This window comes from Streptomyces sp. NPDC048584, from assembly GCF_043199595.1.
GTDB lineage: Bacteria > Actinomycetota > Actinomycetes > Streptomycetales > Streptomycetaceae > Streptomyces > Streptomyces edwardsiae.
In genome coordinates, this window is sequence record NZ_JBICWF010000007.1 from 125,704 (window position 1) to 241,046 (window position 115,343).

The 115,343-nt window shown below is 70.2% G+C and carries 85 protein-coding genes and 1 pseudogene (1 of these 86 running past the window's edge); 45 read left to right on the top strand and 41 right to left on the bottom strand.

All coding sequences use genetic code 11. The annotated features are described in order from the left end of the window. Window positions 1-33, bottom strand: partial view of a sensor histidine kinase gene (locus ACGFR9_RS17390; protein WP_393208836.1) — the 5' end (the start) only. Its footprint begins 2,061 nt before the window's first position; only the first 33 of its 2,094 coding nucleotides appear in the window; its start codon is at window positions 31-33; the stop codon falls past the left edge of the window. Between the two features lie 598 nt (window positions 34-631). Between ACGFR9_RS17390 and ACGFR9_RS17395 the strand changes: the two genes are divergently transcribed. From ACGFR9_RS17395 to ACGFR9_RS17410, 4 genes are all read left to right on the top strand, one after another. Further along, the gene (locus ACGFR9_RS17395; protein WP_393208839.1) at window positions 632-1,600 is read left to right on the top strand and encodes a helix-turn-helix domain-containing protein; all 969 of its coding nucleotides are present in this window, start codon (window positions 632-634) and stop codon (window positions 1,598-1,600) included. A 468-nt stretch (window positions 1,601-2,068) separates the two neighbouring features. Continuing rightward, entirely contained in the window at window positions 2,069-4,861 is a 2,793-nt protein-coding gene (locus ACGFR9_RS17400) for a BTAD domain-containing putative transcriptional regulator (protein WP_393208842.1), read from the top strand. 182 nt (window positions 4,862-5,043) lie between these two features. Further along, window positions 5,044-5,652, top strand: coding sequence for a TIGR00730 family Rossman fold protein (locus tag ACGFR9_RS17405; protein ID WP_393208845.1), 609 nt, complete (start codon window positions 5,044-5,046; stop codon window positions 5,650-5,652). 108 nt (window positions 5,653-5,760) lie between these two features. Further along, window positions 5,761-6,543: a thioesterase II family protein gene (locus tag ACGFR9_RS17410; RefSeq protein ID WP_393208848.1), complete on the top strand. Its 783-nt coding sequence runs from the start codon at window positions 5,761-5,763 to the stop codon at window positions 6,541-6,543. A 69-nt stretch (window positions 6,544-6,612) separates the two neighbouring features. Here ACGFR9_RS17410 and ACGFR9_RS17415 read toward each other — a convergent pair whose 3' ends face one another. The 21 genes and pseudogenes from ACGFR9_RS17415 to ACGFR9_RS17515 all read right to left on the bottom strand — a co-directional run bounded on the left by ACGFR9_RS17415 (window position 6,613) and on the right by ACGFR9_RS17515 (window position 51,077). Then, a complete protein-coding gene (locus ACGFR9_RS17415) occupies window positions 6,613-7,713 on the bottom strand; it encodes a M20/M25/M40 family metallo-hydrolase (protein ID WP_393208851.1) in 1,101 nt (366 codons plus the stop codon). A gap of 264 nt (window positions 7,714-7,977) precedes the next feature. Continuing rightward, a complete protein-coding gene (locus tag ACGFR9_RS17420) occupies window positions 7,978-10,011 on the bottom strand; it encodes an alpha-hydroxy-acid oxidizing protein (RefSeq protein WP_393208854.1) in 2,034 nt (677 codons plus the stop codon). A 1-nt stretch (window position 10,012) separates the two neighbouring features. Continuing rightward, window positions 10,013-16,594, bottom strand: a pseudogene (locus ACGFR9_RS17425) (type I polyketide synthase); the annotation flags it as partial. A gap of 33 nt (window positions 16,595-16,627) precedes the next feature. Next, on the bottom strand, window positions 16,628-29,089 hold the full coding sequence (locus ACGFR9_RS17430) for an SDR family NAD(P)-dependent oxidoreductase (RefSeq protein WP_393208857.1): 12,462 nt from the start codon (window positions 29,087-29,089) through the stop codon (window positions 16,628-16,630). A gap of 65 nt (window positions 29,090-29,154) precedes the next feature. Continuing rightward, window positions 29,155-30,321, bottom strand: a complete 1,167-nt coding sequence (locus ACGFR9_RS17435) for a cytochrome P450 (RefSeq protein WP_393208860.1) — start codon at window positions 30,319-30,321, stop codon at window positions 29,155-29,157. Window positions 30,322-30,339: 18 nt separating this feature from the next. After that, the gene (locus tag ACGFR9_RS17440) at window positions 30,340-31,503 is read right to left on the bottom strand and encodes a pyridoxal phosphate-dependent aminotransferase (RefSeq protein WP_393208863.1); all 1,164 of its coding nucleotides are present in this window, start codon (window positions 31,501-31,503) and stop codon (window positions 30,340-30,342) included. Window positions 31,504-32,348: 845 nt separating this feature from the next. Then, on the bottom strand, window positions 32,349-33,323 hold the full coding sequence (locus ACGFR9_RS17445) for a hypothetical protein (RefSeq protein WP_393208866.1): 975 nt from the start codon (window positions 33,321-33,323) through the stop codon (window positions 32,349-32,351). Then, window positions 33,320-34,642, bottom strand: a complete 1,323-nt coding sequence (locus ACGFR9_RS17450) for a cytochrome P450 (RefSeq protein ID WP_393208869.1) — start codon at window positions 34,640-34,642, stop codon at window positions 33,320-33,322. Before ACGFR9_RS17450 ends, ACGFR9_RS17445 begins: the two co-directional genes overlap by 4 nt. An 88-nt stretch (window positions 34,643-34,730) precedes the next feature. Further along, a complete protein-coding gene (locus ACGFR9_RS17455) occupies window positions 34,731-36,326 on the bottom strand; it encodes a prenyltransferase/squalene oxidase repeat-containing protein (RefSeq protein ID WP_393208872.1) in 1,596 nt (531 codons plus the stop codon). Further along, entirely contained in the window at window positions 36,323-37,351 is a 1,029-nt protein-coding gene (locus ACGFR9_RS17460; RefSeq protein ID WP_393208875.1) for a polyprenyl synthetase family protein, read from the bottom strand. Before ACGFR9_RS17460 ends, ACGFR9_RS17455 begins: the two co-directional genes overlap by 4 nt. 193 nt (window positions 37,352-37,544) lie before the next feature. Continuing rightward, on the bottom strand, window positions 37,545-38,783 hold the full coding sequence (locus ACGFR9_RS17465) for a cytochrome P450 (protein ID WP_393208878.1): 1,239 nt from the start codon (window positions 38,781-38,783) through the stop codon (window positions 37,545-37,547). Next, the gene (locus ACGFR9_RS17470; protein WP_393208881.1) at window positions 38,780-39,376 is read right to left on the bottom strand and encodes an ATP/GTP-binding protein; all 597 of its coding nucleotides are present in this window, start codon (window positions 39,374-39,376) and stop codon (window positions 38,780-38,782) included. Before ACGFR9_RS17470 ends, ACGFR9_RS17465 begins: the two co-directional genes overlap by 4 nt. Continuing rightward, window positions 39,357-39,701, bottom strand: coding sequence for a DUF742 domain-containing protein (locus tag ACGFR9_RS17475; RefSeq protein WP_393208884.1), 345 nt, complete (start codon window positions 39,699-39,701; stop codon window positions 39,357-39,359). Before ACGFR9_RS17475 ends, ACGFR9_RS17470 begins: the two co-directional genes overlap by 20 nt. Before the next feature lie 23 nt (window positions 39,702-39,724). Beyond that, a complete protein-coding gene (locus ACGFR9_RS17480) occupies window positions 39,725-40,159 on the bottom strand; it encodes a roadblock/LC7 domain-containing protein (protein WP_030229379.1) in 435 nt (144 codons plus the stop codon). After that, window positions 40,156-41,514, bottom strand: a complete 1,359-nt coding sequence (locus ACGFR9_RS17485; protein WP_393208887.1) for an ATP-binding protein — start codon at window positions 41,512-41,514, stop codon at window positions 40,156-40,158. The genes ACGFR9_RS17480 and ACGFR9_RS17485 overlap by 4 nt, the downstream gene beginning before the upstream one ends. 504 nt (window positions 41,515-42,018) lie before the next feature. Further along, window positions 42,019-43,461: an aldehyde dehydrogenase gene (locus tag ACGFR9_RS17490; RefSeq protein WP_393208890.1), complete on the bottom strand. Its 1,443-nt coding sequence runs from the start codon at window positions 43,459-43,461 to the stop codon at window positions 42,019-42,021. A 23-nt stretch (window positions 43,462-43,484) separates the two neighbouring features. After that, window positions 43,485-45,809: a hydantoinase B/oxoprolinase family protein gene (locus tag ACGFR9_RS17495; RefSeq protein WP_393208893.1), complete on the bottom strand. Its 2,325-nt coding sequence runs from the start codon at window positions 45,807-45,809 to the stop codon at window positions 43,485-43,487. A gap of 11 nt (window positions 45,810-45,820) precedes the next feature. Continuing rightward, the gene (locus ACGFR9_RS17500; protein WP_393208896.1) at window positions 45,821-47,923 is read right to left on the bottom strand and encodes a hydantoinase/oxoprolinase family protein; all 2,103 of its coding nucleotides are present in this window, start codon (window positions 47,921-47,923) and stop codon (window positions 45,821-45,823) included. A gap of 21 nt (window positions 47,924-47,944) precedes the next feature. Next, window positions 47,945-49,576 carry an FAD-dependent monooxygenase gene (locus tag ACGFR9_RS17505; RefSeq protein WP_393208898.1) on the bottom strand — a complete coding sequence of 544 codons (1,632 nt, stop codon included), beginning with the start codon at window positions 49,574-49,576 and terminating at the stop codon, window positions 47,945-47,947. Then, window positions 49,573-50,352 carry an alpha/beta fold hydrolase gene (locus ACGFR9_RS17510; protein ID WP_393208901.1) on the bottom strand — a complete coding sequence of 260 codons (780 nt, stop codon included), beginning with the start codon at window positions 50,350-50,352 and terminating at the stop codon, window positions 49,573-49,575. Before ACGFR9_RS17510 ends, ACGFR9_RS17505 begins: the two co-directional genes overlap by 4 nt. Before the next feature lie 407 nt (window positions 50,353-50,759). Beyond that, entirely contained in the window at window positions 50,760-51,077 is a 318-nt protein-coding gene (locus tag ACGFR9_RS17515) for an Lsr2 family protein (RefSeq protein WP_393208904.1), read from the bottom strand. Between the two features lie 141 nt (window positions 51,078-51,218). Here ACGFR9_RS17515 and ACGFR9_RS17520 point away from each other — a divergent pair, with 141 nt between their 5' ends. Continuing rightward, entirely contained in the window at window positions 51,219-51,992 is a 774-nt protein-coding gene (locus ACGFR9_RS17520) for a CoA transferase (RefSeq protein WP_393208907.1), read from the top strand. Between the two features lie 78 nt (window positions 51,993-52,070). Here the strand turns inward: ACGFR9_RS17520 and ACGFR9_RS17525 are convergent, their stop codons facing one another. Further along, complete coding sequence (locus ACGFR9_RS17525; RefSeq protein ID WP_393208910.1) at window positions 52,071-52,634, bottom strand: TetR/AcrR family transcriptional regulator; 564 nt, start codon at window positions 52,632-52,634, stop codon at window positions 52,071-52,073. Window positions 52,635-52,773: 139 nt separating this feature from the next. Between ACGFR9_RS17525 and ACGFR9_RS17530 the strand changes: the two genes are divergently transcribed. The 18 genes from ACGFR9_RS17530 (at window position 52,774) to ACGFR9_RS17615 (ending at window position 70,455) form a co-directional block, all read left to right on the top strand. Beyond that, window positions 52,774-53,499, top strand: coding sequence for an SDR family oxidoreductase (locus ACGFR9_RS17530; RefSeq protein WP_393208913.1), 726 nt, complete (start codon window positions 52,774-52,776; stop codon window positions 53,497-53,499). Window positions 53,500-53,568: 69 nt separating this feature from the next. Further along, window positions 53,569-54,639: an aldo/keto reductase gene (locus ACGFR9_RS17535; protein WP_393208916.1), complete on the top strand. Its 1,071-nt coding sequence runs from the start codon at window positions 53,569-53,571 to the stop codon at window positions 54,637-54,639. 69 nt (window positions 54,640-54,708) lie between these two features. After that, window positions 54,709-55,455: an SDR family oxidoreductase gene (locus ACGFR9_RS17540; RefSeq protein ID WP_393208919.1), complete on the top strand. Its 747-nt coding sequence runs from the start codon at window positions 54,709-54,711 to the stop codon at window positions 55,453-55,455. Window positions 55,456-55,671: 216 nt separating this feature from the next. Beyond that, window positions 55,672-56,523 (top strand): oxidoreductase, encoded by an 852-nt coding sequence (locus ACGFR9_RS17545; protein WP_393208922.1) that lies wholly within the window; start codon window positions 55,672-55,674, stop codon window positions 56,521-56,523. A 124-nt stretch (window positions 56,524-56,647) separates the two neighbouring features. Continuing rightward, window positions 56,648-57,265, top strand: a complete 618-nt coding sequence (locus ACGFR9_RS17550; RefSeq protein WP_393208925.1) for a TetR/AcrR family transcriptional regulator — start codon at window positions 56,648-56,650, stop codon at window positions 57,263-57,265. A 162-nt stretch (window positions 57,266-57,427) separates the two neighbouring features. Then, complete coding sequence (locus ACGFR9_RS17555) at window positions 57,428-58,024, top strand: TetR/AcrR family transcriptional regulator (RefSeq protein WP_393208928.1); 597 nt, start codon at window positions 57,428-57,430, stop codon at window positions 58,022-58,024. A gap of 560 nt (window positions 58,025-58,584) precedes the next feature. Beyond that, window positions 58,585-59,379 (top strand): IclR family transcriptional regulator, encoded by a 795-nt coding sequence (locus ACGFR9_RS17560; RefSeq protein WP_393208931.1) that lies wholly within the window; start codon window positions 58,585-58,587, stop codon window positions 59,377-59,379. Window positions 59,380-60,000: 621 nt separating this feature from the next. Further along, complete coding sequence (locus tag ACGFR9_RS17565) at window positions 60,001-60,747, top strand: IclR family transcriptional regulator (protein ID WP_393208934.1); 747 nt, start codon at window positions 60,001-60,003, stop codon at window positions 60,745-60,747. Continuing rightward, a complete protein-coding gene (locus ACGFR9_RS17570; RefSeq protein ID WP_393208937.1) occupies window positions 60,740-61,597 on the top strand; it encodes an oxaloacetate decarboxylase in 858 nt (285 codons plus the stop codon). Before ACGFR9_RS17565 ends, ACGFR9_RS17570 begins: the two co-directional genes overlap by 8 nt. Then, the gene (locus tag ACGFR9_RS17575; RefSeq protein WP_393208940.1) at window positions 61,590-62,852 is read left to right on the top strand and encodes an aconitase/3-isopropylmalate dehydratase large subunit family protein; all 1,263 of its coding nucleotides are present in this window, start codon (window positions 61,590-61,592) and stop codon (window positions 62,850-62,852) included. Before ACGFR9_RS17570 ends, ACGFR9_RS17575 begins: the two co-directional genes overlap by 8 nt. Next, the gene (locus ACGFR9_RS17580) at window positions 62,849-63,382 is read left to right on the top strand and encodes a 3-isopropylmalate dehydratase (protein WP_393208943.1); all 534 of its coding nucleotides are present in this window, start codon (window positions 62,849-62,851) and stop codon (window positions 63,380-63,382) included. Before ACGFR9_RS17575 ends, ACGFR9_RS17580 begins: the two co-directional genes overlap by 4 nt. Beyond that, a complete protein-coding gene (locus ACGFR9_RS17585) occupies window positions 63,379-64,374 on the top strand; it encodes an ABC transporter substrate-binding protein (protein WP_393208946.1) in 996 nt (331 codons plus the stop codon). The genes ACGFR9_RS17580 and ACGFR9_RS17585 overlap by 4 nt, the downstream gene beginning before the upstream one ends. A 7-nt stretch (window positions 64,375-64,381) precedes the next feature. Beyond that, window positions 64,382-65,212, top strand: coding sequence for an ABC transporter ATP-binding protein (locus tag ACGFR9_RS17590; protein WP_393208948.1), 831 nt, complete (start codon window positions 64,382-64,384; stop codon window positions 65,210-65,212). Beyond that, entirely contained in the window at window positions 65,209-66,018 is an 810-nt protein-coding gene (locus tag ACGFR9_RS17595) for an ABC transporter permease (RefSeq protein WP_393208951.1), read from the top strand. Before ACGFR9_RS17590 ends, ACGFR9_RS17595 begins: the two co-directional genes overlap by 4 nt. Beyond that, the gene (locus tag ACGFR9_RS17600; RefSeq protein ID WP_393208954.1) at window positions 66,015-66,800 is read left to right on the top strand and encodes an ABC transporter permease; all 786 of its coding nucleotides are present in this window, start codon (window positions 66,015-66,017) and stop codon (window positions 66,798-66,800) included. The genes ACGFR9_RS17595 and ACGFR9_RS17600 overlap by 4 nt, the downstream gene beginning before the upstream one ends. Next, on the top strand, window positions 66,797-68,248 hold the full coding sequence (locus tag ACGFR9_RS17605; protein ID WP_393208957.1) for an MmgE/PrpD family protein: 1,452 nt from the start codon (window positions 66,797-66,799) through the stop codon (window positions 68,246-68,248). The genes ACGFR9_RS17600 and ACGFR9_RS17605 overlap by 4 nt, the downstream gene beginning before the upstream one ends. Before the next feature lie 15 nt (window positions 68,249-68,263). Continuing rightward, window positions 68,264-69,784: a long-chain fatty acid--CoA ligase gene (locus tag ACGFR9_RS17610; RefSeq protein WP_393208960.1), complete on the top strand. Its 1,521-nt coding sequence runs from the start codon at window positions 68,264-68,266 to the stop codon at window positions 69,782-69,784. 293 nt (window positions 69,785-70,077) lie between these two features. Then, window positions 70,078-70,455 carry a MerR family transcriptional regulator gene (locus tag ACGFR9_RS17615; protein ID WP_393208963.1) on the top strand — a complete coding sequence of 126 codons (378 nt, stop codon included), beginning with the start codon at window positions 70,078-70,080 and terminating at the stop codon, window positions 70,453-70,455. Between the two features lie 338 nt (window positions 70,456-70,793). Here ACGFR9_RS17615 and ACGFR9_RS17620 read toward each other — a convergent pair whose 3' ends face one another. Then, window positions 70,794-71,591 carry an alpha/beta fold hydrolase gene (locus tag ACGFR9_RS17620; RefSeq protein ID WP_393208966.1) on the bottom strand — a complete coding sequence of 266 codons (798 nt, stop codon included), beginning with the start codon at window positions 71,589-71,591 and terminating at the stop codon, window positions 70,794-70,796. Window positions 71,592-72,062: 471 nt separating this feature from the next. Here ACGFR9_RS17620 and ACGFR9_RS17625 point away from each other — a divergent pair, with 471 nt between their 5' ends. Both ACGFR9_RS17625 and ACGFR9_RS17630 read left to right on the top strand, forming a co-directional pair. Further along, the gene (locus ACGFR9_RS17625) at window positions 72,063-73,379 is read left to right on the top strand and encodes a ricin-type beta-trefoil lectin domain protein (RefSeq protein WP_393208968.1); all 1,317 of its coding nucleotides are present in this window, start codon (window positions 72,063-72,065) and stop codon (window positions 73,377-73,379) included. A gap of 355 nt (window positions 73,380-73,734) precedes the next feature. After that, on the top strand, window positions 73,735-74,520 hold the full coding sequence (locus tag ACGFR9_RS17630) for an SAM-dependent methyltransferase (protein ID WP_393208971.1): 786 nt from the start codon (window positions 73,735-73,737) through the stop codon (window positions 74,518-74,520). Between the two features lie 199 nt (window positions 74,521-74,719). Here the strand turns inward: ACGFR9_RS17630 and ACGFR9_RS17635 are convergent, their stop codons facing one another. The 3 genes from ACGFR9_RS17635 to ACGFR9_RS17645 form a co-directional block, all read right to left on the bottom strand. Beyond that, window positions 74,720-75,364, bottom strand: coding sequence for a TetR/AcrR family transcriptional regulator (locus tag ACGFR9_RS17635; RefSeq protein ID WP_393208973.1), 645 nt, complete (start codon window positions 75,362-75,364; stop codon window positions 74,720-74,722). Beyond that, window positions 75,364-75,768 (bottom strand): PaaI family thioesterase, encoded by a 405-nt coding sequence (locus ACGFR9_RS17640; protein WP_393208976.1) that lies wholly within the window; start codon window positions 75,766-75,768, stop codon window positions 75,364-75,366. Before ACGFR9_RS17640 ends, ACGFR9_RS17635 begins: the two co-directional genes overlap by 1 nt. A 172-nt stretch (window positions 75,769-75,940) precedes the next feature. Next, entirely contained in the window at window positions 75,941-76,567 is a 627-nt protein-coding gene (locus ACGFR9_RS17645) for a TetR/AcrR family transcriptional regulator (protein ID WP_393208979.1), read from the bottom strand. A gap of 127 nt (window positions 76,568-76,694) precedes the next feature. Here ACGFR9_RS17645 and ACGFR9_RS17650 point away from each other — a divergent pair, with 127 nt between their 5' ends. The 6 genes from ACGFR9_RS17650 to ACGFR9_RS17675 all read left to right on the top strand — a co-directional run bounded on the left by ACGFR9_RS17650 (window position 76,695) and on the right by ACGFR9_RS17675 (window position 85,711). Next, window positions 76,695-78,146 (top strand): amidase, encoded by a 1,452-nt coding sequence (locus ACGFR9_RS17650; protein WP_393208982.1) that lies wholly within the window; start codon window positions 76,695-76,697, stop codon window positions 78,144-78,146. A gap of 152 nt (window positions 78,147-78,298) precedes the next feature. Continuing rightward, entirely contained in the window at window positions 78,299-79,222 is a 924-nt protein-coding gene (locus ACGFR9_RS17655; RefSeq protein ID WP_393208985.1) for an alpha/beta hydrolase, read from the top strand. A 652-nt stretch (window positions 79,223-79,874) separates the two neighbouring features. Next, the gene (locus ACGFR9_RS17660) at window positions 79,875-80,972 is read left to right on the top strand and encodes an ABC transporter substrate-binding protein (RefSeq protein WP_393208988.1); all 1,098 of its coding nucleotides are present in this window, start codon (window positions 79,875-79,877) and stop codon (window positions 80,970-80,972) included. A 6-nt stretch (window positions 80,973-80,978) separates the two neighbouring features. Further along, entirely contained in the window at window positions 80,979-83,795 is a 2,817-nt protein-coding gene (locus ACGFR9_RS17665) for an ATP-binding cassette domain-containing protein (RefSeq protein ID WP_393208991.1), read from the top strand. Next, a complete protein-coding gene (locus ACGFR9_RS17670; protein WP_393208994.1) occupies window positions 83,792-84,514 on the top strand; it encodes an ABC transporter ATP-binding protein in 723 nt (240 codons plus the stop codon). The genes ACGFR9_RS17665 and ACGFR9_RS17670 overlap by 4 nt, the downstream gene beginning before the upstream one ends. 75 nt (window positions 84,515-84,589) lie before the next feature. Next, window positions 84,590-85,711: an NAD(P)/FAD-dependent oxidoreductase gene (locus tag ACGFR9_RS17675; protein WP_393208997.1), complete on the top strand. Its 1,122-nt coding sequence runs from the start codon at window positions 84,590-84,592 to the stop codon at window positions 85,709-85,711. A gap of 127 nt (window positions 85,712-85,838) precedes the next feature. Here ACGFR9_RS17675 and ACGFR9_RS17680 read toward each other — a convergent pair whose 3' ends face one another. From ACGFR9_RS17680 to ACGFR9_RS17705, 6 genes are all read right to left on the bottom strand, one after another. Next, on the bottom strand, window positions 85,839-86,234 hold the full coding sequence (locus tag ACGFR9_RS17680) for a Zn-ribbon domain-containing OB-fold protein (protein ID WP_393209000.1): 396 nt from the start codon (window positions 86,232-86,234) through the stop codon (window positions 85,839-85,841). Between the two features lie 116 nt (window positions 86,235-86,350). After that, a complete protein-coding gene (locus ACGFR9_RS17685; protein ID WP_393209003.1) occupies window positions 86,351-86,734 on the bottom strand; it encodes a hypothetical protein in 384 nt (127 codons plus the stop codon). A 134-nt stretch (window positions 86,735-86,868) separates the two neighbouring features. Further along, window positions 86,869-87,657 (bottom strand): 3-(cis-5,6-dihydroxycyclohexa-1,3-dien-1-yl)propanoate dehydrogenase, encoded by a 789-nt coding sequence (gene hcaB, locus ACGFR9_RS17690; protein WP_393209005.1) that lies wholly within the window; start codon window positions 87,655-87,657, stop codon window positions 86,869-86,871. A 28-nt stretch (window positions 87,658-87,685) separates the two neighbouring features. Further along, the gene (locus tag ACGFR9_RS17695) at window positions 87,686-88,555 is read right to left on the bottom strand and encodes an alpha/beta fold hydrolase (protein ID WP_393209008.1); all 870 of its coding nucleotides are present in this window, start codon (window positions 88,553-88,555) and stop codon (window positions 87,686-87,688) included. Window positions 88,556-88,587: 32 nt separating this feature from the next. Beyond that, window positions 88,588-88,896, bottom strand: coding sequence for a bifunctional 3-phenylpropionate/cinnamic acid dioxygenase ferredoxin subunit (locus ACGFR9_RS17700; protein WP_393209011.1), 309 nt, complete (start codon window positions 88,894-88,896; stop codon window positions 88,588-88,590). Next, window positions 88,893-90,155, bottom strand: a complete 1,263-nt coding sequence (locus ACGFR9_RS17705; RefSeq protein ID WP_393209014.1) for an NAD(P)/FAD-dependent oxidoreductase — start codon at window positions 90,153-90,155, stop codon at window positions 88,893-88,895. The genes ACGFR9_RS17700 and ACGFR9_RS17705 overlap by 4 nt, the downstream gene beginning before the upstream one ends. Window positions 90,156-90,286: 131 nt before the next feature. On the opposite strand from ACGFR9_RS17705, the gene ACGFR9_RS17710 reads away from it, so the two are divergent. From ACGFR9_RS17710 to ACGFR9_RS17760, 11 genes are all read left to right on the top strand, one after another. Further along, on the top strand, window positions 90,287-91,069 hold the full coding sequence (locus tag ACGFR9_RS17710; protein ID WP_393209017.1) for an IclR family transcriptional regulator: 783 nt from the start codon (window positions 90,287-90,289) through the stop codon (window positions 91,067-91,069). Between the two features lie 108 nt (window positions 91,070-91,177). After that, on the top strand, window positions 91,178-92,065 hold the full coding sequence (locus tag ACGFR9_RS17715) for a VOC family protein (protein ID WP_393209020.1): 888 nt from the start codon (window positions 91,178-91,180) through the stop codon (window positions 92,063-92,065). A gap of 29 nt (window positions 92,066-92,094) precedes the next feature. Beyond that, entirely contained in the window at window positions 92,095-93,459 is a 1,365-nt protein-coding gene (locus ACGFR9_RS17720; RefSeq protein ID WP_393209023.1) for a Rieske 2Fe-2S domain-containing protein, read from the top strand. Between the two features lie 14 nt (window positions 93,460-93,473). Beyond that, window positions 93,474-94,022: an aromatic-ring-hydroxylating dioxygenase subunit beta gene (locus ACGFR9_RS17725; protein ID WP_393209026.1), complete on the top strand. Its 549-nt coding sequence runs from the start codon at window positions 93,474-93,476 to the stop codon at window positions 94,020-94,022. Between the two features lie 187 nt (window positions 94,023-94,209). Further along, a complete protein-coding gene (locus tag ACGFR9_RS17730) occupies window positions 94,210-95,022 on the top strand; it encodes an alpha/beta fold hydrolase (protein WP_393209583.1) in 813 nt (270 codons plus the stop codon). Further along, on the top strand, window positions 95,019-96,800 hold the full coding sequence (locus ACGFR9_RS17735; RefSeq protein ID WP_393209029.1) for a flavin-containing monooxygenase: 1,782 nt from the start codon (window positions 95,019-95,021) through the stop codon (window positions 96,798-96,800). Before ACGFR9_RS17730 ends, ACGFR9_RS17735 begins: the two co-directional genes overlap by 4 nt. Before the next feature lies 1 nt (window position 96,801). Continuing rightward, the gene (locus tag ACGFR9_RS17740; protein WP_393209032.1) at window positions 96,802-97,962 is read left to right on the top strand and encodes a CaiB/BaiF CoA transferase family protein; all 1,161 of its coding nucleotides are present in this window, start codon (window positions 96,802-96,804) and stop codon (window positions 97,960-97,962) included. After that, window positions 97,955-99,169: an acetyl-CoA C-acetyltransferase gene (locus ACGFR9_RS17745; protein ID WP_393209035.1), complete on the top strand. Its 1,215-nt coding sequence runs from the start codon at window positions 97,955-97,957 to the stop codon at window positions 99,167-99,169. Before ACGFR9_RS17740 ends, ACGFR9_RS17745 begins: the two co-directional genes overlap by 8 nt. A gap of 63 nt (window positions 99,170-99,232) precedes the next feature. Beyond that, a complete protein-coding gene (gene fabG / locus ACGFR9_RS17750) occupies window positions 99,233-99,997 on the top strand; it encodes a 3-oxoacyl-ACP reductase FabG (RefSeq protein ID WP_393209038.1) in 765 nt (254 codons plus the stop codon). Then, the gene (locus ACGFR9_RS17755; protein WP_393209041.1) at window positions 99,994-100,740 is read left to right on the top strand and encodes a fumarylacetoacetate hydrolase family protein; all 747 of its coding nucleotides are present in this window, start codon (window positions 99,994-99,996) and stop codon (window positions 100,738-100,740) included. Before fabG ends, ACGFR9_RS17755 begins: the two co-directional genes overlap by 4 nt. Before the next feature lie 63 nt (window positions 100,741-100,803). Further along, window positions 100,804-101,589: a crotonase/enoyl-CoA hydratase family protein gene (locus tag ACGFR9_RS17760; protein WP_393209044.1), complete on the top strand. Its 786-nt coding sequence runs from the start codon at window positions 100,804-100,806 to the stop codon at window positions 101,587-101,589. A 201-nt stretch (window positions 101,590-101,790) separates the two neighbouring features. Here ACGFR9_RS17760 and ACGFR9_RS17765 read toward each other — a convergent pair whose 3' ends face one another. From ACGFR9_RS17765 to ACGFR9_RS17800, 8 genes are all read right to left on the bottom strand, one after another. After that, window positions 101,791-102,522 (bottom strand): SDR family oxidoreductase, encoded by a 732-nt coding sequence (locus ACGFR9_RS17765; RefSeq protein ID WP_393209047.1) that lies wholly within the window; start codon window positions 102,520-102,522, stop codon window positions 101,791-101,793. Window positions 102,523-102,639: 117 nt separating this feature from the next. Continuing rightward, window positions 102,640-103,566 carry an NAD(P)/FAD-dependent oxidoreductase gene (locus ACGFR9_RS17770; protein WP_393209050.1) on the bottom strand — a complete coding sequence of 309 codons (927 nt, stop codon included), beginning with the start codon at window positions 103,564-103,566 and terminating at the stop codon, window positions 102,640-102,642. Next, window positions 103,563-104,150, bottom strand: a complete 588-nt coding sequence (locus ACGFR9_RS17775) for a UGSC family (seleno)protein (protein WP_393209053.1) — start codon at window positions 104,148-104,150, stop codon at window positions 103,563-103,565. Before ACGFR9_RS17775 ends, ACGFR9_RS17770 begins: the two co-directional genes overlap by 4 nt. A 54-nt stretch (window positions 104,151-104,204) precedes the next feature. Beyond that, a complete protein-coding gene (locus tag ACGFR9_RS17780) occupies window positions 104,205-105,269 on the bottom strand; it encodes a hypothetical protein (protein WP_393209055.1) in 1,065 nt (354 codons plus the stop codon). 306 nt (window positions 105,270-105,575) lie between these two features. Next, entirely contained in the window at window positions 105,576-106,493 is a 918-nt protein-coding gene (locus tag ACGFR9_RS17785; RefSeq protein ID WP_393209058.1) for an SDR family NAD(P)-dependent oxidoreductase, read from the bottom strand. Continuing rightward, entirely contained in the window at window positions 106,490-107,809 is a 1,320-nt protein-coding gene (locus ACGFR9_RS17790; RefSeq protein WP_393209061.1) for a hypothetical protein, read from the bottom strand. The genes ACGFR9_RS17785 and ACGFR9_RS17790 overlap by 4 nt, the downstream gene beginning before the upstream one ends. Further along, entirely contained in the window at window positions 107,806-109,215 is a 1,410-nt protein-coding gene (locus ACGFR9_RS17795; protein ID WP_393209064.1) for an aldehyde dehydrogenase family protein, read from the bottom strand. The genes ACGFR9_RS17790 and ACGFR9_RS17795 overlap by 4 nt, the downstream gene beginning before the upstream one ends. A gap of 5 nt (window positions 109,216-109,220) precedes the next feature. Beyond that, entirely contained in the window at window positions 109,221-110,042 is an 822-nt protein-coding gene (locus ACGFR9_RS17800) for a 3-keto-5-aminohexanoate cleavage protein (RefSeq protein ID WP_393209067.1), read from the bottom strand. Window positions 110,043-110,184: 142 nt separating this feature from the next. On the opposite strand from ACGFR9_RS17800, the gene ACGFR9_RS17805 reads away from it, so the two are divergent. Genes ACGFR9_RS17805 through ACGFR9_RS17815 form a run of 3 tightly spaced genes read left to right on the top strand, consistent with a single transcriptional unit; the run spans window position 110,185 to window position 115,237 of the window. After that, window positions 110,185-111,861 carry a hydantoinase B/oxoprolinase family protein gene (locus ACGFR9_RS17805; RefSeq protein WP_393209070.1) on the top strand — a complete coding sequence of 559 codons (1,677 nt, stop codon included), beginning with the start codon at window positions 110,185-110,187 and terminating at the stop codon, window positions 111,859-111,861. A gap of 2 nt (window positions 111,862-111,863) precedes the next feature. Beyond that, a complete protein-coding gene (locus tag ACGFR9_RS17810; RefSeq protein WP_393209073.1) occupies window positions 111,864-113,897 on the top strand; it encodes a hydantoinase/oxoprolinase family protein in 2,034 nt (677 codons plus the stop codon). Window positions 113,898-113,920: 23 nt separating this feature from the next. Continuing rightward, window positions 113,921-115,237 carry an aspartate aminotransferase family protein gene (locus tag ACGFR9_RS17815; protein WP_393209076.1) on the top strand — a complete coding sequence of 439 codons (1,317 nt, stop codon included), beginning with the start codon at window positions 113,921-113,923 and terminating at the stop codon, window positions 115,235-115,237. Window positions 115,238-115,343 lie beyond the last annotated feature (106 nt).

A 115,343-nucleotide genomic window follows, 5' to 3' on the forward strand; every position in this document is an offset into this window, starting at 1 on the left:
CACCATCGCATCCGCGACATCGCCGCCGAGCACCGGCTGGGACAGCCCCGTGAGCACCACCACGGCAGCGTCCGACACCAACAGCAGAGTGGGAGGGAGCGGACGGTGCAATGAGCGCAGGCGCACGCAACAGGCGAGGAGAGCCGGCAGGAGCAGAGTCAGCACCAGGGGAACTTTCGCCGGGTCCGCCGAGACGACCCCCAGCGCACCGCAGAGGCAGAAGATGGTGGACCGGAGCATCACTCCGTACCGCTCGAGGGTGAGGGTCACCAGGCGCTCGCTCGACCTGGGTCCCTCCGCACGCTCAACGGGTCCGCCCGGGTCCACCCCGTCCCCCCAATGCCACAAAAGGGTGCTACACCCTCGTCTCTCAGCTCGTCCACGGACCCTAGGACCTTCGTGGGGTCAGGACTGTGTCGTCCGTGCACGGGACTTTGTCCGTGGTGCACGGCCCCAAGTCCCGGTCGCGCCGGGCACGTTGCGGCGCGGAACGGCGAGGTCGTTGCGCGGCGAGAGGGAATCCCGCCAGACTGGAGACGAGAACCGGCCGGGGCGAGAGGGGCGTTGTGGGAATACGGGCCGAGGCGCCGACGGACCGTCACCATGGCCGAGGCGGACGGAGGCCGGTCTCATGAGTCCGGTTCTGGACACCTCGTCCATACCGCCGCAGGATCGGGAGGAAGTGGTCCGGAACGCGGTGTGGGAATCCATGGTCGCGGTCGACATCGACCACGGCCCACCGGCGGAGGACATCTCCGTCCGCATCGGGCTCAACGGTGTCGGGCCCCTCAGGGTCTGTTCGGCGCGGGCGACCGCGGTCACCCTCCGTCGGACCGAACGGCTTGCCCGGGAGGACGAGGAACCGGCCGTCACTCTGGGTGTTCAGATGGCGGGCAGCAGCATGGTGGTGCAGAACGGCCGCCAGTGCCTGCTGAGTGCGGGAGACTGCGCCGTCTTCGAGTCGATCACCCCCTACACACTGCTCTTCGACGAAGGAGTCGACCACCGCTTCATCCGTTTCCCCCGGGCCGCACTCGCGCTCCCCGACCGGTTGTTACGAGACGTCACCGCGGTGCCCCTGGGACCCGGCAACCCCGTTGCGCGCCTCGCCTTCACCTACTTCTCCCAACTGGCCGTCGCCGACGAGTTGCACCAGGGCCCGCACGGCGAAGCCGCCGTGCAGCCCAGCGTCGAGCTCCTGCGTGCGGTCCTGACGACCCAGCACGGCAACTCCGTCCTGGCCAGGGCGCCTTTGAAGGCGACGCTCACCCTGCGCATCACGCAGTACATCCAGGAGCACCTGGCTGATCCGGCTCTGTCGGCGGCCCGGATAGCGGCCGCGCACGACATCTCCGTACGGCAGCTCTACGTTGTGCTCTCGCGCTCGGGAATCAGCCTCGGCGACTGGATCCGTGCCCGCCGCCTGGCGGAATGCAAACGGGAGCTGGCCGGCCCGAACGGCCGGCTGCGGACCGTCGCGGCGATCGGGCGGAGCTGGGGCTTCGTGGACGCGACCCACTTCGGCAAGGTCTTCAAACGGGCCTACGGAATCTCACCGCGGGCCTGGCGCGAACAGAACCACCCTCGCCCCTGGACGTGATGGTCTCCGCACGGTCACGCTTCGCGTCTCGGGTACGCCGCCGGTCCCGTAGCGGCGAACCGCAGCGCTGAGGGGCCAGGCCTGTTCCGTGTGGGGCGAACGACCGGCACACCCGGCGCCGCGGCCGGGCTACTGTGCCCGTCGTACCGGCTGACTCAGGCAGCCGACGCCGCCAGGATCTGCCCGGATCGAAGTCGATGGCGGCGATCCCGCCGCCTCGGAGAAGGCAACACCCGTCCCGGCGCCACGACGCGGCCTTGTGGGCCGCGGACACTGCCGGGCCGTGGTCACCAGACAGGGACACACCAACGGAGCGTCATGAACCTGCGGGGGCAAAGCACGGACCAAAAGGCGTACTTCGCGCTTCTCGGCCGATTCGAAGTCACACGGGGAAGCGTGGTCGCGGAACTCAGGGCGCGAAGATCGAGACTTCTGCTGGCGGCACTGGTGTGCAGGGCCGGGGAGACGATGAGCATCGAGGACATCATCGACGTGGTGTGGGGTGAGGATCCCCCGGCGACTGTCCGCAGTCAGGTCCAGATATGTGTCTCCGCAGCCCGTCGAGCCCTGGCCGGTGTCGGGATGGGCGACACTCTGAGAACGCACCCCTTCGGGTACGCGCTGATGCTCGAACCGGGGCAGCGGGACATCGACGACTTCGCCCGCCTCGTCTCCGAGGCGCGGGCGGCGTCGGACGCCGGTCACTACGAAGTGGCGGTCCGCAGCTACCGCGGCGCTCTGGATCTCTGGCGGGGACCGGCCCTGAGTGGGCTCGACAGCGATGTGCTCCACAGGAAGGCCGTGGCTCTTGACGAGGAGCGCCTCACCGTCCTGGAGGAGTGCATCGACGTGGAGCTGCTGCGGGGCCGAGAACGGAAGCTGCTTCCCGAGTTGGTGAACCATGTCTCCGAGAATCCCTTGCGCGAGAAGCTACGAGGGCAACTCATGCTTGCGCTGCACCGCGCCGGACGACGTACCGACGCCCTTCAGGTGTACCGCGAGGGCCGTGACCGAATGGTCAACGACCTCGGCCTGGAACCCTCCGACGAACTCCGCCGCCTCGAAAGCGGAATCCTCAACGATGCACCGGAACTCGCCCCCGCGTACACGCAGTCGGCCGGTGTGTCCGTGCCGAGACAACTGCCCCCGCTGATGGACCACTTCGTCGGCAGGAACGATCTCACTCGATCGCTCGGCGCCCTACTGGACCGTCCATCGGCGACGGGCCGTCCCGGCACCCGCGCGGTCAACGTGTACGGCCGGGGCGGGGTGGGCAAGACGTCGCTCGCGCTCCACATCGCCTACCGGCTCGCACCCGAGCACTTCGTCGACGGTCAGCTCTACTACGACCTGCACGGCAGCGGGCCGGCCGCGGTCCCGCCGGCTCGGGTCCTGGACCACTTCCTGCGCACCCTGGGGGTGTCGCCCTCGGATATCCCGAAGGGTCTGGACGAACGTGCCTCCATGTTCCGTAGCCATGTCGCCGGGCGCGACATGCTGCTGGTTCTCGATGACGCCGCCGACGAGGCGCAGATACAGCCCTTGCTCCCGGGCGGACGGGACTGCGCCGTGCTCGTGACCAGCCGCACGCCACAGACGGGCATTCCCGCGCTGCACAACGTCCGGCTCGATGTGCTGACCCCTCCGGAGGCGCTCGAACTGATCGGGAGGAGCGTCGGCGAGAAACGCCTCCGGGCGGAGCCCTCTGCCGTCGCCGAGGTGGTGCGACATCTCGACGGCCTGCCGCTGGCGCTCAGCATCGCCGGAGCCCGGCTCGCCGCCGCGCCCCACCGGCCGGTCTCGTCCATGGCACACCGGTTTCGGGACGAGGGGCGGCGGCTCGACGAACTCATGCGTGGCGACCAGGCCGTGCGCACGACCATCGCCTCCACGTATGACGGCCTGCGCCCCGAACTCCAAGGGCTCCTGAGCCGACTGAGCCTTCTCGGCGTGGACACGGTCCCCGGTTGGATGGCCGCGGTGGTGACCGGTCGAGGCACGGAGGAGGCCCACGACCTGCTGGACGAGGCCGCTGCGGCCCAACTGCTCGCACCCGTCGAAGCGGAACCCGACGACACCCCCCGCTATCGCATCCCCGGTCTGATCCGCCTCTTCCTGCGGGAAGCCGCCGGCCGCCTCGCCGTGGCAGAGCGTCAGGAGGTCGTACGTCGGATCGCCGGCGCCTGGCTCGCGCTGCTCGATCGCGCGCACAGCCAACTCCATGGCGGCGACTTCGCCCGTGTACGGGGGAATTCGCCCAGGCGGGAGCCTCCTGAGGACGTCGTCCGCGATGTGCTGACGGATCCGTTGCGATGGATGGACGCGGAGCGCCCGGGACTGCTTGCCGCGGTCGACGCGGCCAAGGAGTACGGACTCGACGAGGCCTGCTGGGACTTGGCGGTGGCTCTGGTGACCCTCTTCGAGGTGCGTTGTTACCACGACGACTGGAGAAGGAGCCACGAGACGGCCCTGGAGGTGGTGCTGGAAAACGGGAACGTACGTGGAGAGGCGGTGACACGCTGCTCGCTGGGGTCCCTCTACCTCTCGCAGCGGCACACCGAGCGGGCACTGCCGTACGTGGAGAAGTCGCTGGCCCTCTTCGAAGAGCTGTGCGAAGTGGAAGGGATGGCCCTGGCCACGCGCAATATCGCGCTCTGCAGACACACTCAGGGAATGCTGGACACAGCGCTGCTCGAATACGGCCGTGCGGCCGATCTGTTCCGCGACGCGGGTGATCCGGTCGGTCAGGCTCATGTCTGGTGCAACCTGGCCCAGATCCACGTGGCGAAGGACGACCCCGGTCTGGCGGAACAGCAGTTGACGGCGGCGCTGGACACCTGCCGGAAAGCAGGCAGCTCCCGAGTGGCCTCTCAGGTTCTGGTCCGGCTCGGTGAACTGCGGCTGGGGGCAGGGCGACCGGAGGTCGCGCTGGCACATTTCCGCGAGGCGCTGTCCATCGTTCGGACGCAGGCCGATGAAGTCGGTGAAGGGCATGTGCAGCGAGGCCTGGGCACCGCACATCTGATGCAGGGCAACCTTGCGGAGGCGGCCCACTGTTTCCAGAGGGCGCTGTCGATCGCGGACGTCACGGGCAGTCCCGTCGAGGCGGCCCGTACGAGGGGCAGCCTGGGCGAGGTGTATCTCGCCCAGCGTCAGTTCCAACGAGCCAAGGCACTTCTGATTCAGGCGGTTCCAGTGCTTCAGCAGCATCGGGACGCGGCGGGAGCCAGGTTCCATCGGCTGTTGGAGCGACTGCCCTGAACAACTCCCCCCGGGACGGGAGCCGGCCTGCGGCCGGGAGAGGGACGTGTGGGGAGTCGATCTCGTCGCGATAGGCCAGGAATAGTGCTCCGACGAGGATATCGCCGCAGCCGAATCCGGCATCCGGACGACCGTCTCGACGGAGTCGTCCCACCACTCTTCGACACATCAGGAGGTCTTGGATGGCAGGCGACAGGGAACCCGGCACGGTCACCGGACACGGCGGCGGCCTGGCGGTAGCGGTCTTCTGCGGCGCTCGGACCGGCCACCTGCCGAGCGTGATCGAGTGCGCCGAGGATGTCGGCGCTCTCCTCGGCACCCGCGGGCACCGTCTGATCTACGGCGCCGGCGGGGTCGGAGTCATGGGGGCAGTGGCACGCTCGGCGCAGCGCCACGGCGCCCCGGTCACCGGAGTGATACCCCGCTTCCTGCGGGAGCTGGAACGCGACGACATGGCCCCCGAGCAGGAACTGGTGGTCACCGAGGACATGTTCGAACGCAAGAAGGTCATGTTCGACATGGCCGACGCGTTCCTCGCCCTTCCCGGAGGCTACGGCACTTTGGACGAGGTCATCGAGGTCGTGTCCCTCAACTACCTCGGACGGAACCCCAGGCCCTTGGTCCTGCTGGGCGTCGACGACTTCTGGACGCCGCTGCTGCGCACCCTCACCGCGGTGCAGGACCGTGGATACACACGCGACTCCACTCCCGCACCGTTTGAGATCGCCGACGATCCGGCTGCGGCCATCGCGGCCGTGGAGAAGATGTCCGGACTGTACGGCAGACAGTAGCCGGGGCACCCGGCGGGGCCCATCCGCCCCGGGACGTAAGTGCGTCACCGGGTTCTTCGGCCGCTTTGCCGGCCTCTTTCAGGGAACTCAGAACGAGGTGAGCCCAGCATGAGCGTCGCCGTACGAAGGCAGGACCGCAGCGGTTGGATACGTCAGTACCACGAGCCCGCGGCCGGCGGACCGACCCTGGTGTGCTTCCCGCATGCCGGAGGGTCGGCCGCCGCGTACTTCCGGCTCTCGGCGGAACTGTCGCAGGCGGCGGAAGTACTGGTCGTGCAGTACCCAGGCCGCCAGGACCGCATGGGTGAAGCCGCTGTCGACGACGTCAGGGAACTGGCGGACCGGGTCTGCGAGGCCCTGATGCCATGGAGAGAAAGAGCGTTGGCGCTGTTCGGGCACAGTATGGGATCGGTCGTGGCGTACGAGACCGGACTGCGCCTGCAGCACGGACCGGTCGGCATGTCACCCATCGGACTCATCGCCTCCGGCCGGACCGCTCCGTCGGTCAGGCGGGACCGGGGCCTGCACCGCAAGGACGATGCGGGCATCATCGCCGAAATGGCCGAGCTGTCCGGGACGGACCCTGCCCTCCTGAACGACGCGGAGATGCTGGCCGTCGTGATCCCACCCATGCGATCGGACTTCCGGGCGGTCGAGACGTACCAGAGCGACCCGGGTACGAGGCTCCGGTGCCCGATCACCGCCTACGGCGGGGACGTCGACCCGCACGTGTCACATGACGACCTCGTCCGCTGGGGTGAGCACACGGCGTCCGCGTTCGCCACGCGTCTCTTCCCAGGCGGTCACTTCTATCTTCAGCAAGGGCTGTCCGAGGTCGTGGCGGCAGTAAGGAGGGATCTCGACGGCTTCAGGGCGGGACACCTGGAATGAGGGCCCGCCCCGGCAGGGAAGGAAGGGACCCGATCGCGCATGCGGATCGTGCCGCGCAGACCGTGCGGGTCACACCCTCGCGCTCGGGGCGGCCCCCGCGCTTCCCGAGGAGCCGGACACCGTCCTGGCTTCGGCATGGGCCACTACGGCATCGAGCAGGACCTGAGCCCCCTGCACGAGCAGGCGCTCGGGCGTGTACTCGCGGGGGGAGTGGCTCACGCCCCGGGCGCTGGGCACGAAGACCATGCCGGTCGGGACGTGCGCGCTCATCACTCCGGCGTCGTGGCCCGCATAGCTGTAAAGGCAGCCGGCGGCACGCCCCGTGCCGAGCGTCACCTTCTCCAGCAGTGCGCGCATGCCGTCGTCGAAGTCGACCACCGGTTTGTGCGAGAGCAGGCGGTGCTCCATCGTGCACCCCTCTTCCCGGGCGATCGTTCTCGCCCGCTCCAGGACCACGTCGGCGCACCGTGTGAGCGACTCCTCGTGCGGCGCCCGGATCTCGAGGACCATCTGTGCCGCGCCCGGGACCACGTTGGGGGCGCCCGGATCCAGTGTCAGCGTCCCGATGTTCCCGACGACGGAGTCGTGGACCGAGCGGAGGAGCTCCTGGGTGACGGCCGCTGTACGCACGAGAGCCCGGCCGGCGTCCTTGCGGAGTGGAAACGGAGTGGTCCCGGCATGATTGGGTTCGCCCACCACACGGATCAGATGCCGGTCGACACCGACGATGCCCTCGACCACACACAGCTCCTGGCCCGCTTCCTCCATGCGAGGGCCCTGCTCGATGTGCAGCTCGATATAGGAGTCGATCTGGGCCAGATGAGGGCTCCGGCACAGAGCGGTGGAGCCGACCATGCCGCCGGAGGACTCGGGTCGGGCGCCCTCCTCGTCCCAGAAGCTCACGATCTCCAGGCATCGCGCGGCATGGTGGCCGTGTTCGTGGAGGGTCGTCAGCACCTCCATGGCGGCCATGACCCCGTAGGCTCCGTCCAGCCGGCCGCCGGCGGGCACGGTGTCGGTGTGCGAGCCGAGAAGGAGCCTGCCGTCGCCGGCTCCGGGAGCGTGACCGAAGACATTGCCGACCTCGTCGGTCCAGGACTCCAGCCCCTGCGCGTGCAGGTGCTCCGCCATCCACCGTCGGGCCTGCAGATCCGCTGCGGAACCGGCCACGCGGTCCACGCCCCGATCGGGGCGACCTCCGAACGTGGACAGACGATCGAGGCTGTCCAGTAGTCGCTTGCCGGATATTTTCAGTTTGTTCACGGCACTCGGCCTTTCTGTCCACTCTTGCGGGACCGGCGATCAGCGGAGGCGAATCCGTCCGTCGATACGTGAGCCGAGTCTCCGGAGCCGGCTATCGGTCGCGTATCGAGGGGCGATCGTTGCCGCACCGCACCGCACCGCACGGGGCCTGCGCAGGTCCTACGGTGGTGCTCAGGGACGGTGCACGCCGGGGGTTCCCGGCGGGTTGACGAGTTCCGCGGTGACGTCGGCCACGCAGGCGCAGCCCGCCAGTGCCAAGGCCAGGTCGAGATCCGCCAGCAGGCAGCGCAGCACATGCTCTACCCCGTGCTGTCCACCCAGGGCGAGTCCGTAGACGTACGGCCTGCCGAGCAGGACCGCGTCCGCTCCCAGCGCGAGCGCCTTGAGTACGTCGGAGCCGGTCCGGACCCCGGAGTCGAGCAGTACCGGAGCGGCGTCGCCCACTGCCGCGCGTACCGCCGGCAACGCGTCCAGGCTGGCCACACTGCCGTCGAGTTGGCGCCCGCCGTGATTGGAGACCACCACGCCGTCCGCTCCGTACTCCAGTGCCAGCCGGGCGTCGTCGGGGTGCAGCACGCCCTTGACCAGCACGGGCAGCTCGGTGAATCGGCGAAGCCACGCCAGATCGTCCCAGCTGAGTGCCGGGTCGGTGGCGGTGCCCGCCCAGTGCGCGAGGACCGCGAGGCGGTCGGCGTCCGGGGGCAGAGTCGCGCGGAAGGCGGGGTCGTCCGTGTAGTTGGAGACGCCGATGCCCTGGAGGAACGGTGAATGGGCGGCGTCCAGGTCCGCCGGCCGGTAGCCGAAGCTCGGGGCGTCGACGGTGACGACCAGCGCCGTGTAGCCGCTCGCTTCCGCCCGGCGTACCAGGGACTCTGCCACGGGTCGCTCCGTGGGCAGGTACAGCTGGAACCATCGTGGCTCGGGACCCGCCGCCGCGGCGACCTCCTCCAGCGTCCGGGAGGCGAAGGAGGACAGGACGAACGGCAGGCCCACCGCCGCGGCGCCGCGGACGGTGTCGAGTTCGCCCTGGGGGTGGACCGCCCCCAGGGCGGCCACCGGGGCGAGCAGTACCGGCGAGGGCAGACGCCGGCCGAGCAGGCACACCGACATGTCGCGCCGAGCGGTGCCGCGCATCATCCGTGGCACCAGCCGCAGCCGGTCGAATGCCTCGCGGTTGTTGCGGGCGCTGACGCCGGTGCCCGCATTGCCCGAGACGTAGCCGAAGGCGTTCGGCTCCAGCACTTCGCGTGCCGCGTCCTCCAGCCGGGTCAAGTCGGTGGAGAGCGGCGGACGGCTGCCCCGCAGGCCTGCCAGGAGTATGTCCTTGATCAAGTCGGCGGGGGCCGCGGACGCAGCCGGCGGTACGCCGACGGTGCCCTTCTTGCCGTCCTGGGCGCCCCCCAGGTCCTGGGCGGGTCGGGCTTCCCCGCGGATGTACCGGGTGAGGAGCGACACGGCGGGGGAGGCCGCGTCGGTCAGGGAGAAGTGGCCGCCGGGCAGCCGCTCGAGCCCGCACCCGGCGGTACTGTGCCGTGCCCAGTCCCGTACCTGGGATGCCGAATTCTTGGGATCCCCCTCGGCCAGGAGCACCGTGACCGGGATCGGCAGAACGGCGTCGGCCGGGGCGCGGTAGCGGCGCAGCGCCCGGTGGTCGCCGCGCAGGACCCTCACCAGTTCGCCGACCGTCTCCGGATCGTCGAGGAGCGGTTCGGGCACGCCGCCCAGTCGCCGCACCCCCGTGACGACCTCGCTGTCGGTGAGCCCGTCCAAGTCGGGTTCCTGCCAGTCGTGGGAGGGCGGCCGGGCGGCCGAGACGAACAGCCGCGCGACGGCGTCCCGTTTCGCCAGCAGGCGGGCCGTCTCGAAGGCGACCAGAGCGCCCATGCTGTGGCCGAGGAGGAACAGCCGTCGGCCGGTGTACGCGACCAGTTCCGCCGCGGCCCCCTCGGCGAGCTCCGCGACGTTCTCGGCGCACGGCTCGGCGCGCCGGTCCTGCCGGCCGGGGTACTGGACGGCGAGCAGCCCGATGTCCTCGGGCAGCGCCGCGGCCACCGCGGAGAAGGCGTTCGCGCCGCCGCCGGCGTGCGGAAAGCACACCAGGAGCGCGGAGCCGGGCCCGGCCTCCCGGAAGGTGCGCAGCCACCGGGAGGGTGGGGCTGACGCCGAGGCCTGGGGCTCCGTCTGTGTCATATCGGTCGTCGGCACGCTACGCGCCCTCCGTCGTCGGGTTCAGCTGGGTCAGCAGGGTGTGCAACCGCTCGCTCGCCGCCGCGCGCTGGGCGTCGCTGAGCGGAAGGCCGGCCACGCGCGCCTCGATCCGGGAGATGCCGTCGAACACCTCGAGGGCGGCATCCGCGCCGCCTGCGTCGTCGCCATCGACGTCCGGCAGTTGTTCTCGCAGGTGGACGACCAGATCGGCCGGCGTCGGAAAGTCGAAGACGAAGGTGGCGGGCAGCCTGATTCCGGTGGCGGCGGCAAGCCGGTTGCGCAGCTCCACGGTGGTGAGCGAGTCGAAGCCCGCCTCGTCGAAGGTGCGGTCGGGCTCGACGGCCGAGGCCGAGGCATGACCGAGCACCGATGCGATCTCATGGAGCACGGTATTCAGCAGGTGATCGCCGCCGTCCGCCGGGGCGCCCGCCGGGCCGTCGGCCACGGTGGCCGTCACGCCGACGGCGGGGCCGGCGGCGCGCGGGGAGGCGCCGCCGAGCAGGCCCTCCAGCAGCGGAGGCACAGTGCCGTCGGCGGTGCGCCGCGCACGCAGGCCCTCGACGTCCCACCGCCCGGCCACGGCCACCGGCCTGTTGCGGCGGAGCCCGGCGTCCAGCAGCTCCAGGCCCTGCCCGGCGTCCAGCGGCACCACTCCGCCGCGAGCCATCCTGGCGAGGTCCGCGTCGCTCAGCGAGGCGCCCATGCCGCCCTCCCCCCGCCACAGGCCCCATACCAGTGAGATGCCGGGACGTCCCAGCGAACGCCGGTGCTCCGTCAGGCCGTCGAGGAACGCGTTGCCGGCCGCATAAGCGCCCTGCCCGGGAGACCCGAGCGTGCCGGCGAGCGACGAGCAGACGACGAACACGGAGAGGTCGAGGTCCTCGGTGAGTTCGTGGAGATTGAGGGTCGCGTCGATCTTGGGGCGCAGTACCCGGTCGAGCCGGTCCGGCGCCAGGGAGCCGAGGAGCCCGTCGTCCAGGACCCCCGCCGCGTGGACGACGCCGCCGATCCGCACCCCGTCCCCGGCGAGTTCGGCGAGGGCGGCCGTCAACGCGTCGCGGTCGGCCGCGTCGCAGGCCACCGTATGGACCCGCGCCCCGGTCTCACGCAGCGCGACCAGGTCCCGCACCGCGTCCTCGCCGGGCGCGCCGCGGCCCATCAGCACGAGCTCGCGCACGTCGTGCCGGTCCACCAGGTGCCGGGCGACGAGCCGGCCCAGCCATCCGAGGCCGCCGGTGACGAGGACGGCCCGGGAGGTGTCCCACGGACCGTCCTCGTCGGGGAACTCCAGTACGACCTTGCCGATGTGCCGGGCCTCGCTCAGGTACCGGAACGCGTTCGGCGCGTCGCGGATGTCCCACGTCGACACCCGGGGCGGGGTGAGCGCGCCCTGTCCGAAGAGCTCCTGGAGGACGGTGAGGATATCGTGGATGCGGTCGGGGCCGGGATCGCGCACGTCGTAGGCGAGGTATGCGACGCCCGGGTGCTGCCCGGCCACGCTCTCGCGGTCACGCCGGTCGGTCTTGCCCATTTCCAGGAACCGGCCGCCGCGCGGAAGCAGACGCAGCGACGCGTCGGTGAACTCTCCCGCCAGGGAGTTGAGCACCACGTCGACCCCCCTGCCCCCGGTGGCGTCCAGCAGGCGCCGCTCGAATCCCAGGTCACGGGAAGAGGCGATGTGCTCTTCGGGCAGTCCCGCGGCGCGCAGCGCGTCCCATTTGGCCGGTCCGGCGGTGGCGTACGTCCGCGCGCCGAGATGCCGGCCGATCTGGAGTGCGGCGGTGCCCACACCTCCGGTGCCGGCGTGCACGAGCAGCGACTCGCCCGCGCGCAGCCCCGCGAGGTCCACCAGGCCGTAATAGGCGGTGAGATAGGCCACCGGGACGGCTGCCGCCTGACGGAAGGACCAGCCGTCGGGGAACCGGCAGACCAGCCGGTGGTCGGTCACCGCGACCGGACCGATGCCGTGGAACAGCCCGGTGACCCGGTCGCCGGGGCGCAGGGCGGTGACACCCGGGCCGGTCTCCAGGACGACCCCGGCACCCTCGCCGCCCTGTCCCGGTCCGGCCGCGGTCCCGTCCACGGAGGCGGGGACCACGCCCAGCGACAGGAGAACGTCACGGAAGTTCAGGCCCGCGGCGCGCATCCGCACCCGGATCTGACCCTCGGTGAGCGGGGCGTCCGCCTCGGGCCAGGGCCTCAGGGACAGATGGGCGAAGGTCTCCTTGCCGACGTAGTCGAGGTGCCAGTGCGGGCTGCCGGCCGGCGGGCGCAGCGCCGTGTCCGGCTCCGACGCAGTGAGGACCGGCCGATGGGCGACGCCGCCACGCACGGCGAGTTGTGGCTGGGAGGAGGCGAGCACCGCGGCCAGGACGCGCCGGGAGCCGGGCGTGCCGTCCTCGTCCAGCAGCAGGAATCGGTTCGGGTGCTCGGCCTGCGCCGAGCGCATCAGGCCCCAGACGGCACGGTGGGCGAGTGCGGTCGTGTGCTGCTCGCCCCCGACGGTCACGGCGTCGCGGGTGAGCACCGCGACGCGGGTTTCGGCCAGCCGGTCGTCGGCGAGCACCGCCTGCACGGCGGCCAGTACGTGGCGCACGGCCGCGTGGACGCCATCGGCATCCGCACGGCTGCCGGGCGCCGCGGTCGGACAGGGCACCAGGAGAAGGGCCGGGGCGGGCTCGTCCACGGCGGTGAGTGCGGCGATGTCGTGGTGCACCTGCGGGGTGTCGCGGAGTGCGTCAGTGCTGAGCGCCGACGCGAGGTCGACGGCGGGGCACGGTTCGGCCCCGACGAGGGCCGTCGGCGGTGCGAGCACCGCCCAGCGGCTCGTGTCCGGCGCGACGGCCGTGCCGGACAGCGGTTCCCACGAGGGAAGCAGCAGGCCGTCGCGGCCACCGGCCCCGGCGTCCGCCGTGAACGGGCGCACCGTCAACGAGTCGACCGACATGACCAGCTCGCCCGAGGTGTCCGTCGCGGTGATGCTCACCGCGTTCGGGCCCGCCGGGGCGAGCCTGACGCGCAGCTTCGCGTCGGCCCGCGCGAGCACGCGAACCCCGGACCACGAGTACGGCAGCCAGGTCCCGTCGTCCGCTTCGCCGTCGGTCAGGCCGCCGAGAGCGATCGGGTGCAGGGCCGCGTCGAACAGGACCGGGTGCACGGCGAAACCGTCGTGGCCGGGCTGCCGTTCCGCGGACAGCGCCACCTCGGCGAAGACCTCCCGGCCGCGCCGCCACATCGCCTGAACGCCGCGGAAGGCGGGGCCGTATTCCAGGCCCTGCCCGGCCAGCCGGTCATAGAAGCGGGCCGTGGGCACACCGACGGGTTCGGCGCCGGGCGGCGGCCACTCCTCCGGGCCGGCCGTCAGGCACGTGGCGGCCCCGGCCGCCTCGCCCGTCACGGTGCCGTGGGCGTGCGTCGTCCAGGTTCCCGGCCGGCCGGCGCCCCCTGGCCGGGAGCGCACGGTGACGTCCCTCCGGCCGGATTCCGCGTCGGCCGCGAGGAACACCTGCAGCTGGATCTCCACATCGTCCGGTACGACGAGCGGGGCCCGCAGGACGAGTTCTTCCACCACCTCCAGGCCCGCCTCGCCGGCAGCACGCAGCGCAAGGTCGAGCAGTACGGTGCCGGGCACCAGAACCTCGCCCGCCACCCGGTGGCCGGCCAGCCACGGATGCGCCCCGAGGGAGAGGCGTCCTCTCAACAAGCGTGACCCGTCGGGTAGTTCGTCGACACCGTCGAGTATGGGGTGATCCACGGCGGTGAGCTTGTCGGAGTGCGCGGCACCGACGCCCGGTGAGCCTTCCAGCCAGTAGGGGCGGCGCTGGAAGGCGTACGTCGGCAACTCGACACGGCAGGCGTCCTGGCCGGCGAAGACCGAGGCCCAGTCGACGGCCCCGCCGCAGGCGTGCAGCCGGGAGAGAGCGGCCAACGCGGCGTCCGGCTCCGGAGTCCGCCGCCGGAGAACCGGTATCAGTGCGTACCCGGCCCCTGCGGAGTCGGCTCCGTCCTCGGTGAGGGATTCGGCGGCGATCGACACGAGGTCGCCGGACGGGCCGAGCTCCAGCAGCCGCGTGCAGCCGAGCTCCGTGAGGCAGTCGAGGCCGTCCGCGAAGCGAACCGTATGACGCGCGTGGCGTACCCAGTACTCGGGATCGGCCAGTACGGCCACGTCCTCGGCGCGCCCGGTCAGGTCCGAGACGACGGTGATCCGCGGCTCCCGGAAGTCCAGGCGCGAGGCGACAGCCCGGATCTCATCCAGGGCGGGTTCCATCAGGGGCGAGTGGAAGCCGTGGCTGACGCGCAGCCGGGTGGCCTTGCCGCCGGCTGCCTCGAAGGCCGTGACGGCGGCTTCGAGGGCGTCGCGGTCGCCCGAGAGTACCGTGGCGGCCGGGCCGTTGACGGCCGCCAGGGAGATCCGCTCCTCCAGTCCGGCCAGCAGGGCGGTCGCCTCCTGCTCGGAGGCACGCAGCGCCACCATCGCTCCGCCCGACGGCAGCCGCTGCATGACGCGGCCCCGTACGGCGGCGAGTTCGGCGGCATCCTCGAGTGAGAGCACCCCCGCGGCGTGCACGGCGGCGAGTGCTCCCACGGAGTGGCCGAGGACGGCGTCCGGCCGCACGCCCCAGGACGTCAACAGCCGGTACAGGGCGACTTCGAAGGCGAAGAGCGCCGGCTGGGTGTACTCGGTGCGATGCAGCGGGCCGGCACCGGGGGAGTCCTCCGCTGCGAAGAGCACGTCTCGCAGTGGGCGTTCCAGATGTGGGTCCACGGCGGCGCAGACGTCGTCGAAGGCCGCCGCGTAGGCGGGGAACGTCCGGTACAGCGTCCGGCCCATGCCGGCCCGCTGGGACCCCTGCCCGGCGAAGAGGAACGCGGTCCTGCCCGCGGCGGCGCGGCCGCGGATCACGTCCGGTGCCGGGGTGCCGACGGCCACTTCCCGCAGCCGGCGGAGGAGATCGTCCCGGTCCGTGGCGAGCAGCACCGCGCGATGGGGCAGACCGCTGCGGCCGGTTGCCAGCGAGTAGCCGACGTCGAGCAGGCTCCCGGCCTCTGACCCGGGGTCCGCGCCGGAGGCGAGGTGCGCGTGCAGGCGCCGGGCCTGCGCGCGCAGCGCGGCCTCGTCGGCCGCGGAGAGCGGGCAGGGCACGGTGGGCAGCGGCGGCGCCTCCCGCTCGCGCCGCTGCCGCGGCTCCGGTGCCTGCTCCAGGATGACATGGGCGTTGGTGCCGCTGATGCCGAAGGAGGAGACGGCGGCCCGTCGCGGACGGTCGCGTTCGGGCCAGGGGATCGACTTGTTGAGGAGCGCCAGCGTGCCGGCGGACCAGGCGACATGCTCGGTGGGCACGTCCGCGTGCAGCGTCTTGGGCAGGACACCGTGCTGCAGGGCCATCGTCATCTTGATGACGCCACCGACGCCGGCAGCTGCCTGGGTGTGCCCGAGATTCGATTTGAGGGAACCCAGATACAGGGGCTGGTCCGCGGTGCGTGCGCTGCCGTAGGCGGCCTGCAGCGCGTGGGCTTCGATCGGGTCACCGAGGGGCGTGCCGGTGCCGTGCGCCTCCACCGCGTCCACCTCGGCCGGGGACAGGCCCGCGCTGGAGAGTGCCTGCCGGACGACCCGCTCCTGCGCCGGCCCGTTCGGCGCGGTGAGTCCGTTGCTGGCGCCGTCCTGGTTGACGGCGGAGCCCCGCACCACGGCCAGTACCGGGTGGCCGTTGCGCCGTGCGTCGGAGAGCCGCTCGACGAGCAGCAGTCCCACGCCCTCGGACCATCCGGTACCGTCGGCCGAGGCGGAGAACGCCTTGCAGCGGCCGTCCGGGGCCAGGCCGCGTTGCCTGCTGAACTCGACGAACGGCGTCGGTGTGGCCATCACCGTCGCGCCGCCCGCCAGGGCCAGGGAGCATTCACCGCGGCGCAGCGCGGCGCAGGCCAGGTGCAGAGTCACCAGCGAGGAGGAACACGCCGTGTCCACGGTGATGGCCGGTCCCTCGAACCCGAAGGTGTAGGCGATGCGCCCGGAAGCCACGCTGCCCGCGCTGCCGATGCTCAGATACCCCTCGTACTCCTCCGCGGAAGGGGAGATCCGGGTCATGTAGTCGCCGTACATGGTGCCCACGAAGACGCCGGTGGGCGTGCCGCGCAGCGACGCTGGGTCGATACCCGCACGTTCGACCGCCTCCCACGAGGTTTCGAGCAGGAGCCGCTGCTGCGGGTCGATCGCCCGTGCCTCGCGGGGCGGGATGCCGAAGAACTCGGCGTCGAACTCCCGTGCGTCGTAGAGGAATCCGCCTTCCCTGGTGTACGACGTGTGCGGGGTGCCGGGATCCGGGTCGTACAGCCTTTCCAGGTCCCAGCCCCGGTCGGCGGGGAACGGGCCGACCGCGTCCACCTCGTCGGTGACCAGCTGCCACAGCTCCTGCGGGGACGTGATGCCGCCGGGATAGCGGCATGCCATCGCGACGATCGCGATCGGTTCGGTCTCACGCTCGGTGAGGCGGTTGTTGAGGGCCTGGAGCCGCTCCTTCTCCTTGAGCGCGGCCCGCAGTGCGTCGACGACTTGCTGTGGTGCGGTGGACGCCATCGAACTCTCCATACGTTCCCCCGTAGAGGGTGGTCATGACTTGCTGTCGCCGAGTGCCAGGCGCACCAGGTCGTCGGTGTTCATCGTGTCCAGGGCACCGCCGCCGAGCGGAAGGCCGTCCACCGGATCCCCGTCGGTCGCCCCTTCGTCACCCGGCGTCGTGGATTCGGGCAGAAGGTCGGCCTGAAGCCGGTTGACGAGCGCGTCCGGTGTGGGGTGGTCGAAGATCAGGGTGGGAGGCAGTGTGACCCCGGTGGTGACGCTCAGCCGGTTCCGCAGCTCGACCGCCATCAGCGAGTCGAAGCCCAGGTCCTGGAACCGGCGGTCGGTCGTCACCTGCTCCGCGCCGGTGTGTCCCAGAACCGCGGCCACCTCGGCCCGTACCGTCTCGAGGAGGAGGTGACCGCGCTCGTGCCGCGGTGCCCGGTTCAGCCGGCTCCGCAGGCCGGTGGCGGGCGTCGCGTCCCGCCCGGAGGCCGGGGCCGCGGGCGGCACGGCGTACGGGACCAGGGCGCGCAGCAGGGCCGGGGCCGTCCCCGGATCCAGGGCGGACAGGTCGAGGCGGGCGGCTGCGAGGGCCGGGGCGCCGGTGGCGACGGCCGTGTCGAACAGCGTCAGTCCCTCCGCGGCGGACATGGCGGCGACGCCGGAGCGGGCCATCCGGAGCCGGTCCGTCTCGCCCAGGCCGTCGGTCATCGTGCTCTGGTCCGCCCACAGGCCCCAGGCGATGGAGAGCGCGGGTAGTCCCTCGGCGTGCCGCAGTCGGGCGATGCCGTCCAGAACGGCGTTGGCCGCCGCGTAGTTGGCCTGTCCGGCGGAACCCAGCACGCCGGCGAGCGAGGAGAACATCACGAACGCCGACAGGTTCAGGTTCGCGGTGAGGTCGTGGAGGTGCACGGCCGCCCCGGCCTTGGGCAGCAGCACCTGGTCGAGGCGGTCCGGGTCGAGCCGTTCGACGACCGCGTCGTCCAGAACACCCGCCGCGTGCACCACACCGGTGAGCGGGTGCTCTTCGGGTACGGCGGCGAGCACCTCGGCGAGGGCGGCGCGGTCGGCGATGTCACACGCGGCCACGGTCACCGTCACCTGCGGTGCCAGCACGGCCAGTTCGTCCAGGAAGGCGCCGGCGCCCGGGGTGGCCGCGCCGCGCCGGCCGGTCAGCAACAGCCGCCGTACGCCGTACCGTTCCACCAGGTGCAGGGCCACCAGGCGGCCCAGGGTGCCGAATCCGCCGGTGATCAGCACGTGGCTGTGACGGTCGAAGAGGTTCCCGCGTCCTTCGTCGTCCGCTACGGCCCGGTACGGCCGTAGCGCCGGTACCGACATACGGCCCGCACGGATCGCGAGTTGGGGCTCGTCCGAGGCCAGGGCCGCGACGAGGCGGTCCACCGACTTCGGCAGGCCGTCGGTGTCGACCAGGACGAAGCGCCCAGGGTGCTCGGTCTGCGCCGACCGGATCAGCCCCCACACCGCGGCTCCGGCGGGGTCCGGGCGGACGTCGCCGCTGCCGGTCGCCACGGCACCGTCGGTGATCAGGACGAGCCGGGAGCCCGCGAGTCGCTCGTCGGCAAGCCATTGCTGGGCAAGATCCAGGACAGCGTGGCTCGCGAGGACCACGTCCATGGACGCGCCGGATGCGGTGAGCCGACCGGGCTCGGGGACGAGGACGACGGCCGGCGCGGGAACACCGTCGTCCAGGGCACGTCGCAGGCCGTCCAGGTCGGCGTGGTGCCGGACGTGAACGCCGGTGGCACGCACGGTTTCGGTCACTCCCGCGGTGTCGCGGCCCACGACGGCCCAGGGCCCCGCCGGGGTGCCCTCCGGTGTCTGCGGCGCGTCCCCCCACCGCAGGGCGAGCAGAGCGGCGCCGTCCGGTGTTCCGGCGACGGCCGGGAGGTCCCGGAGGGTGAGTGCGTCGACGGTGCACACCGGGGCACCGGTTCCGTCCGCGAGGCGCAGGGAATACGTGCCCGCGTCCCCGCGGCGCAGGAGAACACGCAACTCGGTGGCACCGGAGGTGTGCAGGGCGAGACCGCTCCAGGCGAACGGGACGACGAACCGGTCGCCCCCGTCGTCATCGATCGCGCAGAAGACGGTGTGCAGGGCCGCGTCCAGCGCGGCGGGGTGCAGCAGGAAGCGGTCCTCGTGGTCTCGAGCGGCCTTCGGCAACGCGACGTCCGCGTAGAGGTCGCCACCATGGCGCCAGGCGGCACGCAACCCCTGGAATGCGGAGCCGTAGGCGTAACCGCGCTCGGCCAGCCGGTGGTAGAGGCCGTCGACGGGTATCGCCGTCGCCTCCGGCGGCGGCCACACGGCCGGCCGGGCATCGTCGACGGGAGGCGCGGACACGCCCTTGTCCAGGACGCCCGAGGCGTGTCGCGTCCACTCCGTTCCGTCGGCTCCCGCGAGCCGCGCCCAGAGGGCGAAGGCGCGGGAGCCGTCGTCCTCCGGGGCGTTCACCCGGAGCTGGATGTCCATGGCCGTGTCGAGCGCCAGGGGCTGCTCCAGGGTCAGGTCGGCCACCCGGCTTGTGGCCGTCCTTCGTGCCGCGTTCAGGGCCAGCTCCGCGATGGCCGCGCCGGGCAGCAGCGGACGCCCCCGGACGACGTGCTCGGCCAGCCACGGCCGGGTCCGTGGATCGAGGCGTCCGGTGGCCAGCCACCCCAGGCCGCCGGCCAGTTCGACGCCCTCGTCGAGCAGCGGGTGCGTACCGGTGCTCGCCGTGGGGACGGCCGCGGGCGTGGGGTTCACCCAGAAGCGCTTGCGCCGGTACGGGTAGGTGGGCAGGGACACCGTACGGCCGTCGGGGAGGAAGCCGCTCCAGTCGACGGTGGCACCGCCCGCACACGCCTCCGCGAGGCCTGCCACGAAGGTGCGTACCTCGTCGTGACCGCGACGGATCAGCGATGTCGCGGCCACGGCACCCGCTCCCGCGCCCCGGGCGGCGGCGGTCGAGTGGACCAGGGGGGCCAGTACGGCGTCGGGACCGATTTCGAGGAACGTGGTCGTGCCGTTGGCGAAGAGGGTGTCGAGACCGTCGTGGAAGCGGACGGTCTCACGGAGCTGACGGACCCAGTAGCCGGGGTCGGTGAGCTGCTCAGTGGTGGCGAGCCGTCCCGTGAGGTTGGAGACGATCGGGATACGCGGGGGAGAGTAGGTGATGTTGCCGGCGACCCGGCGCATCTCGTCGAGGACGCCGTCCATGTGGGGAGAGTGGAAGGCGTGACTGACCCGCAGAAGTGTGGTTTGCCGCCCGGCGTCTCGCCAACGGGACTCGACCTGTCGCACGGCGGGCTCGTCACCGGACACCACGACGGCGTCCGGGGCGTTGACAGCGGCGACGACGACCCGTCCGCTGTCGGGCCCCAGGGTGTCGAGCGTGGCGCGGACCTCCTCGACGGTGGCCCGGACGGCGGCCATCGCGCCGTGCGCCGGCGCGGCATGCATGAGACGGCCGCGGGCGGCCACGAGAACGCAGGCGTCGGGAAGAGTGAGTACGCCGGCGGCGTGGGCGGCGGCGAGTTCGCCGACGGAGTGGCCGAGAAGATGGTCGGGGACGAGGCCGTAGTGCTCGGTGAGCCGGAAGAGGGCGGTCTCCAGGGCGAAAAGGGCGGCCTGGGTGTAGCGCGTCTGGTCCAGCATGTCCTCGTGGCCGTCGTCACCGGCATCGAGGATGAGGTCCCTGAGCGGGATCTCGAGGTCCAGATGCGGGTCGAGCTCCGCGCAGACTGCATCGATCGCGGCGGCGAACACGGGCTGTGCCGCGTACAGACCGGCACCCATCCCGGGACGTTGGCTGCCTTGCCCGGTGAACAGGAACGCCACCCCACCGCGATGGGCAGCGCCCCTGGTTACCACGTTCGGCGCGTCCCGACCCGCGGCCAGTGCGGTCAGACCGCGGGCGAGTTCCTCGGGGCCGGAGGCCACGACGACGGCGCGGTCCGGGAGCGTGGCCCGGCTGGCCGCCAGTGAACGGGCGATGTCGAGATGAGCGGGACCGAGGTCGCCCGCGTCCCCGGTGAGCTGCCGCAACTGCGCGGCTCGTGCCCGCAGACCCTCCGTCCCACGGGCGGAAAGCACCCAGGGCAGCACGCCGGGGACCGCGGGGACCCGGTCCTCACCGGAGTCCGGTACCGGGGGTTGTTCGAGGATGACGTGGGCGTTGGTGCCGCTGATGCCGAAGGAGGAGACGGCGGCGCGGCGTGGGTGGTCGGTGTGGGGCCAGGGTGTGGTGTGGGTGAGGAGGGTGACTGCGCCGGTGGTCCAGTCGACGTGGGTGGTGGGGTGGTCGATGTGGAGGGTGCGGGGGAGGATGCCGTGGTGCATGGCGTGGACCATTTTGATGATGCCGGCCATGCCTGCGGCGGCTTGGGTGTGGCCGATGTTGGATTTGATGGATCCGAGGTAGAGGGGTTGTTCGGGGGTGTGTGCGCGGCCGTAGGTGGCGAGGATGGCGTGGGCTTCGATGGGGTCGCCGAGTGTGGTGCCGGTGCCGTGTGCTTCGAGTGCGTCGATGTCGGAGGGGGTGAGGTGGGCGGCGGTGAGGGCGTCGTGGATGACGCGTTCCTGGGCGGGTCCGCTGGGTGCGGAGAGGCCGTTGCTTGCGCCGTCCTGGTTGAGTGCTGAGCCGCGGATGACGGCGAGTACGGGGTGGTTGTTGCGTTGTGCGTCGGAGAGGCGTTCGAGGAGGAGTACTCCGGCGCCCTCGCCCCAGCCGGTGCCGTCGGCGGTGTCGGCGAAGGCTTTGCAGCGGCCGTCCGGGGCGAGTCCGCGCTGTCGGCTGAATTCGACGAAGAGTCCGGGGCTTGCCATGACGGTCACGCCGCCGGCCAGGGCCAGGTCGCATTCGCCCTGCCGCAGTGCCTGTGCCGCCAGATGCAGAGCCACCAAGGACGACGAGCAGGCCGTGTCGACGGTGATGGCGGGGCCCTGCAGCCCGAGGGTGTACGACAGGCGGCCCGAGGCGACGCTCGACGCCAGACCCGTGGTCCGGTAGGCCTCCGAGACGTCCGGTACGGAGTGCGCGCCCGTGGCGTAGTCACTGCGCATGACACCCGTGAAGACGCCGGTGCGGGTGCCGTGCAGGACGGTCGGGTCGATGCCGGCGTGTTCGACGGCCTCCCAGCCCGTTTCCAGGAGCAGACGCTGCTGGGGATCCATCGCCGTCGCCTCACGCGGGCTGATACCGAAGAACTCCGCATCGAACTGATCGGCGTCGTACAGGAAGCCGCCGTGGCGGGTGTGCGTGGTGCCCGGATGATCGGGGTCGGGGTGGTAGAGCTCCTCCAGGTTCCAGCCCCGGTTGCGGGGGAACTGGCCGATGGCGTCCACACCGTCGGCCGCCAGACGCCACAGCTCCTCCGGAGTGCGGACCTCCCCCGGGTAGCGGCAGGCCATCCCCACGATCACGACCGGATCCTCGTCCGGGTGCGGCCGGCTCGTGCCACCCGAGTGTGCGGGCGGGACGGCGGGGTCCGCGTCGGCGCCGCGGAGTTCGGCGATCAGATGACCTGCGAGGGAGGAGGGTGTCGGGTGGTCGAAGACCGCGGTGGCGGGCAGCGGGACGCCGGTGACCGCGGTCAGGCGGCTGCGCAGTTCCAGGCCCGTGAGCGAGTCCATGCCCAGGTCCTTGAACGCGCTGCCCTTGGGGACGTCCCCGGGGCCGGGCAGGCCGAGGACCGCGGCCACGGCAGCGCGTACCAGGTCGGAGGTCGAACGGAGACGTTCTGCTTCCGGGAGCGCGGCGGTGCGCTCGCCCCAGGAGCGCGTTCCCGCGGGGCCGGCCGCTGCCGTGACGGCGCGGCGGCGGCGCGGTGCGGGGACCAGGGTCCGCAGCAGGGCGGGTGGGGAGGTGGACGGGCTGGGGTTGTGGAGTGCCGCCAGGTTCAGCTCGGCGGGCAGGAGAAGCGGTTCGCCCGACGCGAGTGCCTCGTCGAAGAGCCGCATGCCGCGGTCGTGCGACAGAGGCAGGACGCCCCGGCGCGCCCACCGTGCCCTGTCGGCATCGCTGAGCTTGGCGGCCATGCTGCCTTCGGGGGACTCCCACAGCCCCCAGGCGAGGGAGGTGGCGGGCAGTCCGTGCGCGCGTCGGTGGAATGCCAGCGCATCCAGGAACGTGTTGGCGGCCGCGTAGTTGCCCTGACCGGGATTGCCGGTCAGCCCGGCGATGGAGGAGAACAGTACGAACGCCGACAGACTCGCGTCCTTCGTGAGTTCGTGCAGGTGCCAGGCCGCGTACGCCTTCGGCGGCAGTACCTTGTCGAGGCTCCCCGGGTCGAGGTTGGCCAAGGTGGCGTCGGCGAGGGCGCCCGCGGTGTGGATGACGGCGGTGAGCGGGTGGTGTCCGGAAACGCCGGCGAGCAGCTTGACGAGTGCTTGCCGGTCGGTGACGTCGCAGGCGGTGACGGTGACGTGGGCGCCCCGCTCGGCGAGCTCCGCGACGAGTTCGCGTGCCCCGGGAGCCGTGTCGCCCTGGCGGCCGGCAAGGAGCAGGTGGCGGACGCCATGGTGGTTGACGAGGTGCCGGCTGAGCGTGCGGCCGAGGCTGCCGGTGCCGCCGGTGATGAGTACGGTGCCGTCCGGGTCGATGCCCGCGGGGAGGATGTCCCGCACGTCGGGCGGTGTCGGGGTGCGAATCAGGCGAGGGGCGTACAACTGCCCGTCGCGCAGGGCCAGAGGGAGGTCGTCGGCGGCGGCGAGAGCGGCGGGAAGCGCTGTGCCGCTGTCGCCGTGGCCCAGGTCGATGAGGGCGATGCGGCCGGGGTACTCATGGGCGGCGGTGTGAGCCAGGCCGCGCACCGCCGCGGCGGGCAGGTCCAGGAGTTCCCCGTTGCCGGTGACGGCCACGGCCTCGCGGGTCAGCACCAGCAGACGGGTGTTCTCGAGGCGTTCGTCGGCCAGGAAGCGTCGTATCTTCTCCAGTACCCGGGCGACGGCGGTGTGGACCGCCTTTGGGCCGGTGCGGTCCCGCTCGCCGGTGACGCAGGGGAGAACCAGGACGTCGGGAGCGCGATCACCGGTGTCGAGGGCCGCGTCGAGTCCGTCGAAGTCCGCGTAGCCCAGGGCGTGCGGGACATCCAACGGGTCGGCGCCCAGCAGTGCCCACCGTTGCGCGGGCGGCGCGCTCGGGAGCGGAACCGGTTGCCAGACGGGGTGGTACAGGCCCGCGGAGCGGGTGGTGGAGCGGAGCTCGCCCGAAGGCAGGGGCCGGAATGCGGTGGAGCCGATGGTCAGCACCGGCGTGCTGCTCTGGTCGGTGGCCGTGAGGGCCGCGCTGCCGGAGCCGTCCCGGGTGAGGCGCACCCGCAGGGCGGAGGCGCCCCAGGCGTGAAGCGTGACCTTGCCGAAGGAGAAGGGGAGGCGAAGCTCCGTGCTGTCGTCGACAAGGGCGAGGTGGAGGGCCGAGTCGAGGAGAGCCGGGTGGATGCCGTAACCGGCGGCCTGCGCGTGCACATCCTCGGGGAGCGCCACCTCCGCGTAGCGGTCGCCGCCCGACCGCCAGGCCCGGATCAGTCCCCGGAAGGAGGGCCCGTACGCGTAACCGAGCTCCCCGAGGCGGTCGTAGAAACCGTCGAGGGAGATCTCCTCGGCACCGGCCGGGGGCCAGGACCGCCAGACCTCGAACGCGGGCTCGCCGTCTGCCGTGAGGACGGCGGTCGCGTGGCGGGTCCAGGGCAGATGCTCGTCCTGCTCGGGGCGGGAATGGACGGACAGGCGCCGCTGCCCGGTGCCGTCGGCGGGGCCGGCGTGCACCTGCAGGTGCACGCCGCCCTCCGTGGGCACGATGAGCGGCTCCTCGAGGACGACCTCCTCGAGCCGACCACAGCCGAGACGGTCGCCGGCGGCCACGGCCAGTTCCACGACGGCGGCCCCGGGCAGGAGCGCGGTGCCGCGGACGGCGTGGTCGGCGAGCCACGGATGGGTGCGCGGGGTCAGGCGACCAGTGAGCAGCAGGCCACCATCCCCCTCGCCGTCGGTGCCGGCGATGCTGGTCATGCCCCCCAACAGGGGGTGCCCCGCGGGCTGCAGGCCGAGGCCGGCGGCGTCAGCCGCCGCGGCCGGGGTGTCGAGCCAGTGGCGGCGGTGCTGGAACGCGTACGTCGGCAACTCCACCCGCTGTGCACCGGTGCCGTGGAAGACGGCCGCCCAGTCGACAGCGGCGCCGTGGCAATGGGCCGCGGTGAGCGAGGTGAGCAGACGACCGGTGGTGTCCTCACCACGGCGCAGGGTGCCCAGAGCCACGGCGTCGGAGCCCGCCGCTTCGATCGTCGCCTCGAGTCCGACGGCAAGAACGGGGTGGGGACTCACCTCGATGAACATGTTGTGCCCCGAGTCCAGCAACGCACGAGTGGCCTGCTCGAACTCCACAGTCCCGCGCAGGTTCCGGTACCAGTACCCCGCGTCCATGTCCTCGCCGGCGGCCAGGTCTCCCGTGAGGGACGAGAAGACCGTGATGTCCCCCGTGCACGGAGCAATATCGGCCAGGACACGCACGATGTCCCCTTCGATCTCCTCCACCTGCGAAGAATGGGACGCGTAGTCCACACCGATGCGTCGGGCTCGTACCTCCTCCCTCTCGCACCGGGCGAGGAACTCGTCCAGCGCATCGGCGTCACCGGAGACGACGACCTGTGACGGACCGTTGATCGCGGCCACCGAGATGCGCCCCTGCCAGGCGCGGATCTCGTCCCGGACCCATCCGGCGGGCCGTGGCACCGACGCCATCCCGCCGCGGCCCGACAGCGCGGTCAGCGCCTGGCTGCGCAGTGCCACGACTCGCGCGCCCTCGGCGAGTGAGAGAACGCCCGCGACACAGGCCGCCGCGATCTCCCCCTGCGAGTGACCCAGCACGGCAGCCGGCTGCACGCCGAACGATCGCCATACCTCGGCCAGTGACACCATCACTGCCCAGAGCGCCGGCTGGACGACATCCACCCGGTCGAAGCCCGGAGCGCCGTCCGCGCCCCGCAGGACGTCAGTCAGCGACCAGTCGACGAGCGGTTCCAGTGCCGCCGCGCACTCGGCCATCCGTCGGGCGAACACCGGGGACGACTCCAGCAGCCCTGCCGCCATCCCCGCCCACTGCGCGCCCTGGCCGGGGAAGACGAACACCGCGCGCACAGGCGACTTGGCGCGTCCGGAGACGAGCGCGGAACCGATGACGCCGTCGTCCTCCGCCAGCGCGCCGAGACCCGCCTCGAGCCCCGCGCGGTCACCCGCCACCAGACCGGCCCTTTGGGCGAAGTGCCGACGCTCCAGCGCGAGGGAGAGGCCGGCGTCCCGCACATTCACGCCCGGATGCTCGCGGAGGTGGTTCAGCAGTCGGGCGGCCTGCGCACGCAGCGCCTGCTCGGTCCTGGCGGACAGGATGACGGGAACCTCGGATGCCCCGGCGAAGGCTCCCTCCCTCGCCGCGGCCCGCAGAGGGTCGTGTTGGTCCGGCTCGGCTTCGGGGCTGTCGGTGGGTTGTTCGAGGATGACGTGGGCGTTGGTGCCGCTGATGCCGAAGGAGGAGACGGCGGCGCGGCGTGGGTGGTCGGTGTCGGGCCAGGGTGTGGTGTGGGTGAGGAGGGTGACTGCGCCGGTGGTCCAGTCGACGTGGGTGGAGGGGTGGTCGATGTGGAGGGTGCGGGGGAGGATGCCGTGTTGCATGGCGTGGACCATTTTGATGATGCCGGCCATGCCTGCGGCGGCTTGGGTGTGGCCGATGTTGGATTTGATGGATCCGAGGTAGAGGGGTTGTTCGGGGGTGTGTGCGCGGCCGTAGGTGGCGAGGATGGCGTGGGCTTCGATGGGGTCGCCGAGTGTGGTGCCGGTGCCGTGTGCTTCGAGTGCGTCGATGTCGGAGGGGGTGAGGTGGGCGGCGGCGAGGGCGTCGTGGATGACGCGTTCCTGGGCGGGTCCGCTGGGTGCGGAGAGGCCGTTGCTCGCGCCGTCCTGGTTGAGTGCTGAGCCGCGGATGACGGCGAGTACGGGGTGGTTGTTGCGGTGTGCGTCGGAGAGGCGTTCGAGGAGGAGTACTCCGGCGCCCTCGCCCCAGCCGGTGCCGTCGGCGGTGTCGGCGAAGGCTTTGCAGCGGCCGTCCGGGGAGAGTCCGCGCTGTCGGCTGAACTCGACGAAGAGTCCGGGGCTGGCCATGACGGTCACGCCGCCGGCCAGGGCCAGGTCGCATTCGCCCTGCCGCAGTGCCTGCGCCGCCAGATGCAGAGCCACCAAGGACGACGAACACCCGGTGTCGACCGTGATGGCAGGACCCCTGAGACCAAGCGTGTACGACACGCGGCCCGAGATCACACATGTGTAGGTGCCGGTCAGCAGGTATCCGCCGGCCGTACTGTCCGCCTCGTGCAGCCGCGGTCCGTAGTCCTGCGCCATGGCGCCGACGTACACCCCCGTGCTGCTGCCGCCCAGCGTCGTCGGGTCGATGCCGGCGCTCTCGAAGGCCTCCCAGCCGGTCTCCAGCAGCAGACGCTGCTGGGGATCCATCGCGGTCGCCTCACGCGGGCTGATACCGAAGAACTCGGCATCGAACTGATCGGCGCCGTCGAGGAACGCGCCTTTGCGGGTGTACGAACGGCCCACGGTCTCCGCGCCGCCGTCGAAGAGCGCGTCGAGAGCCCAGCCGCGATCGCCGGGGAAGTCGGAGACGGCGTCCCGCTCGTCCATGACGAGCTTCCACAGGTCGCCGGGGGATTCGACACCACCGGCGTAGCGGCACGCCATGGAGACGATCGCCACGGGTTCATCGGGGGCCGTGGCCGCCCGCCGCCGTGGAGCCGCGGGCTCGGGCGCCGCACCGAGGAGCTCGCCGCGGATACGTGTGACAACCTGCTCGGGGGTCGGATGGTCGAAGACCAGTGTCACCGGGAGCCGCACGCCGGTGGCGGCGGACAGCCGGTTGCGCAATTCCACGGCGGTGGCGGACTCGAGTCCGAGGTCACGGAACGACTCGGTGGGGGAGACGGCCTCCTGCGAGTCCAGGCCAAGCAGCAGAGCGGTTTCGGAGCGGACCAGGGCCAAGAGGAGATCGGTGGTCTCCTGCTCGCTCCGGTCGCGCAGGCCCAAGCCGTCGTGGTCCTCGCCGGCACTCACCTCCGGCACTTCCGGCTCGAGGGGCCCATCGGATCCGGAAAGCTCGATGGCCCGTGTGTCCGCGGGGAAGGCCGGCCGCCAGTCCACCACCGCGCCCGCGCTGTACAGCTCCGCCAGCGAGGTCAGGAAGCGTCGAGGCCCGTCCTCGTTACGGCGCAACGTGCCCGAGACCACTGCGTCCGAGCCTGCCTCGTCCAGTGTCTGCTGGACTGCCATGGTCAACACCGGATGCGCGCTGACTTCGATGAAGGCGTCGTGGTCCGCGAGTGAGCGGACGGTCCGTTCGAAAGCGACAGAGCCGCGCAGATTGCGGTACCAGTAGTCGGCGTCCAGCGAACGGGTGTCCGTTCGCTCGCCGGTGACGGTCGAGTGGAACGGCACCTGCGACGGGCGCGGCCGCAAGGGGGCCAGGTCGGCGAGGAGGCCGTCACGCAGTTGCTCGACGTGCGAGGAGTGCGCGGCCACGTTGACCGGGATACGTCTGGCCGCGATGTCTTCGGCGGCACATTCCGCCAGCATCGTGTCAACGGCGTCCCGATCGCCGGACAGCACCACCGACCGCGGCCCGTTGACCGCCGCGATCGACACCCTGCCGCCCGAACGTGCCAGGCGCGGCTCCAGTTCGGCGGCGGACAGCGGGACGGCGATCATGGCGCCCTGCCCGGCGAGCCGCGCCTGCGCCCTGCTCCACAACGACACCACGCGGGCCCCGTCATCGAGGGACAGCGCGCCGGCCACGACAGCCGCGGATATTTCACCGTTGCTGTGCCCGATCACAGCCGAGGGGCGGACGCCGAAGGACTGCCAGAGGTCGGCGAGGGCCACCATGACCGCGAACAGGGCGGGCTGGACGACGTCGTCGCGGTCCAGGGAGGGAGCACCGGGCGCCGCGCGCAGGACATCCTCCAGCGACCGGCCGGACCAGTCGACATGAGGGGCGAGCGCCCGGGAGCAGGCGGCGATGGAGGCCTGGAACACATCCGAGTGCTCCAGCAGATCGGCTCCCATTCCTGTCCACTGCGAGCCCTGACCGGGGAAGACGAACACCACACGCTCGCACTTCCCGGCGGTTCCGGTGATCTGCCCGGCCGTACGGCGCTGTGCGGCCAGCGCGGTGAGTTCGGCGGCGAACTCACCTGGGGATCCCGCCAGGAGAACCGCACGGTTGCGCCCGGTAGCACCGGAGACAGCCAAGGACAGGCCGACAGCGGCCGTCGTGTCCGCGACATCCCGCTGATCGGTGAGGTGTTCCAGCAGACGGCGGCTCCGCGTGCGCAGAGCCGTTGCGGTCCGTCCGGCGAGGACCCAGGGCATGGCGCTGCCGCGGAACGCTGCCCGGCCGTGGTGCGTCCGTGGTTCACCGACGCCCAGGGCGCCCTCGGTGCGGATGTTCTCAACAGACACGCGGTTCCTCGTTTCACGTCAGAGGCGTTCTCGGCGCCGTTCCACAGACAGGGAGGGGGCAGTGCTCACCACTCCACGAGCAGCCGGGCCAGTCCCCGGGTGCCCAGGCCGTCCTTCCAGACCACCGGCTCAGAATGGGACGCGAGGCGCAGGGTGGGGAATCGCTGCGTCAGCCGCTCCAGGGCGACCTGCAGTTGGAGCCGGGCCAGTGGTGCGCCGACGCAGCGGTGTATCCCGTGGCCGAACGTCAGATGGACTGCATCACGTCGGCCCGGACGCAGTTGCCCGGGGTCGGGGAACGCGCCGCCGTCCCTGTTGCCGTGCAACAGCGACACCATGACGGCCTCGCCCGCCCGGACCGTGACACTGCCCAGGGACATGGTCACCAGCGCCACCCTGGAGAAGCTCAGCGGAGTCGACGGGTTCAGTCGCAGCAGTTCCTCCACCGTGGGAACCACCTGCTCCGGCCGCTTGCACAGTTCGGCGTACGCCACGGGTTCGGAGAGCAGCGACAGCACGGACAGGCCGAGCTGGCCGACGGTTGTCTCGTAACCGGCCATCAGCAGGGCGAGGCCCATGGTGAGCAGTTCGCCCATCGACATCTCGCCCCGGTCGTGGGCCTCGATCATGTTGGTGAGGAGGTCGACGTCCGGGCGCCGGCGCTTGCGCTCGATCAGGTCGGCCATGTAGATGGCGAGCTCCAGACGGCGGCGAGCCTTCTCCTTCGAGGTGCCGGGCGAGAGATCGAACAACACCTCGACCCAGCTGCGGAACCGGTCGACGTCCTCCGTCGGGATCCCGAGCAGGGAGCAGAGGACCGCAACCGGAAGCGGCTCGGCCAGCCCATGGACGAGATCGGCGCCGGGCCCGGCCGCGGCCAGCGCGTCGAGGTGCTGGTCGGCCAGCCGTTCGATGTCCGCGCGCAGTGCGGCAATCCGGCGGGTGGAGAAGGCTCCAGCCACCAGGCGGCGGAGCCTCGTGTGCTCCGTGCCGTCCATGCTCGCCATGGATGCCGGCACCGGCTGTGCGTCGATGAGCTGGGGAGCGTGTGGCTTGACGGCCTCGGCCCGGCTGAACCGCTCGTCCGTCAGCACCCTGCGCCCGAGGGAGTGGTCGCACACGAGCCACATGCGGTCCCCGGCAGGTGTCACGAACGGAACGACGTCCTCGCCCTCGGGCTGCGCCAGGAAGTACGGAAGAGGACCGAGTGGTCGGTCTCTGAGATCCCTCATATGTCGACTCCCCGTGGATCAGGCGCCCAGCAGACTGCGCTGTGCGGCATGGAGCGTCTCCATCGGCCGGTTGAACGCGATCCGGACATAGGACTCACCGAGTGCGGGTTCCGCGAAGAAGGCAGCACCGGGGGTGAGCAGGACACCGGTACGTTCCATCAGCCCGCGGACGTACGCCACGCTGTCCGGTGGGCCGTCCACCAGGGGGCTGAAATCCGCGAAGAGATAGCATCCGCCTTCCGCGGGGGCGAACTTCATGCCCATCCGCGAGAAGATGTCCTGTGCCAGGTCGCGCCGGACGGCCATGCCATCGCGCGCCGCGCCGACATCTACGGCCCCGGCCGCCTGCGCGGCCGCCACCTGCAGTGGAGCCGCTGTGCCCAGGGTGGTCATCTGGTGCACCCGCCGGAAGGCCTCGGTGCGCTCGGAGTCCGCCCGCAGAAAGCCCAGGCGCCAGCCACTGACCGCGTGGCTCTTCGACCAGGAACCGATGACGACGCTGCGCTCGGCCAGACCGGGTATGTCCGCGACGGACAGGTGAGGGGCGCCGTCGAAGACATAGGCGGCGTACACCTCGTCGCAGATCGCGGTGGTGTTCCAGCGTTCGCAGAGGCCGGCGATCTCATCCAGTTCCTGGCGGTCGAGAACGCGCCCCGTGGGGTTGCTCGGACTGTTGAGCAGGATGGCGCGAGTCCGGGGAGTGAAGGCGGCTGCCAGGTCGGTGGAGTCGTAGCGCCAGTTGGGCGCGTGCAGAGGCACGAAGCGGGGGGTGGCGCCGACGAGGCTGATCGTGGTGGTGAACTGCTCGAAACCGGGGGTGAGGACGATGACCTCGTCGCCCGGATCCACGGTTGCCAGCAGCGCGACGAGGAGGGCTTCGGTGGCGCCTGCCGTGACGGTGATCTCGGTGTCGGGGTCGGTGGCGGCTGTCAGCCCCTCGGCGATGCGCAGCCGCAGCAGAGAGTGGCCCGCCGGGTCCTCGTATTGGTTGTGCCCCTCTCGCAGCGCGCGGGAGGCCGCCTCGACCAGATGAGGGGAGAGGTCAGGGAAGCGGGGAGTGCCGATGGCCAGGTCGATGGTGTCGCGCGACCGCGCGAGCTTGAACACCTCGGCCAGGTTGCTCGAGGGCAGACCTGAGACTCGGGCCGAGACGTTCGGATGGTGGGCGGGGGCGTGCGCCACGGTGGGGCGTCCTTCCTCTCGAACTGAAAGCGGGATCGGAATCGGCACAGAGCAGGGACTCCGGAGGCTCGTTCGGTGATTTACTCGGCAAGGGAATCGGCGCAGCGTGATACCGGCGACCAGGATTTGCCATTCCGTCCACAGGGGGGATCCTTGTCCGGCGGAAATACCTCCTGGCGGCGAAACTGTCGTGGTCGAGGGCAGCAGGAATCCCGCGGGTACAGAAACGGAATGCAGAGAGCGGTTTTCCTGAACCCGGCTGCGTATCGCAGGTGATGACCGCCGGGTCCTGAGCGGGCGAGCGAATGTGAGGTGATGCGCCCGCCGCGGTGGGTGTTCAGCCCTCACGACGGGCACAGTAGCCCGGCCCGGGCGTCGGGTGTGCCGGTCGTTCGCCCCACAAGGAACACCTTCCGCACACGCTCCACGCCCGGGTGTGCGACGCCCGGCACGACGGTGTTGGTCAGCGTGCCGGTGCCTTCGACCGGTGTCGCCGGGTCTCAGGGGCGGCGGGTTCCGCTCGCCGCGTGTGCTGAAGCCCGGGGGCCGTGCCGGCCGGGGAGGAGTTGGTGTCTCCGAGGCTCGACGCCCAGGCCCGGCAGACAGACGCTCGCCGACCAGTGGCGGAACCTGGAAGCAGACGGCTCGGACATGGCGCACGCACTCGCCCGGCCCGGCCGGAAGGTCGCGTCGAGGCCGTCGGGCTGATTCCCGACTCCGTACCCCCGTCGGGGCGTCGGTGACGGCGCCCTGCTCGAGGAAGCGGCCGAGCCGGTCCCGACCCCCGTCGGTCGGCGGCCGGTGAACTGCGCCGGTCCAAGCTCGGCGCTCGCCTTCTCCCCGGGTCAGAGGCCGCGTTGGGGACCCTGATACCGGGCATGGCCGGTGTGCCAGATGAACGAGCGGGCGATGTCCTCCAGGGCCAGGGCGTGGGTCGTGAGCGTGCTCGGGTGGTCGAAGGTGAGGGCCGTGATCTCCTGTCGAGCGGTGGCTGCTTCGTCCTCACACATACTGCTTGCGCGTGCGAAAGACTCCTCGATGGTCCCGCCGTGCCGCGCTTGCAGCAGTGTGGGCAGGCTCAAGGGCAGCGCCGGCCCCCGTGCCGCCTCACGCTCGTAGGAGGCCAGGTCGTTGATCCAGCCCGCGAGGTTCGCCACAGCGGTCTCCAGACGGCGCACCGGTGCCAGATCCCGCTCGGCGTCCGTCAGCTCGTAGCCCAGGACGATCTCCGCCGCAGCCATGATCGTCCTGACGAACACGGTGTGGGGACGCATCGCCAGATAGGTCGCGAGCGCCACCTTCCCGGGTTCCGCGACGTGGTGCGCCTCCCAGACCAGAGCCATGAGGGTGTCACGCAGGCTCGCGGTGAGCCGGAGGTACGCGGCCGGGCTGGCGCGGGCGCGGAATCGGGCGAGCAGGCCGTACAGGGCGGCGGGGAAGGGCTTCGCCGCAGGACGCCGATCGCCGTGGGCCAGGACAAGCATCAGCTCGCCGGTGTGGTCGACCAGGGCAACCGCGTCGTTGACGGCGTTCACCTCGGCGTGGAGGTCGTCGAACGCGGTGAGCCACAGCAGGAGTTCCGCGAACAGAACGAGATCGTCCGGATCCGCGGTGGGGAAGGTGCGCGATGCCCCGTGACTCGTGATGTCCACCAGAACACCCCTGGCTTCGGCGGAGGGAAGCAGGGGGTGCTCCTCCAGCCAGCCGATGAGTCCGTGCTCCGTGTGCCGACTGTGCGGACCCGCCGGGAACGGGTGGGGGAACGCGGCGGTGAAGTCCGGCCCAGGCAGCGTCGTCGCCGTTTGGTCGGTGCCGGTCATACCGCCTCCCGGTGGCGGCGGCCGTGCGTCCGCGGCTCCGCGGTCATGCGCAGCGCGGACGGATGCAGGGTGATTTCCCCGACCGGCCGGACCGCCGGTCCCGGGACGGGCCGCAGCCGCCGGCGGGATGCGATGAGTGCGGTGATCAGGGTCGCTTCGGCCAGGGCGAACTCGTTTCCCATGCACTGCCGCTTTCCGGCGCCGAACGGTATGTACGCCTCCTTGGGAGGCTGCGGACGGTCCGGCAGCCAGCGGTCGGGATCGAAACAGAGCGGGTCCGGGTACAGGGCGGGATCGCGGTGCAGCGTGTAGGGGCTCCACACGATGTCCTCCCCGACCCTCAGATCCACGCCCCCGAGCCGCACGGCTTCGGTGGCCCGACGGGTCACCAGCCAGGCCGGGCTGTACATGCGCAGACTCTCGTCGACGAGTCTGCGCGTGAAGGTGAGCTGTGTCAGAGACCTCATGGTGAGGGGCTCGTCCGTGAGGACCGCGTCGACCTCGCCGTGCAGCCGTCGCTCCAGGTCCGGGCGACGGCCCAGCTCGTGGAAGAGCCAGGTCAAGGCGACCGCGGTGGTTTCCGAACCCGCCGCGAGCAGCCCCGTGACCTCGGAGAGGATGTCCTCGTCGGCCAGCGGAGCACCGTCCTGATCGCGGGCGGACAGCAGCAGGGACACCACGTCGTCGTAGGCCTCCGGATTCGCCAGGTGGTCGGCGATGATCTCGCCCACAGCAGCACGCATCACACGGCCGGCCTGCCGGACCCTCCTGTTTCCCGGCGTCGGCAGCCGTTCGAGCAGGGAGAAGGGCAGCAGGGCACGGCGGAGCGCCGCCGCGAACAGGGTGTCGACGCTTTCGAGGATCGCGTGCCCGGATTCGCGGTCGGCGGTGGTGGAGAACAGGGCCGCCATGACGACGTTCTGTGTCATCAGCTGCATCTCGGTCTTCAGATCCAGGGGGCCCATGCTCTGCCATGCCGCGATCATCGGATCGACCGTGGTGTGCATGGTCCGGATGTAGCCGTCTACCTGCCGGCGGTGGAAGGCGGGCTGCATCAGCCGGCGGCGCGTCAGGTGACGGCTGCCTTCCGCCACCGGCAGGGCGTCCTTGCCGAAGAGCTTCAGCTTCTCGAAGAGGAGCCCTTTACTGAAGTGCCTCGATTTGGTGGTGAGCATCTCCTGCAGCAGATCGGGGGAGTTGATGACGGTCACCGTCTTGGGGCCGATCGAGAAACGCACGATCGGTCCGTGCTCGCGCAGGCCCTGCAGAAAGGCCAGACGGTCCCTGGCCAGGGGAACCACGTGCCCGATGAGCGGCACACGCCCTGGAGCGTACGGCGGAACGTGGGGGGCGGCGTTCACGTTGAGTGCCTCCGATGATGAACCGGGCTGAAGGGGGCGGTACGGTTCAGCGCTGGTGTGTCACCAGCAGCTCGAGCGCGGCGGTCACCTCGGCCCGGGCCATGGCCCGGGGTGCGTAGAGGGTCTTGTCGTGCCAGAGGGCAGGGTGATGCGCGGACGGGTGGGAGGCGTCGCGAAGCATGTCCTCAGCCCGCTTCAGCGCATCGGCAGCTTCCGGCCCGGCCGTGTGGTTCGTGGCGCTCAGGAGGATGTTCACGGCGTAGGCGGTCTCCTCGGCGGTGCCGCCCCATACCCCCCAGGAGCCGTCGTCGCGCTGCGTGGCCAGGACCCAGTCGGCGGCCGAGCGGACGGCGTCGCGTGTGGTCGGGCCGGTGTGTCCGCAGAGAGCGGTGACACACCGTTCGGTGGCGTAGTAGGGGGAGGCGTGCCACTTGTCGTGCCAGGCGCCGTCGGGTCGCTGCTGCGCGAGGATCCAGTCGCGGGTCAGGTCCATACGGGTCCGGAGCGACGCAGCTGCCGCCGGCCGGTGGCTCAGCCAGGCGGTGAGCGCCTGGAGGGCATGGGCGTTGGCCGTGCTGGAGCCGGTGTCCTCGCCCACGTAGCAGTCGTAGTGGTCGCCGGCCTCGAAGGCGGACAGCGGGGCGGGGTCGCGGGGCGAGTCGGCGAGAGCGGACACCAGCACCGCCATGGCGGTGTCGTCGGTGTCGGGCAGCAGGCCGGGAACACCCCGCACTCCGGTGGTGTCGTAGATCTCCGCCGCCCAGGCGCGGACGCGGGGCACGCAGTCGGCGGGCAGTCCGGGACGGGCGAGGGCGGCGGCGACCCAGAGCCGCTCGAAGACGGAGATGGGCGTGGCCTCCGGGAACAGACCGTCGTAACGCCGCCCCACACCGGTCAGCGCGGTGACCGCCCGCTCCCGGCCCGCTTCGGCTCCGGTGGCCAGCCAGGCGGCGGTGGCCGCAGGGGAACTGCCCAGCAGCCCGCCCGGGGCCGCGGGCACCACCCGCGGCAGGTGGCGGGCGACACCTTCGAAGGTGTGGTGCAGCTTGACCGGTACACCGCCGGCCACGCGGCACCGCTCGGCCACCCGCTCGGGCAGCGCCGCCCGGAACCCGCGCGGCAGGGGCAGGCGCTCCCCACGGGTCCAGGGACCGAGCCGGCACAGGGCCGCGACGTCCGGGCGGTTCAGATGCTCGTCGATCTGGACGACCAGGTCCGGGACGAGGATTTCGATGGCCGCCGTGTCCGGCCACCCACCGGTCCCGGACAGGGTTCGGAGCGAGGCGAGCCCCTGGTCGGCAGCCGCCGCCAGCCGCTCGTGCGAGACGCCCGCCGCCCGGTCGTCGCGCAGCGCGGACAGCAGGGCTTCGGTGACACCGAGTGTCGGCAGCAGTTGGTACGGCGCGGGGCCCTCTCCCCAACTGCCCGAGGCGGACTGCTGTTCCAGCAGCCACGCGAGACGGCGCTCGTGGCCCTCCAGCCATGGTGTCCAGGAGACGACCCGGGCGGTCTCGTACACGGAGGGACGCACATCGCCCCAGGCATCGTGGTGGACCGACGCCACCAACTCCCCGGCTCTCTTCGCGTAGTCGTCGGTCCGACCGGCCCGTATGCGCATCGTCTGGCATGGTTTGGACTTCATACGATCCTTTCCGTGGCCATCCATACGATCTGTCTCAGCATGTGAGTGACCTCCGGGGGCAGGACCGCTGCCTCCAGAGCGGCGAGAGCGGTGTCACGGCGGGAGGAGATCATCCTTTCGACCTCCTTCCGGGCGCCGGTCGTCTCCAGAATGCTCCGGACCCGGCCGACGTCCTCACCGCTCAGGCCGGCGCTGCCGAAGAGGGCGCGGAGCAGCCGCCGTTCGGCCCTGGGGGCACCCTGGAACGCGAGAGCCAGGAGCACGGTGGCCTTGCCCTCTCGGATGTCGTCTCCGACCGGCTTTCCGGTCTGTGCCGGATCACCGAAGACACCGAGCAGGTCATCGCGCAGCTGAAACGCTTCTCCGAGGGGGATGGCGAAGTCGGTGCACATCTGCAGCAGCCGCGGCCCGCCGTCGGCCAGACAGACGCCGAGGTGCAGGGGCCGCTCCACGGTGTACTTCCCCGTCTTGTACCGGGCGACCCGCAGTGCGGCTGCGACATCCTGGGAGATCCGGCCGGTGGAGAGCAGATCCAGATACTGCCCGTAGACCAGCTCCGTGCGCATGCTGTCCACCAGGGGCAGGACCCGGGCCTGAGCCCGGGTTCCGAGCCCAGCGTCCGCCAGCATGGTGTCCGACCAGACAAGCAGGAGGTCACCCAGGAGGACGGCGGCCCCCCGGCCGTGCACCTCCGCCCTGCTGTGTCGCCCGCCGGCGCTCGTGTACGCGGCGGCCAGCGCGCGGTGCGCCGACGGCCCCCCGCGGCGGACATCGCTGTCGTCCATGACGTCGTCATGGACGAGGGCGAACGTCTGGAACAGCTCCAGGGCGGCGGCGACGCGAAGCACCGCGTGGGGGTCTCCCGGTGCGCCGGCAGCTCGCCATCCCGCCACGCAGAGCAAGGACCGCAGTCGCTTGCCGTGGGAGAAGAGAAGCCGGCGAGCGGTGGCGAACAGCGGCGCCATCTCCGGACCCGGCGCTGTCTGCTCCCGCGCGCTGACGAAGCCCTCGAGTACCGCGTCCACGTCGTCACGAACACGTGTCAGGGACGAAACACCGGTATCCCACGCAACTTTTGCCATTGATGTATTTACCTTCTTTCAAGCGAGAATGTCACGCAAATCGCCCCTTTCCTCGTGGCCGGGCAGAACACGGCCCCCGGGGTGTGTGCATCCCGGGGGCGGTCGGCGGGTCAACTGTTGGTGCTGGTGATGTAGGTCAGGCGGTCACAGGGACGCTACCCCGTGTTGCCCTCCGGGAATCCGGTGTCTGCGGAGTGAAACGGCAGGGGAGCACGGTGAGGACGCGGTAGATGGGGCCCGGCTGGTAGGTCAAAGTCGCTGCGGGCACGGTGAGCTCGATGTCCGGCAGTCTGCCCATCAACCGCTCGATGGCCGCGACCGAGACCACGAACACGATGTTCTCGGCGGGACAGGAGTGGGGCCCGGCGGCGAAGGCGAGATGCGCCTTGTGGTCGGAACGCTGCTCGTCAGCCGCCTGCTGAGCGTGGGGGGAGGTATTGACCGCGGCGTAGGAGACCATGACGGGGTCTCCGGCTTCGACAGCGCGTCCATGGAAGGTGAGGGGGCGCCGTGCTCGGTGCAGGCTGTACATGGCCAGGGGCGGGTCCGCCCAGAGCACCTCGTCGATGGCATGCCGGATGGGCAGACTTCCCGTGGTGAGCGTGCCCCGGTAACGCTGGTCGGAGAGGATCTGCGCCAGGGTGTTGGCGATCAGACCGGCCAGCGTGCCGTAGGCGGCGCCCTGAGTGATGAGCACCTGGTTGATCACCTCCTCCGCGGTGAGGCCGTGCGGGTGGTCCATGAACCAGGAGGTGAGATCGCGGCCGCGCCGCGCACTCTTCATGGCGTACAGACCGCCCAGATAGGCCGTGAGGGCCTGCTCACCCGCCTGCTTGGCTTGGGGAACCGTACTCATCAGCGCCTCTATCGCCGACATGAGCTGGTCCGCACCTTCGTCCGGCATGCCGAACAGCGTGTTCAGGACCATGAGCGGCAGCCTGCGGGCGTACTGGGCGACCAGGTCCGCCCTTCCCAGGTGGCTGAACTCGTCCAGCAGGGAGTCCGCGTGACGCCGGGTCACTTCGCGCAGGTGCTGGGGATCGAGCAGGGCGAAACCGTCGGTGACGACCTTCCGCAGATGCGCGTGTTCCTCTCCGTCGGCGAAGAACAGACTGGGCCGCCACTGCAGGGGCTCCTTGATCGGGCTGTCCGCCGCTACCGTCGTGTCCCAGCCGCGGGTGTCCTTGGTCCAGTTGTCGGAGTCCTGCAGCAGATCGAGGGCGGCCCGGTAGTCGGTGATCACCCACACGACGAGTCCGGGATCGATCTCGGCGCGGCCCAGCGGACCCTGCGCGCGCAGAAGCTCGTAGCTGTGCTGAGGATCGGCGGCATGCTCCGGCCCGTACAGCGGAACGGCGTCGGGGGTGGCGGTCACAGGTTGCCTCCGGCGCGCGACACGAGATGGGCGGCGAGCGCTCGCAGCGCGTTGAGGCTCGAGTCCCAGTCGCGTGCGTCGCAGATGACCAAGGGGGTGTGGTCCTCCACGTCGAGCTTGAGACGCAGGGTCTCCTCGTCGTACTCGGGGGATTCGGGGAACTGGTTCACGGCGACCGCGTAGTCCAGCCCGCTCTCCTCGATGAGGTCGATGACCTCGAAGGAGTCGGCCAGCCTCCGGGTGTCGACGATGACCAGCGCGCCCAGGGCGCCCCGGGCATAGTCGCTCCACAGGGGCTTGAAACGCCGCTGACCGGGCGTTCCGAACAAGTACAGGACGATGCGTCCCTGAGCGATGGTGAGACGGCCGAAGTCGATGGCCACCGTGGTGGTCTTCTTGTCCGGGACCGCGAGTTCGTCGACGTGAGCCGCCGCGTCCGTCATCACCTCCTCGGTGTGGAGGCTCGGTATCTCCGAGAGCGTGCGGATCATCGTGGTCTTGCCGATACCGAACGGCCCGGCCACCAGTACCTTCACCCGTTCCTGGTTGGAATCCGGCAGGTAGACCGGTGCGCTAGAGGGCGAGGAGCCCATGCATAACCTCCTCGAGGAGGGCCTTGTCGGGCCGTCCGGCGTTGATGGCGGGAGCGAGGGCGTCAGGAAGCGGCGCGGCGGCGCGCAGGTGGCCGTCGGACACCAGCTGCGCGGCGAGCATCTTCACCACGCCGACCGGAAGACGCAGATAGCCCGCGATCTCCATCACGGTCAGCCCGCCGTCACTGACCAGGTCGAGAAGTCGCTGATGAGCAGGCGTGTGATGGGGCAGCGCGGACCGGCCGGTGGCCTGTAACGCGGTCAGCTCCTCGAATCTGCCGTGCTCGGGTGCGCCGACGCCGCCGGTGGCCAGGTAACTGGGCACCAGTCGTCGGGCCCGGCCGGGGCTCATGATGCCGGGCCGGAGGAGCGCGTGGGTACGGACATCAGCGCCTCGCCGAGGTTCTTCGCCTGCCGGGCCAGGGTGTGCGCGACGATGTTCATCGGCACATCGGTGCCGAAGGAGGCGGCGATGAACGCGTTGGCTCCGCCGGCCGGCATGACCATGAGCGTTCCACAGGCGTCGAGCTGGACCGTGATGGTGGAGATCGGGGTCTCGTCGGGCGCCTCGAGCGATACGAGGGCTGCCGCGCGAGCGGCACCGTGCAGGGCGGACACCATCGCTGCCATGCCCTCGGACTCATCACGGCCCAGGCTGCCCGAGGCTCCCACGACGATGCCGTCGGCCGACAGGATCAGCGCATGCCGGACCCCGATCTCGATGATCGGGTCCAGGACCCAGGAGGGGTCGGGGATCTGCTGGCTGAGAGTTGACTGGCTCAAGACTTGTCCTTGTTCTCAGATTCGGTGCCGTCGCGTCCGGCGGCAACTGCCTGCTCGAAGTCACCCCACGCGGTACCGGCCTCCTCGGGGTCCACCGGTCGAGGCGCACGGGTCAGTGAGCGGCTGCGGGAGGAGCCGCTCCGGCGCCGACGCTGGGGAAGCGTCTGAGCGTCGCTCGCGGAAGGTGCGCTGACGTCACGCAGTCCCTCCGCGGGTTCTGCGGACAACGCCGTGGGAGGTATCGGCGTGCGAGGCGCCGGGGTCGGCATGGCCGCCATCGCCGACGGCGGTTCCGCCGTCTCGTCGATCGTGGTCAGCAGATGCTTCGGGACCGCCAGTACCGCACGGACTCCGCCGTAGGGTGAGACCTGGTCCACCGATACGTGGAAACCGTGGTCGGCGACCAACTGTCCGATGGCCGCGAAACCCAGAGCCGGAGGGTCGCCCAGCTCGGTGATCAGCAGGTTGCCGGCATTGTCACCCGCCACCAGCCGGGTGCCGCGCGCCACGGCCTCGCGGGTCATGCCCTTGCCCGCGTCGTCGATCTGGACGCAGACGCTGCCGTTGTCCGTCTGGAGCAGGGTGACCTCGACCGCCAGATCGCCCCGCGACGACTCCAGCGCGTTCGCCATCAACTCGGCACAGGCCACTGCCACCGGTTCGGCGGCCCGTCCGACGACGCCCACCCCGCCGGCCGGCAGTTTCGTGTGGACCTGGACCCGCTCGAATCCGTGCAGACGCGACGTGGCGCCCGCGACGACGTCCGGGAGGTGGGTGTCGGGCCGCACCAGACCAGGCCAGGAACCGCTCACGATGGCCGCCTTCTGCACCAGGCGGAGGACCCGCTCGTTGAGCTGGTCGATACGGAAGTACTCCTGCAGAACCTCCGGGTCACGACAGTCGCGCTGCAAGTCGTCCACGAGCGTCTGCAGCCGGAAACTCTGTGCCTGGATGGCCGTGCAGGCACCGCGCAGCGCGGCCCGGGCGGCGGCGTCGATGCGACCGCGCTCATCGACCAGCGACTCCACGAACAGGTCATGCGCTGCCTGGATCTGGGCGGCGAAGTCGCTGCCGTCGTCCAGCAGGGCACCGGGAACGGGATGGTGATCACTGATCAGGTGCAGGGCTGCAGCCGGCAGCCGACTGCTCACGAGGTGGCGCAGTTCCTCGAACTGCGCCGCCTCACGGGCCTGTAGCGCGGCCAGTGCCTGACTCTGTTCGGCCGTTTGCGCGCTGAGTTCCGCACAGCGACGCGAGAGGGCCGCACGGGATCTGGCCAGAGCCACCACGGCGACGGTACCCACCACGGTCGCGGCGCCCAGCACCGCAACGGCGGCTTCGGGGTTCGAAGTCACGGATAAGGGGTCCTCGGAGAGTGAGAGCCAGTTGCCTGCGGACATCGGGCGACGAGGGACGCCCACTCCGGACAGGCCGACGTGGCGACGCGGGTAGGGGAGGGGCACGTCCGTCCGGCCGCCATGGGAGGCGGCCCGCTTCCCGAAGTCCCATGTCCTCAAGGGGTTTGTACGTGACGTTCTCGCACCGAGGACGGTACGCGGACGCACCGGACAATCCGGGGGTAATGGAAGGGAGGGCATTTCGCTCCGAGCAGCAACGGGCAGCTGATGCCGCATGTTACTCATATAACGATCAGCTTGTAGCGTGTTCACACAGCGTCCACAAGGTTGATGCCGATCACGGTGCGCCGGCCGTCATGCCCCGGCCCTGTTGTTCCCACCGCGGCCCGGTCACCGCACTGCCCACCAAAAAGCTCCCGGCCACCGCATGACAGCGTGCGGTGGCCGGGAGCTCCGTGGCAGTGGCAGACGACAGGTCAGGGCTGTGCCGCCACCCGCCGGTTACCGGTAGATCGACTTCGTCTGCTGGTAGTTGAGCAGCGCCTCCGGGCCGAACTCCCGTCCTAGACCACTGGCCTTCACCCCTCCGAAGGGGGCCGCCGGATCAACCGTGTAGTGGTTCACCCCGACCGTCCCGGTGTGCATCCGGCGGGCGACCCGCAGGGCGCGCTCCTCGTCATTCGTCCATACGGTGCCACCGAGGCCGTACTCGGAGTCGTTGGCGATACGCACGGCATCGTCCTCGTCGGTGTAGGGAATGACGGACAGCACCGGCCCGAAGATCTCCTCGCGCGCGATGACTTGGGCATTGTCGACATCGGCGAAGACGGTCGGCGCGACGTAGTAGCCCTTGTCGAGATCCGCGGGTCGGGAGCCGCCCACGACCAGCCGTGCGCCCTCCGCCCTGCCCTTCTCGATGTACCCCTCGACCCGCTCGCGCTGACGCGCGCTCGCCATCGGGCCGACCTGCGTGGCGGAGTCCAGGGGGTCCCCGACGGTCAGGCCGCCGACCAGGGACGCCACCGCCTCCACGATCTCGTCGTACCGGCTTCGCGGGGCCAGGATGCGGGTGCTGGCGAAGCAGGCCTGGCCGTTCGCCAGCAGCGTCGCCTGCACGAACGGCTCGGCCATCGCCGTTCCGAGGTCGACGTCGTCGAGCATGACCGCGGCCGACTTGCCACCGAGCTCCAGCGTGACCGGACGCAGCAGGGTGCCGCAGGTCGCGGCGATCTGCCGACCCGCCGTGGTGGAACCGGTGAACGCCACCTTGTCGACGCCGGGATGGGAGACCAGGTAGGCCCCGACCTCACGGCCCGCCGGAACGACGTTGATGACACCGGGCGGCAGCTCCGCCTCCTCGACCGCCTCCGCGAAGAGGACCGAGTCGAGCACGGTCTCCGGTGACGGCTTCAGCACGAAGGTGCACCCCGCGGCCAGGCCGGGCGCGTACTTCGTCGCGGACAGGAGCTGCGGTGCGTTCCAGGGCACGATCGCCGCCACCACGCCGAGGGGTTCCCTGCGGACGTGTACGGGCGCACCGAGCATGCCGTCGCGAACGGTCTCCCCCGACTCGTCGCGGACCAGGTCGGCGTAGTACCGCAGCAGGATGCCGGGGAGAGCGCCCTCCACCTGTTCGGAGAGCCGGATCGTCATGCCGTTCTGGGCGCTGACGACATGTGTGATGTCCTTGACCCGCCGTTCGAGAGCGTCGGCGAGGCGGTAGAGGGCGTCCGCCCGCCGTGCCGGCTCCCAGGCGGCCCATCCGTCCGGATCGTCGAAGGCGGCACGGGCGGCGGCCACGGCCGCGTCCATGTCCTTCTCGCTGCCGTGCGGGACGCTGCCGAGCACGTCCTCCGTGCTCGCACCGAGGACCGTGATCCGCTCGTCGGACGTGGGGGCCACCCAACGCCCCCCGATGAACAGCGAATCGTGGTGCGCGTTCATGCTCTCTCCTCCGACGGGCGGTTTCACGCCCAGCCCCTGTAGTGGTCGGTCGGCAGCGGGTGGTCGACGGGTACGACCCGGGAGTTGACCGCTGTCAGGCAGCCCGGACAGCACAACTGCCGGAAGACGATCTCGGCGTCGACGTACTCCGACGGGTCGTGCCAGATGTGCGGACCCGCTTCGGTCGGCGCCACTTCGCGGCGGGCCAGCGCCTCGACGAAGGTGCCCTCGGCCAGCGGCCCGATCTCGGTGCTGCAATGGACGCACACCACCGTCCCGCCGTCGGGCCAGTCGTGGACGGCGAGGTTGTCGTCGAGCCGGCGCGCCCCGCTCAGGTCGTGCGTGCCGATCGGCGCGAGCCGGGCGTCTGACAGGCCGGCTCCGGAGGCACGGCGCGACCGCAGCTTCTCGCGGATCTCGTCGGTCGCGCTCGCGTCCACCTCGCCGTCCTCGCGCAGCACGACGCCGTAGACGTCCCGTGCGGCGTCCGGCGACACCCGAACCTGCAGTACGTCCTCGCGCACGGATTCGGCCGGCCGCAGCAGTGGGTCGCCGTATCCTCCGCCGGCCTGCCAGTGGAGGTAGAGCGCGTCGCCCGCGCCGAGGGTGGACTCACCTTCGCAGGGCAGCACCTCGATCTCGCCGCCGATGTCGTCCAGGCCGGCCGGAATCACCGTCGCCCCGGCGAGCTGGGGCACGTCGATGCCGCGCACCACGAGGTCGAGCTGGGAGTTGCCGGGGTAGCCTCCGGCCAGACCGACATTCTGGTTGGCGACCTTGCCGGTGCCGGAGACGACCAGTGACATCGTGCCGGTCTGGTCCGGATGCTGTACGTAGCAGACCGAGCCGCTCATCCCGCCGCGCTGCCGTCCGGGGCCCCCGGAGTCGGTCTGTTCCCGTCGCCACAGGGCGACCAGGGGGTAGAGGTACTCGGTCATCTCCACGTCAGGGGCCCGAGCCGAGGGGATGATGAGACGACCGCCGGTGTCGACGCCGTCGTGGTGGACCTGGGCTCCGTAACCGCCGGCCATGACGTCGAAGATGGGGGACACGAAGCCCTTGCTGCCGCCGCCGCGGACATCGACGCCGGAGACCACGCAGAGGTCGGTGGTGCCGTTGCAGATCGACTGCACGTCGGTGCGGTGGTCGGGCTCGGCGTCCAGCATCTTGGCGATGACCTCGGCGACGAGGTTGCCCGATCCCCACGCCGGGCCGAAGGGACCCTTGCCCACGGCCGCGGGGAACGAGGCATTGGTGATGGTGTTCTCTTCGGTGATGATCTCGAAGCAGCGCATCAGCCCGCCCGCCGCCCACGGGATGTTCCCGGCCAGCAGGGGGAGCATCGTGAAGACGATGCCGGCCCGCAGACCCGGGTAGGGGCAGTTGATGATGCCGGTCTGATCGGCCGTTCCCCGGAAGTCGAAGACGAGCCGGTCGGCTTCCTTGGTCATCGTGACCTTGATGGCGTGCAGGTCACGGTCACCGGTCCCCGACTGCTCCTGGTAACCGACCGCCGTCCACGTCCCGTTCGGCAGGGCGGCGAGTTTGGCCCGCAGCCGGCGTTCGGCGTCGTCCATCATCCGGCGCATCACGGCCTTGACCGTGTCGGCGCCGTACTTGGTGATGAGCCGCAGGATCTGCTCCGCCGCGTTCTTGTTGGCGGCGATCTTGGCACGCAGATCGAGCCCCACCAGGTGGGGGAGGCGGGACCTGCGGACCCAGGCGTCGGCCACGTCCCGTTGCAGCACCCCGCCCCGGACGACCTTGAGCGGGGGAGTGGGGACGGCCTCGCCGAACACGTCCTGCGCCGACGGGCTGAAGGAGCCCGGCCGCGGCCCGCCGAGGTCGACCTGATGGGCGATGGCGGTCGTCCAGCCGAACAGCTTGCCGTCGTGGAAGATCGGAGCCAGGATCGCGGCGTCGTTCTGGTGCAGGCCGCCGCCGATCCACGGGTCGTTGCAGAGGAACATGTCGCCCTCTTCGATGCCCGGATTGTCACTGCGGTTGCGCAGCGTCCAGACGATGGCCAGGTCCATGGACCCGATGAGGCCCACGTTGTAGGCGCCGACCTGGACCTGCTCACCGAGCTCGTCGCAGATGGAGAAGTTGAAGTCGTTGGACTCGGTGACCACGTGGGAGCCCGACATCCGCCGCAGTGTCTCCCCCATCTCCTGGGTGATGGCCCACAAGCGGTGCCGCACGACTTCGTAGGTCAGGGCGTCGACCCGTTCGGCCGTGTCCTCGTCGATCAGGTGCAGCGGGAGAGAAGGCGAGATCTGCCGGAGCAGCTCCTCGCGTGGCAGTGGGCGACTGGTGAACTCGTCCGCCCCGGGGATCTTGGATGTCATGGAAGCTGTCCTCACTGGTAGCGCAGCACGAGGTTGCCGAGACCGTCGACACGGCCGGTGACACCGGCGGGAACCACCACCACGGTGGTCGGAACATCGACGATCGCCGGCCCGACGAGCTCGTGGCCGGCCCGTAGCCGGGCGTAGTCGTATACGGGGGTCGGCACGTAGCCGATCTGTGAGTCGAGGCAGACATGGCGCTCGCCGATCAGGGCTTCCGCCGGGTCCGGGCCGTCGGCCTCGGGAGCGGCGGGCAGCGCGACCGGGAAGCCGAGGCCGGCCTTGGCCCGCACGCGATAGGTGATCGCCTGTACGCCGGCCTCGCGGTAGCCGGCGCCGCTGCCGTTGATGCGCTCGTACTGGTCCTCGAAGCGCTGCAGGATCTCGGCACCGGTGTGCTCGGTGAACTCCGTGTCCGGGACGGTCGTCGACAGCTCGGTGACCTGCATCGAGTAGCGCAGGTCGATCTCCCGCTGCAGTGTCACGTTCTGGAACTTCACCTTCTGCCGGTCGAGCGCGCGCTGCAGATCGGCTTCCAGACGGGCGTAGTGCGATTCGAGCACCGTGTGGTCGACCGGGAAGGACGACGGGTCGGAGAGTTCGGCACTCATGGAGACGTCCGACGCGGCGAGTCCGTAGGCCGAGAAGGCGGAGGCGACGGGCCCGAGGGGGACGACGACCTCGCCCACGCCCAGGTCCTGGCAGTATCCGGCGCAGTGCGCGGGGCCGGCACCGCCGAAGGCGTAGGCGACGAAGTCACGGGGGTCGTAGCCCGCCTGGACGACCGCCCGGCGCAGGAGGTCTCCCGCCTGCGCGTTCTGCACCTCGTGGATGGCGATGGCGGCTTCCTCGACGGTGAGGCCGAGCGGTTCGGCGATGTGCTCACGAATCGCCTCGCGCGCCAGGTCCATCCTGAGGGGCTTCCTGCCGCCGAGCAGTCCGCGCGGGCTGAGGATGCCGAGCACGAGGTTGGCGTCGGTGTTGGTGGGACGGGTGCCGCCGTTGCCGTAGCAGGCTGGGCCGGGGACGGCTTCGGCGCTCTGCGGGCCGAGCCGCAGGTTTCCGCCGTCGTCCACGGAGGCGAGCGCGCCGCCACCCGAGCCGATCGTGTGCACGCGGATGGTGGCCGCGTTGATCGGGAACTGGTTCACGATGGAACCCGGCGCCATCACCGGCTCGCCGTCGACGATCAGACCCGCCAGGAAGGTCGTGCCGCCGACGTCGGTGGTGATCACGTTGCGGTGTCCCAGCTGCTCGGCCAGGCGCATGCCGCCGATGACACCACCGGACAGGACGGAACCGACGGTGGTGATGGCGTGCTCGGGTGCCCGGTCCGCCGTGATGGTCCCGCCCTCGCTCTGCATGACCAGCAGCGGCCCCTTCAGACCGCCCTCCTCCAACTGCTTCTGCAGAGGGAGCAGATACGTGCGCAGACGCGGGCCCACCTGGGCGTTCATGACGGTCGTGGAGGTCCGTGAGAACTCGCGGATGCGCGGACTGACCTCGGACGAGAGCGTGACGTACATGTCCGGGGCGATCTCGTGGATCAGTTCACGGACGCGCTCCTCGTGGACCCCGTTCTTGAACGACCACAGCAGGCAGACCGCGATCGCCTCGACGCCCTGCTCCACGAGGGACCGGGCAACGCTGCGCACCTCGTCCTCGTCCAGGGGGACCAGCACCTTACCGGCGTGGTCGATCCGCTCGGTGACCTCGAGCGCCCGGTACTTCGGGATCAACGGCGCGGGCTTGCGCTGCCGGAGGGTGTCCTGGATCTCGTGGGCCGACCGGCCGAGCGTGCGCCCCTCCGCGTTCATGATGTAGATCGCGTCCCGGTGGCCCTTGGTGGCGATGAGCCCCACATCGGCCACCTGGCCCTGGACGAGGGCGTTGATCGACGCGGTCGTTCCATGCGCGATGTAGTCCGTCTGCGACAGCAGTTCGCCGACGCCGATGCCCAGCTCACCGGCGATGTCCTCGATCGCCCGCATGACGCCGACCTCCCGGTGCGGCGGGGTCGTCGGCGTCTTGGCCGACACGATACGGCCGGCACCGTCCGAGGCGACCGCGTCGGTGAACGTGCCGCCCACGTCGATGCCCAATGCGTATGACATGTTGCCCTCTCCTGATGATCTCTACCGCTGGTGGGCGGCGACCCGCCCGGTGACTGTCTGCAGGAGCTCGTCGGCACGAGCGCCCGCCCCGCCCATCCAGGCCACGTGCTGGTCCGGACGCACGAGCAGCAGCTCGGCCGGGTAGCGGTCCGGCCACCGTCCGGGCAGGTCGACCACGGTCAGGGGAATCCCGAGGTCGCGAGCCGCCACGGTCCATGACTCCACCTCGACGCCCGGGTCCGTCCGCATAAGGGTGAAGCCGGGGCCGAGTACGTCGAGCACGGACCGGTCGTCGTGGAGCCACACGTGCGGCAACCGGAACCCCGGCTGCGCTCGCTGCACACGGCCGCCCATGCTGATCGGGGCCTGCTCCTCGCCTCCGACCACGAGGGGCGAGCCCGCGTAGTGGTAACCGAAGCTGAATCCGTCCGGTGAATAGCGCTGCGGCTCCGACGCCGCGAGCCGCTCGGCGAACTCCGCACGGGCCCGCTCGCCGTCCGGGCCGGGCAGGTGGATGTCCGGCGAGAACTCCGCGAACGCCTTGTTCGCCGCCGACCCCACCGCACCGGCGAACTGCTCGCCCACCGGCTTGCGCTCCAGCTCGTACGCGTCCAGTACGTCCGGCGACGCCCATCCGTGGTGGACCGCCGCCAGCATCCAGCCGAGCGTCGCCGCGTCCTGGATACCTGCGTTCATGCCGAATCCCCCGACGGGGATCCAGAGGTGGGCGGCGTCCCCGGCCAGGAACACCCGCCCGGTGCGATACCGCTGGGCGACCAGCCTGCGCCCCGTCCAGCGCACCACTCCGAGCACCTCGTGCTCGACGGACTCCCCCAGCGCCTCACGCAGCAGCTCCTCCGGTTCCTCGGCCTCGGTGTCGTGGTCGGGGGAGAAGGCCACGTGGTGGAGCCACAGTGCGTCACCGTCGATGGCGATCAGCGAGGCGATCCGCCGACCGTAGGTCCAATACGTCCACGCCTTGTCCCGTGCGGCCAGCCGACCGAGCTCGGGCGAGCGCAGGAAGGTCGACACGAACTTCTGGATCGCGTCCACTCCCTCGTAGCGGATGCCCAGCCGGCGGCGGACGGTGCTGTGAGCGCCGTCGCAGCCGACCAGGTACGCGCAGCGCAGGGTGCGGCGTGCCCCGGCCGTCTCCACGACGGCCTCGACGTGATCGTCGTGTTGGTGGAACTCGACCAGCCGGCTGCCCCGTTCGAGGGTCAGCCCGGGAAGCCTGCTCGCGTGTTCTTCCAGGATCGGCTCGAGGAAGAGCTGGGAGATCCGGTGCTGTGGCTCCGGGGTCGGCCAGTCGTCCTTGCCCGCCCCGGCCAGCACCTCGCCGGCCGTGGGCAGGTCGATACGGAAGATCTCCTCACCGCTCAGCGTCGTCCGGTAGTGGATCGAGGTGGGGTAGTCCTGGGGGAGCCCGGCCCGCCGGATGTCGTCCGCCACACCGAGTCGGCGGAAGATCTCCATCGAGCGCGCGGACGTGGTGTTGCACCGGGGGTTGATGCCCCGTTCCTCCGTCGCCTCCACCACGTGACACGCCACGCCGCGCCGGGCCAGGTCGATGGCGAGGGTCAGGCCGGCGGGGCCGGCGCCGACGATCAGTACCTCGACGTGGTCCTCACTGCTGCTGATCGACTTCGTCATGAGCTCAGGAACTCTCCTACCAGGCTGCAGAATTCGTCCGGCCGGTCGACGTGAATCCAGTGTCCGGATCCCGCCACCACGTTCAGGCGGGCGTTCGGCAGGGAGTCGACGAGGAGCTCGGAGACCTCCACCGGCGAGACCCGGTCGCACTCGCCGTGCAGGGCGAGAACCGGAGTGGCGATCGTCGCCAGATCGATGGGCGGGACCCCGGCCGCACCGGCGAACATCGACCGGAACGCCGGCTCCGCTCCGGGACGCAGGGCTTGCCGCAGCCGGATGCCGGCGAGCTCGTCGAGGAGTGCGCCGTGAACGCTTTCGTCGGCGACCAGGCGGCCCAGGGTGGCCCGCATGGACTCTTCGGTCGGATCGTCGTAGAACGGAACGGACGGGGGCAGGGGTCCGGTTCCCGCTCCCCCCATGACCACGGCGCGTTCCACCCGGTCAGGCGCCATGGACAACAGGGCGAGCGCCGCAGCCCCGCCCGCGGCCGAGTTGCCGACGAGGTGCACGCGATCCAGGCTTTCGCTATCGAGCAGGTCCAGTACCTGCCGGGCCCGGGCCAGCGCCCAGGCCCGTGGACCCTCGATCCCGGTCGCGCCGGTGATCCGCGTGCCGAACCCGAGGAGATCCGGGGCCAGGCAGCGGAACCTGGCCGAGAGGCGGGGGCGTACACTCGCCCAGTTGCTCTCGGCGTCGACACCCGGCCCGCCTCCATGGAGCAGTAGGAGAACGGGACGCGCGTCGGTGTCGACGTCGTCGTCGGATGAGGCCGGCACTGCAGTCTCCTTTGACGGATCGTATGTCGGGTCGCTGTTCCCGGCAGTCGAAAGAGAATGCGTCGAGTTGACTGCGGCGACCAGGTCGGCGACATCACCGGCGGCGCGGTGCTGCGTATGCGCCGTGGATGTGCGTGTATGTAGCGTTCACTCTACGGGCTCGGGGGCGCGTTGGCCATAGTCCGGACATGACCGCGTCCGAGCCGGTTTGGCGAGGGTGGCGGTGGAGCGGAGTCGGCGTTGCGGCGGGGCGTTGGATCTCGCACGGACCGCCGGCGAAGGAGGCGGCCCCGCACGCTCGGCATGCGGGGGAGGCGATGGGCCGACTCCGCCGTGTGCTCGCGCCCGTGAACAGACCGGCCCGGCCATCTGGTCTGTGGGGAGGGCCGTAGGTGCCGGAGCGCGGTTCAGTGCGCGGCGTCGTACGCCTCACGGACCTCCCGGGGGACGCGGCCCCGGTCGTTCACCGCAAAGCCGTTCTCGCGCGCCCATGCTCGTACCTCTTCGGCGCTGGGGCCCTGCGCCGCGCCCTTGTGAACCCGTGGGGCCCCCTTCGTGCGACCCTGCTTTCGGCCGCTCTCGATGAACGGCCGCAGTGCGGCGTCCAGTTTGTCGTAATTCTCCGGAGTGAGGTCGATCTCGTAGTACACGCCGTTCAGGGAAAACGTGTGTGTACCGGCCTCTTCCGATTCCGCACCGGTAAGGTCATCGGTGTATACGGTCACAATTTTCTGAGCCACGGAATTAGGCTATCCCAATGTCAGGGAAGGTCGCTTCGAAAGGCTTCGGGTCGTGATCGAGGGGCTCTTGCGGGGCTGCCGACGGCATCAGGTCGTTCCGGGGCGATGACGTGACGGCACAGACCGGTGCAACGGATCGCCGGCCGGCCCGGTCGGCGATGCCGCGTCGCCGACCACCGCCTCGCGGGCCCGGATATCGTCAGCGAGGACGCCCGCGACGCGCGGGGTACCACCGCGTGCCATCCCGTTGAGGAGAGGGGACCGCAACCGGTCCATGGCCTTGGCGAATCCGGCTTCGGGAGTGCGGAGCTCCGGAACAGGAAAGGTCGCGCCGTGGACCTGAGAACCGATGCCGGCGTCGGGGCGGTCCGCGGAATGATGCAGAGGGCTGATGTGGTCGTGGAAACCTTCCGCCCAGGTGTCATGCGAATCTCCGACTCGATGACGAATCCGTTTACGGAGTGGAAATCCGGAGGTGGCCTGCTGCCCTGTCTCCGCGTCCGGGCGATCAGGAGTCTCAAGGACCGCCCCGGTGCGAACGGAGTCATTCTCATGAGTTCCCCGGGGGAACCGGCGCCGGGGCCCAGGAATACACATCCCCGCAGCGGACATGGGCACCGGATACCCGGCCACGACTCCTGCTCGGCGCCCCGCACCAGGCACGCGACGGCGGAGGCGGACGGCATCTGGACGTCAGCCTCTTCGACGCGACGCCGATGCCGCAGCGGATCGGATACGCGTCCTACCCCGCGACCGGCCGCGACGCCGAGAGGAACGGGAGCGCGGCCCTTGCACGGCGCCGAACGAGGCCTTCCCCACCAAGGACGGCTGGATCATGGTCGCGGCGTACGACACGGATCGTGGCCCTGTGGCGGCCGGACGTCTCGCTGCGGGAGATGACGGGGCGCCACGACCGCCGCGGCCGCAGCCGTGCCGTCCGGCATGGGCCGACGCCTCGCCGAACCGCCGGCGTATCGCTCAGCGGGTCCTGAGTCCGTCGACGACGACGTCCAGCATTCGGTTCAGCTGGGGGCGCTGCTCGGGTGCGCCGGCCACGGAGAGCAGACCGGCCAGGATGCCGCCCACCTCGACCGGGTCGATGTCGGTGCGCAGTTCTCCTGCTGTGGCGCCGGCCTCGAGCACCATCGCCAGGACCTGCTGGACCTCGTCGCAGACCGGTCCGGTGCCGAAGCGGCCGGAAGCGCTCATGGCGACCAGGGCCTCGCAGATGCCGCGTCGTTCACCGGCCCACTCGGCGAATCGGAGCATCCACGCGTGGAGGGCCCGCGCGGGCGGCTCGGTAGCCAGCAGGGTGCGCGCGTCTTCGCGCAAGGGCCGGATCTGGTCCCGGTAGACCTCCTCGACCAGATCCTCTCGGGTGGGGAAGTGCCGGTACAGGGTGGCGTTCCCCACGCCCGCGCGTTTGGCGATCGCGTCCAGCGAGATCGCCCGTCCGGACGCGAAGGCTTCGGCGGCCGTGGCGATCAGCTGGTCGCGGTTGCGCTGCGCGTCGGCGCGCAGGGTGTTGCGTGGAGGTGTCATGACCTTCGCGATCGTGAGTGTCGGATGAGACTCGGGAACGATTCGGGGATATCCCCGGTTCAGTGTACGGTGGGCGCAACCGGGGAGGTCCCCGATTACGGGTGGTCTCACCCATCGCTTCAGCGACGAAAGGTTTGCCATGCCCGCAGCTCTCATCACCGGGGGAACGACCGGGATCGGCAGAGCGACGGCCGAGCTGCTGCACGCCCGCGGCTACCAGGTCGCGGTCACCGGACAGAATCCCGACTCCCTCGCACGAGCAGGATCCGAGCTCCCCGACGACGTGCTCGTCGTCCGATCCGACGGGCGCGTGCTCTCCGACACCGACGCCCTGATGTCAGCGGTGTCCGCGCGGTTCGGATCGCTGGACCTGCTCTTCCTCAACGCCGGGATCTTCCGTCCGGCACCGGTTGCCGAGGTGACGGAGGAATCGTTCGACGAGCACGCCGACCTCAACTTCAAGGGCCAGTACTTCACCCTCCAAAAGGCCCTTCCCCTCATGAACGACGGCGGCTCGATCGTGCTGACCGTCGGCATCGGAGCCCGTCGCGGCACCCCTGGCGCCACGGTGGGGGCGGCGACACGCGGCGCGTTGCTGGCCATGCTGCCCTCGCTCGCGCTCGAACTGGCCCCGCGCAGGATTCGCGTCAACGCCGTGAGTCCCGGGGCCACCGACACCCCGCTGCTCAACAAGCTGGGGGTGCCCGAGAGCGGCCGGGACGCCATGCGTTCGAAGATCCCCTTCGAGCGCTTCGGATCCAGCCAGGAGGTCGCGGAAGCAGTCGCCTTCCTCGCCTCGGACGCCGCCGGCTACATCACCGGCCAGGACGTCACCGTGGCCGGCGGCTACGGTCTCGGCGCCTGAAACCCGGGCGAGCCGACCACCGATCAGTACCTCTCGAACGCCACGAACCACACCTCACAGGAGAACACGATGGCACTCACTCTCGACACTTACCGGCTGCTGGGCCGTTCCGGACTCCGGGTCTCACCGCTGGCGCTGGGCACGGCGACCTTCGGCACCGAATGGGGCTGGGGGGCCGAGCGGGACGAGGCGCGCAGGCTCTTCGACCGCTACACCGAGCTCGGCGGCAACTTCTTCGACACCGCCAGCACCTACACCAACGGCAGCTCCGAGCGCCTGCTCGGCGAATTCGCCGGCACCAACCGCGACAAGATGGTTCTGGCGACGAAGTACTCGACGCTGCGCCGGCCCGGTGATCCGAATTCCGGGGGTACCCACCGCAAGAGCATGCTGGCGTCGGTGGAGGCCAGTCTGCGGCAGCTGAACACCGGCTACATCGATCTGCTCTACGTGAACGTATGGGACTTCAGGACGCCGGTGGAGGAGATCCTGCGGGGCCTGGACGATCTGGTGAGGCAGGGCAAGGTGCTGTACGTGGCGGTCTCCAGCGCCCCGGCCTGGCAGGTGTCGCGCATGCAGGCGATCGCCGACCTGCGCGGCTGGTCGCCACTGGTCGCTCTGGAGACCGAGTACAGCCTCATCGAACGCACCGCGGAGCGTGACCTGATCCCGATGGCACGCGAGATGGGACTCGGCGTGGTCCCCTTCTCCCCGTTGGGCGGCGGGGTGCTCACCGGCAAGTACAGCCGGGAGGACCAGAACCCGGCGGGCTCCGTTGTCGGCGAAACCGCCAGTAACCGCAAGAGCCTCAACGTCGCCCTGGGATGGGTCACCGACCGCAACCTCGCCATTGCCGATGTGGTGAAGGAGGTGGCCTCGGAGCTGGGCCACACACCCGCCCAGGTCGCACTGGCCTGGACCCTGAACGCCCCGGGCGTGACGGCACCCATCATCGGCGCCCGCACCATCGCGCAACTGGAGGACAACCTGGGTGCCCTGCAGGTCGACCTCACTCCTTCCCAGCTGGCCCGCCTCGACGAGGTCAGCGCCGTCGGCCTCGGCAATCCGCACGACCTGCTCGCCAGCGATCACATCCGCACGGTCACCGCGGGCGACATGAAGATCGAAACCCTCGGCTGATTCGCTTCATGAACGGTGACATCCAGAAATATCGACATGTCTTTGATGACGGAACGGAGCAACCCCGGTATGGGTGAGTACAGCGACAAGAATGTGGTGATCACGGGTGGCAGCAGCGGCATGGGGCTCGCGCTGGCGGAGCTGCTGGTGGAAGGCGGAGCCCGCGTGGTGATCACCGGCCGCTCCCAGGCCAAGCTCGACGCGGCACGCGAGCGGCTCGGCGAGAATGCGGTGGCCGTCCGGGCGGATGTGGCCGCACTGTCCGACCTGGATATGCTCGCCGACCGTGTGAGGAGCGAGCTCGGCTCGATCGAGGCTTTGCTCGTCAACGCCGGCATCTCACCCCTCACGCCCCTCGAGTCGACGACCGAGGACGCGTACGACGAGCTGTTCGCGATCAACGTCAAGGGCGCCTTCTTCACTGTGCAGAAGCTCGCCCCGCTGCTGAGCGCGAACGCCGGCATCGTCCTCACCACCTCGATCGCGAACGTCATCGGCATGGTCGACACCAGCGTCTACGCGGCCGGCAAGGCGGCGCTGCGCTCGATGGCCCGCACCTTCTCCCGCGAACTGCTGCCGCGGGGAATCCGTGTCAATGCGATCAGCCCGGGTCCCATCGACTCGGGGATTCTGGAAACGATGAACTTGTCCGAAGAGGCCGCCGACCGGTTCAGGGCGGAGCGGACCGCGAGCAACCCCATGAAGCGCTACGGCACCGTCGAAGAGTTCGCCAAGGCGGCCGCGTTCCTCGCTTTCGATGCCACGTACACCACCGGCATCGAGCTGGCCGTGGACGGCGGCGAAACCCAGCTCTGAGCTCGTCTGCCGTCCCTCCACGGGTAAGGCCCGCTGCCACGGCGGTTTCATTCTACATTGCGTCGATTTTTTCAGACGGTGTGCAGATTTTTGCCTCCGTGAACGGTGGCGAGTGAATCTGCGCGACGTTGAAAAAAGTCAACATGGTGTAGATTCGATGGCTGACGCCAACCGTCATGGCGGCACGCCGCCGCGACCCGAAGGATGTGACCGGTCATGAAGACCTTTTTGATCACCGGCGTGAGCAGTGGACTCGGCCGGGCGTTCGCCGCGGGAGCCCTGGAAGCCGGGCACACCGTCGTCGGAACCGTTCGCGGTGAAGACGACATCGCCGTGTTCGAGGCACTCGCACCGGGCAGGGCGCACGCGCGCCTCCTCGACGTCACGGACGACGATGCCGTCGCCACCGTGATCGACGGCATCGAGTCGACCGTCGGCCCGCTGGACGTCGTCATCGCCAACGCCGGCTACGGCTTGGAGGGCGTGTTCGAGGAGACCCCCCTCGCAGCCGTCCGCGCTCAGTTCGAGACCAACGTGTTCGGTGCCGCCGCCACCCTTCAGGCGGCCCTGCGCCACATGCGGCCCCGGCGCTCGGGTCACCTGATGGCGGTGACCTCGATGGGCGGCCTCATGGCCGTGCCCGGCATGTCCGCCTACTGCGGCAGCAAGTTCGCCCTGGAGGGCATGCTCGACAGCATCCGCAAGGAGGTGGCGGCCTTCGGAATCCACGTCACGGCCATCGAGCCGGGCTCGTTCCGCACGGACTGGGCCGGCCGCTCGATGGCGCGGGCGGAGCGGTCGATCCCGGACTACGACAAGGTCTTCGACCCGATCCGCGAGGCACGGCTCAAGGCCAGCGGCAACCAGTTGGGCAATCCGCAGAAGGCCGCCGAAGCGCTGCTGCGCATCCTCGAGGTGCCCGCGCCCCCCGGCCACCTGGTCCTGGGCTCCGACGCCCTGCGTCTCATCGGGCAGGGCAGGCAGGCGGTGGACGACGACATCCGCACCTGGCAGGAGCTTTCGCGGACCACGGACTTCTCCGACGGAGCCCAGATCGCGAACAGCTGATTCGCCGACCGGGCGCGTTTCGACCATGTCGACGACAGCCCGCGGTGATCCGGGGGCGGCGGCCGCAGGAGCCGGGCCGCCGCCCCCGGGTGCCCGTTGCACGGACCACGTACAAGGAGCATGGATGGCGGCACGGTCCGCTGAGGGGCGGCGGCGGCCGGACACGCCGCGCAAGGGTGATGTCAGGGAAGGAGCCATCCTCGACACGGCGGAAGTACTGCTGGGCGAGGTCGGTTTCGAGGCGATGACGGTCGCCGGCATCGCGGAAGGCGCCGGCATCTCCCGTGGCTCGCTCTACTTCTACTTCCGTTCCAAACAGGACGTGGTGGGCGGGCTCGTCGCCCGTACCGTCGCCGCGTTGCAGCAGAAGTCGCAGGACGCCGCACACGATCCCGCCGAGCCGCGCGAGGCCATCGAGACCGTGATGTCACGCACCAGAGCCCTGTGGCAGGAGCACGGCGTGGTCATGCGGGCCGCCACCGACCTCAACCGGTCCGTGCCGGAGATCGGGGCGCTGTGGAGCCACACCGCCGAAGTGTTCATCGAGGCGATCGTTCGCATCCTGCGCCGGGCGGGGCTGCCCGGAGGGGAGGGTCCGGACGCTGCCGGATCCCTCGCCAGAGCCCTGTGCTGGATGATCGAGCGAACCTTCTACCATGCCTCCCTCACCGGTGACGACGAACTCGAGCGGGCGTCCGCCACCTGTCTGGAGATCTGGCTGCGTACCGCCCGCCTGGTCTGATCCGGGTCGCTCCGCCGGCTCGGCCTGGACCGTCGGTGACGCCTCACCGGACATCCATCGCGGCGAGCCTCCGTCCCCGCGATGAGCACCGCTCAGGAGGTGCCACCCCTCGGGGAAGTAGAGTGCGGGGAGAACCGGACAGGGAATACAGGGGAGATGACCGTGGGAAGGCGCAGTGCCGCCCCCAGCAAGGGAGATCTGCGTGAGCGGGCTCTCCTGGACGCCGCCGAGGAACTGCTCGCACACACGAGTCCGGAGAACCTGACCGTGGAGGCGATCGCCCAGAAGGCGGGGATCTCCCGAGGTTCCCTGTACTTCTATTTCGGCAACAAGCACGAGGTACTGGCGGCCCTCGTCGAACGGACCATGCGCACCATCCGGGCGCACGCCGATGCCACGACCCGGGATGATTCCGTCCCTCCCGTGGTGGCCATGGAGCGGGCCGTCCGCGCGACCGAGGAGGTATGGCGGGACCACGGCACCGTCATGCGCGCCGCCGTGGACTACTCGGCGCTGCATCCCGTCGTCGGAGCCGCGTGGGACGAAACGGTGGAACGGTTCGCGCTCACCATGACACAGGTGCTGAGAAACGCCGGCGTTCCCGACGGCGACGGACCGGACAGTGCGTCCGAGTTGGCGTCCGCCCTGTGCTGGATGACCGAACGCACCTTCTACCGTGCCGCTTGCGCTGCGCATGGGGATCTGGGCCGGGCGAGCACGACCATCTCCGAGATCTGGCGCAGGGTGATGACGGGCTGAGCTGCCCGGCTGCCGGCGTGTGACATTCGATCACGGCAACGGACGATCCGGGCCCGGGGCTCCTGCGCGCCGCGGCGGCGCCCCGCGGGGCCAAGTGGTCATGCGGCCCTTGCCGACCGCCCCACGCGGCACCTGACGGACACGGCGCCGCCTGTCACGTTCGCCGGGCACCGACGTACCGGACTGTCCTGTCCCCTGTCACTCGTGGTGTGAGCCTCGTACGTCCCGCGGCACGGATGGGAGAGCTTCAGCGACTTCCCCGTACGTGATTTGACTAGTCAAAGAGCGGCCTCTACTTTCTACCGTGTCGTGACACGCGATGCCACATCGTGGTTGAGGGGAGGCGCGGTGCGTCGACATCCCGCGGGTCGTCCTCCGCCGGCCGGCTCGTAGCTCTTGGCCGGTCACGCGGTGGGGGAAGGGCGCCAGCCGTCACTGAGCCGTGACGCGCGTAGAGCAGTCGAGTGGCCTGACGCGTCGCCAAGAGCGAGCACCAGGGGAATCCTCAAACGAGCGTCGAGCGCAGGAGCTTCGCCGCCACCGAGATGGGAAGCAGACCGATGTCAGACGGCCAGCCCTCGATCCTCGTCATGGAGAAGGCGGTTCGTGTCCTCGACTGCTTCACGCCGGACAGCACCCGACTGTCGCTGAGTGATCTGCGACGCCTGACCGGTATGCCCAACTCGACGGTCGCCCGGCTGGTCCGCACACTCGTGGCCAGCGACGTGCTGCAGAAGACGGGAGACGAGTACTGCGTGGGCCTGCGTGTGCTCGGCTGGGCATCGGCCGCGTCGGCCGGCTCGGACCTCCTCGTCGCCGCCGATCCCGTGGCCGCCCACCTGCGAGACGCGATCGGTGAGACGGCCGGGGTCTACATCCGGCGCGGCACCACGCGGGTGGCGGTCATCGTCAAGCTCAGTTCGCGGTCGGTGATCTACCGCAGCGACGTCGGACAGCTCATGCCCATGCATCTGGGCGCGGCCGGCAAGGTCTTCATCGCCCATGACGAGCGGGTGCTCAACGCGGTCCTGATCGAGACCGCCGACCAGGCGCCTGGCGAGTCGCGGGCCGTGCTGGAGCAGCAGCTCGAGTTCGTGAGGACGCACGGCTGGCTGCTGACCGAGGAGGAGCGCGAGGCGGGTCTCAACTCGCTGGCCGCACCCGTGTTCGACGCGTCCGGCACGGTCGTGGCGGCCATCGCGGTCGGCGGCCCCTCTTTCCGGCTCGACCGGGCGGCGGCCGAGAAGTACGGCCCGCTGGTCGCCTCGTCGGCCCACGCCCTGTCCCGTCGCCTCGGCTACGGCGGCGACGAGGCAGGGCAGGCGCCGGGCGGCGTCAGGGGTGCGACCTCGTAAGCGCCATGGACGTCGCGGCAAGTCGCGCACCCGCGCCGGCCCGGGACGTCCGGTAGTCGATCGCACGGCACCGGTAGCCGATCCCACAGCAACAGGTGATCTCGCGTTCGCGCTCACGGAGATGGCCCCCCTCGAAGTGCGCTGGGCGCCTCCTGCGCCGTGCCGCCCATCGTCATGCCTCAGACGCTGCCGTCCGCCGCGCCGCCCGTGATCGTCGGAGCAGGCGCCGCCGGGAACCGGCGGGACCTTGCGGAGCCCCCAGCGCCTCGCGCCCCGGCGGGGTCGTAAGCGGCACCGGCCCTCGGCGCGGGCTCTCGCAGGGCCGCCGCCGCGCGCGACCGGCTCGGCCGCGCCTTCCGGGCCGGCTGTGCCCCGTACCGCGGGCAGCGCGTCGCCCGACTCCGTGACCCGGTCCTTCTCCGCGTGGAAGGCATGCTCCCAGTCCCGGTGCCGGCGTTCCAAGCCTCGGTGAATCGTGGCAAACCGGACCTCTCGCGCGTGAATCGGCCGCGTCGGGAGCCTTGACGCGCTTGGGGTGTCTGCCTACTGTCAAACCGCTCTACGGTTTTACGAACCGCACAACGGTTTTTGGAGGCATCGATGGCGGAGCCCGGAGTGCGCGTGCTTGGGCGTGCATGCGAGGTATTGGACTGCTTCACCGAGGCCGAGCCTCGCCTGGGGATAGGAGACATCCGCAGTCGCACGGGACTGCCGGCGACCACGGTCGCTCGCATCGTCTCCACACTGCTGCAGGAGGGGCTCCTGGTCCGGGAAGAGGATTCCTACCGAGTCGGTCTGCGGGTCCTGGTCTGGAGCGCCCCCGCGCGCTCCGGGTCGAGCCTGCTCGGTGTCGCGCGGCCGTTCGTCGAGCAGCTGCGGGACGTGACGGGGGAAAGCGCCGGCCTCTATGTGCGCCAGGGAGCCACGCGTGTGCTCGTGGAGTCGGCGTCGTCCTACCACTCCGTGATCTACCGGGGTTACGTCGGTCAGGTTCTCCCGCTCGACGCGGGTGCGGCCGGAAAGTGCTTCATGGCGTTCGACGAGGACGCCCTTGTCGCCGCGAGGCAGGCCGGACCGGAGCGCCACGCGACGGCCGCCGCCCGGACGGAGCTCGATCGCGAGCTGGAAGAGGTGCGCGAACGCGGCTGGGCCTACACCGAAGGCGAGCGCGAGCTCGGCCTCAACTCCGTCGCCGCCCCGGTACCGGGTTTCGGTGGCCTGCCGCAGGCGACTCTGGCGATCGGCGGTCCGTCGGTCCGGCTCGACCGCGCGGAGGCCGAGCGGGTCGGTCCGATCGTGACCGCCACAGCGCGTGCCATCGCCGTCCGGATGGGGCACGTCCCGGTCGAGGAGCCCGCCGATGTCTGACGCGCGGACACTCACCGACCTCCTGCGGCGCGACCGGCTCGTCGTCGCGCCCGGCGTGTACGACGGTCTGTCGGCCGCCGTCGCCTCGCGGGCCGGTGCCGAGGCGGCCTACCTCTCCGGCGCGGCCGTCTCCGCGGGCGAAGGGCTGCCCGACATCGGGCTGACCACCGTCACCGAGATCGCCCGTGCGATCTCCGTCGTCCGGCGGCAGCTGGACGTTCCGGTCATCGCCGATGCCGACACCGGGTTCGGGGACGAGACCAACACCTTCCGCACGGTACGGACCTACGAAGACGCCGGCGCGGCGGCCGTGCAGCTCGAGGACCAGGTCTTCCCCAAGCGGTGCGGCCACCTCGACGACAAGGCCCTCATCAGCGCCGACGAGTTCGTGCTCAAGATCGGGGCGGCACTCGCCGCGCGACGCCGGGGAGCGCTGATCGTGGCGCGCACCGACGCGATCGCGGTCGAGGGCTTCGACGCCGCGATCACCCGGGCGAAGCGGTACGCCGCGGCCGGCGCCGACGTGATCTTCGTAGAGGCGCCGCAGACCCTGGAGCAGGTGGCGGCGATCCCGACCGCGATCGATGTCCCTGTCATCTTCAATGTCGTGCCCGGCGGAAAGTCGCCCGAGGTGTCGCGGGAACAGCTCCAGGAGTTCGGCTACGCCGGCGCCATCCTGCCCGGCGCGACGGTCGGTGCCGCGTTCGACGCCATGACGCGGGCCATGACCGACATCGCCGCAGGCAGCCTCAGCTCCGGTCCCATCACCTCGCCCCGCTCCCTGTTCGAGGCCGTCGGCCTCGACGCATGGGCAGCCCGGCGCGCACCCAAGGAGTCGGCCCGTGCCTGACACCATCATCGAGCGGATCCTGGGGCGTGCGGCGGGAGTCGCCGATGTCCGACCAGGACAGATCGTCACGTGCGACGTCGACATGACCGTCGTCATCGACGTCCAGTTCGCTCAGAGCCGCCTCGCCCACGTCCGGGAGGTCCACGACCCGGACAAGATCGCGGTGGTCCTCGACCACGCGGTGCCCGCGCCCACGCCACGCGACGCCGACCATGGAGTGAAGGCCCGCGCCTTCGTCTCCAAGCACGGCATCGACCGGTTCTACGACGTGGGGCGTCACGGCATCGTCCACCAGGTCATCGCCGAGCAGGGGCTGGTGCTCCCGGGCACCGTCGTGTGCTGCACCGACTCCCACACCTGCGCCGGCGGAGCGCTCAACTCGGCCGCGCGCGGGCTGGGTCCGCTCGAGATCCTCCAGATGCTCTGCACCGGTCGCACCTGGTACCGCGTGCCGCCCACGATCCGCTACGAGCTCACCGGGACCAAGCCGGCGCACATCAACGGCAAGGACATCTTCCTGGCGATCTCGGGCCGCTACGGCGACGCCACCGACCACGCGCTCGAATTCGGCGGTCCCGGTCTCGCGTCTCTGCCCCTGTCGGACCGCCGGACCATAGCGACTCAGGGAGCCGAGATAGGCGCCGACTTCACGCTGTTCCCCTTCGACTCCCTCACCGAGGAGTTCCTCGCGCAGGTGGCTCCCGGGGCGTCCTACACCCCGGCCAACCCCGACCCGGACGCGGTCTACGCCGACGTGCGGACCATCGACCTCGGGACGATCGAGCCCATGGTGGCTCTGCCGGGCACCGTCATCAACAACGCCGTGCCGCTCGGCGGACTGGACCGCACGCGCATCCACCAGGCGTTCATCGGATCCTGCGCCAACGGGCAGCTCGCGGACCTGGAGGTCGCGGCACGCATCGTCCAGGGGCGCCAAGTCGCCCCCGGCGTACGGCTGATCGTCACTCCGGCCTCCCAGCAGGTGTACCTGGAGGCGGTCAAGCGCGGCTACGTCGCCACCCTCGTGGAGGCGGGCGCCGTGGTCACCAACTCCACGTGCGGAGCGTGCTTCGGCTACCACATGGGCGTCCTCGCTCCCGGCGAGGTCTGCGTCACCTCGAGCACGCGCAACTTCCGCGGCCGCATGGGCAGCACCGAGGCCCAGGTGTACATGGCCTCACCCGCGACGGTCGCGGCGTCGGCCCTGGTCGGCTACATCGCCGGTCCGGACCAGCCGGCGGAGGTGGCGGCATGACGTCACGCCTGTCGGTCCGCGGACGTGCCTGGGTGTTCGGCGACGAGGTCAACACCGACGACATGTACCCCAACTTCGCCATGAAGCTGCCCGTCCCCGAGGCGGCTCAGCACATGTTCCACGCCACCCGGCCCGGTTGGCCCGACCTCGTCGAGCCGGGCGACATCGTGATCGCGGGGAAGAACTTCGGCCTCGGTTCGAGCCGCCCGTGTGCCGAACTCCTCGTCCACCTGGGCATCTCGTGCCTCGTGGCGGAGCAGTACAACTCCTTGTTCCACCGCAACGCTCTCAACTACGGCCTGCCGGCCGTCACCGTGCCGGACGCGCGCACGCTGCTCGGCGAGGGTGACGTCCTGCGGATCGACGCCGTGGACGGGCTGCTGCGCAACGAGACGCGCGGTACCGAGCACCGCATCGAGCCCCTGCCCGCGTTCGTCGTCGAACTCGTCGAGGGCGGCGGGCTGATCAACCGTCTCGAAGCCCAGGGCTTCCTGGACCGCGAGGACGCGACCGCAGGAGGTAGACCATGAAGCGAACGTACGCGCTGGCCGCCGGCACGGGTGCCGCGGCCCTGGTACTCAGCGCCTGCGGAGGAGGCGCCGGTGACGAGGCGTCCGCGACCTCCTTCGACATCGCGGTCAGCAACGCCACCGAGCTGTACTCGATCCCCTGGCTGGTCGGGAAGGACCAGGGATTCTTCGAGAAGCGCGGTGTGACCATCGGTGACATCGTCCCGAGCAAGGGCGGCGGAACGACCATCCGCAACATGCTCAGCGGTGACCTCCCCATCGCGGACGTCGGCTTCACCTCGGTGCTGGAGTCCGGTGAGGCGGGCATGCCGCTGACCGTCGTGAGCGGTTCGACACAGAGCGTCTACGGGCTCGACTTCTACGCGCTCGACAGCAACAAGCGTGTGCGGGACGTCAAGGACATCCACAAGTGGGCCTACACGAACCCGCAGTCGGTGACCCAGGCCCTCTCGTTCATGCTCCCCGAGGTCGCCGGGGCGACCCAGAAGATCGAGCGGACCTCCTCGGGCGGTGTCGGTGAAGGGGTCGCGCTGCTGGAGGCGGGCGACGTCGACGTCGCCGTCGTCCCGCCGTCGGTCGTGGCCAAGACGGACAAGTTCCGCATGGTCGTCTCCAGCGCCGACTACCTGAAGAAGTTCCAGCAGAGCGTGATCACCACGACACCGGAGTTCGCCGAGCGCAACCCCGACACGGTCAAGGCCGTCGTCGGCGGCTACGCGGAGTCGGTCCGGTACATCCGGGACAACCCGGACCGGGCCGCGAAGCTCTACGCCGACTACGTCGACATCGAGCCCGAGTCCGCGAAGTCCCTCGTCGACAAGGCGATCACGTACGACAACTGGGGCGCCGGCTTCAACGCCGAAGCCATCGGACAGGCCGTGAAGGCCCAGCGCATCGCCATGGACGGCAAGAAGCTGGAGTACTGCGACCTGTTCCAGACCGAATTCCTGCCCAAGGACGTCTCCAGCACACTGCCGGCCGAATGCGAGTGAGTCGATGATGAACGCTCAGCCGAAGGAACAGCACGTCACCAAGTCCACCACCCGTTCGACGCCCATCGTGCGGATCCGCGGCGTCGAGCAGCACTTCGGGCCGGTTCACGCGCTCGGGCCCGTGGACCTCACGATCGAACGCGGCGAGTTCGTGTCGATCGTCGGGCCCAGCGGGTGCGGCAAATCGACCCTGCTCGAAATCATCGGCGCCCTGCAGGACCCGGCGCGCGGCTCCGTCGAGGTGGACGGCACGCCGCTGGACGGCCCCCGGCGGCGAACCGCGATCGTCTTCCAGGAGTCCGCGACACTGCCGTGGCGCACAGTCGTCGACAACGTCGCCTTCGCACTCGAAGTGCGGGGCGTCGGCCGCAAGGAGCGACGGGAACGCGCCAGGGAACTCGTCGAGATGGTCGGCCTCGGCGGCTTCGAGAACCACTACCCCGCACAGCTGTCCGGCGGCATGCGGCAGCGCGTCGCCATGGCGCGAGCGATGTCGACCGACCCGGACCTCATCCTCGCCGACGAGCCGTTCGGCGCGCTCGACGAACAGACCCGCATGCTGATGGCCGAGGAACTCCTCCGCGTCGTCGAGTCGATCGGCTGCGGGGTCCTGTTCATCACCCACAGCATCCAGGAGGCGGTGCTGCTGTCGGACCGGGTGCTCGTGATGGGCCGCCGCCCGGGCACGTTCATCGACGAGGTCCCCATCGAGCTGCCGCGACCGCGCGCGCACGCCTCACTGTCGGAGCCGTCGGCCACCGCGTCCCAGGAGCGGATCTGGGCGCAGATCCGCAGCGAGGCCGAGGTGGCCATGGTGGGGACGAGGAGCACACGATGAAAGCACGATCATCCGTCGTCCCCTCGTACGTACGGCCGACCCCGCGGCGGCTGGCCGGGCTGCCCTCTTCGGGATGGACGGCCGTCCTCGTCGTCGCTGCCCTTGTCGCCATCGATGGGTACGCGCGATTCGGCGCGGTCTCGCGGCTCGACCTCGTCCCGGTCAGCGAAATGGTCATCCGCGCGGTCGAGATGCTCGGGGACCCCAGCTTCGTCGTCGACGCGCTGCTGCGCAGCGTCCTGCTCATCTGCGTGAGCTTCGCCGCCTCGGCGGTCCTCGGGGTCACGGTCGCCTACGCGATGGCGCGCTGGCGCTGGGTGCACCGCGCCGTGAAGCCGTATGTCAACGTCTTCTACGCCCTCCCGATCTTCGCGCTCTACCCGGTGATGGTCGTGATGTTCGGTACGGGCGTCGTGCCGATCATCCTGCTGTCCACGCTCTTCAGCGTCGTCATCGTCATCTCGCACGCGCTGGTCGGGTTCGAGACGACACCGGCCATCGTCACCAAGCTCGCCCGTTCGCTCGAGATGTCGCGGACCCAGCAGCTGCGCAAGATCCTGATGCCCTCGGCCCTGCCGGACATCCTCGTCGGCCTCAAACTCGGCCTCGCCTACGCGATCATCGCCGTGCTGGCGACGGAGTTCATCCTCGCGACCACGGGACTGGGCCAAGTGGTCAACCGCGCCTACAACAACTTCAACACGGTCGACATGTACGCCGGCATCGTCTTCGTCAGCGCCTTCGCCCTGCTGGCGAACCTCGCGCTCGGCGCCGCGCTGCGCGCGTTCGATTGGAGGCGGCGATGAGTACGGGTGCAACGTCGGCGATCCGGCACAGGCGAGGTCCTGCGTGGGTTCCTCCACTGCTCTTCGCCGCGGCGATGGTGGTGGTGTGGACGGTGACGGCGGCGCTGGCCGACAGCGCCGTCTACCCGGGGCCCGGCCAGGCCCTGGACAGCCTGTGGTCGGACATCGGTAATCCCCGGTTCATGACCAGCGTCTCGGACAGCGCGCGCGTGCTCCTGCTGTCGTACGCCGCGGTGATCGTCGTGGGTTCGGTCGCCGGCATGCTGCTGGGACTCAGCGCCTTCTGGTCAGGGGCGGCCCTTCCGCTGGTGTATGCCCTGAACAGCGTCCCGAAGATCGTCCTGTATCCGATCTTCCTGCTCTTCCTGGGGGTCGGAGACCTCAGCAGGGGAGCGTTCGCGTTCGCCTCCGGCGTGCTCCCGATGTTCATCATCATGGTGGAGGCCACCGCCGGCGTGAACCGACTGCACCTGAAGATGGCCGCGGGACTCGGTATGTCCCGCCTGTCCCTGCTGCGGCGGATCGTGGTGCCGAGCGTCCTGCCTTCCCTGGCGACGGGCATGTGCCTGTGCTTCGGGCTCACGCTGATCGGCCTGGTGCTGGCCGAGATGTTCGCGGGTTCCTCGGGGCTCGGCTACGAACTGCTGCGCAATCTGTCGCTGGCGCGCGTGGAGAACATCATCGGCCAGGTCGTCCTGATCGGTGTCCTCGCGCTCGTGCCCACACTCGCCCTGCAGCAGCTGGCCACCCGTGTCCGCAACCGCTATGAGGTCCGGGCATGAACACCGAGTCCACCGGTTCCCCGAGCGGGACCACCGCCCCGACCGACCCCGAGGGCGTGACCGGCCGGCTGGCGACGTGGATCGCCGGCCTCACGCACGATGACATACCGGACGCCGTGCGTGAGCGTGCGCGGCACCTCCTGCTCGACGGGCTCGTGTGCGCGCTGGTCGGCGCACGCCTCCCGTGGTCGGAGCGGGCCGTTGGCGCCGTGCTCGCCCTGGAGGGCGACGGCGATGTCCCGGTGCTGGGATGGGGCCTCACCACGTCGGCTCCCGCGGCGTGCCTGCTCAACGGCACGTTCATCCAGGGCTTCGAACTCGACGACTACCACGTGCGCGCGCCGCTGCACAGCAACTCCCTTGTCGTCCCGAGCGCCGTCAGCACGCTTCTGACCCTCGACCGGAAGGTCCCGGGGCGGGAGTTGCTCACGGCACTGATCGCCGGCTACGAGGTCGGCCCGCGGGTGGGGCTGGCATTGCACGGAGCCGAGATGCTCTCCCGGGGCTGGCACTCCGGCGCGGTGTTCGGCACTCACGCGAGCGCCGCGACCTCGGCGTGGCTGCGCCGGCTCGACGCGGCGCGTGTCGAGGACGCCCTGGGCCTGGCCGCGACGCAGTCCGCCGGGCTGATGGCGGCCCAGTACGAGGCCATGTCGAAACGGATGCACCACGGCTTCTCCTCCCGCAACGGCTTGTACGCGGCAGCACTGGCCGAGGCGGGCTATACCGGCATCAAGCGCGTGTACGAGCGCGAATACGGTGGTTTTCTCGCCACGTTCGGCGAGGGGCACGCCCCTCGGGCGGATCTCATCACCGACCGGCTGGGGGAGGAGTGGGTGCTCATGGACACCGGCGTGAAGGCCTACGCCGCGATGGCCGCCACCCACGCACCCGTCGACTGCGCGCTGCGGGCCCGATCGCGGGGCATCCCGCCCGAGGACATCGCGTCCATCTCGATCGAGGTGTCCCACGCCGCCTACCACCACGGGTGGTGGAAACCCGAGCCCCCGCTGGAGACCATCGGCGCGCAGATGAACATCGGCTACGCCGTCGCCGTGGCCCTCCTGGACGGCCGGGTGCTCGCCGAGCAGTTCACCCGCGAGCGGCTCGGCGCCGGCGACGTGTGGTCGTTGCTGGACCGTATCGACGTCCACCACTGCGAGGACTTCGACAGCCCGGAGGATCGCTTCCGGGCCCGTATGCGACTGGACCTGCGCAGCGGCGACCGCGTGGAGATCGAGGTCGACGGCCCTCTGGGTGGTCCGAGCCGGCCTCTGTCGAATGCCGACGTCGTGATGAAGGCGCGCCGCCTCGCCGCGACGCTCGACGTCTCCGCCCGGTGGGAGCGCATCGAGGAGATGGTGCTCGGCCTCGATTCACTGCCGGACGCTTCCGTCCTGGTCGGCGACCTCGCGGCGAGCGTCCCCGCGCTCCCTGTGACACTTTGATCCTGAGAGGACCCCATGACGAATCTCGCCGCTCTGCTGGACTCGACCGCCGCACGACACCCCGACCGCACGGCCGTCGTATGCGGAGACAGCCGCTTCTCCTACAGCCGGCTCGACCAGGCGTCGAACCAGGTCGCCCGGCTGCTGGTGGCCGGCGGGGTGGGGCCGGGCGACAAGGTCGCCCTGTCGTGTCCCAACCTGCCGTACTTCCCGATCGTCTACTTCGGCATCCTCAAGGCCGGTGCCACGGTCGTGCCGTTGAACGTGCTGCTCAAGCCGGGAGAGATCGCCTATCACCTCGACGACTCCGACGCCGTCGCCTACTTCGCCTTCGAAGGCACGGCGGACCTCCCCATCGGCGCGTGGGCGCGGCAGGCGTACGAGGAGAGCGACCGGTGCCGCAGTCTGTTCCTCCTGCCGGCCGGAACGGCCCAAGCACCCTGGGCGGACCGGCCGGCCACGTTCGAGACGGTGGACGTCGCCGATGACGACACCGCGGTGATCCTCTACACCTCGGGCACCACGGGCCGGCCCAAGGGCGCGGAACTGCGGCACCGCAACATGCGCGACAACGTGCTGGCCGGCAAGGAGATCTTCGCCGTCGACGAGGCCAGGCCGGACACCTACCTGTGTGTACTGCCGCTGTTCCACTCGTTCGGGCAGACGGTCGTGCAGAACGGTGCGATCGCCTTCGGCGGCACCCTCGTCATGCTGCCGCGGTTCGAGGCCAAGGCCGCGCTCACCCTGATGCTCGTCGAGACCGTGACCTTCTTCGCCGGTGTGCCGACCATGTACTGGGGCCTGCTCGGCGCGCCGGACGACGGGGTGGACGTGGCGGCGTCGGCGGCGAACCTGCGGGTGGCGGTGTCGGGTGGCTCGGCACTGCCCGGAGAGGTGCACAAGGACTTCCGGAGCAGGTTCGGTGTGACCGTACTGGAGGGCTACGGACTGTCGGAGACCTCGCCGGTGGCGTCGTTCTCCGTATACGGCGAACAGCCGCGCGTCGGGTCGATCGGCGTACCGATACCCGGCGTCGACATGAAGCTGATCGCAGAGGACTGGTCCGACGTGCCAGACCGCCCCGATGCGATCGGCGAGATCGCGATCAGGGGCCACAACGTCATGAAGGGGTACTACGGCCGGCCCGAGGCGACCGCCGAGGCGATCAGGGACGGCTGGTTCCGGTCCGGTGACATCGCCAGGAAGGACGCCGACGGCTTCTACTACATCGTCGACCGCGCCAAGGACATGATCCTCCGCGGCGGCTTCAATGTGTACCCGCGCGAGATCGAGGAACTGCTGATGACACACCCGGCGGTGTCGCTGGTCGCGGTGCTCGGCGTCCCGAACGACTCCCACGGGGAGGAGATCAAAGCCGTCGTCGTCAAGAAGAAGGATCACGACGACGTCAGTGAGGCCGGCATCGTGGCCTGGGCCAAGGAGCGCCTCGCCGCCTACAAGTACCCGCGCATCGTCGAGTTCCGCGACTTCCTGCCGCTGACGGCGACCGGCAAGATCCTCAAACGAGAGATCTGACGACGCACGACAGCGGCGTCCCGCCCGACGGCCGGTGATGCGGCCTCCGGCGGCATCCTCAGTTCCGCGACCCGGGCAGGAGGTCCGCTGCGTAGGACGGCAGCCCGGACGCGCCGATGGTGGAGGGGTCGCAGCGTAATGAACGTTCGTTACACCGACGGCGCGTACAACCGGAGGACTCCCGGCGTTTATGCCCGGGTGATGTCCTGCCCCGGGCGACCGGCACCTGCCGGGGGCGCATGATGCTGACCCGGTGCCGGAAGCTCTCCGGGTGCCTCCGTGTTGTAGCTCCCATGAAGATCGGTGAGGCGGCGAAGGCCGGCGGGCTCAGCGTCCGGACGCTGCGGTTCTACGAGGACGAGGGGCTCTGCGTGCCCCCGCGTGCCCACAACGGCTACCGGGAGTACTGCGAATGGGGCCTCCAGCGCATCCAGGTCATCCGCTCCCTCCTGGACTCCGGTCTCTCCATCAGGCTGATCAAAGAGGTGCTGCACCACCTCACCGACCGTCCCGCCGGCCCGGGTGAGCTCAGCCCCGCCTTCCTGGGCGAAGTGACCCGGTACCGCGACCGTCTTGCCGAACGCGTCGCCCTCCTGGCCGCGCAGCAGGAGGCCCTGGACGCTTTCCTGGAGACCACCCGCGGTGAGCGTTCGCCCCTCACGCAGATCTGAGTTCTTCGCGGTCTCTTCCCCGACGTGACTGGTTCGCCCAGGAGGGAGAGAGGACGGTACGCATCCACGCGTACGGTGACCGCTCGGTGCTGAGAACGGAGTCGGCTCCGAGCCGGTGCTCCGGCGAAACGACGTTCTGATCCGCGGCCACGCCGCACAAGGACGGCCTGTGCGAGCCCGGCCGGTACCCATGGGCGCCGGCCGCGACGCGGGTCGTGGGGCCCACCGGCGTCCCGAGTCCCCTCGGTGGGCGGTCGCGGGACGTGCGCGTCAGCCGCACCCTCCGCCCATGGGCCCCTTACCCGGTCCGCGCTCCGCAGCCGGGCCGGGCACGTGTGTCACCGAGTGCTGTGGGCGGCTTCCTCGATCACCTTCGTGACCGCGCCGGGACGGCTGATCATCACGGCGTGCGAGGCGTTGACCTCCTCGGTGTGCGCGTGGGCCCGCTTGGACATGAAGCGCTGGAGGTCGGGAGCGATCGCCTTGTCCTGGCGGGTGATGAGACTCCAGGAGGGAATGTTCCGGTAGGCCTCGGCCACGCTGGCGTCGGAGACCGCCTTGGTGTTGGCGGGCCGCTGCGCCGCCGCGAGGTTGGCGGCCGTGGTCGCGTCGACATCACCGGCGAAGGCTTCCCGGAAATGGTCCGGGTCGATCGAGACCTCCGCACCGCCCGGGACGTCGGTGGAGATCAGCGGAATGGGCGGCGAGGACTTCGCGGCCAGCTCGCCGACCGTCTCGCCCTTGGCCGGGATGAACCCCGCGATGTAGACGAGAGCCTTCACGTCGGGGTCGGAGGCCGCGACGTTGGTGATCACGGCGCCGCCGTAGGAGTGGCCGACCAGCACCACGGGTCCGTCGATGGCGGACAGGTAGCTGGAGACATAGGCGGTGTCGCTGGTGAGCCCCTGCAGCGGGTTGGCGATGGCGCGTACCGGATAGCCGTCCTTGCGCAGCCGCTCCATCACGGGCGACCAGCTGGAGGAGTCCGCCCACGCTCCGTGGACGAGTACGACGGTCGGCTTCGGGGAAGTGGGCCGTTCGCTGTTCGAGGTCGCCACGGCCGGAGCGGTGGTGGCGCCCAGCAGGGCGAGGGCGCCGGCGGCGAGCGCGACGCGACGTGAGATACGGATGCGCATGGGATGTCCTTAAGGGCAGCAGGAGGGAGCAGGCCGACAGGGCGGCCGGGGGACCGAACATCATGAGGTAGAACGTTCGGTACACCGATTAGACGTTGCCGCCGCCCTCCTGTCAAACCGAACGTTCTCCCTGGCTTCCGGGTCTCGCGGACCCGGGGGAGAGGGGACGTCGTCCTCACCCCGGAAGTGTCGGAGCCTCGGTGCTCAGACCGGGCAGCGTGAGGTGCGGTGGCCTGCGGCATCGATGTGAAGAGGGGGGCCGCCTCGTGCGGAAACTCGTCGGCCACTCGGCCGGTGTCCGCGCACAGCGGGGTCCATGGCCGGCGGTCCTGTGCCCCGAGGTGTCCGCCGCGAGGTGTGTCCGCGGTCTTGGCCGAGGACCTGACGGCCGCTAAGGTCCGGACCGATCAACGTCCGGCGGGTCGCTGTCCCGGGTTTCTGCTGTACTCCTACCCCACTGTGAGGAAGCCGATGGCGGGTTTGTACTCGAAGAACCGTTCACACACACCGGCGTCGGTGCGCGTCCGCACTCTCGTCGCCGTGGCGGCGGCGTGTGCGGCAGCCGTCGCCGCGACGGCGTCGACCGCCTCGGCGCGGGAAGCCGCGACACGAGCGGAGCCGCGCCCAGCGGCCGTCACCTCGGGTCTCGGCCATGTCGCACTGGGCAGTTCCTTCGCGGCCGGACCGGGGATTCTGCCGGTCCAGGACAGCGTCGGCGCCCCGGGGTGCGCCCGGTCGGGCCTCAACTACCCGAGCATCGTGGCCCGCGACATCGGGGCGGACCTCACCGACGTCTCGTGCAGCGGCGCGACCACCGCCCATCTCCTGACGGACAGTCAGTCCGGGCAGCCGCCGCAGGTGCGGGCCGTGACCGCGGACGCCCGCGTGGTCACCGTCACGATCGGTGGCAACGATGTCAACTACCTGGGCAGCATCAACACGTATTCCTGCCAGTCCGGCGGCGGCACCAACTGCGGAACGGTGGACCGGAACGCGATCAACCAGACCTTCCCCGCCCTGGCCGGGCGGATCGGAGACGTCGTGAAGGCCATCCGCAGCGCGGCACCACAGGCACACGTCTACCTGGTCAACTACTTCACCCTTCTGCCGGCCTCCGGGGGGTGTGCCGACGTCCCGCTGACCGATGATCAGGCGACATTCGAGCGCAGCGTCGCCTCGCGCCTGGCGGAGGCCACCGCGGCCGCGGCGGCCGCCACGGGGGCCACCCTGGTCGACCTGGCTGCCGCGAGCCGTGGACACGACGCGTGCTCGGGGAGCCCCTGGGTGGAGTCGTACCGGCCGGCCGCGGGCCGCTCCACCTACCACCCCAACGAAGCGGGCATGAGGGCGGCGGCCACCCTCGTACAGTCCGCTCTGGAGTCCAGCGGGCAGACGGACACGCTGACGTTCCGTTCAGGGATCGCGGGCAAGTGCATCGACGTGCGGAACTCCGGAACCGCCGACGGCACGCCCGTGCAGCTCTACAGCTGCAACGGCACAGGCGCACAACGGTGGACGTACGTCCCCGGCGCGGGCGGTACGCTGCGCGCCCTGGGTCGCTGCCTCGACGTGAGCGGCGGCGGAACCGCGAACAGGACCAAGGTCCAGCTCTGGGCGTGCAACGGTACCGGTGCCCAGCGCTGGGTGACGGGCCCCGACTCCTCACTGGTCAACCCGCAGTCCGGGCGGTGCCTGGACGATCCGGGGAGCTCCACCGTGGACGGGACACAGTTGCAGATCTACGACTGCAACGGAGCAGCCGCCCAGCGCTGGAAACCGACCGCCTGAAGCCGGACGCGTGGGATCCGCCCGGCCGCGGGCGACCGGACGGATCCCACGCGCGAACACGTCTCGTGGCCCGACACCCGGCCCCGACCGCCATCCCTGTTCGCGGCCGGCGGGCGCGCCGGCGAGTTCCCGCTGACCGGCGTCGCACCGGGCGCGCGGGCCGACCGGGGCGAAGTGAGATAGAACGTTCGGTATTGACAAATGACCCCCGGAGGTCTGTACTGGGCAAGACCGAACGTTCTCCCTAGGTGTGTGCCGCGCATCGTGGTCCGCGCGTCGCCCCGCGCTCGGTGGGGTCGAGGGTGGACGGGCTCCGGCCACTGTGTCCGGAGGTTTCCTGTACGAAGGAGTTCCAGTGAGCGCCAGTGTGCCCCACGCCCGCATCGACACCAGCAGGCCCCATCCCGCACGCGTCTACGACTGGCTGCTGGGTGGTAAGGACAACTACCCCGTGGACCAGAAGGTGGGCCAGGAACTGCCCGAGGAGACACGGGGCAACGCGGCCCGGAACCGGGCGTTCATGCACCGTGCCGTCGCCTGGCTGGCGAGGAACGGCGTCGACCAGTTCCTCGACATCGGCTCCGGCATCCCCACCGAACCCAACATGCACCAGATCGTTCAGGCGATCGTGCCCACCGCCCGAGTCGTCTACGTGGACAGCGACCCGAGTGTCCTGCCGCACGCGGACGCCTTGTTGACCAGCACGTCGGAGGGGTTCACCGACTTCCTCCACGTGGATGCGCGCCGGCCCGCGGCCATTCTGGAACTTGCCGCCGAGCGGCTCGACTTCGAACGCCCCATCGCGCTGTCCCTGCTGGCCATGCTGCACTTCCTGCCCGATGACGAGGACCCGTACGACGTCGTGCGCACTCTGGTGAAAGCACTTCCCTCGGGCAGTTACCTGGTCCTCTCGCACGGCACGGTCGACCAGCACCCCGAGTGGAAGGGGAAGATCGAGGCCGCCTACGAGAAGGGCTCGATCCCGCTGCGGCTGCGCAGCCGCAGCGAGGTGGAGCCCTTCTTCGAGGGGCTCGACCTCGTCGCGCCGGGCCTGGTCTACGCCACCGAGTGGTACAGGGAAGAGCCCGCACCGGCTCTCGAGCGCAGCGGCCTCCACGTCGGCGTCGCCAGGATTCCCTGACCGGTCACGGACGCCGGTGTTCCCTCGCGCTGGAGCATGCGTCAACGAGCCTGGTGCGGTCACCGGTTCTGCGCCGCCGCCGGACCCGACGGCGCAGAACCGCCCCGTCCGCGGCGAGCTGCCGCAGCGAGCAGGGCCTGGTGGGTCAGACCCGCTTCACACACCACGACGAGGGGGAAGGGGTCCGGACGGCGAGGGCTCAGCGGGTGTTGTCCGAGCAGAGGGAGAGCACTCCGCTGGTTGCGAGGGCCGCGACATCGCGTGCGTATCGATCCAGGTCGCGCGGCCACGCAGAGACCGGCTGCAGCAGCAACAGGGAGACCGCGCCGTGCAGGCACGCGCAGACGGCGCGAGTCAGGGCTGTTGTGTCGATCTCCGGCACGCCTTCTGCGGCACTCCGCCGCACGGCGTGCCGCAGAACGTCGAAGCAGGCTTCAGCGACCCGCGCCGTGGCTTCCGTTGCCGGACCGGAGGCGACGAGGCGGTAGCGGAGCGGGTGATCCAGGCCGAACCTGATGTAGGCCACGCAGCGATTCTTGAGTTCGGTGACGGGATCCGTCGCTGTCGAGCAGGCGTCGGCCATGTACTCGTCCAGCCGGTCCCAGACTCTGAGGCACACGGTGCTCAGCAGGGCCGAGCGGTCGGCGAAGTGGAGATATACGGCGGGATTGCTGACGCCTACCCGTTGGGCCACGGTGCGGATGGTGACAGCGCTCTCTCCCGAGGCGTCCAGCAGAGCCTCCGCGGCGTCCAGGATCTCTTCGTGCAGCCGCCCGCCCTCGCCGCGTCGGGCACGCGGACGGCGCTCGGAGTCCGAGACGCCGGGATCCTTGGATCCGCCCATCAGGGCCTCTTCAGGGCGACGCGCTGAGTGACGCGAACACACAGGCGCTCTTGATCGTCATGGATGTTCACCTCCAACGCCACCGTCGATCTGCCGACGTACAGGGGACGTGACGCGGCGAAGGCCGCGGCTCCCTGCACCGGACGAAGGAAGTGCGTGCTGGACTCCATGGTCGCCGGGACCGGAACCGGCCCCTCCCCGCCATTGAGAGCCGCGCACACCGCGCCGGCCACGTCGGCCAGTCCCATCAAGGCGCCTCCGTGCATCGCCCCGCCGGCAGTCGACAAGCCGGAGGCGCAGTCCACGCGCGCCTCGACCAGGTCGGCGTCCAGTCGTCCGAAGTGAACACCCAGCGTTTTCGCGTACGGAGCCAGCGCGTATATGTCTGCCGCCGTGATGGACATGAGAGCCTCCTGACTAAACCGCGTTAAGTTAACAGCAACAAGTCATCCTCTGTCACCCCCGTCGGGGTTGGCCGACGGGAAGGGCGGAGGAGGCGAACGCGGTGGATGCCGCGCGGGGTGGGTGCCGGAGGCCGGCGTCCGCGCTTGCGCCAGGAGGACGGTCGTCCGTCCGTCAGTCCCCCGGCGCCGGGGGCGCGTCGCGGGGGTGGTGGGGCCGATCCACGATCGCCGCGATGAGCCTCATCAGGCGGTCTCCCGTCCGATCGATGCTTCCGTTCTGCGTGCTGACCTGTGCGCCTTCGAGGAGGAAAGTGATCTCCGCTGCGATGTGCTCCGGATCGGGCAGGTCGGCCTCGGCGCACAGGGCGACCAGTCTGCGGGTCTGCAGGGCCTTGTGCTCCTCGATCACCTGCCGTGCGGGATGGGAGCTGTCGGGCAGTTCGGCGATGGTGTTGATGAACGGGCAGCCTCGGTGCGAGACGGCCGGCAGTCCATCGGCGATGAAGCGGGCCAAGCCCAGGATCTGCTCCCTGGGCTGATCGGGGTGATCGGCCCGGACCTGGTCGAAGGCCGCCTGGTAGTCGGCGGCGACGATTCGCATCCACTCCGCGACCAGCGCGTCCTTGGTCTCGAAGTGCCGGTAGATCGCCATTTTGGTGGTCTCGGCCTTCTCGGCGATGGCCTGCACGCCTACGCGCCGGATCCCCTCGCTCCGGAAGAGCTCTTCCGCCGCGTCGAGGATGCGCTCCCGGGGGGGAAGTTTCGCCACCCTGCTCGGCCTGCTGGTGGTCGATGCCATGACTGCTCCGTGACTCGGTAGGGGCGGGTCGGGGTGCGGCGACCACTCACGGTACCAGTCCGTACTGCGTGATACCGTCGGGTATCGTTTGGTACCGCTCAGTATTGTCATCGCATCGGGAGCAGAGATGAGAGTCGCCGAGTACGTGGAGTTCGACGCCGTGGGGCTCGCGGAGCTGATAGCCAAGGGGGAGGTGAGCTCGGCCGAGGCACAGGCCGCCGCGCGCGAGGCCGCCCAGGCCGTGAATCCGCGCATCAACGCCATCGTGGAGACGTGGCCCACTGACGAGGAATCCGCCGCCGTGAGCGGACCGCTGGCCGGGGTGCCTTTCCTGATCAAGGACATCGGGGTCGCCATGACGGGACGGCGCATGGAGCTCGGCAGCCGCCTTGCGGCCGGCAACGTCGCGCACGCCGACTCCTTCCTGATGCGGCGTTTCCGGCGAGCAGGCCTCATGACGTTCGGGCGGACCGCCACCTCGGAGATGGCCTACAGCATCACGACGGAACCGGTGCTGTACGGGGCGACCCGCAACCCGTGGGATCCGCAGCGGAGTGCGGGCGGATCCAGCGGCGGCGCGGCCGCCGCCGTCGCTGCCGGAGTGCTCCCCCTCGCGCACGGCACGGACGCCGCAGGCTCCCTTCGTATCCCCGCTGCCTACAACGGGCTCTTCGGGCTGAAGCCCACCCGTGGCCGGGTCTCCATGGGCCCCGACTTCGACGAGCTCTTCAACGGCCTGGCCGTGCACGGCAGCGTCAGCCGCACGGTGCGTGACAGCGCGGCCCTGTTCGACCAGATCCGCGGCCCCGAACCGGGTGACCCCTACTTCGCGCAGCAGCCGTCCCGGCCGTACGCGGAGGAGGTCACCCGCCATCCCGGCGTGCTACGGATCGGTGTACTCACCCAGGCATGGGGCGGACGCCGCACCACCGCACCGGTGTCCGACGCCCTTTCACACACCGTGCGCCTGCTGGAGTCGCTCGGCCACCAGGTGGAAGAGGTCACGATCGACCTCGGGGCCGTCTGGGAGGAGTTCGTCCTGGCCAACGCCCGTCTTCTCACGGCGAACCTCGCGGCCTCGATCGACGGGTTGGCCACTGCCTTCGGCCGGCCGATCGACTCCTCGACTCTGGAACCGGTGACCCTTGCCGGCTACGACTACGGCCGGCGAGTGAGCGCCGTCCAGCTCGTCGGCGCCCTTGCCCTGCGCAACCGGATCGCCCGGAATCTGGCACAGTTCTTCGCGGACCACGACATCCTGCTCACCCCGACGTTGCCGGAACTCCCCGTCGCCCTGGGAACCTACGCGGAGGACGCGGAGGCACTGGACGGTCTCGGCTGGATCCGTCGTGTCTTCGAGCGCTCGCCGTTCACGATGCCGTTCAACATGTCGGGCACCCCCGCCATGTCGGTGCCCGTGACCGCCGATCCCGAGTCCGGGCTGCCCATCGGTATGCAGTTCGCCGCCGGTTACGGCCTCGAAGGCCCTCTCTTCCGCCTTGCCGGCCAGCTCGAACAGGCGAGTCCCTGGGCAGGCCGAACTCCCTTGGTGTGGGCGGGAAATGACACCGGCCTCTGAGGATCCCCGATGCCGGGAGACGGCGAGCCGGGCGAGGGGACCGCGACATATGACCAAGCCCTTAGGGGTCGTTGACCGCGCCCGGCGCACCCCCCACGGCCGACGCCGTGTCGGCCCGTCGTTTCCTGTTCCCCGAAGGAGTGCTGGTTCTCATGTCCGCAGCAGTTTCCCGGTCCGGCGCGCGCCGCGACGTAGAGTTCGACGCGGACGGCGTCACCCTGCGCGGGTGGTTCTACCCGACCGGTGACAGCGCCCCCACCGCCGTCGTCGTCATGGCCCATGGGTTCTCCCTGGTCAAGGAGGCATATCTGGACCGTTATGCCGAACGGCTGGCTGCCGCCGGGCTGGCGGTGTTGGTCTACGACCACCGCAACTTCGGCGCCAGTGAGGGCAGTCCCCGCCAGGAGATCGATCCATGGCGTCAGATCGAGGACTACCGGCACGCCATCACGTACGCCGGCACGTTGCCCGAGGTGGATCCCGACCGTATCGGCGTGTGGGGTACCAGCTACAGCGGTGGGCACGCTGTCGTCGTCGCGGCCGGCGACCTCAGGGTCAAGGCCGTGGTCTCCCAGACGCCCGCGATCAACGGCGTACAGACCGGATGGCGGCGTACCCCCATGGCGCAACTGGCGGATCTGGGTGAGCAGTTCGCCGCCGAGAGGAAAACCCGCATGCAGACCGGCGAAGTGGCGATGCGCCCGGTGATCGGTAGCGGCGCGCAGCGACCCGTGTATCCCGCGGAAGACGCCTTCGACTTCTTCTCCACGGTCGGAGAGATCGCCCCGTCGTGGCGCAACGAGGTCACCGTGCGTACGGGGGAGTGGAGCAGGGTCTACAACGCCGGCCACTACATCGACATGGTGAGTCCTCGGCCGTTGCTGATGATCGTCGCGGACGACGACACCGTGTCGGGTACCGACTTGCAGTTGACCGCCTTCAACAGGGCCCTGGAGCCCAAGAGTCTGCGGATCATACCCGGGGGACACTTCGCCCCCTATGTGGAGCAGTTCGAGGCCACCGCCTCGGCTGCCGCGGAGTTCTTCGCGACCCATCTTCGTACGAGCGGCCGCTGACCCGCAGGGCACACGGCTCCGCGGCGGGCGCCGTCGCGGAGCCGTGCGAGCAGCGCCTCGATCCGTCGTCGGTGAGGCGAGACCGTGTGCCGTGTGGCGTGCGCGGCGCACGCGGGCTGATCCCCGACCGGCCCACCTGCGCCTGGACATCTCATTGCCCGTCGGCCACCCGGCCGCCGGAACCGGATCCTCGCGGCCCGGCCGACAGCGGTCGTGGTGACCGCGGACCACCCCTGATCCACGGCGGTCCAGCCCGCGGAGATCGTGCGCCGACATCCCGCGTCTTCGAGCTGTCGAGCCGTGATGGCACAGATCGTGACATCTGTCGAAAGACCTGCGACGTTCCGTCGCCCTAGGGTGACGCACCAACACCGGCAGCGCCGTGGCGAACACACCGTCGTGGCCGACACACGATCCGCACGACAGGCTCCCCCCTCGCCACCCGGCTCTCCACGTCGTGCCCGAACACGCCCTCAACCGAAGAACCACCCCGGCGCCACATGCCGGGCATCACTCGGGAGCGCTCATGCGAACGACCACCATCACTCGCGGATCCCGGCTCGCGGCCATCGCGACCGCCGGCCTCCTCGCCCTGACAGGGTGCGGCGACAAAGAGACGCCTTCCGCCGCGAGCTCCGACGGAGGCAAGCCTGTGACCGGGACCCCCATCCTCGTCGGGTTCATCAACACCGGCGAGGGCGGCCTGTCCTTCCCCGAGGTCGCGGACGCGGCGAATGCGGCGAGCTCCTACGTCAACACCCATGACGGTGTGAACGGCAGACCGATCAAGCTCATCACCTGCTCGACCACCGGCGCCCCGGAGAGCGCCGGCAAATGCGCCAACGACCTCATCGCCAAGAAGGTCGCCGTCGCCGTGCTCGGCGTCGAACTGGGCGCCGACGCCCTTCTGAAGCCGCTCAAGGAGGCCGGTGTCCCGATCTTCGGGGTCTCGTCGTCCGGAACGGCGCTGGCCGAGGACCCCTCTGTGACCTTCACGACCCCTCCGGCGTCACTGACCTGGAACGGCTTCTGGAAGGTCATGAAGGAAGCAGGGGCCCGGAAGCCGATCATGATCGGCGCGGACGCGGGCCCCACGTACAAGAAGACCGTGGTCGACACCGTGATACCGAGCGCGAAGGCCGCCGGTCTCGACCTCGGTTACACGCTCTACAACCCTGCATCCCCCGACTTCGCCGCCGCCGTCACCGCGGCGAAGCAGAAGGACGCCGACGCGATCTACTTCGCCGGGGCCGAGGGCGACTGCACGAACGGCATCAAGACCGCCCGGCAGCTCGGGTGGGACAAGGCCATCTTCGCGGGCAGTTGCACGGAGTTCATCAGGACCCTCGGTCCGCAGGCGGAGGGCGTCTACACGCAGCAGTACCTCCTGCCCGCCAACTCCAGGGCCACAGCCCCCAAGGCCAAGCAGGCGCAGATCGACCTCTACGTCCAGCAGATGACCTCGGCCGGCGCCGAGGGCAAGATCGACTCGTTCGCGACCTACGGGTTCGCCGACATCATGACCCTGGCCGAAGTCCTCAAGGGGATCGAGGGAGAGATCACCGCGGCCACGGCGAAGAGCGCGCTGGCGTCCTACAAGGGCGACGTGTTCCTCGGCGCCCCCGTGGACTGCTCCTCGCGTCCGCTGCCGAAGGACAGCTGCGGGAGTTCGATCGCCTCCCTCAAGGTCCTTTCGGGCGGTAGGCAGGAGGTCCTCACCGGCGACTTCATCGACATCACCAAGGGCTGACCGGCGATGGAACAGTATCTGCTCTTCGCTCTGCTCGGGACGGGCGCCGGAGCGGTGTTCGCGGGTCTCGGCATGGGGCTCGTCACGGTCTACAAGGGCTCCGGCGTGGTGAACTTCGCGCAGGCGAGCATGGGCCTGTGGGGCGCGTTCGTCTTCGACGAACTCCGCAAGACGGGGGACCTGGTACTGCCCGTGCCGGGACTCCCGGGGCGCGTCCACCTGGGCACCAGCATCCCCCTCCCCATGGCGGTCGTCGTGGGACTGCTGTCCAGCGCGGCCCTCGGCGGGCTCGTCCACATCCTCGTCTTCAGGCCCCTGCGGAACGCTCCGGCGCTGTCGAAGATCATGGCCTCGATCGGGATACTGACCCTGCTGCAGAGCTTGCTCGTGAGACGGTTCGGCGCCGGTTCCCGGGTGGTGGACCCGGTGCTGGGGTCGGACAGTCTCACTCTCGGCGGCATGGACGTGCCTCAGGATCGCCTCTGGCTGCTCGGGATCACGGTGGTGGTCGCCGGCGCACTCATGGCCTACTACCGCTGGTCGATGGCCGGCCTCGCGACCCGAGCCGGAGTGGAGGACGAGGTCGCGCTCTCGCTCGCGCGCTGGTCCCCGAACCGCCTCGCGGCCCTCAACTGGGCGCTGGGGACCGCCGTGACGTCGCTCTTCCTCCTCCTCGCGAGCCCGATCACCGGCCTCAATCCCGCGAGTATCGGGACGCTGGTCGTACCCGGCCTCGCGGCGCTGCTGGTCGCGCGGCTCTCCTCTGTCGCGGTCGCGGCCGTGGCGGGGCTCGGCCTGGGTGTGCTGCAGAGCGAACTGTCGTTCATGCAGCTGCAGTCGTGGTGGCCTGGCGGCCTCCCCAGCGGTACGACCGACGCGGTCCCGTTCGTCGTGATCGTCATCGCGCTCATCCTGCTCGGGAACAAGCTTCCCCGACGCGGCGAGCTGGTGCTCTCCCGCCTGCCGGCGGTGGTCCGGCGGCCGCTCCGGCCGAAGTGGGTGCTGCTCGGGACGGCGGCCGTCGCGCTGCTGGCACCGTTGCTCGGACAGGCCCAGCGCAACGGCCTGATAGCCAGCATGGTCTTCGCCGTCATCGCCCTCAGCTATGTCGTCCTGGTCGGCCTCATCGGCCAGGTCTCCCTGGGGCAGGCCGCGATCGCCGGAGTGGCCGCTTTCACGCTGGCCCGGGCCACGGACTGGTTGCCCTTCCCGGTCAGTGTGCTGTTGTCGGCGCTGGCCGCCACCGTCGCGGGCGTGGTGATGGGCGTACCGGCGCTGCGTATTCGCGGCGCCCAGCTCGCCGTCGTGACGCTCGCCGGTGCGGTGGCCGTCGAGGCACTGTTCCTCCGGCAGATCTCCGCGGGGGGTTCGGAGCCGGCGGACCCGGAGCTGTTCGGCCTGGACCTGGCCGCGCAGCGGTCCAGCGAACTGGCCCGGCTCCCCTTCACCTATGCCGTGCTCGCCACGCTCGTACTGTGCTGCCTGCTCGTCTCCCGCGTCCTGAACGGCACCACGGGACGCCGCTTTCTGGCCGTGCGTTCCAACGAGAGGGCCGCCGCGGCAGTGGGCATCGACGTCGCCCGGACGAAGCTCGTCGCCTTCGCGCTGTCGAGCTTCATCGCCGGCGTCGGCGGGGCGCTGCTCGCGTACTCGCGGGGCAGCGTCTCCATCGAGAGTTTCAACTACCTCGCCGGCATCAGCTTCCTCATCTTCGCTTTCATCGGTGGCATCACCAGCGTGGGCGGGGCTCTGCTCGCGGGCCTGATCGGGCCCTTCGGCCTGTGGTACGTGCTGCTGGACGGCCTGGTGCCGCTGGGGTCCGCGTACGAGATCATCGGCGGTCTCGGCATGATCAGTACCGCCATCGTGGCTCCCGAGGGCGCCGCCGGCTTCTACGGCAAGGCGCTGCGCAACCTGCTCGCCCGCCGGAAGGGACCGGCGCACGGGGCCATAGAGGTGCCCGCACCCACGGATCCGACTCAGGCGGTCGTCGCTGCCGCGGACGGCCCTGCGGGCACCCCGCTGGTTCCCACGGGGCGCGACCCCGCACATCCGGCCCTCGAGGTCGAGCGCGTCAGCGTTCGATACGGCGGGGTACGCGCCGTACAGGACGTGTCGTTGGTGGTCCGGGCAGGCGAGATGCACGGTCTCATCGGCCCCAACGGCGCCGGCAAGACGAGCACGCTGGACGCGGTCGCGGGCTTCTGCGCGAGCGAGGGCGCCGTCCGGGTGCGCGGGACCGACGTCGGCCGGTTCCCTCCGCACCGTCGGTACGGCGCGGGGCTGGCCCGAACCTGGCAGGCGACAGAGCTGTTCCTCGACCTGACCGTCCGGGACAACCTGCTCGTGGCAGCCGGGCCGGGAAGCCCCGGCAACCTCCTCAACGACGTCGTGGGCCGTGCGAGGGTCTGTGAGGACGATGCGACGTTCGCCCTTCGGCTGCTCGGCATCGAGCACCTCGCCGACAGCCACCCCGCGCAGCTGAGCACCGGGCAGCAGAAGCTCGTCGGAGTCGCCAGGGCCCTGGCCGCACGGCCGGCCGTGCTGCTGTGCGACGAGCCCGCCGCGGGCCTGGACAGCGCAGAGAGCCGCGAACTGGGCCGGCACCTGCGCGCTGTCGCGGACACGGGGGTCGCCGTGGTGCTGATCGAGCACGACCTGTCCCTCGTCCTGCAGATGTGCGACGAGGTCACCGTGCTTGATTTCGGCCACGTCATCGCCCAAGGACCACCGGAGGCGATCCGTCGTGACCCCGCGGTGATGACCGCGTACGTGGGTGACGCGCGCCCCGCCGATGCCCTCTCGAAGGAAGTGCAGCCGTGAGCCTTCTGCTCCTGCGAGAACTCACCGCCGGACACAACGGCGTGCCCGTGGTACGCGACCTCGACCTCGAAGTCCACCCCGGCGAGATCGTCGCACTGCTCGGCCCCAACGGAGCCGGGAAGACCACCGTGCTGGAGACCGCCGGGGGCGTGCTGCAGCCGCTCGGCGGCACGGTGCGAGTCGAGGGGCAGCCGGTTCGAGGCGTCCAGCGCGCCGCGGCGCTCGGAGTGAGCTATGTACGGGAGGGCAGAGGCCTGTTCACGCAGCTCACTGTTCGCGAGAACCTGCAACTGCGCACTCACAGCCGACGTTCCGCGCGGAGACTACTGCCCCGCTACCCGGTTCTCGAAGCCATCGCGGACCGGCGCGTCGGGCTGCTCTCCGGAGGCGAGCAGCAACTGCTCGCGGTCGCCTGCGCCCTCTCCGTCGAGCCCCGGATCCTGCTCATCGACGAGATGACGATGGGCCTGGCACCGGTCGCCGTGAAGCAGCTCCTGGCGCTGGTCCGTGAGGCGGCTGACCAGGGTGTCGCCGTCCTGTTCGTCGAGCAGCACGTACAGGACGCGCTGCGGCTCGCCGATCGCGCCTGCGTCCTGAGGCACGGCGAACTGGTCGCGCAAGGCACCACCGAACAGCTCGCCGAGCAGCTGGAAGCCCTGCACGACAGCTATTTCGACATGAGTCTGCCGCACGGCAGGCCCGCAACACCACCGGCCTGACGGCGTTCACATGCCCTGGCGCGTGCCGGGCCGGTGCGCTTTCGCATCAGGGAGAACAGTGTCGAGGGAGATCCTTTGCTGAGCAGTGATGTAGTGGTCGTCGGTGCCGGGATGGCCGGTGCTTCGGTGGCCGCGGAGTTGTCCGAGCGGCTGTCGGTCGTGGTCGTGGAAGCGGCTGCCTCTGGCGAGGAGCACAGCACGGGCCGCACCGCTGCCGCGTTCCTGCCTTCCTACGGAGGCGCCTCGGTGCGCGCGCTCACTCGGGCGAGCCGCCCTCTGTACGAGGCGATGGCGGCCGAGAACGGCGTTCCGCTGTTGCAGCCGCGTCCCCTGCTCTGGCTGGCGACCGACGAGCCGGGGGAGGAGGCCGTGTCGGAGTTGACGCGGACCTCGCCGGACCTGGAAAGGCTCACCTCGGGGCAGGCCCACCGGCTCTGTCCGCCGTTGCGGGCCGACCGGGTCCGGTCCGCGGCCCTGGACCGATCGGCCGCGGACGTGGATGTCGCGGGTCTGCACCAGACGTACTTCAGGATGTTGCGCGGACGAGGCGCCACCGTGCTGTTCAACGCCCCGGTGCGCGACATCAGACGGCACGGCAAGGGCTGGCGCATCGCGGCGGGCGAGCAGGTCATCCATTGCGCCAAGGTGGTCAACGCCGCGGGCGCGTGGGCCGACCAGGTGGCCGGCCGCGCCGACGTCCCGGCGATCGGCATCCAGCCCAGGCGGCGCACGGCGTTCGTCAGCCCGACTCGTTACGACGGTGACATCAGCGAACTTCCGCTGCTCGTGGACGCGTGTGAGCGGTGGTACGTCAAACCGGAAGCGGGGCTGATGCTGGGCTCACCCGCGGACGCCACCGAGGTGTCGCCCGGCCGGCCGCGCCCGGACGAACTGGAGATCGCCCGAGCACTCGAAGCGGTCGACGAGGCGACCACGCTCGGGCTGCGCAGTGTGCAACGCGCATGGGCGGGCCTGCGCAACTTCGTCGCCGATCACGAGCCGGTGGTCGGCGCGTGGTCCGATCACGAGGGTTTCTACTTCCTTGCCGGGCAGGGTGGTTACGGCATCCAGATGGCCCCGGCGCTGGCCCGGCTGGCGGCGGACATCGTCGCCGAGGGCACGCCGTCCCGGGAAACGGCGGACTATGGCGTCTCCGCGGCCGGTCTCCGCCCCGACCGGCTCTCGGTCCCGCTGTGACCCGATAGCGTTCTCAGCGGAAAGGAGGGACCGCGTGCCGCCCACGGCCGGCGGTCCCTCCCCCCAGCACCGCTCGGTCGCAGAGCCGCCGGCCGCACCGCCCGCCGTACCGCGGCGGCACTGTCCCCTAGGCATCGAGCAGCCGGAAAACGGGCTCCATTCGAATGGTGTCCTTGACGGCGACCAACTGGACGCGCGCTCCGGCCGGGATCCCCACCGCCATCCCCATCACGCGACCGCGCACCACGAATCCCTCCGCCAGCTCGATCAGCGACTCGTTGCGTGCGGACGAAGCGTGGCCCAGGATCGTCCGGGAACGTCGCACCGTGCCGGTGCCCGTGCTCGGCTCGACGCGGAGATCGGTGCTTCGGCAGGCCGGGCACAGGATTCGGCGGTAGACGGTCGTGCCGCACCAGGTGCAGCGCTGGAAGTACAGTGTCTTCGCCGCGGAGGCTTCCGCGCGTGCCGGTCCTGATGCCGCCCCGGGTGCAGGTGCGGACGTCTCTTCCGTGTGTTCGTGCATGGTCCCCGCTCCGTGTGGTCAGCTGTGGCGTTCCGCCTCAAGTGCCTGTCGGGACGGCTGGGGGTCCGCGCAGCCGACGGTGTCTCGGCCCCGCGGACCGACGTCCAAGCCGCCGGTCAAGCCGGTTTGCGCCGGCGCAGCAGCCGTACGGGGAGGGACGTGAGACGCGATATCTCGCCCTCGACCCGCTCGTCCAGGGTCTGTCGATCGGTCCCCAGACCCACGATCGTCCACCGGTCGTCCTTGCCCTTGAACGACTCGACGTCAGCGGCCTGGATCCACGAGTCGGTGTCGATGGTGAAGAGGGGCTCGTCGGTGGTCGTGTCGCGGCGAATGACGCCGTCGACGATATGGACCTGACGCTCGTAGATGATCTGGGCCTCCCCGAGGGAACTCCGCACCATCCGTTCGAGCACGGTGGCACCGCGCTTGCGCCGGGCGTACCGCCACGCCTCGTCGGCGTCGGCGAAGACCTCCACCTCTCTGTCCCCGGTGCACACGATATGTACGGTGCGAGAACCATCCTGAACGTTCATGCGCAGCTCCCTGTCCAGACTGAAGTAGGGCGTCGTGGGCGTCGCGCGATGCGCGCAAGAGCCGGCCGAGCCCGCTCGGTGGGCGCATCTCACGTCGGTCACCTGGCGCGTTGCGGCGTGCCCACGGCACTGATGTCGAAGACGGTTCCGGTGATGGTGAGGGCGTCGCGGCTCGAGGCCAGCAGGACGTACGCGCCGACGTAGTCGGCGGGCTCAATCACCCGTTCGAGGGCCGAGTGCTTCTCCAGATACTCCTGGATCGGGATGTCGCTGATCCGGCGCTGATCAAGGCCGAGCGACTTCGGCCCGCTCAGGTTCGTCGACATCCCTCCCGGAGCGACTCCGTTCACCCGGATCTCGGGCGCCAGCTCGTAGGCCAGTTGGCGCACGATGCCGAGGCCGGCGTGCTTCGTCGCGGTGTAGAGGACGCCGCCGCCCTGCGGGTAGAAGGACGCGTTGGACAGCGTCAGGACGATCGCACCTCGCGACTCCTTGAGCGCGGTGGCCGCCGCTCTCACGCCGAGCAGGTAGCCCAGCACGTTCACGTCGAAGAGTTCGCGGAATCCGGCCTCCAGCTCGGCGGGCGAGAGGTCCAGCAGATCCCGGCTGAAGTCCCACATCCCCACATTGCCGATGAACACGTCCAGCCGACCGAACCTGTCGACAGCAGCGGCGACGGCTCGTTCGTTGTCCGCGTACGACGTGACGTCGCCGGTCACGACGACGAGGTCATCGCCGCCGATCGCCTCCAGCGAGGCGGCTTTGCCCGGGTCTCGTTCAAGGACGACGATTCGCGCGCCCTCGTCGAGGAAGCGGTCCACGACGGCCCGCCCGACACCGGAACCGCCGCCGGTGAGAAGAACGACTCGTCCCTCAAGTCCGCGCACGTCGAAGCCTCCTTTCCCTCGGATTCACTCAGTGGTGGTAGGTGACGAACTCGGTCACGAGCCGGTTGAACTCCGCGGCGTGTTCGAGCTGCGCCCAGTGGCCGCACCGGTTCAGCAGGACCATCCGCGAGTCCTGGACCATCGACATCGCACGAAGGCTGATCTCCCAGTGGACGGTTCGGTCGTCACGGCCGTGGATGACCAGTGCCGGCACGGCGGAGGTCGGCAGCGCCTCCGCCGCGGACATGAAGGCCTCCTGACCCAAGCCGACCTTGGCGCGCTCCAGCCAGTCCCGGAGGTGCTCAGGGTGCGCCAGCGCCGCCTTCGAGCGCTGTGCGGCGAGTTCATCGGTCGCGAAGGCGGGGTCGAAGCACATCACCTGGACCAGCCGCTTGAAGTTCTCCGGTGAAGGGTCCTGGTAGGTCTCGACGAGGACCTTGAACCCCTCGGTCATCCCGGCCGGGGACAGTACGTTCACGCCCCACACCCCGGAGCCCATCGTGACCAGATGGGACACCCGTTCCGGCCAGCGCGCGGTCATGATGATGCCGACCCCACCGCCCATCGAGTTGCCCACGATCGCCGCCCGCTCGATGCCGAGTGCGTCCAGGAGTTGCTTGACCGCCTCGCCCTGGTCGAAGCCTGACTGCACACTTTGGGGGCTCGACTCGCCCCAGCCGGGCATGGTGACCGCTATGACCCGGAACCGCTCTGACAGGGGCCCGATGTTGGGTGCGAAGTTGGACCATCCCGTCGCGCCGGGACCGGTGCCGTGGATCAGCAGGACGGGGTGGCCCTCACCTGCCTCGTTGATCTGGATCTCGTAGTCGGGCGTACGCACGATTCTGGTGGTGCTCTCGTAGGTCAGCGTCGCTGTGGGGGCGGACTGTGTCGTCATGGTGTGCGACTCCTTGTCGGGCAGTTGGTGGCTCAGTCGGGGAGGTCGACGAAGACGTCGTCGCCCTCGACCTTGACGGCGTAGGCACTGACCGGGCAGGTGGCCGGAAGGCTGCGCACGGCTCCGGTTCTGATGCAGAACTTGGCGAAATGCCACGCGCACTCGACCACGTCCCCGTCCACGTAACCGTCGGCCAGCGACGACTCACCGTGCGTGCACGTGTCGTCGATCGCGAAGTACTCGTCCTCGACGTGGAAGAGGGCGATCGGGCGCTCACGCTTGAACTGGAAACCCTCGCCCTCCTCGATGTCGGACGTGCTGCACGCCTTTGTCCACGTCACGTGGTCCTCACACCTTCCTCGCGGTTGGACTGCGGGCCTGAGCCGCGCGTCATGGTTCTGATCAGGGCTCTGAGTTCCGAGCCGTCGTCGACGAGAGCGTCCCGGTACGCTCCTGCGGGGAGTCGGATGAGCCGGCGCGCCGCACCGACATCGCGAGGTCGGTCGAAGCCGCACACCCCGACGACGATGTCGTCGCGGAGCCAGAAACCCAGGTAGGAGTCCGGTGTCGCGTCGCCCCGCATGACGAGTTCGTCCGTGGGTTGCGGCCGCCCGAACATCTGGAAGGTGCGCCCGAACTGGTCGGACCAGACGTACGGCGTCTCGGTGAACGCTGTCGGACGCCCTGCCATGGTCGCGCCAACCGCGGCCCCGTGCTTCAGGGCGACGTCCCAGTGCTCGATCCGGCCCCGCCCGGCGACGAGATCCGGATGCGGCTGACTCGCGACGTCGCCGGCGGAGTACACCCACGGGACGTCGGTGCGTCCGCAGATGTCGACGACGATGCCCTGACGGTCGGTTCGGACACCGATCGCGCGGGCCAGCTCGGTGCGTGGCTCCACTCCGACGCCGACGACCACCGTGGCCGCGGGGACGCACGTGCCGTCATCCAGCACGACCTCCTCGACGGCGTCCACGCCCTCGAACCGCCGCACCGTCCGGCCCAGGGCGAACCGCACTCCTCGCTCCTGGTGCAGTTCGAGCAGGCGCAGGCCGATACGTTCGTCGAGGGTCTGGAGAGGGCGGGAGCCGATCTCGACGACGGTGACGTCGAGCCCCCTCTCGCGGGCGAGCGCCGCGATCTCGAGTCCGATGAAGCCCGCTCCGACCACCACGAGTGGGCCGCCGGCGGAGAGACGGCCGGCCAGCAGGGCCGCGTCCGAGGCGTCGCGCAGCACCAGGACGTGGGCGAGGCCGGAGCCGGGGACGGTCAGTCGCCGGGCGGCGACTCCGGTGCTCAGCAGGAGAGTGTCGACCTTCAGGGAGCCGTCGGCGCCGAGGCGGAGGGTGCGGTGTGCCGGATCGACGCCGCTCACCTCGGAGCCGAGCCGCAACTCGATGTCGAGCTCCTCGAACTTCCCGGGGGGGACGATCGGGCGGAGCGTGCCGTCTGCCGGCTTGGACAGAGGAGGGCGCTCGTACGGTGGGTGAGGATCACGGTCGATGACCGTGATCCGCCCCTCATAGCCGTGCGAACGCATCGTGATCGCGGCCGAGACGCCGGCGGCACTGGCTCCCACGATCACGCTGTGCTGCGGCATCCCGTTCCCCTTCGGTGAAGTTCTTCGCTACCGACCATTGACCATTGATGTCTGAGATACCGTATCTTACATCTCTGATGTTCCCCAGAGTGGAACGCTGCGAGTGATGGCAGTCCGGAGAGGAGGGTCTGGTGGATCTCCAGCAGGCCAAGAACGCAGGGACCGACGGCAGCCACGACACCTCGGCAGGCAAGGCACTGGCTCTCCTGGACGCGCTGGGCGGACCCCGGGCCGTGATGGGGGTCTCCGAACTCGCCCAGATCGTCAACCTTCCCAAAGCGACGGCACATCGCCTGCTGGGAGTGCTCACCGAGAGCGGTTACGTACGACGGGCAGGAGACAAGTACGCACTGTCGACACGGGCGTTCGAGCTGGGCAACCAGGTCGCGGTCGCCCGTGCGAACGGCTTGCGCGATCGCGCGATGCCGGTGCTGGCCGAGCTGTACGCGCAGACCCGTAAGACGGTCCACCTCGCTGTTCCGGCGGGTTCCAGTGTGCTGTACGTGGAGAAGCTGTTCGGGCCGGACTCTGTCCGGATCAACACCGCGGTCGGCATGCGTCGGCCGCAGTACGCGACGGCGCTCGGTAAGACGATGCTCGCGTTCACGGATCCGCGGCCCGGCTCCATGCAGGCCCGCTACTACCGGTTCACCGCATTCACGATCGCCACGCCGGGGCTCCTGGGGCGAGCGCTGGACCGGGTCCGCGAAGAGGGGTACGCCACCGATTTCGAGGAGACCTTCCTCGGGGTCTCGTGCATCGCGGTGCCGGTCCTCGACCGCCGAACACGCAAACCCGTGGCGGCGCTGTCGCTGTCGACCGAAGCCGTCGGCCGCTCCGTTCTGCGCTACAAGAACGTGATGCTCAAGGCCGCCGACCAGGTCTGTGGCCATGTCAGCACCTTGGTCTCCTGATGTGTCCGCCGCGTTCGACCAGACGGAACGGCTTTGTTGTCGTACACGCCGACCCCTCGGACGATCGGTGGACGAGGGCGACGTACGGCAGAGGGGACGGATCGACGCATGACGAGAGTCGAAGCACTCGGCTACCTGGGGCTCAGGGTGAAGAGCCTCGACGACTGGGAGGTCTTCGCCACCGAAGTCCTGGGCATGACGGCGTCCCGCCAGGAGATCGACGGCGAGGGCGCGCTGGTGCTGCGCATGGACGAGCGGGCTCATCGGATCACCTTGCGGACCGGTGACGACGAGCTCGACTACGTCGGCTGGCAGGTCTCCGGGCCCGATGCCCTGGACGAGGTGGCGGCCGCACTCGACGAGGCGGGCGTCGCCTGGAAGGACGACCCGGAGCTCGCCGAACTCCGGGGCGTACGCCGCCTGTTGACCTGCCGGGATCCCGCCGGGTACGCGCTGGAGTTCCACTACGGGCCGACGATGACGCAGCAACCCTTCGTCTCGGCCACGGGCGCGCGGTTCGTCACCAGGACACCCGACGGTGCGGACACGGGACTGGGCCACGTCGTCGTGGTGTGCGACAACGTCGAGGAGACGATCGAGTTCTATCAGCGTGTCCTCGGCTTCAAGCTCAGCGATCACATCATCCCGGTTCCGGGGATGCTCCTCACCTTTCTGCACACCAACCCGCGGCACCACTCCCTCGCGGTGGCCCCGATCCACGGGGCCGGGCCGGGGGGGATCAACCACTTCATGGTGGAGGTCGACGACCTCGACGTCGTCGGCCGAGCCCTGGACAAGGTGCACCGGCGCAAGATCCGGCAGCTCGCCACGCTGGGCCGCCACACGAACGACAAGATGCTGTCCTTCTACGTGCAGTCCCCCTCCGGCTTCGGTGTCGAGTACGGCACCGACGGGCTGCTGATCGACGAAAAGACCTGGTCGGTCGTGACCTATGACGCTTCGGCGTACTGGGGCCACGTCTTCGACCCAGCGTGACCCTACTCAGCGACGAGTGGAGAACCGACATGACCATCGAGGCGCCCGCAACCACCGCCTACCTCGATTCGCTCGTCAATGTGGCGACCGGAGAGCTGGACCGCAGGATCTTCAGTGACGAGGAGATCTTCGAGCTGGAGATGAAGCACATCTTCGGACGGGCCTGGCTCTTCCTCTGCCACGAGACGCAGATACCGAAGAAGGGCGACTTCTTCGAGGCGCCCATGGGCAAGGACAACGTCCTCGTGGTCCGCCAGCGCGACCGCAGCATCAGGGCCCTGCTCAACACCTGCACGCACCGCGGCAACGCGGTCTGCCGGGCCGAGGAGGGAAATGTCCGGAACTTCATGTGCACCTATCACGGCTGGACGTTCGGCCTGGACGGCGAACTCGTCGGAGTGCCCGGGATGTCGGACTTCTATCGCGACGAGCTGGACAAGACGAAGCACCCCTTGCGCAAGGTGGCCCAGCTCGACAACTACAAGGGGTTCATCTTCGCGACCATGGACCCGGAGGCACCGCCGCTGCCGGAGTTCCTCGGACGCACGGGCCGGATCGCCATCGACCTGCTGGCCGAGCGCGGTGACATCGAGGCCCGCCCCGGGGTGCAGAAGTTCACGCTCAACTGCAACTGGAAGTTCACCGCGGACAACGCCTTCGACTACTACCACCCGCAGATCACGCACATCTCGGCGCAGGCCGTCGGGATGATCCCCAGTGCCGAAGTGAACGACACCGGAGGTGCCAAGACCGATGAAGGCAAGGCCCTCGGGGTGCAGAGGCTGCCCACCGACCTCGACACACTGGTCGCGCTCGGCGAGTACGGGCACGCGATCTCGGGCCCGAGCCTGGACTCGATGCTGAGCACCCTGCCTCCCGAGATGCACGAGCTCGTCACCTGGCGCCGGGACCCCGGTCCGCTCGCGGCCCTCGGTCAGGTCGGGGCACGGTTCGCCGGCCACCCGCACCTCTTCCCGACCGCCTGGTTCACGATGGACGCGCAGCTCAGCCTCCGGGTGCCGCGCAGCGCCGGTGTCACCGAGGTGTGGTGGTTCAGCTTCAGGGACCGCAACGACTCGCTGGAGGAACAGAAGGCGCAGCTCGGCCGCCAGATCCACTCGTTCGGGCCTGCGGGCTTCCTGGAGCAGGAGGACGGCGAGAACTGGTCGCAGAGCACGGCGCAGACCCACGGCGGCACCAGCCGGGAGATCCCGCAGCTCCTGAAGATGGGACTCGGCCGCGGAAAGATCATCCACGAGGACGGCGTGGCCCGCATCGAGGCACCCGTCAACGAGCACGCACAGCTGTGGACCTACCTGTCGTGGCGCGAGTGGGTCAAGGGCACCAGCTGGGAAGAGCTGCGTTCCGCCACCACGCCCGGCGACTACATCTGAAGGACTGACGAGCCATGACAACCGTGCGCCTGGACACAGCGATCGCGCCGGAGAAGATCGCGGCGATGTACCTGCAGTACGAGGTCGAGCGGTTCTACACCCACGAGGCCGCCCTGCTGGACCACCAGCGGTTCGAGGAGTGGGTGGACCTGTTCACCGACGACACGGCGTATTTCATGCCGATCCGCCGGACCGTTCCCCGCCGCAGCCTCGCCCGGGAGTTCACGCGGCCCGGCGAGATGGCGTTCTTCGACGACGACAAGGCCACCCTCGTCGGCCGGGTGCAGAAGCTCGGCACGGGCACGGCCTGGGCCGAGGATCCGCCCTCCCGGACCCGGCACCTCGTGACCAATGTCCGCATCGTCGAGGACCTGGGCACCGAGCTGACGGTCGAGACCTGCTTCCACCTGTACCGAACGCGGCTGAAGTCGGAGATCGACGAGTGGATCGGACGCCGCGAGGACGTGCTGCGCCGGACCGGGGAGGGGTTCCGGATCGCACGGCGCGACATCTACCTCGATCAGACCCTTCTGCTGTCGCAGAACCTCAGCAACTTCTTCTGACCGATCCGAACGAGATCGCCAGGCGCGCCGGCCACCTGCCGGGGCCGACGGGCGGCTGCCAGGAAGAGGAGGCCCGGTGGGATCGACCCGCCACGACCTGCGAGCGGGGGGCACACGGTCGGTCACGGCGAACGGGATCAGCCTGTGCTGTGCCACGTACGGCGATCCGGCGGACCCGCCGCTTCTCATGATCATGGGCATGGGTACTCAGCTGGACGGCTGGGACCAGGGGTTCTGCGACTCCCTCGTCGACTCGGGTTTCCACGTGATCCGGTTCGACAACCGCGACGTCGGCCTCTCCCGGCGTCTCGAGGGCACCCCCGACCTCGCCGCGATCCGGTGCGGCGATCTGAGCACCCTCCCCTACACCCTGGAGGACATGGCGGCCGACAGTGTCGGACTTCTCGACGCGCTGGGCATCGACCGCGCCCACCTGCTCGGTGCCTCGATGGGGGGCATGGTCGCCCAACTCGTGGCGATCCGCCGGCCGGAACGGGTGCTCTCCCTCTGCTCCTTCATGTCGAGCACCGGTGACCCGTCGGTCGGCCAACCGGACCCGGCGGTCATCGAGTTGATGCGGCGGCCCGCACCGGCCACCCGCGAGGGAGCCGTCGAGGCCGCCGTGGAGCGATCACGCGCACTGGCCGGGAGCGGCTTCCCGTTCGACGAGGAAGCGGCGCGCACCACGGCGGCCAGGGCCTACGACCGGGCACACGACCCGTCCGGCCGGCTGCGCCAGCAGGCGGCCTCCATCGCCTCGGCGGACCGTTCATCCGCGCTGCGCGGTCTGAGCGTGCCGACCGTCGCCATCCACGGGTCGGACGACCGCCTGGTCGACATCAGCGGTGGCCGGGCCGTCGCGGACGCCGTCCCAGGAGCCTGGCTGGAAGTCGTCGACGGCATGGGCCACGGCCTCGTGCCCGAAGCCTGGCCCCAGATCATCGCAGCGATATGCCGCAACGCGGCCCGCACGACAGCCCTCCCAGGAGACGTCAGGTGACAGTTCAGGAAGACGAGCAGGCACTGGGGTTCGACCCCGACGCGCTGCGCGAGAAGTACCGGATCGAGCGCGACAAGCGGCTCCGCGCGGAGGGATCACGCCAGTACCAGGCACTCGAAGGCGAGCTCGCGCACTTCATCGACGACCCCTACACATCGAGGATCGAGCGCGAGACCGTGTCCGACCACGTCGATGTCGTCGTCATCGGCGGGGGATTCGGCGGACTGCTGCTCGGCGCCCGCCTGCGCGATCTGGGCCATGAGGACATCCGGCTCGTCGAACAGGGCGGTGACTTCGGCGGCACCTGGTACTGGAACCGCTACCCCGGCGCCGCCTGCGACACCGAGGCCTACATCTACCTCCCGCTTCTGGAGGAGACGGGTTACATACCCAGCGAGAAGTACGTGAAGGCACCCGAGATCCTCGGACACTGCCGACGGATCGCCCGGCACTACCGCCTCTACGACAACGCTCTGCTCCAGACCCGGGTGTCGGCCGTCACATGGACCGAGGACACCGGGCTCTGGACGGTCAAGACCGACCGCGGCGACACCTTCACGGCCCGCTACGTCTGCATGACGGCGGGAGCGATGCAGAAGCCGAAGCTGCCGGGCGTGCCCGGCATCGAGTCCTACCGAGGCCACACGTTCCACACGACCCGCTGGGACTACGACTACACCGGAGGCGACAGCACCGGAGGGCTCACGGGACTCGCGGACAAGAAGGTCGCGATCGTGGGGACGGGGGCGACCGCAGTCCAGGCGGTGCCCCACCTGGGCGCCGGCGCCGGGCACCTGTACGTCGTCCAGCGCACACCGTCGGCGGTCAGCCCGCGCAACAACCGGCCCACGGACCCCGCCTGGGCCGCCTCGCTCACGCACGGCTGGCAGCGCGAGCGGATGGACAACTTCTCGACCTTCGTCGCCGGCGGCGACGCGGAGACCGACCTGGTCAACGACGGCTGGACCGCCATCTACCGCCTCCGTACGCTCAGCGGCGGCGTCCTGGACGAGATCGACGACTTCGTCAAGATGCAGGAGATCCGTGGCCGGGTGAGCGACATCGTGCGCGACGCGGCGACCGCCGAGGGCCTGAAGCCGTGGTACCGCGCGCTGTGCAAGCGGCCGTGCTTCAACGACGACTATCTGGAGACCTTCAACCGGCCCAACGTCACCCTGCTCGACACCGACGGCCAGGGCATCGAGCGCGTGACGCCCACCGGCATCGTGGTCAACGGCACCGAGTACGACGTCGACTGCCTCGTCTTCGCCAGCGGGTTCCAGGTGGGGGCGCCGTTCGCGACCAGGCTCGGCTACGACGTGGCGGGCCGTGGCGGACGCAAGCTCAGCGAGAAGTTCGCCACCGGTATCTCGACGCTCTACGGCATGCAGACCAACGGCTTCCCGAACTTCTTCATCATCGCGCTCAACCAGGTCGGGGTCAGTTCGAACTTCGCCCATGTTCTCGACGTCCAGAGCCGTCACGTCAGCCAGGTCATTCACGAGGCCGACCGCCGAGGCGCCCGCGCGGTCGACGTGGTTGTGGCGGACGAGGAGGCCTGGGTCCAGACCGTCTTCGAGTCCTCCCGCGCCAACCTGGGGTTCCTCGAGTCGTGCACCCCGGGCTACTACAACAACGAGGGCCGGCCCAACGCGACCGCGTCGAGGCGCAACGGAGCCTACGGGCCGGGCATCGTCGCCTTCGACCACCTCATCAGCGCCTGGCGCGCCGAGGGCACATGGCAAGGGCTCGTCTTCGAGCCGGCCGGGAGCGCCTGAGGTGCCGGGCGACGGGCCGCTGTCGGGGCTGATCGTGGCGGACTTCTCCCGCATCGTCGCCGGACCCTACTGCACCATGCTGCTCGGCGACCTGGGCGCCGAAGTGATCAAGGTCGAGAGCCCGGCGGGCGACGACACGAGGAGCTTTCTGCCGCCGGTGCGAGACGGAGAATCGACGTACTACCTGGCCGTCAACCGCAACAAACGATCGATCGCGCTCGACTTCGCGGACCAGGACGACCTCGCGGTGGCGCGCAGTCTCGCCCACCGGGCCGACGTCCTCGTCCACAACTTCAAGCCCGGGACCACCGAGCGCTACGGCCTGGGCTACGAGCAGGTCGCGGAGGCCAACCCGGGCCTCGTCTACTGTGCGATCAGCGGGTTCGGCACGCGTGGTGGCGCCGCCCTGCCCGGCTACGACTTCCTGATCCAGGCGGTCTCCGGGATGATGACGATGACGGGGGAGACCGACGGGCCCCCGCTGCGCACCGGCGTCTCCGCCGTCGATGTGATGACCGGGCTGCACGCGGCGGTCGCGGTCCTGGCGGCACTCAGCCACCGGGACAGGACCGGCCACGGGCAGCTCGTCGAGATCGACCTGCTGTCGAGCGCGCTCTCGTCCATGATCAACCAGTCCTCGGCGTACGTCGCCGGCGGAGTCGTGCCTCGGCGCATGGGGAACGAACACCCCAGCCTGTTCCCCTACGGCCCCCTGCCGACAGCCGACCGGGAGCTCGTCGTCGTGGCGGGCAACGACCGTCAGTTCGCGAACCTGTGCGACGTGCTGGGACGGTCCGACCTGGCGGCCGACCCGAGATTCGCCACGGTCGGACTGCGCAACGACCACCGTGAGGAGCTGCGCCCCGAGCTGGAGGCAGAACTGGCCACCCGCGGCGCCGACGAATGGGCCGAGCTGCTCACCCGTGCCGGTCTGCCGTGCGGACCGATCAACGACGTACGGGGCGGGGTGGAGTTGGCGACCCGGCTGGGCCTCGAACCCGTCGTGGACGTCGGCGGGGTGCCGATGGTGCGCAACCCGGTCACCTACTCCCTGACGCCGCCGCGCTACCGCCACCGTCCACCCGCGCCGGACAACGCGGGCGACAGCATCCGGGCGTGGCTGACCTCCGAACCGGCCGCGAAGGAGCCGTCCGATGCGTGACGCCGTGATCTGCGAGCCCCTGCGTACCGCGGTCGGCCGGTACGGCGGGGCCCTGGCGGGCCTCCAGGCCGGCGAACTGGCGGTAGCGGTGATCACCGAGCTGCTGCGCCGAACGCGCGTGCCCGCCGAGGACATCGACGAGGTCGTCCTCGGACAGTGCAATCCCAACGGCGAGGCGCCGGCCATCGGCCGCGTCGCCGCGCTGGACGCCGGACTGCCGGTGGCCGTCTCCGGGTCGCAGCTCGACCGCCGTTGCGGATCCGGCCTGCAAGCGGTCTGCACGGCCGCGATGCAGGTGCAGACCGGAGTCGCGGACATCGTCATCGCCGGCGGAACCGAGAGTATGAGCGCGGTCGAGCACTATGTGAACGGGATCCGCTTCCCGGGTCGGACCGAGTCCGTGGTGCTTCACGACCGGTTGGCGCGGGCGCGCACGACGGCAGGCGGCAAGCACCACCCGGTTCCCGGCGGCATGCTGGAGACCGCGGAGAACCTGCGCCGCGAGTACGCCATCTCACGGAGCGATCAGGACGACCTCGCTGTCCGCTCCCATCTCCGTGCGGCGGCGGCCCGAGCCGCCGGCGTCTTCGCGGAGGAGATCGTCCCGATCACCACCACAGGGCCTCGTGGCGAGAAGGTCACGGTCGGCGCCGACGAGCACATCCGCCCGGACACGACCGCAGCCTCGCTCGCGCGGCTCGCGCCCGTGCTCCGCCGTCAGGACCCGCAAGCCACGGTCACCGCCGGAAACTCCAGTGGGCAGAACGACGGCGCCGCGGTCTGCCTCGTCACCACCACGCAGATCGCCGAGCGGCTCGGGCTGACGCCTTACGGGCGCCTGGTGACGTGGGCGACGGCGGGTGTGGAGCCGGCCCGTATGGGGATCGGCCCCGTCCCCGCGACCGCCCGGGCTCTGCAGCGGGCCGGGCTCACCCTCGCCGACATGGACCTGATCGAGATCAACGAGGCATTCGCCGCCCAGGTCCTCGCCGTGACGCAGGAGTGGGGTCTCGGGGCCGCGGACTGGGATCGGGTCAACGTCCACGGCTCCGGCATCTCGCTGGGCCACCCCGTCGGGGCCACCGGTGCGCGCATCCTCGCCACCCTGCTGCGTGAGCTGCGGCGCCGAGAGGGGCGCTACGCCCTGGAGACCATGTGCATCGGCGGCGGGCAGGGGCTCACCGCGATCTTCGAGCGAGTCGCCTGAACGGCTGACTCGGACAGGTCGCCCGCCCCGTGGCGACCCGGCCCAGAGAAAGGACGAGCCGCTGTGTTCGGCAATGACAGGAGCCCGGTCGCGATCGTGACCGGAGGTGCCCGAGGGATCGGCCGCGGGGTCGCGAACCGACTGGCGGCCGACGGCTGTTCCGTCGCCGTCCTCGACCTCACCACGGAGGCGTGTGCCACCACCGTCGAGGAGATCGAGGCCGCCGGCGGCACAGCACTGGCCGTTGCCGCGGACATCTCGGTGGAGGACGATGTCGCGGCCGCGGTCGATCGTGTGGTCGCGGAGCTCGGTGAACCGACGGTGCTGGTCAACAACGCCGGGATCGTCCGCGACAACCTGCTCTTCAAGCTTCAGCCCGATGAGTGGGACGCCGTCATCAACGTGCACCTGCGCGGGGCCTACCTCATGTCACGAGCCGCGCAGAAGTACATGGTCGCGGCCGGATGGGGCCGCATCGTGAACCTGTCCAGCACCTCCGCGCTCGGCAAGAGGGGCCAGGCCAACTACGCCGCGGCGAAGTCCGGGCTCCAGGGATTCACCAAGACGCTGGCGATGGAGCTCGGCAGGTTCGGCGTCACGGCCAACGCCGTGGCACCCGGGTTCATCGTCACCGAGATGACCCGGGACACCGCGGCCCGGATCGGGATGCCGTACGACGAGTACGCCGTCATGCGCGCGGCGGAGATCCCCGTCGGCCGGGTGGGCCAGCCGGCGGACATCGCCGCCGCGGTGTCGTACTTCGTCAGCGAGGAGGCTTCGTTCGTCTCGGGACAGGTGCTCTACGTTGCCGGCGGGCCGAAGACATGAGGATCGCGCGGATCCGGCTCGGTACCGGAGAAGAGGTCTGGGCGGGGCTCGACCCGGAACACTCCATCGAGCTCCCTGATCTGGAGGACCTCGGGCGGGAAGGACGCGATCTCGGTCCGGCCGACGCGCTGAACGTCGTCAAACCAGTCACGGCCACCAGTACGGTGGTCTGTCTGCTCGGCAACTGGAAGGGCCGGGACGGCCGGGACGGACCGAGCTTCTTCGTGAAGCCGAACAGCTCACTCATCGGTGACGGCGAGGACATCGTCCTGCCCGGTGGCTGCCGTACCGTGGTCTACGAACCCGAGATCGCGGCCGTGATCGGCCGGCCCTGTCGCGACATCACCCCTCGTGAGGCACGTGCCCATGTCCTCGGCTGGACCTGCGTCAACGACGTGACCGCGACCGACCTCGGGCTGAGCACCAACTTCCCCTTCCTTCCTGGGAAGTCGTACGACACCTTCGGTGTGCTCGGCCCCGTCGTCGAGACGGAACTCGATCCGGACGGCACCGCTCTTCGTGCCCGCATCAACGGCCGGGTGGTCACCGACACCGTCACCTCCCGGATGAACTGGTCGAGCGATGAGGTGGTGAGCTGGGTGAGCCGCTTCATGACCCTGCGTCCCGGGGACCTGATCTGCCTTGGTACGCCACCGGAGATCGAACCGATCCGCCCCGGGGACGTCGTCGAGGTGGAGGCCGCCGGAATCGGCACCCTGCGGAACCGGGTGGTCGCCGGGTGACCGGTCGGCGACCAGTTCCTCCACGCGAACCTGCCGGGTCCCTCTCCCGATGGGCACTGACCGATGAACGATGAGAACGGCGCGGCCGCTCCCACGGTCGTGCTGGCGGCCCGGGACGACGTCCTGGTCATCTCGATCGACCGCCCTGACGTACTCAATGCCATCGACCAGCCCACCGCGGGGCTGCTCGCGCGAGCCTTCACGCACCTGGACGAGGACGGCACCGCGCGTGTCGGGGTCCTGTCCGGAGGGCCGAAGGCCTTCTCCACCGGTGCTGACCTGCGCGCCGTGGCGGCCGGCCAGTCGCCGGTGGTGCCGGGGCGGGGCTTCGGCGGTCTCACCGAGAGGCCACCGCGCAAACCGCTGATCGCGGCGATCGAGGGATACGCCCTCGGCGGCGGTTTCGAGATGGCCCTGGCGTGCGACCTCGTCGTTGCCTCGCGTACCGCCCAATTCGGGCTGCCCGAGGTCACACGGGGCCTGATCGCCTCCGCCGGAGGTCTCCTGCGGCTGCCCACCAGGCTTCCCCACTCCGTGGCGATGCGGATGGCTCTGACGGGCGAGCGGCTGACCGGCGAGCAGGCCTTCGACCTGCGCCTGGTCAGCGAGTTGGTCGATCCCGGATGTGCCCTGGAGTCCGCCGTAGCCCTGGCCGCGCGGATCGCGAAGAACGCGCCTCTGGCGGTCCGGGCGAGCAAACACCTGGTCAACGCGGCGGTCGACGGCGCGACCGACGAGCTCCTCCGCGTCCAGACGGAGCTCCAGGCGCGGCTGCTCGCCTCACCAGACGTCGCGGAGGGCATCGCGGCCTTCAGGGAGAGAAGGCCGCCCCGATGGCAGGGACGGTGACCGCGGTGCACCCGCGCCACGACCTCGTCGACGGCGCCCCGGTACTCGGGCCGGCCGGTGGCCAGGATGACGGTGGTTCGTGTGAGCGGGATCGGTGTGCTCGGTCCGCCCCCGTCCGGACGCGTCGTTCGGACAGGGGCGTCCGCTGAGCGCGGACACCGGGATCGTGTGCCCTTCCTGCGCCGGGTCGGCGGTGCGGCGTCAGCGTGCCACAGTCGGCCGGATGATCAACTCGTTGACGTCCACATCCGCCGGCTCTCCGATGGCGAAGGCGATCGCGCGGGCGATCGAATCCGGCGAGATGGCGCCGGCCGCGCGGTACTCCTTGATCGCCTGGGCCGCGGTCGGGTCGGTGATGGTCTCGGCGATGTCGGATTCCACGACACCGGGGGAGACGGTCGTCACCCGGATCGACGGGTCGGCCTCCAGACGCAGGCCCTCGGTGATCGCCCAGGCCGCGTACTTCGTCGCGCAGTACACCGCGCCCGTCGGCACGAGTTCGTGCGCGGCGGTGGACCCCATCGTGATGAAGTGTCCACCACCCTGGCGCTGGAAGTGCGGCAGCGTCGCCGCGATGCCGTGCAGCAGCCCGCGCACGTTGACGTCGATCATCTGGTCCCACTGATCGACGAGCAGCGCGTCGAGCCGCGACATCGGCATTATTCCGGCGTTGTTGACGATGACGTCCACCCGCCCGTGCTCGGCCACCGCCCCGTCGACGAACGCGGCGACGTCCGCACGGTCGGTGACGTCGAGGCGCCGCACGTCTATGCTGCCGCCGGCGTCCCGGACCCGGCCGGCCAGTTCGGCGAGGCGGTCCTCGCGCCGAGCCCCGGCGACGACGTGATGTCCTTCGGCGGCGAGGTGCGCCGCCACTGCTTCACCGATGCCGCTGCTGGCGCCGGTGACGAGGATGATCTTCGAATCGGTCATGGCATCATCCTCGGTGCCGGCGCGGCAGGGAACGAGGGTGCGTTGCACCCTGGCTGGAGCTCCCGCGGTTGCCTGACCAGGCCCGCTCCGGGGAGAACCCATCGCGTTCACATACGGCTAGCTCTTGACGAGGCGTCGTGCGGATCCGGCGGCGGCGGCGCCGTCGCCGGCCGCGGCGACCGCATAGCCGACGAAGTCGGACCTGAGCTCACCCACGGCGAACAGTCCCTCGACGGAGGTCCGCATCCCGGCGTCCACGCGCACGCGGCCATCCGGGTCGAGATCCACCAGATCCCGCAGCAGCGACGTCCTCGGTTCCACGCCGGCGTTGACGAAGAGTCCCGCCACATCGAGATCGGAGACCTCGTCCGTCGTGAGGTCGCGGATGCGCACCGCCCCCAGCACTCCGCCGGATCCCGTCAGGGCCTCCACCTCGGAATGGGGCAGCACGCGGATCCGGTCGCTCCCGTCGATGGCCGACCTGGTGGCTCTGGAGAGGTCGGGTTCCCCGCGACGAGTGATCAGAGTGACAGCCGACGCGTAGCGGGCGACGACCAGCGCCTCACGACCGGCGAAGTCGTGGTCTCCCAGCACGGCGACGGACTTCTCCTTGAAGAACGGGCCGTCGCACGTGCCGCAGTAGGAGACGCCGCGCCCCTCCAGATCACGTTCACCGTCCAGCCCCGGACGGCGGCGGCCGGCCCCCATCGCTGCGACGACTGTGCGGGACCGGATCTCCGTCTCGTGACCGCGGACGACGAAGCCCGCTCCGTCCCTGGCGATCTCGGTGACGTCGTCGAACACGAACTCCGCGCCGGCCTCCAGCGCCTGCGCTTCGACGCGGCCGGCCAGCTCGCTGCCGGAGATCGGATCGGCGATCCCGGGGAACCGCTCGACCTCCTCCAGGTTGATGAGCTCGCCACCCATGACGATCTCGGTCACGACGGTCGTGCGCAGGCCGAAACTCGCCGCGAACAGGCCGGCGGACAGGGCGGCGAGGCCGCCTCCGACGACAGCGACGTCGTACTCGTCGGCGCCACTCATCCGGCCACCTCGCTGATCCCGGCCACGAAGTCCTCACGGCCTGCTGCTTGTCTGAGCGCGTCGACGCCCAGGATGGTCAGTACCTGAGGCAGCGCTTCCAGGGCGCGCTCCTCGATCTCGTGCCGCTCGAGACTCGACACCGGGTGTGTGACGCGGGCGAAGGCATAACCCGGCAGGCCCCGGCGGGCGGCCATGGCCGATGCCGAGGCGAGGAACGGCTCCGTGCAGATCGCGGCGGCCGGTACGCCGCGCACCTCGAAGTCGGTGGCCACGTGCATCGTCGTCGCCGAGCAGGACCCGCAGTCACCGAGCCCGGTGAGGACGGCGTCACAGCGGTCGGCCAGATCGGCCAGCTGAGCCGCGGACGGGAGCATCACCCCCTCGGTCACCACCGGGCCGATGAACTCGACGCCCGGGAGTTCGGACTCCAGCAGCGCCGCGACGGCCTCGAGGAGCTCCGGGGCGTTCCGCTTGGTGTTGGCGAGGAGGCCGACCACCAGCTTGTCGGTGCGTGTCGGCCGTGCCGCCGTCCTCACCTCCGCGACCGCGTCGTCCGGGACAGGGACCAACGCCTCGATCACCATCGCGACCTCCTTGCTCTCGGTTCGTTCTGGGCGGTGTGTGCTCGGCGGGTGTGTTCAGGGCCTGCGGACCGGCGCGAGGATGAAGTCGCCGGGAGCCGTGGCATAGCACCAGCTGGTGATCACCGAGGAGATGCCGGCGTTGCGGCCCCCGGCCACGATCAAGGCGATGTCGCCCGGGTCCCGTGCCCCGTAGCGGTAGGTGATGCCCCCCTCGGTCCTGTCACGCGCCGGATCGGGCCGGAACGTGAGTTCCGCCCTGGCCAGGTCCGCGACCGGTCGTCGGAAGTTCTCGTAGAGGAACTGCTTGGCCTCCTGCTTCGACCACCCGTGCTTGGAGCCGACGATGTCGGCGTGTTCCGGCCCCATCACGACGACCACCGGGCCACCGGGGACCATGGCGCCGAGCCGGGAGAGGGTGTCCGCGATCGTGTGCAGGATGCCCTCGGCGCTGGTGCCGGTGCGGTTCTCGATCGGCTCGGGGCCCCGTCCGCTCATCACCATCACGGTGCTGTCGTCCGCGTCGTGACCGTGTTCGACGTGCAGCGGCTCCCAGGGCGACTGCTCCTCGTTCTCCGCGAGGCAGAACCCGAGCTTGCCCGGGTGACCCTGTGTGGCCTGGTCCAGCGTTCCCGGGACGAAGCCGAGGACGTTGCGCAGGACCAGTCGAAGAGCCCGCCCGATCGCCACATTCGCGTGGGCGGCCGGGGCGTACAGATTGGTCCCGCTGTTCATGCCGAGTGTGTGACGCACGGGCCCGTTCACGACGGTGAGCTGCGCACCGCCGCCCGTGCTGGCATTGGACATGTAGAAGAAGGTCCGGTCCCCCGCGCCCCACCGAGGGTCGGCCCAGCCCTGGATCGCGGCCACCACGACGGGGAACTGCTCCGCGGAGCAGCCGGCCAGCACGGCGTTGACCGCGGCCAGCCGGACGGTGACGTCACGCCGGTTCTCCTCGACGCGGAGCAGCACCTCCTCCGGATCCCGGCCCGCGGTGGCGAGGAAGGCGTCGACCCGCTCGGCCGTCGGCACCGTGACCGGCAGCCCGTCGGTCCAGCCGCGCCGGGTGAAATCGGCGCCCAGGGCGGACTCGGACTCGCCGGCCACCGTCGCGGCGGTCACAGGGATGCGCCGCCTTCCGTGCCGGGGACCTCGGGACCCTCATGATGGCTCCCGCATTCTCGGGGGACTGCGATGTTCACGCTCTCTCCTTCGGCGTCGGAGGTGACGCGCCGGCTCCGCCGGACGCGCCGCGGGCAGCAGCCCCGGGACCTGCCGGACCAGGGGGCGCCCGTAGTCAACCCGGGTGACCGGCGGTTGGCCACGACCGCGTTCCGCTTCGTGAACCGGTTGTGAACCGCCCACCGGACTTGGCCGGGCAGGACCGGCCGGGCGTCCGACCGGACCGGTGGGCATCCGAACGAACGGTCAGACCGCCATCCCGCCGCCCATGTCGATCATGGCTCCGTTCATGGCGCTGGCCGCGTCGCCTGCGAGGAAGGCGACCATGTTGGCAACCTCCTCGGGCAGTTCGTAGCGCTGGATCGCCGTCCTGCCGCGCGGGTAGAGCGTCTCGGGGCGGTCATCGGTCAGTGGTCGGCCCGGGCCCCACATCGAACCGGCGTTGACACCGAGCACCTGGATGCCCTGCGGTCCCAGTTCCTTGCCCAGGAACCGTGTGAACTGCCCGAGCCCGGCTTTCAGGGCGCCGTACACCGTCAGCCAGGGCATCGCGGAACTCCCGGCCTCGGAGCCGATGTTGATGATCCGCCCGCGTCCCTGGGGCAGCATGTGGTCGAGGACCGCGCGGCTGCAGTACATCGGCCCGGTCAGCGTCCCCCGCACGGAACGGTCGATCTCCTCCCGTCCGAAGGTGACGAAATCGCCGACGACGACGTCGGCCGCGTTGTTGACCAGGATGTCGATGCCGCCGAGCGCCTCCGCGGCCTGTGCCATGACGCTCTGGACGCCGTCCCAGTCCATGACGTCACCGTGGATGGGAACGACCTTCGTGCCCCACTTCTCGGCCGCCGCGGCAGCGGTGCCGGCCGCGTCCGGCGCGTCGGGATGCCTGGAGAAGCCGCGCTCCCGGACCTGCTCCGCGCTCAGGTCGACGACCGCGACGTCGGCGCCCAGGCCGGCCAGCCGGTTCACACAGGCCTGACCGAGGTTGATGCCCGCCCCGCCCGTCACCACCGCGCGTCGGCCCCGCAGGTCCAGCAGGTCGGTGACCCGCTTGCCGATGCTGTCCAGTGGGATGCGCGTCTCGTCCCACCACGCCGTCTGCGAACCCTTGCCCGCGTCGATGTGGTCCTGAAGTACCTGCTGCATGAAGTGCGTGCTCATCGGCGTTCCTCGGTCGTCGTAAGAAGGGTGGTGACGTCCCGGCCCCGGACGAGGGGCCGGAACATCGGGTAGGGGATCGGGTGCTGGTTGGCGCCGAGTTCCGGGGCTCCTCGCCAGCGGTACAGGCACAGGCAGCGGCCCGGGCTGCGGTTGGTGATGTGCGTGGTGGTCGGTTCCGTCATCACGAAGCCGATGGCCTCGTAGAAGCGAGACGTCCGCACCAGGTCGGGCAGGGCGGCGTTCATCGCGAGGAGTTCGATCGGCGTGCCACCGCGCTCGTCGACGGCGAGCTCCGCACGGGCGTCGATGGAACTGACGGGCTCGGGGAACCGGGCGTGCCACGCGTTGAACCAGCCGACGTAGGGCTTGTCCGGGCAGGCCGCCGGGTCGAGGGCCTCGAACGAGAAGCGCTGCGACTGGCTCGACAGCCGTACTCCGAGGAGCCGGGCCTGCTCCTGCCACGGGATGCGTGTCTCGACGACCAGGGGGAGCACGAACCGGTCCGCATACACGGCGGGCTGCCGTGGGACCCGCGGCAGCCCGGCGAGATAGCGGGCGGGAGTGGTGCCGAGCCGTGCGGGGTATCCGGCCCGGACGTAGGCGTCGGTGGTCCGGGTCCACAGGTCGTCCCAGAGGGACTTCAGGGGTGGGGTCGCGGACCGTGTGCGGACCCCGAGCATCCGGCCGTTGTCGCTGGGAGTGAGATCGTAGGCGACCAGCAGCGAGCCGGGGGCGGGGGGCTCGTCCTCGCGGCCCTCCTCCGGCTTCTCACCGTCGAACCGTGCCGCGATGGTGCGGCCGTCGTATGAGGTGGCCAGCCGCGACCAGCTGCGTCGGTCGTCCAGGTGGTGGCCGGTCAGCAGGTGCTGGTCCTGGCTGGCCACGATGTACTGGTCGAGGGTCAGCACGGTCCGCCCGGCTGCGGCGACCGCCGCCAGAGTGGCCGGCTCGTCGAGATCGGGCCAGGGCGCTTCACGGGCAGCCTCGTAGTCGAACCACCCCCAGACGTCGGCCGTGTTGGTGAAGCCGTTCGCCGGGGCCTCGGCGTAGGAGTCCATGTCCGGGAAGACTTTCCGGAACCGGTCCCTCGTGAGGTGCGAGCTCAGCTCGTGCGGCAGGTACCCGACGGCCCGGCCCTCGCGTTCGAGAGCCGTGAGCTGTGCGTCGTCGTAGGGGCACGGGGTGACGGTGACCGGCAGGTCCAACAGGCGACCGCGTTCAGCCCACATGGTGCGGTGCAGCCGGGTCTGCTGGTCGGCCGACAGCGGCTCTCGGGCTATGGCCCCGATGGCCGGCGTGCCCGCCGGAGCGGTCACGCGTGGCTCCGGTGCAGCACCTTCACCTCGGTGAAGGAGTGCAGCCCCCAGTGCCCGTTCTCGACGCCGATGCCGCTCCACTTCGCGCCCCCGAAGGGCTGATCGGGGCGAAGGGCCAGATGGGTGTTGACCCACGCGGTGCCGCAGTCCAGCTCGTCGGCCACGGCCGCCGCGCGGTCGGCATCGGTGCCCCAGACCGAACCCGAGAGCCCGAAGTGGGTGCCGTTGGCGCGCTCGACCGCCTCGTCCACCGACCGGTAGGGCAGCACCGGGAGCACCGGCCCGAACTGCTCCTCGTCGACGACCGCCATGCCGTCCGCGACCCCTCGGAGGATGGTCGGCCGGTAGAAGAAGCCCGGGCCGTCAACGGCGGCTCCACCGGCGACGGCCTGACCCCCGCGGCTCACCGCGTCGTCGACCAGTGCGGCGACACGCTGCAACTGGGGCGCGTTGTTGAGGGGCCCGAGCCGGCTCTTCGGATCGCTTCCGGCGCCGACCCGCACCGAGCCCGCGAGGGAAGCGAGCGCTTCGACGACCTCGTCGTAGCGGTGCTCCGGAGCGTAGACGCGTTTGACCGCCGAGCACACCTGCCCGTTGTTGCGGAAGGCCGACCAGAAGAGCCGCTCGGCCACCGCCTCGACATCGACGTCGTCGAGCAGGATCGCGGGATCGTTGCCGCCGAGTTCCAGCGTGATGCGCTTCAGGTCCGGCGCCGCCGCGGCCGCGACGTGTTTGCCGGTGGCCACGGAGCCCGTGAAGGAGATCTTGCGCGGAACCGGGTGCCCCGTCATGAGGGCACCGAGCGGGTCGGAGCCGCTCACCACGTTGAGGACGCCTGCGGGTAGCACGCCGGTCAGCACCTGGCCGAGCAGCAAGGTCGCCAGCGGCGTGTACGGCGACGGCTTGAGGACCATCGTGTTGCCCGCACGCAGCGCGGGGGCGATCTTCCACGCCGCCAGACTGAGGGGGAAGTTCCACGGGGTGATCGCGGCCACGACCCCGAGCGGGCGGCGCGCGACCCGGATGTGGGCCTTGTCGTCGTCCTGGAGGACCTCGTCCTCGACCTCGAGTCCGGCGAAGTGACGCAGCCACAGCGCCACAGAGCGGACCTCCATCCGCGCGTCGGCGAGCGGCTTGCCCTGCTCCCGGGTCAGCAGGGGGGCGATCGTGTCTGTCGCCGCGAGGACGGCGTCGGCTGCCGAGAGCAGCAGCTCCCGCCTGGCGGCCTCGTCCCGCTTCCAGGTTCGGTACGCCTCCTGGGCGGACCGCATCGCACGGTCCAGCTGTTCCTTCGTGCACTCCGGTGCCATCGCGAACGGCACACCGGTGGCAGGGTCGACCACCTCGAACGACCCTGCTGTGGTGACGGCGCTGCCGCCGATGGTCATCGGGATCTGGTCCGTCATCGCGGTCAGCCTTCCTGGTCGGGCAGTTGAAGCCGGCGACGTGTGCCGGCGACGTCGGAGACGGTGAGGTCGAGGGCGCGCGCCACGGCCGCCGCCCGCGCGACGAGCGGCGCGCTGCCCCGAGCCGGCTCGCCCTTGCGCAGATAGAGCGTGTCCTCCAGCCCGGCCCGGCAGTTCCCGCCGAGTGCCAGCCCGATCGCCGTCAGCTCCAGGTTGGCCCGGCCGATGGCGATGACCTGCCATGCGGCGCCCTCCGGGAGCCGGCGCACCATCATCATGAGGTTCTCCGCGGTCGCCGCCATGCCGCCGCGGACCCCGAGGACGATGCTGAACTGCAGTGGCTCGGCCAGCAGTCCTTCGTCCCGGAGCCGCAGGCAGGCGTCGAGGTGCCCCGTGTCGTAGATCTCGAGCTCCGGTTTGACGCCCAGCTCCTGCATCCGGCCGGCGAGACGGCGGACACCGGCGGGCGGGTTCAGGAACTCGCCGTCGCCGAAGCTCATGCTGCACGGATTCAGCGTCGCCATCTCGGGACGCAGTTCGACGAGTCGCTCGCGCTCCTCGAACGGAACGCTCAGGCCCACGCCGGTCGAGAGCTGCACCAGGATGGGGCAGCGCTCCCGGACGAGCTCGATGGTGCGGGCCGCGATGTCGAGGTCCGCCGTGGGCCGATCGTCGCGGTCGCGCAGGTGCAGGTGAGCGACCGAGGCTCCGCCGGCGTAGGCCTCGGCGACCTGATCGGCGATCTCGTCGGGCTGTGTCGGCAGCCAGGCGTTGTCCTGCTTCGTAGCGATGGGTCCTGTCGGCGCCACGGTGATGATCACGCTCACGCCCGCCTCCGGAGGACTGGAGAAGCCTGAAGATTCCTTGTCACAGACATACGGTATGTGGAGTATGATATCTCGGCAACCGTCATCCGCCTCTGACTTCAGCAACTCGCGAGGCGTCCGGGACCAGAGAGAGCAGGAACCCGTGGCCGACCCCGTGACCGTCTCGGTCATCACGCACCGGTTCGAAGCAATCGTGCAGGAGATGGGTGAAGCGATGCTGCGCACCGCCTACTCGCAGATCCTCAACTCGAGCAGGGACTTCTCCACGGCCATCACGGACCGTGACGCGCGGCTGGTCGCACAGGCCGAGCACGTTCCGATCCATGTCGGCTCGATGCCATGGGCGGTCCGCGCCATCACCGACTTCTTCGGCGACTCGATCGAGCCCGGAGACGTCTATCTCCTCAACGACCCCTATCACGGCGGCAATCACCTCCCGGACCTCACGACGTTCGTGCCGGTCTTCTTCGAGGAGGAACTGCGCTTCTGGTCGATCAACCGGTCCCACCAGAGCGACATCGGTGGCTCGACGCACGGCGCGTACAACCCGAACGCGACCGAGATATGGCAGGAGGGGCTGCGGATCACCCCGCTCAAGCTGTACGACGCGGGAACGGTCCGCGAGGACGTCATGCAGATGATCGCGACCAACGTGCGGCACGCCGACGACTTCCTGGGTGACCTCCGGGCGATGATCGGCTCGTCCTGGGTGGGAGAGCGACGCATCCTGCAACTGCTGGACGCGTACGGAGCCGAAACGGTCACCGAGGCCATCGACGCCATTCTCGACAGCGCCGAGCGCCAGACGCGGGCCTGCATCGCGACCTGGACCGACGGCGTCTACTTCGGCGAGGCCGTGCTGGACGACGACGGACACGGTGCCGAGGACGTCCACATCCGGGCCAAGGTCACCGTGTCGGGCGACTCCCTCCACGTCGACCTGAGCGACTCCCACCCCCAGGTCACCGGCTTCATCAACTCGTCGTACCCGAACATGATGTCCGCGGTCCACATGGCCCTGTCCTTCCTCATCGAACCGCGGACCCCCAAGAACTCGGGAACGTTCCGGCCGCTGACGGTGACGGCCAAGGAGGGCACGGTGGTGTGGGCACGCCCCCCGGCGCCCGTCACGCTGGCCACGAACCACTGCGCCCAGGAGATCGCCGAGTCGGTGATCAAGGCCCTCGTGGGCGCCTGCCCCGATCGCGTGATCGCCGGCTGGGGCCGGCGGTTCCGCGTCGCCATCAAGGGCGTCGACCCACGGACCGGCCGCCAGTTCATCTGGCACCTCTTCCACGCGCGGCCGGGAGGCGGCGCCTCACCGGCCGGAGACGGCTGGGAGACGGCGGGGGAGGGCCAGGCGATGGGCTCGTCCAAGTTCGGCTCGGTCGAGGTCGCCGAGGTCCGCTTCCCGCTCTTCTTCGAGCACCACGAGTTCCGGCCGGACTCGTTCGGCGACGGGCAGTACCGGGGAGGTGCCGGCTCGGTGCTCCGGCTCCGCATGGAGACAGAGGAGACGGCGGTGGCCAACACGGCCGGCGACGGTGTCAGGCACCCGTCGTTCGGCACGTGCGGCGGTCTCGACGGCGTCCCGCACCGGTACCGGCTCATCACGGGTGAGCACGTGCGCGAACTGCGGACGAAGGAGGTCGACATCGAGGTACCGCCCCACTCGGTGTTCCTCGTCGAGTCCGCGGGCGGCGGCGGCTACGGCCCCCCGGCCGAGCGCTCCGCCGATGCCCGGCGGCGGGACATCGAGAACGGATTCGTCTCGGCGGACGACGCGACCGACCACGCCCTCCTCACGACAGGGATCTGAGCATGTACCGGATCGGCATCGACATCGGCGGCACCTTCACGGACCTGACCGCGGTTGACGGCAACGGCAAAGTGGTGATCGCCAAGTCCTCCTCCACCCCGCACGACCCGTCCGACGGGCTCCTGGAGGGGCTGACCAAGCTCGCGGCCGCGCTGGGCACCACGCGTGAGCAGATGCTGCGTGCGACCGAGCGGATCGTCCACGGCACGACGGTGGCGACCAACGCGCTGCTGGAGGACAAGGGCGCGAAGGTCGCCCTGCTCACGACCGAGGGCCATCGAGACGTGATCGAGATGCGCGAGGGAATGAAGGAGGACCGGTACAACGTACGGATGGCGCCGCCGCAGCCTCTGGTACCGCGGGCCCGGCGCTTCGGGGTCCGCGAGCGGATGCGGGCCGACGGCACGGTGGCGGTCCCTCTCGCGGCGCCGTCGCTCGCGGCCGCTGTCGAGGCAGCCGCCGCGTCGGGAGCCGAGGCGATCGCCGTCTGCTACCTCCACTCCTACCGCAACCCCGAGCATGAGCAGGCGACCGCCGCCGAGCTGGCCCGTCGGCTCCCGGACACCTACATCTCCCTGTCGAGCGAGGTCCTGCCGCAGATCAAGGAGTACGAACGGGTCTGGACCACCGTGGTCAACGCCTATGTCGGCCCGGTACTGGCCGACTACCTGTCCCGGCTCAGCGGCCGTCTCGCCGACGCGGGCTACGGCGGCGAGGTCATGATCATGCACTCGCACGGCGGTGTGGCCACCATCCCGGAGTCGAGCCGGCTCGCCGCGGGAGCCGTGCTGTCGGGGCCCGCCGGAGGTATCGCAGCCGCACGGCAGGCGGCCAAGCTCATCGAGACGGGGGAACTGATCACGTTCGACATGGGGGGCACGAGCACCGACATCGCCCTGCTCCAGGACGGCGAGGCGCCGCTCACCGCGGAGAAGCAGGTCGGGGCCGCCAAGGTCTCGCTCCCCACCCTGGACATCCACACGCTCGGCGCGGGTGGGGGCTCCGTCGCCAGGGTCGACAGCGGCATTCTGCACGTGGGTCCGGAGAGCGCGGGTGCCCTTCCGGGTCCGGCGTGCTACGGCCGCGGAGGGACCGAGGCGACGGTCACCGACGCCAACGTCGTTCTCGGCCTCCTTGACCCGGTCGGCTTCGCCGGGGGTGACCTTCCGCTCGACCCCGCTGCCGCAGAGTCGGCCGTCGCGAAGGTGGCACAGGGGCTGGGCGTGACCACCGTCGAGGCCGCCGCCGGGATCTCCAAGGTGGTCAACACCACCATGGCCGAGGGCATCCGCATCGTGTCGGTCCGCAGGGGCGTCGACCCGCGCGGCTTCACACTGGTCGCGTTCGGGGGAGCAGCGGGCGTTCATGTCACCGAGGTGGCGCGACTCCTCGACATCAAGCGGGTGGTCGTGCCCAATGTCGCCTCGGTCCTCTCGGCCTGGGGAATGCTCGCCACCGACCTGCGCTACGAGATGGTGCGTTCCCATATCGGGGACGCCGCGTCGACCTCGGCCGACGCGTTGCGCACGGTGCTCCTCGACATGGAACGCGAGGGCCGTGACCGTCTCGACGGGTTCGACGGGCGGATCGAGGTCCAGCGCGCACTCGACATGCGCTACGGCGAGCAGATCTACGAGATCACCGTCCCCATCACCGATGTGGACCTCGATGCGGGGGACTTCGTCGACGACGTGGTCGCGAGGTTCCACAAACGGCACCAGCAGCTCTACGCGTACAACGCGCCGGGCCAGGAGGTGGTCATCGTGAACGCGCGGACCACCATCGTCGGAAAGCTGCCGGAGCTGCGCGCCGAGCCGCTTGCGACCGGCGGCGGTCCCGGACCCCGGGCCGGTGTGCGTCGGGTGTATCTGGACGCGTGGATCGACGTTCCGGTGCATCGGATGGAGACCGTGACGCAGGGGGAGCGGGTCACCGGTCCCGCCCTCTTCGAATCGGCCACCACGACGGTGCTCCTGCGCGCAGGTGATTCCGCCGTCGTCAACGAGCACGGCTGGCTCGACATCCGGCTGTCCTAGCCGCCGCCACCAGGAGGAGCCCCATGACCACCACCGACGTCGAGGCCGAGCTGCGAGAGGCGCTCGCCGTGGCCGAAGGGCAGTACGTCGCGAGCAACCCTCGAAGTGAGCGCCGGTACAGGCAGGCGGGGACCGTGCTGCCCGGGGGCAACACGCGGACCTCGCTCCACTACTCTCCCTTCCCGGCCACGTTCGTGGCGGGGGAGGGGCAGTTCCTCACCGACCTCGACGGGCACCGCTACGTCGATCTGCTCGGTGAGTACTCGGCCGGCCTCTACGGCCACTCCAACCCCGTGATCCTCTCGGCCGTACGCAAGGCGCTCGGCGAAGGGCTGTCCTTCGGCGGCCCCAATCACTACGAGGTCGAGCTGGCGCAGGAGATCACGCGGCGGTTCCCGTCGGTCGAACTGCTGCGGTTCACGAACTCGGGAACCGAGGCGAACCTCTTCGCGATCGGGACCGCCCGCGCGGTGACGGGTCGCAGCAAGGTACTGGTCTTCGGAGAGGGCTATCACGGTGGCGTGCTGAGCTTCCGCGGCGAGGCCCCGCTGAACGCTCCGTACCCGTACGTGGTTTGCGAGTACAACGACGTGGCCGGGACCCTGGCCGCGATCCGGCGCCACCGTGACGACCTGGCGGCCGTGATCCTTGAGCCGATGCTCGGCGGTGGTGGCGCGGTGCCCGCCACCGCCGAATTCGTCCACGCGATCCGCGAGGCGACGACGCGCCACGACGTCGTGCTCATCATCGACGAGGTGATGACCTCGCGACTGGCTCCGGGCGGCCTTCAGGAACGGCTGGGCGTCGTGCCCGACCTGACGACGTTGGGGAAGTACCTCGGCGCGGGATTCGGCTTCGGCGCGTTCGGTGGCAGCCGGAGCCTGATGGAGCGGTTCGACCCGAGCGTGCCCGGACATCTCTCGCACCCAGGGACGTTCAACAACAACACGGTCACGATGGCGGCCGGCCTGGCAGGGCTGCGTGACATCCTCACACCCGAGGCCGTGCGCGAGTCGAACGTGCGGGGTGACCGGCTTCGGGACCGGCTGAACTCGCTCTTCGCCGAGCTCGATGTCGCCGTCCAGGCGACTGGGGTCGGCTCCATCCTGGGGCTGCACTTCCAGCGCTCCCCGATCGTCAGCGGCCGCGACATCGACCCGGCACCCGAAAAGCGCGCCCTGCTGCACCTCGAGCTCATGCTGCGCGGCTTCTACCTGGCCCGCAGAGGCTATATGGCGATCCCCCTGCCGGTGACCGGCGCCGACCTGGATTCGTTCGTGGATGCCGTGCGGGACGTCGTGGTCACCCATCGGCGCGTGCTGCGCCAGGATCCGTCGTGAATCGAGGCCGCGTCGTGCCGGCACGTCCGTGACGGCCCGGAGGACAGCCGTGCGGAACAAGCGGCGCCGCCGGGCCGCAGCGGCGCCGGCAGCCGTGCGGTGAGGG

What these genes read in the sequence shown, in the direction of transcription:
- ACGFR9_RS17395 (WP_393208839.1), top strand. Translation starts at nt 632, where the DNA reads ATGAGTCCGGTTCTGGACACCTCGTCCATACCGCCGCAGGATCGGGAG.
- ACGFR9_RS17400 (WP_393208842.1), top strand. Translation starts at nt 2,069, where the DNA reads ATGAGCATCGAGGACATCATCGACGTGGTGTGGGGTGAGGATCCCCCG.
- ACGFR9_RS17405 (WP_393208845.1), top strand. Translation starts at nt 5,044, where the DNA reads ATGGCAGGCGACAGGGAACCCGGCACGGTCACCGGACACGGCGGCGGC.
- ACGFR9_RS17410 (WP_393208848.1), top strand. Translation starts at nt 5,761, where the DNA reads ATGAGCGTCGCCGTACGAAGGCAGGACCGCAGCGGTTGGATACGTCAG.
- ACGFR9_RS17435 (WP_393208860.1), bottom strand. Translation starts at nt 30,321, where the DNA reads ATGAGGGATCTCAGAGACCGACCACTCGGTCCTCTTCCGTACTTCCTG.
- ACGFR9_RS17445 (WP_393208866.1), bottom strand. Translation starts at nt 33,323, where the DNA reads ATGACCGGCACCGACCAAACGGCGACGACGCTGCCTGGGCCGGACTTC.
- ACGFR9_RS17455 (WP_393208872.1), bottom strand. Translation starts at nt 36,326, where the DNA reads ATGAAGTCCAAACCATGCCAGACGATGCGCATACGGGCCGGTCGGACC.
- ACGFR9_RS17470 (WP_393208881.1), bottom strand. Translation starts at nt 39,376, where the DNA reads ATGGGCTCCTCGCCCTCTAGCGCACCGGTCTACCTGCCGGATTCCAAC.
- ACGFR9_RS17490 (WP_393208890.1), bottom strand. Translation starts at nt 43,461, where the DNA reads ATGAACGCGCACCACGATTCGCTGTTCATCGGGGGGCGTTGGGTGGCC.
- ACGFR9_RS17495 (WP_393208893.1), bottom strand. Translation starts at nt 45,809, where the DNA reads ATGACATCCAAGATCCCCGGGGCGGACGAGTTCACCAGTCGCCCACTG.
- ACGFR9_RS17500 (WP_393208896.1), bottom strand. Translation starts at nt 47,923, where the DNA reads ATGTCATACGCATTGGGCATCGACGTGGGCGGCACGTTCACCGACGCG.
- ACGFR9_RS17505 (WP_393208898.1), bottom strand. Translation starts at nt 49,576, where the DNA reads ATGACGAAGTCGATCAGCAGCAGTGAGGACCACGTCGAGGTACTGATC.
- ACGFR9_RS17525 (WP_393208910.1), bottom strand. Translation starts at nt 52,634, where the DNA reads ATGACACCTCCACGCAACACCCTGCGCGCCGACGCGCAGCGCAACCGC.
- ACGFR9_RS17530 (WP_393208913.1), top strand. Translation starts at nt 52,774, where the DNA reads ATGCCCGCAGCTCTCATCACCGGGGGAACGACCGGGATCGGCAGAGCG.
- ACGFR9_RS17535 (WP_393208916.1), top strand. Translation starts at nt 53,569, where the DNA reads ATGGCACTCACTCTCGACACTTACCGGCTGCTGGGCCGTTCCGGACTC.
- ACGFR9_RS17540 (WP_393208919.1), top strand. Translation starts at nt 54,709, where the DNA reads ATGGGTGAGTACAGCGACAAGAATGTGGTGATCACGGGTGGCAGCAGC.
- ACGFR9_RS17545 (WP_393208922.1), top strand. Translation starts at nt 55,672, where the DNA reads ATGAAGACCTTTTTGATCACCGGCGTGAGCAGTGGACTCGGCCGGGCG.
- ACGFR9_RS17550 (WP_393208925.1), top strand. Translation starts at nt 56,648, where the DNA reads ATGGCGGCACGGTCCGCTGAGGGGCGGCGGCGGCCGGACACGCCGCGC.
- ACGFR9_RS17560 (WP_393208931.1), top strand. Translation starts at nt 58,585, where the DNA reads ATGTCAGACGGCCAGCCCTCGATCCTCGTCATGGAGAAGGCGGTTCGT.
- ACGFR9_RS17570 (WP_393208937.1), top strand. Translation starts at nt 60,740, where the DNA reads ATGTCTGACGCGCGGACACTCACCGACCTCCTGCGGCGCGACCGGCTC.
- ACGFR9_RS17580 (WP_393208943.1), top strand. Translation starts at nt 62,849, where the DNA reads ATGACGTCACGCCTGTCGGTCCGCGGACGTGCCTGGGTGTTCGGCGAC.
- ACGFR9_RS17585 (WP_393208946.1), top strand. Translation starts at nt 63,379, where the DNA reads ATGAAGCGAACGTACGCGCTGGCCGCCGGCACGGGTGCCGCGGCCCTG.
- ACGFR9_RS17590 (WP_393208948.1), top strand. Translation starts at nt 64,382, where the DNA reads ATGAACGCTCAGCCGAAGGAACAGCACGTCACCAAGTCCACCACCCGT.
- ACGFR9_RS17595 (WP_393208951.1), top strand. Translation starts at nt 65,209, where the DNA reads ATGAAAGCACGATCATCCGTCGTCCCCTCGTACGTACGGCCGACCCCG.
- ACGFR9_RS17600 (WP_393208954.1), top strand. Translation starts at nt 66,015, where the DNA reads ATGAGTACGGGTGCAACGTCGGCGATCCGGCACAGGCGAGGTCCTGCG.
- ACGFR9_RS17605 (WP_393208957.1), top strand. Translation starts at nt 66,797, where the DNA reads ATGAACACCGAGTCCACCGGTTCCCCGAGCGGGACCACCGCCCCGACC.
- ACGFR9_RS17610 (WP_393208960.1), top strand. Translation starts at nt 68,264, where the DNA reads ATGACGAATCTCGCCGCTCTGCTGGACTCGACCGCCGCACGACACCCC.
- ACGFR9_RS17615 (WP_393208963.1), top strand. Translation starts at nt 70,078, where the DNA reads ATGAAGATCGGTGAGGCGGCGAAGGCCGGCGGGCTCAGCGTCCGGACG.
- ACGFR9_RS17620 (WP_393208966.1), bottom strand. Translation starts at nt 71,591, where the DNA reads ATGCGCATCCGTATCTCACGTCGCGTCGCGCTCGCCGCCGGCGCCCTC.
- ACGFR9_RS17625 (WP_393208968.1), top strand. Translation starts at nt 72,063, where the DNA reads ATGGCGGGTTTGTACTCGAAGAACCGTTCACACACACCGGCGTCGGTG.
- ACGFR9_RS17635 (WP_393208973.1), bottom strand. Translation starts at nt 75,364, where the DNA reads ATGGGCGGATCCAAGGATCCCGGCGTCTCGGACTCCGAGCGCCGTCCG.
- ACGFR9_RS17640 (WP_393208976.1), bottom strand. Translation starts at nt 75,768, where the DNA reads ATGTCCATCACGGCGGCAGACATATACGCGCTGGCTCCGTACGCGAAA.
- ACGFR9_RS17645 (WP_393208979.1), bottom strand. Translation starts at nt 76,567, where the DNA reads ATGGCATCGACCACCAGCAGGCCGAGCAGGGTGGCGAAACTTCCCCCC.
- ACGFR9_RS17650 (WP_393208982.1), top strand. Translation starts at nt 76,695, where the DNA reads ATGAGAGTCGCCGAGTACGTGGAGTTCGACGCCGTGGGGCTCGCGGAG.
- ACGFR9_RS17655 (WP_393208985.1), top strand. Translation starts at nt 78,299, where the DNA reads ATGTCCGCAGCAGTTTCCCGGTCCGGCGCGCGCCGCGACGTAGAGTTC.
- ACGFR9_RS17665 (WP_393208991.1), top strand. Translation starts at nt 80,979, where the DNA reads ATGGAACAGTATCTGCTCTTCGCTCTGCTCGGGACGGGCGCCGGAGCG.
- ACGFR9_RS17680 (WP_393209000.1), bottom strand. Translation starts at nt 86,234, where the DNA reads ATGCACGAACACACGGAAGAGACGTCCGCACCTGCACCCGGGGCGGCA.
- ACGFR9_RS17695 (WP_393209008.1), bottom strand. Translation starts at nt 88,555, where the DNA reads ATGACGACACAGTCCGCCCCCACAGCGACGCTGACCTACGAGAGCACC.
- ACGFR9_RS17705 (WP_393209014.1), bottom strand. Translation starts at nt 90,155, where the DNA reads ATGCCGCAGCACAGCGTGATCGTGGGAGCCAGTGCCGCCGGCGTCTCG.
- ACGFR9_RS17715 (WP_393209020.1), top strand. Translation starts at nt 91,178, where the DNA reads ATGACGAGAGTCGAAGCACTCGGCTACCTGGGGCTCAGGGTGAAGAGC.
- ACGFR9_RS17720 (WP_393209023.1), top strand. Translation starts at nt 92,095, where the DNA reads ATGACCATCGAGGCGCCCGCAACCACCGCCTACCTCGATTCGCTCGTC.
- ACGFR9_RS17725 (WP_393209026.1), top strand. Translation starts at nt 93,474, where the DNA reads ATGACAACCGTGCGCCTGGACACAGCGATCGCGCCGGAGAAGATCGCG.
- ACGFR9_RS17730 (WP_393209583.1), top strand. Translation starts at nt 94,210, where the DNA reads ATGATCATGGGCATGGGTACTCAGCTGGACGGCTGGGACCAGGGGTTC.
- ACGFR9_RS17745 (WP_393209035.1), top strand. Translation starts at nt 97,955, where the DNA reads ATGCGTGACGCCGTGATCTGCGAGCCCCTGCGTACCGCGGTCGGCCGG.
- ACGFR9_RS17755 (WP_393209041.1), top strand. Translation starts at nt 99,994, where the DNA reads ATGAGGATCGCGCGGATCCGGCTCGGTACCGGAGAAGAGGTCTGGGCG.
- ACGFR9_RS17760 (WP_393209044.1), top strand. Translation starts at nt 100,804, where the DNA reads ATGAACGATGAGAACGGCGCGGCCGCTCCCACGGTCGTGCTGGCGGCC.
- ACGFR9_RS17765 (WP_393209047.1), bottom strand. Translation starts at nt 102,522, where the DNA reads ATGACCGATTCGAAGATCATCCTCGTCACCGGCGCCAGCAGCGGCATC.
- ACGFR9_RS17770 (WP_393209050.1), bottom strand. Translation starts at nt 103,566, where the DNA reads ATGAGTGGCGCCGACGAGTACGACGTCGCTGTCGTCGGAGGCGGCCTC.
- ACGFR9_RS17775 (WP_393209053.1), bottom strand. Translation starts at nt 104,150, where the DNA reads ATGGTGATCGAGGCGTTGGTCCCTGTCCCGGACGACGCGGTCGCGGAG.
- ACGFR9_RS17785 (WP_393209058.1), bottom strand. Translation starts at nt 106,493, where the DNA reads ATGAGCACGCACTTCATGCAGCAGGTACTTCAGGACCACATCGACGCG.
- ACGFR9_RS17795 (WP_393209064.1), bottom strand. Translation starts at nt 109,215, where the DNA reads ATGACGGACCAGATCCCGATGACCATCGGCGGCAGCGCCGTCACCACA.
- ACGFR9_RS17810 (WP_393209073.1), top strand. Translation starts at nt 111,864, where the DNA reads ATGTACCGGATCGGCATCGACATCGGCGGCACCTTCACGGACCTGACC.
- ACGFR9_RS17815 (WP_393209076.1), top strand. Translation starts at nt 113,921, where the DNA reads ATGACCACCACCGACGTCGAGGCCGAGCTGCGAGAGGCGCTCGCCGTG.